The organism is Serratia sp. CoH_122_TC_1 (assembly GCF_058191755.1).
In genome coordinates this window covers 1-115,343 of the sequence record NZ_JBXWLA010000003.1, presented here as the reverse complement: position 1 = coordinate 115,343, position 115,343 = coordinate 1, and the positions used below count along the sequence as shown (strand labels likewise).

The 115,343-nt window shown below is 52.6% G+C and carries 97 protein-coding genes and 4 pseudogenes; 48 read left to right on the top strand and 53 right to left on the bottom strand.

Going from position 1 to position 115,343, the window contains the following annotated elements; translation table 11 throughout:
- Positions 1-304 precede the first annotated feature (304 nt).
- The gene (locus AC2FC2_RS04920) at positions 305-439 is read left to right on the top strand and encodes an AcrZ family multidrug efflux pump-associated protein (protein ID WP_209633291.1); all 135 of its coding nucleotides are present in this window, start codon (positions 305-307) and stop codon (positions 437-439) included.
- Positions 440-533: 94 nt separating this feature from the next.
- Here AC2FC2_RS04920 and AC2FC2_RS04915 read toward each other — a convergent pair whose 3' ends face one another.
- Positions 534-1,424 (bottom strand): alpha/beta hydrolase, encoded by an 891-nt coding sequence (locus tag AC2FC2_RS04915; RefSeq protein ID WP_490658866.1) that lies wholly within the window; start codon positions 1,422-1,424, stop codon positions 534-536.
- 182 nt (positions 1,425-1,606) lie between these two features.
- Between AC2FC2_RS04915 and AC2FC2_RS04910 the strand changes: the two genes are divergently transcribed.
- Positions 1,607-3,043 carry an MFS transporter gene (locus AC2FC2_RS04910; protein ID WP_490658865.1) on the top strand — a complete coding sequence of 479 codons (1,437 nt, stop codon included), beginning with the start codon at positions 1,607-1,609 and terminating at the stop codon, positions 3,041-3,043.
- Here the strand turns inward: AC2FC2_RS04910 and AC2FC2_RS04905 are convergent.
- Positions 3,022-3,423 carry a VOC family protein gene (locus AC2FC2_RS04905; RefSeq protein WP_265556885.1) on the bottom strand — a complete coding sequence of 134 codons (402 nt, stop codon included), beginning with the start codon at positions 3,421-3,423 and terminating at the stop codon, positions 3,022-3,024. The two genes, AC2FC2_RS04910 and AC2FC2_RS04905, sit on opposite strands and share 22 nt — an antisense overlap.
- A 108-nt stretch (positions 3,424-3,531) precedes the next feature.
- Positions 3,532-4,548: an SDR family oxidoreductase gene (locus AC2FC2_RS04900; RefSeq protein WP_490658864.1), complete on the bottom strand. Its 1,017-nt coding sequence runs from the start codon at positions 4,546-4,548 to the stop codon at positions 3,532-3,534.
- A 122-nt stretch (positions 4,549-4,670) separates the two neighbouring features.
- On the opposite strand from AC2FC2_RS04900, the gene AC2FC2_RS04895 reads away from it, so the two are divergent.
- On the top strand, positions 4,671-5,282 hold the full coding sequence (locus tag AC2FC2_RS04895; RefSeq protein WP_209633302.1) for a TetR/AcrR family transcriptional regulator: 612 nt from the start codon (positions 4,671-4,673) through the stop codon (positions 5,280-5,282).
- A gap of 7 nt (positions 5,283-5,289) precedes the next feature.
- Here AC2FC2_RS04895 and AC2FC2_RS04890 read toward each other — a convergent pair whose 3' ends face one another.
- The 13 genes from AC2FC2_RS04890 to AC2FC2_RS04830 form a co-directional block, all read right to left on the bottom strand.
- Positions 5,290-6,711: a hypothetical protein gene (locus tag AC2FC2_RS04890; RefSeq protein WP_209633304.1), complete on the bottom strand. Its 1,422-nt coding sequence runs from the start codon at positions 6,709-6,711 to the stop codon at positions 5,290-5,292.
- Positions 6,692-8,602, bottom strand: coding sequence for a hypothetical protein (locus AC2FC2_RS04885; RefSeq protein WP_490658863.1), 1,911 nt, complete (start codon positions 8,600-8,602; stop codon positions 6,692-6,694). Before AC2FC2_RS04885 ends, AC2FC2_RS04890 begins: the two co-directional genes overlap by 20 nt.
- 10 nt (positions 8,603-8,612) lie before the next feature.
- The gene (locus tag AC2FC2_RS04880) at positions 8,613-10,268 is read right to left on the bottom strand and encodes a hypothetical protein (protein WP_404759643.1); all 1,656 of its coding nucleotides are present in this window, start codon (positions 10,266-10,268) and stop codon (positions 8,613-8,615) included.
- 13 nt (positions 10,269-10,281) lie between these two features.
- The gene (locus AC2FC2_RS04875) at positions 10,282-12,114 is read right to left on the bottom strand and encodes a hypothetical protein (protein WP_404759642.1); all 1,833 of its coding nucleotides are present in this window, start codon (positions 12,112-12,114) and stop codon (positions 10,282-10,284) included.
- A gap of 68 nt (positions 12,115-12,182) precedes the next feature.
- The gene (locus AC2FC2_RS04870) at positions 12,183-14,333 is read right to left on the bottom strand and encodes a hypothetical protein (protein WP_490307549.1); all 2,151 of its coding nucleotides are present in this window, start codon (positions 14,331-14,333) and stop codon (positions 12,183-12,185) included.
- A 24-nt stretch (positions 14,334-14,357) separates the two neighbouring features.
- Complete coding sequence (locus tag AC2FC2_RS04865; protein ID WP_490658862.1) at positions 14,358-15,788, bottom strand: hypothetical protein; 1,431 nt, start codon at positions 15,786-15,788, stop codon at positions 14,358-14,360.
- A complete protein-coding gene (locus tag AC2FC2_RS04860; protein ID WP_209633315.1) occupies positions 15,785-17,536 on the bottom strand; it encodes a hypothetical protein in 1,752 nt (583 codons plus the stop codon). Before AC2FC2_RS04860 ends, AC2FC2_RS04865 begins: the two co-directional genes overlap by 4 nt.
- Before the next feature lie 4 nt (positions 17,537-17,540).
- Positions 17,541-19,130: a Hint domain-containing protein gene (locus AC2FC2_RS04855; protein WP_490658861.1), complete on the bottom strand. Its 1,590-nt coding sequence runs from the start codon at positions 19,128-19,130 to the stop codon at positions 17,541-17,543.
- A 76-nt stretch (positions 19,131-19,206) separates the two neighbouring features.
- Positions 19,207-19,731 carry an NUDIX hydrolase gene (locus tag AC2FC2_RS04850; RefSeq protein WP_404759638.1) on the bottom strand — a complete coding sequence of 175 codons (525 nt, stop codon included), beginning with the start codon at positions 19,729-19,731 and terminating at the stop codon, positions 19,207-19,209.
- 518 nt (positions 19,732-20,249) lie between these two features.
- Positions 20,250-20,444 (bottom strand): ribbon-helix-helix protein, CopG family, encoded by a 195-nt coding sequence (locus tag AC2FC2_RS04845; RefSeq protein ID WP_037415083.1) that lies wholly within the window; start codon positions 20,442-20,444, stop codon positions 20,250-20,252.
- A gap of 45 nt (positions 20,445-20,489) precedes the next feature.
- Positions 20,490-21,278 (bottom strand): spermidine synthase, encoded by a 789-nt coding sequence (locus AC2FC2_RS04840; RefSeq protein WP_490658860.1) that lies wholly within the window; start codon positions 21,276-21,278, stop codon positions 20,490-20,492.
- A 36-nt stretch (positions 21,279-21,314) separates the two neighbouring features.
- A complete protein-coding gene (gene fabZ / locus AC2FC2_RS04835) occupies positions 21,315-21,770 on the bottom strand; it encodes a 3-hydroxyacyl-ACP dehydratase FabZ (protein ID WP_265556874.1) in 456 nt (151 codons plus the stop codon).
- Between the two features lie 257 nt (positions 21,771-22,027).
- A complete protein-coding gene (locus AC2FC2_RS04830) occupies positions 22,028-22,522 on the bottom strand; it encodes a TIGR00645 family protein (protein ID WP_209634202.1) in 495 nt (164 codons plus the stop codon).
- A gap of 287 nt (positions 22,523-22,809) precedes the next feature.
- Here AC2FC2_RS04830 and AC2FC2_RS04825 point away from each other — a divergent pair, with 287 nt between their 5' ends.
- The 3 genes from AC2FC2_RS04825 to AC2FC2_RS04815 all read left to right on the top strand — a co-directional run bounded on the left by AC2FC2_RS04825 (position 22,810) and on the right by AC2FC2_RS04815 (position 27,860).
- Positions 22,810-24,270 carry a serralysin family metalloprotease gene (locus AC2FC2_RS04825; RefSeq protein ID WP_209633326.1) on the top strand — a complete coding sequence of 487 codons (1,461 nt, stop codon included), beginning with the start codon at positions 22,810-22,812 and terminating at the stop codon, positions 24,268-24,270.
- 319 nt (positions 24,271-24,589) lie between these two features.
- Positions 24,590-26,947 (top strand): TonB-dependent receptor domain-containing protein, encoded by a 2,358-nt coding sequence (locus AC2FC2_RS04820; RefSeq protein ID WP_490658859.1) that lies wholly within the window; start codon positions 24,590-24,592, stop codon positions 26,945-26,947.
- A gap of 94 nt (positions 26,948-27,041) precedes the next feature.
- Complete coding sequence (locus AC2FC2_RS04815) at positions 27,042-27,860, top strand: heme/hemin ABC transporter substrate-binding protein (RefSeq protein WP_490658858.1); 819 nt, start codon at positions 27,042-27,044, stop codon at positions 27,858-27,860.
- On the opposite strand, the gene AC2FC2_RS04810 is transcribed toward AC2FC2_RS04815, so the two are convergent.
- Positions 27,857-28,150 carry an Rdx family protein gene (locus AC2FC2_RS04810; protein WP_209633332.1) on the bottom strand — a complete coding sequence of 98 codons (294 nt, stop codon included), beginning with the start codon at positions 28,148-28,150 and terminating at the stop codon, positions 27,857-27,859. The genes AC2FC2_RS04815 and AC2FC2_RS04810 overlap by 4 nt on opposite strands.
- A 223-nt stretch (positions 28,151-28,373) precedes the next feature.
- Between AC2FC2_RS04810 and AC2FC2_RS04805 the strand changes: the two genes are divergently transcribed.
- The 3 genes from AC2FC2_RS04805 (at position 28,374) to AC2FC2_RS04795 (ending at position 32,771) form a co-directional block, all read left to right on the top strand.
- Positions 28,374-29,267 carry a helix-turn-helix domain-containing protein gene (locus tag AC2FC2_RS04805; protein WP_490658857.1) on the top strand — a complete coding sequence of 298 codons (894 nt, stop codon included), beginning with the start codon at positions 28,374-28,376 and terminating at the stop codon, positions 29,265-29,267.
- Positions 29,268-29,368: 101 nt separating this feature from the next.
- Positions 29,369-31,066 (top strand): ABC transporter ATP-binding protein, encoded by a 1,698-nt coding sequence (locus tag AC2FC2_RS04800; protein ID WP_490658856.1) that lies wholly within the window; start codon positions 29,369-29,371, stop codon positions 31,064-31,066.
- Positions 31,056-32,771, top strand: a complete 1,716-nt coding sequence (locus AC2FC2_RS04795) for an amino acid ABC transporter ATP-binding/permease protein (RefSeq protein ID WP_490658855.1) — start codon at positions 31,056-31,058, stop codon at positions 32,769-32,771. Before AC2FC2_RS04800 ends, AC2FC2_RS04795 begins: the two co-directional genes overlap by 11 nt.
- Before the next feature lie 48 nt (positions 32,772-32,819).
- On the opposite strand, the gene AC2FC2_RS04790 is transcribed toward AC2FC2_RS04795, so the two are convergent.
- A complete protein-coding gene (locus AC2FC2_RS04790) occupies positions 32,820-33,929 on the bottom strand; it encodes an MFS transporter (protein WP_490658854.1) in 1,110 nt (369 codons plus the stop codon).
- 96 nt (positions 33,930-34,025) lie between these two features.
- Between AC2FC2_RS04790 and AC2FC2_RS04785 the strand changes: the two genes are divergently transcribed.
- The 5 genes from AC2FC2_RS04785 (at position 34,026) to AC2FC2_RS04765 (ending at position 38,144) form a co-directional block, all read left to right on the top strand.
- A complete protein-coding gene (locus AC2FC2_RS04785) occupies positions 34,026-34,964 on the top strand; it encodes a LysR family transcriptional regulator (RefSeq protein ID WP_490658853.1) in 939 nt (312 codons plus the stop codon).
- Positions 34,965-35,111: 147 nt separating this feature from the next.
- Positions 35,112-35,873: a dimethylarginine dimethylaminohydrolase family protein gene (locus tag AC2FC2_RS04780; RefSeq protein WP_490658852.1), complete on the top strand. Its 762-nt coding sequence runs from the start codon at positions 35,112-35,114 to the stop codon at positions 35,871-35,873.
- A 27-nt stretch (positions 35,874-35,900) separates the two neighbouring features.
- The gene (locus AC2FC2_RS04775; protein WP_209633347.1) at positions 35,901-36,674 is read left to right on the top strand and encodes an ABC transporter substrate-binding protein; all 774 of its coding nucleotides are present in this window, start codon (positions 35,901-35,903) and stop codon (positions 36,672-36,674) included.
- Between the two features lie 55 nt (positions 36,675-36,729).
- Positions 36,730-37,422, top strand: a complete 693-nt coding sequence (locus tag AC2FC2_RS04770; protein ID WP_209633349.1) for an ABC transporter permease — start codon at positions 36,730-36,732, stop codon at positions 37,420-37,422.
- Positions 37,422-38,144: an ABC transporter permease gene (locus AC2FC2_RS04765; RefSeq protein WP_209633351.1), complete on the top strand. Its 723-nt coding sequence runs from the start codon at positions 37,422-37,424 to the stop codon at positions 38,142-38,144. Before AC2FC2_RS04770 ends, AC2FC2_RS04765 begins: the two co-directional genes overlap by 1 nt.
- A 6-nt stretch (positions 38,145-38,150) precedes the next feature.
- Here the strand turns inward: AC2FC2_RS04765 and AC2FC2_RS04760 are convergent, their stop codons facing one another.
- Positions 38,151-38,606: an Lrp/AsnC family transcriptional regulator gene (locus AC2FC2_RS04760; protein ID WP_265556865.1), complete on the bottom strand. Its 456-nt coding sequence runs from the start codon at positions 38,604-38,606 to the stop codon at positions 38,151-38,153.
- Positions 38,607-38,620: 14 nt separating this feature from the next.
- On the opposite strand from AC2FC2_RS04760, the gene AC2FC2_RS04755 reads away from it, so the two are divergent.
- The 3 genes from AC2FC2_RS04755 (at position 38,621) to AC2FC2_RS04745 (ending at position 42,665) form a co-directional block, all read left to right on the top strand.
- The gene (locus AC2FC2_RS04755) at positions 38,621-39,727 is read left to right on the top strand and encodes a succinylglutamate desuccinylase/aspartoacylase family protein (protein ID WP_490658851.1); all 1,107 of its coding nucleotides are present in this window, start codon (positions 38,621-38,623) and stop codon (positions 39,725-39,727) included.
- A gap of 149 nt (positions 39,728-39,876) precedes the next feature.
- The gene (locus tag AC2FC2_RS04750; protein ID WP_490658850.1) at positions 39,877-40,656 is read left to right on the top strand and encodes a Fic family protein; all 780 of its coding nucleotides are present in this window, start codon (positions 39,877-39,879) and stop codon (positions 40,654-40,656) included.
- A 236-nt stretch (positions 40,657-40,892) separates the two neighbouring features.
- Positions 40,893-42,665, top strand: a complete 1,773-nt coding sequence (locus tag AC2FC2_RS04745) for an ATP-binding cassette domain-containing protein (protein WP_265556862.1) — start codon at positions 40,893-40,895, stop codon at positions 42,663-42,665.
- A 44-nt stretch (positions 42,666-42,709) separates the two neighbouring features.
- On the opposite strand, the gene AC2FC2_RS04740 is transcribed toward AC2FC2_RS04745, so the two are convergent.
- The 5 genes from AC2FC2_RS04740 to AC2FC2_RS04720 are packed head-to-tail and all read right to left on the bottom strand — an operon-like array spanning position 42,710 to position 47,835.
- Positions 42,710-43,630 carry a metallophosphoesterase gene (locus tag AC2FC2_RS04740; protein ID WP_265556861.1) on the bottom strand — a complete coding sequence of 307 codons (921 nt, stop codon included), beginning with the start codon at positions 43,628-43,630 and terminating at the stop codon, positions 42,710-42,712.
- 17 nt (positions 43,631-43,647) lie between these two features.
- Positions 43,648-44,490, bottom strand: a complete 843-nt coding sequence (locus AC2FC2_RS04735) for a carbohydrate ABC transporter permease (RefSeq protein WP_209633363.1) — start codon at positions 44,488-44,490, stop codon at positions 43,648-43,650.
- On the bottom strand, positions 44,487-45,398 hold the full coding sequence (locus AC2FC2_RS04730) for a carbohydrate ABC transporter permease (protein ID WP_490307533.1): 912 nt from the start codon (positions 45,396-45,398) through the stop codon (positions 44,487-44,489). The genes AC2FC2_RS04735 and AC2FC2_RS04730 overlap by 4 nt, the downstream gene beginning before the upstream one ends.
- An 11-nt stretch (positions 45,399-45,409) precedes the next feature.
- Positions 45,410-46,696, bottom strand: a complete 1,287-nt coding sequence (locus AC2FC2_RS04725) for an ABC transporter substrate-binding protein (protein ID WP_209633367.1) — start codon at positions 46,694-46,696, stop codon at positions 45,410-45,412.
- 32 nt (positions 46,697-46,728) lie between these two features.
- Positions 46,729-47,835 carry an ABC transporter ATP-binding protein gene (locus AC2FC2_RS04720; protein ID WP_490658849.1) on the bottom strand — a complete coding sequence of 369 codons (1,107 nt, stop codon included), beginning with the start codon at positions 47,833-47,835 and terminating at the stop codon, positions 46,729-46,731.
- 319 nt (positions 47,836-48,154) lie between these two features.
- Here AC2FC2_RS04720 and AC2FC2_RS04715 point away from each other — a divergent pair, with 319 nt between their 5' ends.
- Complete coding sequence (locus tag AC2FC2_RS04715) at positions 48,155-48,361, top strand: hypothetical protein (protein WP_209633371.1); 207 nt, start codon at positions 48,155-48,157, stop codon at positions 48,359-48,361.
- A gap of 154 nt (positions 48,362-48,515) precedes the next feature.
- On the top strand, positions 48,516-49,529 hold the full coding sequence (gene adhP, locus AC2FC2_RS04710) for an alcohol dehydrogenase AdhP (RefSeq protein ID WP_209633373.1): 1,014 nt from the start codon (positions 48,516-48,518) through the stop codon (positions 49,527-49,529).
- A gap of 99 nt (positions 49,530-49,628) precedes the next feature.
- Here the strand turns inward: adhP and AC2FC2_RS04705 are convergent, their stop codons facing one another.
- The 3 genes from AC2FC2_RS04705 to exaC form a co-directional block, all read right to left on the bottom strand.
- A complete protein-coding gene (locus AC2FC2_RS04705; protein ID WP_490658848.1) occupies positions 49,629-50,522 on the bottom strand; it encodes an alpha/beta fold hydrolase in 894 nt (297 codons plus the stop codon).
- A gap of 84 nt (positions 50,523-50,606) precedes the next feature.
- A complete protein-coding gene (locus AC2FC2_RS04700; protein WP_265556858.1) occupies positions 50,607-51,206 on the bottom strand; it encodes a DUF2239 family protein in 600 nt (199 codons plus the stop codon).
- Positions 51,207-51,443: 237 nt separating this feature from the next.
- A complete protein-coding gene (gene exaC / locus AC2FC2_RS04695; protein ID WP_265556857.1) occupies positions 51,444-52,964 on the bottom strand; it encodes an acetaldehyde dehydrogenase ExaC in 1,521 nt (506 codons plus the stop codon).
- Positions 52,965-53,244: 280 nt separating this feature from the next.
- On the opposite strand from exaC, the gene AC2FC2_RS04690 reads away from it, so the two are divergent.
- Positions 53,245-55,044, top strand: coding sequence for a sigma-54-dependent Fis family transcriptional regulator (locus AC2FC2_RS04690; protein WP_490658847.1), 1,800 nt, complete (start codon positions 53,245-53,247; stop codon positions 55,042-55,044).
- Positions 55,045-55,083: 39 nt separating this feature from the next.
- Here the strand turns inward: AC2FC2_RS04690 and AC2FC2_RS04685 are convergent, their stop codons facing one another.
- The 7 genes and pseudogenes from AC2FC2_RS04685 to AC2FC2_RS04655 all read right to left on the bottom strand — a co-directional run bounded on the left by AC2FC2_RS04685 (position 55,084) and on the right by AC2FC2_RS04655 (position 65,728).
- Positions 55,084-56,010 (bottom strand): ABC transporter substrate-binding protein, encoded by a 927-nt coding sequence (locus tag AC2FC2_RS04685; RefSeq protein ID WP_209633384.1) that lies wholly within the window; start codon positions 56,008-56,010, stop codon positions 55,084-55,086.
- 186 nt (positions 56,011-56,196) lie between these two features.
- Positions 56,197-56,829, bottom strand: coding sequence for an AidA/PixA family protein (locus AC2FC2_RS04680; RefSeq protein ID WP_209633386.1), 633 nt, complete (start codon positions 56,827-56,829; stop codon positions 56,197-56,199).
- A 914-nt stretch (positions 56,830-57,743) separates the two neighbouring features.
- Entirely contained in the window at positions 57,744-59,831 is a 2,088-nt protein-coding gene (locus AC2FC2_RS04675) for a putative bifunctional diguanylate cyclase/phosphodiesterase (RefSeq protein ID WP_490658846.1), read from the bottom strand.
- 290 nt (positions 59,832-60,121) lie between these two features.
- On the bottom strand, positions 60,122-62,557 hold the full coding sequence (locus tag AC2FC2_RS04670) for a membrane-bound PQQ-dependent dehydrogenase, glucose/quinate/shikimate family (protein ID WP_314589473.1): 2,436 nt from the start codon (positions 62,555-62,557) through the stop codon (positions 60,122-60,124).
- A gap of 549 nt (positions 62,558-63,106) precedes the next feature.
- Positions 63,107-63,301: pseudogene (locus AC2FC2_RS04665) on the bottom strand (Tn3 family transposase); the annotation flags it as partial.
- A gap of 138 nt (positions 63,302-63,439) precedes the next feature.
- On the bottom strand, positions 63,440-64,297 hold the full coding sequence (gene bla, locus AC2FC2_RS04660; protein WP_404759622.1) for a class A beta-lactamase: 858 nt from the start codon (positions 64,295-64,297) through the stop codon (positions 63,440-63,442).
- A 510-nt stretch (positions 64,298-64,807) separates the two neighbouring features.
- Complete coding sequence (locus tag AC2FC2_RS04655) at positions 64,808-65,728, bottom strand: LysR family transcriptional regulator (RefSeq protein WP_490658845.1); 921 nt, start codon at positions 65,726-65,728, stop codon at positions 64,808-64,810.
- Between the two features lie 137 nt (positions 65,729-65,865).
- On the opposite strand from AC2FC2_RS04655, the gene AC2FC2_RS04650 reads away from it, so the two are divergent.
- On the top strand, positions 65,866-66,573 hold the full coding sequence (locus tag AC2FC2_RS04650; protein WP_490307527.1) for an SDR family NAD(P)-dependent oxidoreductase: 708 nt from the start codon (positions 65,866-65,868) through the stop codon (positions 66,571-66,573).
- Between the two features lie 108 nt (positions 66,574-66,681).
- Here AC2FC2_RS04650 and AC2FC2_RS04645 read toward each other — a convergent pair whose 3' ends face one another.
- Both AC2FC2_RS04645 and AC2FC2_RS04640 read right to left on the bottom strand, forming a co-directional pair.
- A complete protein-coding gene (locus AC2FC2_RS04645) occupies positions 66,682-68,154 on the bottom strand; it encodes a pyridoxal phosphate-dependent decarboxylase family protein (protein ID WP_265557103.1) in 1,473 nt (490 codons plus the stop codon).
- Between the two features lie 5 nt (positions 68,155-68,159).
- Positions 68,160-69,551: a diaminobutyrate--2-oxoglutarate transaminase gene (locus AC2FC2_RS04640; protein WP_404760275.1), complete on the bottom strand. Its 1,392-nt coding sequence runs from the start codon at positions 69,549-69,551 to the stop codon at positions 68,160-68,162.
- 52 nt (positions 69,552-69,603) lie between these two features.
- On the opposite strand from AC2FC2_RS04640, the gene AC2FC2_RS04635 reads away from it, so the two are divergent.
- Both AC2FC2_RS04635 and AC2FC2_RS04630 read left to right on the top strand, forming a co-directional pair.
- Positions 69,604-69,771 (top strand): hypothetical protein, encoded by a 168-nt coding sequence (locus AC2FC2_RS04635; RefSeq protein ID WP_209633403.1) that lies wholly within the window; start codon positions 69,604-69,606, stop codon positions 69,769-69,771.
- Positions 69,772-70,211: 440 nt separating this feature from the next.
- Positions 70,212-72,089 carry a diguanylate cyclase domain-containing protein gene (locus AC2FC2_RS04630; protein WP_490307526.1) on the top strand — a complete coding sequence of 626 codons (1,878 nt, stop codon included), beginning with the start codon at positions 70,212-70,214 and terminating at the stop codon, positions 72,087-72,089.
- Between the two features lie 114 nt (positions 72,090-72,203).
- Here AC2FC2_RS04630 and AC2FC2_RS04625 read toward each other — a convergent pair whose 3' ends face one another.
- The 13 genes from AC2FC2_RS04625 to hycA form a co-directional block, all read right to left on the bottom strand.
- Positions 72,204-73,235, bottom strand: coding sequence for a HoxN/HupN/NixA family nickel/cobalt transporter (locus AC2FC2_RS04625; protein ID WP_490658844.1), 1,032 nt, complete (start codon positions 73,233-73,235; stop codon positions 72,204-72,206).
- Between the two features lies 1 nt (position 73,236).
- Entirely contained in the window at positions 73,237-75,534 is a 2,298-nt protein-coding gene (gene hypF, locus AC2FC2_RS04620; protein ID WP_490658843.1) for a carbamoyltransferase HypF, read from the bottom strand.
- Positions 75,535-75,631: 97 nt separating this feature from the next.
- Entirely contained in the window at positions 75,632-77,788 is a 2,157-nt protein-coding gene (fdhF, locus tag AC2FC2_RS04615; protein WP_209633411.1) for a formate dehydrogenase subunit alpha, read from the bottom strand.
- Positions 77,789-77,799: 11 nt separating this feature from the next.
- Positions 77,800-78,342 (bottom strand): electron transport protein HydN, encoded by a 543-nt coding sequence (gene hydN, locus AC2FC2_RS04610; protein ID WP_209633413.1) that lies wholly within the window; start codon positions 78,340-78,342, stop codon positions 77,800-77,802.
- Between the two features lie 161 nt (positions 78,343-78,503).
- Positions 78,504-78,974 carry a hydrogenase maturation peptidase HycI gene (gene hycI / locus AC2FC2_RS04605; protein ID WP_490658942.1) on the bottom strand — a complete coding sequence of 157 codons (471 nt, stop codon included), beginning with the start codon at positions 78,972-78,974 and terminating at the stop codon, positions 78,504-78,506.
- Complete coding sequence (locus tag AC2FC2_RS04600; RefSeq protein WP_209633415.1) at positions 78,967-79,383, bottom strand: formate hydrogenlyase maturation HycH family protein; 417 nt, start codon at positions 79,381-79,383, stop codon at positions 78,967-78,969. The genes hycI and AC2FC2_RS04600 overlap by 8 nt, the downstream gene beginning before the upstream one ends.
- A complete protein-coding gene (locus AC2FC2_RS04595) occupies positions 79,380-80,177 on the bottom strand; it encodes an NADH-quinone oxidoreductase subunit B family protein (RefSeq protein ID WP_209633417.1) in 798 nt (265 codons plus the stop codon). Before AC2FC2_RS04595 ends, AC2FC2_RS04600 begins: the two co-directional genes overlap by 4 nt.
- Positions 80,174-80,719 (bottom strand): formate hydrogenlyase complex iron-sulfur subunit, encoded by a 546-nt coding sequence (locus AC2FC2_RS04590; RefSeq protein WP_209633418.1) that lies wholly within the window; start codon positions 80,717-80,719, stop codon positions 80,174-80,176. Before AC2FC2_RS04590 ends, AC2FC2_RS04595 begins: the two co-directional genes overlap by 4 nt.
- 12 nt (positions 80,720-80,731) lie before the next feature.
- The gene (locus tag AC2FC2_RS04585; protein ID WP_490658842.1) at positions 80,732-82,435 is read right to left on the bottom strand and encodes a hydrogenase large subunit; all 1,704 of its coding nucleotides are present in this window, start codon (positions 82,433-82,435) and stop codon (positions 80,732-80,734) included.
- A gap of 22 nt (positions 82,436-82,457) precedes the next feature.
- Positions 82,458-83,393 (bottom strand): respiratory chain complex I subunit 1 family protein, encoded by a 936-nt coding sequence (locus AC2FC2_RS04580; protein ID WP_490658841.1) that lies wholly within the window; start codon positions 83,391-83,393, stop codon positions 82,458-82,460.
- Between the two features lie 9 nt (positions 83,394-83,402).
- Positions 83,403-85,271, bottom strand: coding sequence for a proton-conducting transporter transmembrane domain-containing protein (locus AC2FC2_RS04575; RefSeq protein ID WP_490658840.1), 1,869 nt, complete (start codon positions 85,269-85,271; stop codon positions 83,403-83,405).
- A complete protein-coding gene (locus AC2FC2_RS04570) occupies positions 85,271-85,885 on the bottom strand; it encodes a 4Fe-4S dicluster domain-containing protein (protein ID WP_265557095.1) in 615 nt (204 codons plus the stop codon). The genes AC2FC2_RS04575 and AC2FC2_RS04570 overlap by 1 nt, the downstream gene beginning before the upstream one ends.
- Before the next feature lie 87 nt (positions 85,886-85,972).
- Positions 85,973-86,440 carry a formate hydrogenlyase regulator HycA gene (gene hycA / locus AC2FC2_RS04565; RefSeq protein ID WP_209633428.1) on the bottom strand — a complete coding sequence of 156 codons (468 nt, stop codon included), beginning with the start codon at positions 86,438-86,440 and terminating at the stop codon, positions 85,973-85,975.
- 263 nt (positions 86,441-86,703) lie between these two features.
- Between hycA and hypA the strand changes: the two genes are divergently transcribed.
- The 6 genes from hypA (at position 86,704) to flhA (ending at position 92,449) form a co-directional block, all read left to right on the top strand.
- Entirely contained in the window at positions 86,704-87,048 is a 345-nt protein-coding gene (gene hypA, locus AC2FC2_RS04560) for a hydrogenase maturation nickel metallochaperone HypA (protein WP_490658839.1), read from the top strand.
- Between the two features lie 41 nt (positions 87,049-87,089).
- The gene (gene hypB, locus AC2FC2_RS04555; protein WP_209633432.1) at positions 87,090-87,884 is read left to right on the top strand and encodes a hydrogenase nickel incorporation protein HypB; all 795 of its coding nucleotides are present in this window, start codon (positions 87,090-87,092) and stop codon (positions 87,882-87,884) included.
- Entirely contained in the window at positions 87,875-88,168 is a 294-nt protein-coding gene (locus AC2FC2_RS04550; protein WP_490658838.1) for a HypC/HybG/HupF family hydrogenase formation chaperone, read from the top strand. Before hypB ends, AC2FC2_RS04550 begins: the two co-directional genes overlap by 10 nt.
- Entirely contained in the window at positions 88,155-89,282 is a 1,128-nt protein-coding gene (gene hypD, locus AC2FC2_RS04545) for a hydrogenase formation protein HypD (protein ID WP_265557091.1), read from the top strand. The genes AC2FC2_RS04550 and hypD overlap by 14 nt, the downstream gene beginning before the upstream one ends.
- The gene (gene hypE / locus AC2FC2_RS04540; RefSeq protein WP_490658837.1) at positions 89,279-90,292 is read left to right on the top strand and encodes a hydrogenase expression/formation protein HypE; all 1,014 of its coding nucleotides are present in this window, start codon (positions 89,279-89,281) and stop codon (positions 90,290-90,292) included. Before hypD ends, hypE begins: the two co-directional genes overlap by 4 nt.
- Before the next feature lie 90 nt (positions 90,293-90,382).
- Positions 90,383-92,449, top strand: coding sequence for a formate hydrogenlyase transcriptional activator FlhA (flhA, locus tag AC2FC2_RS04535; protein ID WP_490658836.1), 2,067 nt, complete (start codon positions 90,383-90,385; stop codon positions 92,447-92,449).
- Between the two features lie 304 nt (positions 92,450-92,753).
- On the opposite strand, the gene AC2FC2_RS04530 is transcribed toward flhA, so the two are convergent.
- Complete coding sequence (locus AC2FC2_RS04530) at positions 92,754-93,725, bottom strand: hypothetical protein (protein ID WP_265557088.1); 972 nt, start codon at positions 93,723-93,725, stop codon at positions 92,754-92,756.
- A 237-nt stretch (positions 93,726-93,962) separates the two neighbouring features.
- On the opposite strand from AC2FC2_RS04530, the gene AC2FC2_RS04525 reads away from it, so the two are divergent.
- The 9 genes from AC2FC2_RS04525 (at position 93,963) to AC2FC2_RS04485 (ending at position 103,646) form a co-directional block, all read left to right on the top strand.
- Positions 93,963-95,459 carry a PAS domain S-box protein gene (locus AC2FC2_RS04525; protein WP_490307512.1) on the top strand — a complete coding sequence of 499 codons (1,497 nt, stop codon included), beginning with the start codon at positions 93,963-93,965 and terminating at the stop codon, positions 95,457-95,459.
- A gap of 130 nt (positions 95,460-95,589) precedes the next feature.
- Complete coding sequence (locus AC2FC2_RS04520) at positions 95,590-95,841, top strand: CsbD family protein (protein ID WP_209633446.1); 252 nt, start codon at positions 95,590-95,592, stop codon at positions 95,839-95,841.
- Between the two features lie 261 nt (positions 95,842-96,102).
- A complete protein-coding gene (locus AC2FC2_RS04515; protein WP_490658835.1) occupies positions 96,103-96,420 on the top strand; it encodes a cupin domain-containing protein in 318 nt (105 codons plus the stop codon).
- Positions 96,421-96,748: 328 nt separating this feature from the next.
- Positions 96,749-97,363, top strand: a complete 615-nt coding sequence (locus tag AC2FC2_RS04510) for a TetR/AcrR family transcriptional regulator (RefSeq protein ID WP_265557085.1) — start codon at positions 96,749-96,751, stop codon at positions 97,361-97,363.
- A gap of 80 nt (positions 97,364-97,443) precedes the next feature.
- Positions 97,444-98,544 carry an efflux RND transporter periplasmic adaptor subunit gene (locus AC2FC2_RS04505; RefSeq protein ID WP_490658834.1) on the top strand — a complete coding sequence of 367 codons (1,101 nt, stop codon included), beginning with the start codon at positions 97,444-97,446 and terminating at the stop codon, positions 98,542-98,544.
- Complete coding sequence (locus AC2FC2_RS04500; protein ID WP_265557083.1) at positions 98,537-101,599, top strand: efflux RND transporter permease subunit; 3,063 nt, start codon at positions 98,537-98,539, stop codon at positions 101,597-101,599. The genes AC2FC2_RS04505 and AC2FC2_RS04500 overlap by 8 nt, the downstream gene beginning before the upstream one ends.
- 64 nt (positions 101,600-101,663) lie before the next feature.
- The gene (locus tag AC2FC2_RS04495) at positions 101,664-101,993 is read left to right on the top strand and encodes a cupin domain-containing protein (RefSeq protein WP_265557082.1); all 330 of its coding nucleotides are present in this window, start codon (positions 101,664-101,666) and stop codon (positions 101,991-101,993) included.
- Positions 101,994-102,269: 276 nt separating this feature from the next.
- Entirely contained in the window at positions 102,270-102,590 is a 321-nt protein-coding gene (locus AC2FC2_RS04490; protein WP_265557081.1) for a hypothetical protein, read from the top strand.
- 657 nt (positions 102,591-103,247) lie between these two features.
- Positions 103,248-103,646 carry a nuclear transport factor 2 family protein gene (locus tag AC2FC2_RS04485; RefSeq protein WP_265557080.1) on the top strand — a complete coding sequence of 133 codons (399 nt, stop codon included), beginning with the start codon at positions 103,248-103,250 and terminating at the stop codon, positions 103,644-103,646.
- Between the two features lie 614 nt (positions 103,647-104,260).
- Here AC2FC2_RS04485 and AC2FC2_RS04480 read toward each other — a convergent pair.
- Positions 104,261-104,692, bottom strand: a pseudogene (locus AC2FC2_RS04480) (helix-turn-helix domain-containing protein); the annotation flags it as partial.
- Positions 104,693-105,295: 603 nt separating this feature from the next.
- Between AC2FC2_RS04480 and AC2FC2_RS04475 the strand changes: the two are divergent.
- From AC2FC2_RS04475 to AC2FC2_RS04460, 4 genes are all read left to right on the top strand, one after another.
- Positions 105,296-105,550, top strand: coding sequence for a YdgH/BhsA/McbA family protein (locus tag AC2FC2_RS04475; RefSeq protein ID WP_265553220.1), 255 nt, complete (start codon positions 105,296-105,298; stop codon positions 105,548-105,550).
- A 24-nt stretch (positions 105,551-105,574) separates the two neighbouring features.
- Positions 105,575-106,252, top strand: a complete 678-nt coding sequence (locus AC2FC2_RS04470) for an SDR family NAD(P)-dependent oxidoreductase (protein ID WP_265553222.1) — start codon at positions 105,575-105,577, stop codon at positions 106,250-106,252.
- Positions 106,246-106,827 carry a TetR/AcrR family transcriptional regulator gene (locus tag AC2FC2_RS04465; RefSeq protein WP_265553224.1) on the top strand — a complete coding sequence of 194 codons (582 nt, stop codon included), beginning with the start codon at positions 106,246-106,248 and terminating at the stop codon, positions 106,825-106,827. The genes AC2FC2_RS04470 and AC2FC2_RS04465 overlap by 7 nt, the downstream gene beginning before the upstream one ends.
- 128 nt (positions 106,828-106,955) lie before the next feature.
- Complete coding sequence (locus tag AC2FC2_RS04460; RefSeq protein ID WP_265553226.1) at positions 106,956-108,059, top strand: ABC transporter substrate-binding protein; 1,104 nt, start codon at positions 106,956-106,958, stop codon at positions 108,057-108,059.
- A 133-nt stretch (positions 108,060-108,192) separates the two neighbouring features.
- Here AC2FC2_RS04460 and AC2FC2_RS04455 read toward each other — a convergent pair.
- Together AC2FC2_RS04455 and AC2FC2_RS04450 are read right to left on the bottom strand one after the other, a co-directional pair.
- Positions 108,193-108,378 (bottom strand): annotated as a pseudogene (locus tag AC2FC2_RS04455) (polyphosphate kinase 2); the annotation flags it as partial.
- Positions 108,379-108,381: 3 nt separating this feature from the next.
- A pseudogene (locus tag AC2FC2_RS04450) lies at positions 108,382-109,433 on the bottom strand (inorganic phosphate transporter); the annotation flags it as partial.
- 197 nt (positions 109,434-109,630) lie between these two features.
- Here AC2FC2_RS04450 and AC2FC2_RS04445 point away from each other — a divergent pair.
- From AC2FC2_RS04445 to AC2FC2_RS04420, 6 genes are read left to right on the top strand one after another with little or no spacing between them, the layout of a single operon-like run.
- Positions 109,631-110,629 (top strand): LacI family DNA-binding transcriptional regulator, encoded by a 999-nt coding sequence (locus tag AC2FC2_RS04445; protein WP_265553228.1) that lies wholly within the window; start codon positions 109,631-109,633, stop codon positions 110,627-110,629.
- A 29-nt stretch (positions 110,630-110,658) separates the two neighbouring features.
- Positions 110,659-111,660 (top strand): ABC transporter substrate-binding protein, encoded by a 1,002-nt coding sequence (locus AC2FC2_RS04440; protein ID WP_265553230.1) that lies wholly within the window; start codon positions 110,659-110,661, stop codon positions 111,658-111,660.
- A complete protein-coding gene (locus AC2FC2_RS04435) occupies positions 111,660-112,532 on the top strand; it encodes an ABC transporter permease (RefSeq protein ID WP_265553232.1) in 873 nt (290 codons plus the stop codon). Before AC2FC2_RS04440 ends, AC2FC2_RS04435 begins: the two co-directional genes overlap by 1 nt.
- Positions 112,529-113,317: an ABC transporter permease gene (locus tag AC2FC2_RS04430; protein WP_265553234.1), complete on the top strand. Its 789-nt coding sequence runs from the start codon at positions 112,529-112,531 to the stop codon at positions 113,315-113,317. Before AC2FC2_RS04435 ends, AC2FC2_RS04430 begins: the two co-directional genes overlap by 4 nt.
- A gap of 8 nt (positions 113,318-113,325) precedes the next feature.
- Positions 113,326-114,306 (top strand): ABC transporter ATP-binding protein, encoded by a 981-nt coding sequence (locus AC2FC2_RS04425; RefSeq protein ID WP_490658833.1) that lies wholly within the window; start codon positions 113,326-113,328, stop codon positions 114,304-114,306.
- A gap of 11 nt (positions 114,307-114,317) precedes the next feature.
- The gene (locus tag AC2FC2_RS04420; protein ID WP_265553238.1) at positions 114,318-115,148 is read left to right on the top strand and encodes a phosphodiesterase; all 831 of its coding nucleotides are present in this window, start codon (positions 114,318-114,320) and stop codon (positions 115,146-115,148) included.
- Positions 115,149-115,343 lie beyond the last annotated feature (195 nt).

Below are 115,343 nucleotides of genomic sequence, written 5' to 3'. Positions count from 1 at the left end.
GTACTTGGCGATTAAAACATCAGCGTGCCGTTGAGTGGGATGGGCAGGGTGGTCATTAAAATCCGTTAAAAATCCTAAGGCTCATCATTATTATGCCTTTTCAGGCCATCGGGCGAATGCCCCCCAAACCCCTGGAGAGAGCATTTTTTTGCATTGCGGTAATGCAACTGTGTAAGTTACATTAGCGACGTAAGGTTGTGATCTCCGTCACAGATTGAAATCAAGCAAAAATAACCTTAAGAAATTCCAGGGAAATACCCCTTTCTGGAAAGGTATTCCTCTGCTTAAAAACCAGGAGAAAGCGATGTTAGAAATGATTGAAAGTTTGGCAACCGTGGTGATCCTGGTGCCGGTAATGATAGCCGTGTTGCTCGGCTCGATTTATGGCTTGGGTGAGCTGTGTAATATTTTCTCTGCCATTGGCAAAAAAAGAGACTGATTTTCATGCTCAGGGGGCGCAATGCCCCCCGATGCAGGTTTAAAGCAACGTCGTCACAAAACCGCAGGTTTTAGATACCCCATCGCCCCCCATGTTATGCCGTCTGCCTTGTTCGCGCAGATGACATAATCATCGCCATCACGTGTTTGAACATGTCACTGTCAGGATTAGCCAGTGCGTTTACCAGCGTGAAATGATTGCTATGCCGATCTTCCAGCCGCCTGACGTCGAGCCCCTTTTCCCGGCAGGCGGTGTAATAGGCCAAGGTTTGGTTTTTAAACCCCTGCGTTTCTTTGGCACCGACGTCGAGCAGGATCTGCGGCGCATTGGCCTTTTCCGGCAGCATAAACAGTGGGCTGAGCGTTGCTGCCTGCTCTGGCGTGAGACGCATCCAGTCATTCACGTAGATATCACATAACGGACGAATGTCGTACAAGCCACTCAGCGCCAGTGCACCTTTGATGACATTGACCGGTACCTGATAAAGGTGCTGCCAGTCATCGGCGATCAACATGCCAGCCAGATGACCGCCCGCCGAGCTGCCACTGACAAAAATGCGCTCAGGATCGACGCCATATTGATGGGCATGGTGATAGAGCCAGGCGATGGCACTGCGCACCTCACGGACGATTTCAGCCAGCGTGGCTTCCGGTTGCAAGGTGTACTCTACGGTGGCAACGGCAACACCGTGGCGCGTGAAACTGGCTGCCATTGAACAGGCTTCCTCTTTGCGCTGGGAATGCCAATAACCGCCGTGAATAAACACCAATAGCGGTGCAGGCTGATTGGCTGCCGGGAACAGATCCAGGCGTTCTGCGGTACCCATGCCGTAATGGAGGTCATAGATCCCTGGCGTTTCCGCTTTGGCCTGGGTAGCCAGCGCTGCGTATTGCGTCATACAGGCGTCAAAATCATCGACCGAAGCGCGCGCATTGTATTGCACGGCGCGTGCCGACAGGTCATCAAACATCAGGTCTATTTTCATCACGACTCCTTAAGCCGTTTCCCCATCATCTGCCTGAAGTGGTTTTGGTGCTTGCGCCTTAATGCGGGTTTCTGGCAACCATGACATGGCGTTGGATGCATTAATAAACTGCATGTGCTGCGTCTTCCGCCATGTCCTGCGTTGGCATAGGCTTCTGAAAGATTCTTTCAGGAGAAAACGCGATGAAGCTTAATGTTCAACACGTCACCGGCAGTACACACCTACGGGGGCTTCTCACCAGCCTGTCCCTGTCAATGTTGGTCTCATCGTTGGGGGCCAGCATTGCCAACGTGGGTTTGCCTACGCTGGCACAGGCATTCAATACCTCTTTCCAGGCGGTTCAGTGGGTCGTTATTGTCTATCTGCTGGCTATCACTACATCCATTATCGCCATAGGGCGTTTGGGGGATCGAATAGGGCGACGACGTCTATTGTTGCTGGGAATTGCACTCTTTACCTTCGCGTCTGGCCTGTGCGCCGTTGCACCGGGTGTGTGGCCGCTGTTGGCGGCGCGGATTGTGCAAGGGTTGGGAGCCGCAGTCATGATGGCGATGACCATGGCGTTGGTGGGTGAGACAGTCGATAAAGACAACACCGGGCGTGCCATGGGGCTGCTTGGCAGCATGTCGGCGATCGGCACGGCGTTGGGCCCGTCGCTCGGCGGTGCATTGCTTTATGCTTTTGGTTGGCGGGCAATGTTCCTGGTTAACATTCCTGTGGGTCTGCTGGCGTTTATTCTGGCTTATCGCTTTTTGCCCAAGAGGCGCCAGCCTTCACAAAAAGAGTGCGGCCGGTTTGATCTGCCCGGCACCTTGCTGCTGGGGATAACGCTGGCCTGCTATGCCCTGTCTATGACGCTGGGGCGTGGTGATTTTGGCGTCATTAATGTGGCATTGCTGCTGTGTGCCGCATTGGGGGCGGGGTTATTCGTGCGGCTGGAAAACGTCACCGCATCTCCCCTCATACAACTGGCGCTGTTCAGGCAGCCGGGGTTGGGTATTGGGCTGACGATGAGTGCGCTGGTGATGACGGTGATGATGACAACGCTGGTCGTGGGGCCATTCTATCTGACGCGTGGATTGGGACTGCCGGTGGGACAGGCCGGGTTGGCAATGTCTGCCGGTCCGACCGTGGCGGCTTTGCTCGGTGTGCCTGCAGGCCGGTGGGTCGATCGTATGGGCGTATACAGCGTCACTGCTGCGGGTCTGGCGATCATGGCCGCCGGGGCAGGCGTCATGGCGATGATGTCGATAAAACAGGGCGTCTTGGGTTATCTGGTGCCACTGTGTTTGATCACCCTGGGATACGCGTTATTTCAGGTCGCCAACAATACGTCACTGATGACGCATGCCGCCCCTGAACAGCGCGGCGTGATCTCTGGCATGATCAATCTCTCACGCAATCTTGGGTTGATCACCGGTGCTTCCGCCATGGGGGCACTGTTCATGCTGGCGGCGAACACCGGTGACATTAAGCTGGCAACAGCGGATGCCGTGTCAAATGGCATGCGTGTGACGTTCCTGGCGGCTGGAGCCTTAGCGGCCATCGCGCTGGTGATGACCCTCAGGACGAATACGATCGGTAAGCAGGGGCCCGATTACAGCAGGTCCCCCCGGTAAGCGATATGAATTTTATTGCCATCCGGATCGCGCAGGTAAGCGCCAAAATAGCCCAGGCCATAGTGAGGGCGCTCGCCGGCCTCGCCTTCCGATATGCCGCCCGCGGCGATCCCGGCGGCATAGGCGTCACGAACCTGCTGCTCACTGTGGGCAGCGAACGCCACCATGCTGCCGTTGCCCGCGCTGGCCGGCTGCCGATTATAGGGCTGATAAGCGTAAAATCGTGGCAAGGCGTGTTCCGGCACAACCCAGCAACGTGCCGCGGGGCCGCCATCCGGCGTGACCGGGCGTTGTGTTAACCCTAAAGGCAGCAAAATGGCATCGTAAAACGCAGCGGCTTTGTCCAGATCGCTGACGCCGACGGTGATATGACTAAACATGTATTCTCCTTCCACGCCAGTGAACGGCATCGATACGTTGAGATGTTCTAGATCAAGCCAAATGGGCGATACAGGTGACTGCCCAAAAAGCATGATGACATCCGGTGTTTACTGCCCATTATTGCGCAGCCACGCCAGGGTATCCTGAAGTGTCTGCTCCAGCGGACGGAATGTGAGGCCCAGCTCTCGCTCACTTTTCGCGTGATTGAAATGGGAGCGATTAGCTTCTTTTACCATCAGACGTACCGTAGCCATGCTGAGTAAGACGGGTTTGCCGCTGAGGCGAGCATAGGCCTCCTGGAGTGTCGCCAGCACGTAGAGTAGCGGCATTGGCAGCGTGCGTTTGGGTGTTTTGACTCCGGCAATCTTCCCCAGCAGTGGCACCAACTGGTGCATGGTGATATGTCGTCCAGCGGCCAAATAGCGCTCACCGCGTCTACCTCGCTCTGCTGCCAGGATCATCGCCAGTGCGACATCCCGCGCGTCGACCACGGAAAAGCTCCCCGCGACCAAGCCTGGCAGTTTACCGTGCATGACGTCATTCGCTAACTGACCGGAAGACGTAGGGCCAAGATCGCCTGGGCCCCACATCCATCCCGGCAAGATCAGGCTGCCGTTCATTTGCGGGTGCTGCCGCAGGAATTCTAAGACTATGTCATCCGCCAGTATTTTACTGCGGTAATAATCATCGGCATCCTGGGGCCGTCGCAAACAGGTTTCGTCGATCGGCGCTCCTGGTTCACCGTTGAGCACGGCTATCGAGGAGGCATGGACAAAACGGCGCACGCCGCACCGGTAAGCCTGATTCAGTAGGTGCTCAGTGCCGGTGATGTTGACCGCTTTCAATTGAGCCCAGTGACTGCCTCCCTTGTAATTATCACGAAAATAGGCGGCGGTATGAAACAGGACGTCACAGCCGTGCAGGTGTTCGGCAAAGGCATTCACGTCAGTCATGTCGCCGGCAACTAATTCAATACCTTCGGTCGTTCCAAACTGTTTGCGGCCTTTTTCCAGGGAGCGTACCAGTGCCTTGACCGCTATCCCCTGGGAGACCAGTTCACGGACCAGGTTATTGCCGAGCAGGCCTGTTGCTCCGGTCACAAACGCCGTTTTTGTTTTCATCATGGATATCTTGAGTGGGCTTTCAAAGTTCAAGTGATATTTAAATCTAGAGGTGGCGGTTTGAAATATCAAGTGATATTTTAAATGCATTAAGATCATGGATAATCCGCGTAAAGTTGACCCAGATGAAAACGACAAAAAAACGGCTAACCCGCGAGGAGAGCCAACAGCAGACCCGCGAACGCTTGATCGAGACCGCCCGACAATTATTCGTTTCTGGGGGCTACGGTGGTACCTCAATCCGCGATATCGTCAACCAGGCCGGTTACTCACAGGGGGCTTTTTATTCCAATTTCGCTTCCAAGGAAGATCTGCTGCTGCAGCTTTTGCAGCGGCATATGGAAGCGGAGGCCGCGCAACTCTCTCGCCTGACCCAAAATCGCACCGCTGATGCGAGCCAGGTGTTAGCCGCGCTTGAAGGATGGTCGGCAACCCTGAATCAGGAGGTCGACTGGTGTACATTATCGATTGAACTGCAATTGCATGCGAAGCGCAGCCCGGCCTTTGCCGTTGAGTATCAACGTGTTTGGGATGCGCACCAGGCAAAAATTGGCACGGTGATTGGCTCGCTGTTTCAGCAAAGGGGAAAGACGCCGCCGGCAGACCCTAATGAATTGGCGTCGGCCTTGATGGCAATGGCGCACGGGCTGGCTTTGCAGCGCAGTCGCCCGGGCGCCGATCCAACAGGCCGGTTGATCATGCTGTTTTTACGTAGCCTGCTTTCAGCGGCAGACTGACAAGTCATCACGGCACGTAAATAATCTCAAAGCTGGAGGTTTTATCGTAGTAGGGCGTCATGCCACCGTCGACGTAGTAAACCTGCAAATCATAATGATAAACCAGCTTTTTATCCGGATTGAGGATCAGATCCAGTGCTGAAACTTTGACCGTGACGTCATGGTTGGGGTGCTCTTTATTCAGCTCGATCGTTTGATTGTCGATGTTGACCAAAATGCGTTTGATCGGGCGTGGCCCTGACGGGTCGTAAGCCCCGCTGTCACTTCTGAACTCCAGGGTTTTGTAGATGTCCACCGGCGCGGTCTGTTTGATAAAGTCGCGCACCTTGTTCTGGTATTTGGCGTCCAGCGCCAACATCACCGGCAAATGATCCGGATTGAAACCGATGAATTGCACCGCCAGATAACCTTTGAGCAGCAGGTTTTGCGGTGAGCGATCGAATAACGCGTCCCATATCAGCGCAAATTGCTGAGCGGGCAGCGTGAAGGAATCGACAATGCCACTTTGCAGATTGATCAGCGCATTCTTCTCCTCCGTTTTGCCATCGGGCAACGCCAACTGCAACATCAGCGTATCGGCATTAGCGAACGGGACCAGCCTGGCGTCCGCCTGCATTTGCGAAAACTGTTCTGTGGCGTTAGCAATTCTGCCCTGACTTACCTTGGGTAACAGGAAGTAGTCAAAGGTCACCTGGACGTCTCCCAATGAGGTGGCGTGTTCAGGGGCTGAGAAGGCGATCGACAGCATGGGTTTACCGTCGGTATCGGTGGCCAACAGGAAGGTATCGGGCAGGTAGTAAAGATAATTTTTGCGTACATAATCCTGGTAGTAGTTGTACCACAGTTGCTGATACTCCAGCGGAGTCAGGATCAGTTGCAGGCGTGGCGGTGGCGGCAGGATGCCCTGATAAATATACGGGTAGTAGTTTTCGGCGAAGTAGAAAATCTTGGGATCGGTGACGGTATTGGTGATGCCGTGCTCGGTTTTAATCGCGACCACCAGCGTGGTCTGCGCATCGTAGTCGGATAAGGCCCGCAGCAAGGCGTCACGTTGCTCCAGTCGCTGCAGGTCAAGCTGCGCATGGTAGCGGTTTTCCTGTGACGTCAGCAGCACCTGATTGAAGATCATCTCTTCGGCGCTGCCGAAGGAAGTGAAACTCAGCACCACATAGGGAACTTGCGGCACCTGACGGCTGAGGGTGAAGTCCAGTTTCATGCTCCAATGGGTGCCGTCGGTGCTGGTGGCAATCTGGTAGCGCGTTTCGCCTGAAACGATCTCGGTGCAGACCTCGGCGGTGAGGTCATTTGCCGCCATCGGCGCTGCTCGCCGATAGCGCAACTGTTTGGCGGCGACGTCAGGAAACTGTTCGCGCGCATTCTGCAGAATAATTTGGTTCAGTGTCACCAGGTCATTGAGAAAGGTATTCATGGTTATCCTCAGTACATTCGGTTTGGGCCAGCGTTCTGAATTGGTTCAGGCAGGAAGAGGTCCAGAGAAAGCGCCCGTCGTGCCGACGGTACAGCGGGCTCTCCAAGGATTCAGCGGGCCATTGCCAGCGGGCCAATGCGTCAATCACGGGTGAAAGTTGCGGGATCCCCGTTTGCCTGGCGTACTCCAGGGTGGTGCGCCATTCGCCGGGATGAGCGTAATAGGGGGTTAGCCTACTGAGCCGATCGTAACGGCCGTCACTCCATTGCACTGCCTGATTCAACATCTGAATAATGCGTCGGTAGGCCGGCAATACGGCACCGTTTCCGCTTGTCAGCGTGTTGAGCAGGATCAGCGCGTTGGTATTTACACAGCAATCCAACTGGCGGATGTCGTTGTCGTCCTTCATCCAGGTATGAAAACTTTGACATTCCGCCCATTGGTGCTGTTCGGCGGGCTGCCGCGGATCGACCCGGCGTACCTGATAGCCGTTCATCTGTGAAATCGTCTGGCTAACCCGCGACAACGAAATGCGGCCAAACTTGTACAACAGCTCGGTAATAATGGCGGTGTCGTCAATATCTGCGCAGATACTCTGGTTCGCCATCCAGCGCGGATGGGCAGCGTTCGGCCAAAACCTGAAGTGGAACGGGCGGGCCTCGCAAGCCAGCAAAAAATCGAGCGCCTTCTCAATAAAGGGGGCGGTCTGCGAGGTGTAATCCAGGGTGCGCAACACCTGTGCAGTCACAAAGGCGTTTTCATCCTGATGCCAGCGTCCGTCAGGCGTTCTGACATGGGCGGCAAAGGCGCCGCTGGCACACTGTTGCGCCAGTAATGTCGCCAGCGCCGGTTTGCCAGGCATGATCACCACCGGGGTAGACTCCAGCGGCAACGCCTCAAAGCAGGTATTTTGTGGGCTGAAGGTACAGCTGGTGGCGTGATGCCCTTGCAGACCAACCGAAAAACCGACCACGTTAAACTGCAGGTCAAGCTGCTTATCCACCGCCTGTTGCAATAAGGGCAAGGCCTGGCCGCTTTGCGCCAATAAGGCTTGCAGTGCCGGGAATACGCGCTGGTTATCACCAAAGAAACTGGCCGCCATGGTGAACAAGGTAAAACTTTCCAGCTCACCGCCTGGGGCGTAGACCAGGCTAAAACCGTAGGTCGTGGGGGGGAAACCCTCGCGACACAAGGTTTGCAGTAGGGCAGATTCCAGCAAGGGGGCCAGCGTAGAGAACAGCGTCCCGCAGCCAAAAAAGGCCATTACCGCAGCAATATCTGCGTGGGTGATGAGCGCGCTGTGCCATTGAAAATAGTATTCACGGGGTGAGGCCGGCAGCTGCGGATAATAGCCGATCATCAATAAAGACAAACCCACGTCTCGACAGGCCGCAGGATAATCCGCCACGCCACCTGGCCAGGCACAATCTGCAGGCACCTCCGAGTACACCTTGGTTTTAACCCCCTCCGGGGTATATTTTCGCCCCAACCAAGAGCCGAATCTCAAGGGCTGAGCGCTTTCGCGTTGCATATGGCCTATCTCGGCAAAACAGCGTTCAACATCCGGCTCAACGGGTGAGGCGGTGATCTTTTGGCTGTGTCGATAAAAAGCGTCGATGCCGCGGTTTTCCGCGTAGCGAGGCAAAAAAGGATCCAAGGTACAGGCAAGCGCCAGCGGCTTTGATGACGAAACGGTGAACTCGAGTGGGCAACCGTTATACCCCAGCAGGCTGGTGTTAAAGGCGGCGGACAGGCAGCCGGAAGCCAGGCGAGCCTGGCTGAAACGAGCGATCTCGGGCACCAGCGTGGTCCGTAAATAGGGTGCTTTTTGGCACAGGGCACTTACCAGGGCGTTCCATGCCGCTGGTAATACTGCATTGCGTTCGACCATCGTCAGTCACCTATGCCACGGCCGGAATAACGATGGCCGGTGGGTTTTCGGTGCCATCCCGCGTGACGCTGTCACCGCCGACCAGCAGGTAGGTGATTTTGTAGCCGACCTTCCAGGGTTTCTCGGTCAGGCAGCGATACTTGAAAGTCTGCTCTTCGGTCTTATCTGGGTTAAACAGGTATTTTTTGGTTTTGCGGCTCTGTTTGTCGTCCAGATAGGTCAGTTCGACAATCACCTGATTGTAATTTTCCCAGGAAAATTTTCGGTCGAGGAAAATCGAGATCTCGTTGAAGGTCAACACCGAACCGGGATCCAGGTTCAGCAGGGTGGAAGCTGAGACCGACCGCGGCTGATAGCTGCTGCTGCCTTCCCAACCTGTGGTCGCAGCAGACTTGAAGGCATATTCGCTGTCGATCACAAAGAGTTCATTAATGTCTCTGCTGCGGGAAATGACCTTGCTCCATTTACCGTCGTCGGCGATGAAGGGCTCTGCCGTATAAACCTGCTGGTTGTAGCTGATTTTGAAGGTGGCCGCTTTAATACCGTACTCGTCAAAACCGTCTGGCCCCAGCACGGTGAAATCGATTTTTTGGTAGAAAGGGTCGTTGACGTTAACTTCAATAAAGTAAGGAGGCTCCTTTTTGGCGCGCAGGATATCGCTGCCGATGAAGTTTTGCGGCACGGCAGATTGGCTGAGGGCCTTCGAGGAAACGTAATTGAAGTTGAGGCTCTTGGTTTCTTCGATCCGCACCAGTTTTATCTCCAGAGAGGCGCTGGGGAACAGCCCACCTTTGCCGCCTTCTTCCCCCTCTTTATTGCTCGAAATCAGCGAGTCCAAAATGGAGTCGCTGGCCGATTTGGCCTGGGTATTGCTGTCGTCATTAGGTTTGAGCGAGGCGGTGAAGAAGCTTTTCAAGATCTCTTCTTTGACGAATTGCAGCGCCCATTCTTTTTCTTTGGCTGCCTCTTCGCTCGGCATGCTTTCGGTCACTTTGATGATCAACTTCTGGTCCTGCTGCAACTTCTTGATCACGCTGTCAAAACCCAGCCAGAAACTGGCGGGGGTTTCAACCGGGATTGGGATGTTGGCGCCAAATTTAAGATCAAATTCCTTGTAGAGGCTTTCAAACTTGGCCTCGACTTCAACTTTTAACGCCGGAGTGATGCCGGTAAAGCCGAGGTTATAGGCCACGGCGGCCGGTGCCTGCGCCTTATTAAACGCGGATTCGAGGATGACCGCCTGCTGCGGCGTCAGTTTAGCGCTGAAAATGGCGCTGTTATTGCCAAACAGGCTGGGGCACTGTGCGCTGATCAACTCGCCGTTGGTGCTACCCACATCAAGCACAAAAAAGTTTACCGTGCCTTTGTCATAGGGGACCTGCGCCTTACGGGCGGTTTTCGGGTCAACTTTCAGTTTCCGTAGGTATTCGTTGAAGGCGCTGTCCAGTTCGGCGGGATCGATGGCGGTGTTGACCTCGAAATTGAGGTAACCCCCTTGTTGACCGGTGTTGTCGCCGGTGTACTTAATCAGTGAAAAAATCGGTTTTCCATCTTTTTCTGCGATATGGATATCACCGGGTAAATACCAGAACTGATTGTCATCGGAGTCATCGGCAAAGAAGGTGATGTTTTTGATGGTAGCGGTTCTTGCTCTGAGTAATAACATGGCGTTTCCTTAATTAATTGAGGTTGGCGATATCGATACCGTCTTGAACGGTTGAGGTTTGGACGTACTCGGGTTTATCCCCTTGCTGGCCCGGTTGGTAGGTGAACCAGATCTCCAGGTCGACGCTAAGGCGTAGCGGGTCGATTTGGTCGGCGCTGAACCGCTGGGGAGCGGCATCGGATTCGGTAAACTGAAACACCTGCTGCAAAATGTCGTCATCACCAGGCAGGTAGGCATAGCTGGCTGAGACCAGCACCATTTCGACCTGCTGCCAGTCCATGTTGGCGGACAGCGTCAATACCCGTTGGTGGTAAAGGCGGGAGAACAGGTACACATCCTGGCTGGTGGGTTCGCTCAGCACCGCAGGGATATGGGGCGAATTGGCGGCGCAGCTGTACTCTTTGATGACCTCAAACAGGTAGAGGTCGGGGTTGGGTAGCATGACCGGATAGTCATGCTGCTGCGATGTCTCGCTAATCTGGAAACTTTTCGACAGGCTGGATGCCGGCAGTTTCATATGGCGGCAGCGCAGGGTGACCAACACTGACTGGTACCAGCGCCAGTCAAATTGGCTGGCTGCCTTGATGACAAAATCATAACGGCCATACAGCGACTCAATGTCTAGATAGACGTCATTCAATTCGGTGTGCAGTGGGCCGGAATTGACCGATCTCACGCCGCCCACCGCCTGATTGAGATAGACGGTGAAGTCATAGTCGACGGGCCACAGCATTTTTCCTGTTTTCGGATCGGTAATACTGGGCGACCTGAAGGTTTTAGGCTCGATATCGTCTTTACGGAAGGTGAACTGCTTGTTGTCCTTGCCATAACGCAAACGGACCGTCACCAGTTGGACATTCGCATCCAACTCATCCGACAGCAGATGGATCCGAACTTCACGGTGGGCGAAGAAGTCATCCTGCAGATCGCGTTGACTGATCACCCGATCGGCCTGATAGTCGGTACCGGCGACCAACTCGGCGAATAACGCCTGCGGATAGAGCGAGCGTTTCACTACCGTGGTTTCGCTCAGCTTGCCGCTTAAACGTCGCTGATCGATATCCTCAACCGACAGCCGTTGCAAATAAAACCCGGCCTTTGGCTTGGCTTGTTGCGGCACCTCGGCAAACACCGGAGTAAAAAACTCACTGGTCAGGATCTGCGTCAGCTCAGCCGCCGCCTGCGCAAAGTGGCCGTCGGGATCGGTGTCTCTGACTTTAATGGTCACGACTTTTTCGCTGATGAGTCGCGACGAGGTTTCCTCGATATCGACGGAGAATATCAACAGGTTGAAGCCGACAGACTCCTGCAGAAACTGATAAACCTGGTCCCAGCGGGCCTCCAGTTCGAAAGTGGCCGGCGGCAGCTGTTGCAGGTAGTCAATTTTATAGCTGATGGCGATGGGCGCGGTGGCGGGCGTTGCCATCAGGCTCGCCAGCAGGGCGATATCGGCCTCAGCGGGGAGTTTGGCCAGCAGATAGCAGTTTTGTTGGTCGCTCAATGACGTTTTGCTGGTTTGACCGGCGACAAAGCCGGGGATGTCCAGAGTGGCGCTGCAGGCTATGGCCTGTAATGGCAATAATATCGCATCGCGAGGCATCTCCGAGCTGGCTGCTGCTGCCGCCTGGGCGGCCTCAAGGCTGCTGGTCAACTGGGTTTGCAGCGACAGCATGGCATAGTAAACCGTGGCCGGTTGACTGCTGTTGCGGAAAATCTGCAGTTGGACGGCGGGCTGGTTTCCATCGATAACGCTAATGCCCGGCGCAGCCGCGCAATAGTAATAAATGGGTCTGTCCGGGTCGGCTCGGATAAAACAGATGTTTTGCACTACGATTTGGCTGTTCATAGCGACAATCCCATTTGATAAAGGTGAAGGCAGGGCAACATCACGTTGCCCTGCGTTGTGTGTACCGATTAGAACGTCACCACGACGATGGTGCTGGTGCCCGTCACAGGTTTTTCGACGGTTTTTTCCTGGTTGTTGTCGCCGTAGTACACCGTGGCGATGTATTTGATCTGCGGCACGTTGTCAGCTTCGACCTGCATCAGATCAAAGGTCAGATATTGGGTGAGGGATTTAGTATCGAACTCGGTCAGGGCCAGGGATTGGGACTGCGTGAAATTCCATTTGGGGTAGTAAATCACCATCTCATAGGTGATCAGCGAGATATCTTTCTGACTTGGCTTAAAGATAATGGTGTACTTCTGCGCCTTCGGCAGGGCATTGGCGACCAGAATCTGATGACCGCGGATCAACCCATAACCCGGCAGTTGCGGGCTGGTTTCTACCCCGCTGGGAATATAGGTCAGGCTATCGCCATCCAGGGCATAGTAGTCGGTGGAGAAATAAATCGGTTTATCCACGTCGACGCCAATCGGATAAATAAAGGGTCTGGGCGGTGTAGATTCATTCACCACCTGATTGTCAGTCTTGAGTTTGATCCCCTTGTCCGGATCGGAATATTGCGTTTTGATCACCACCTGGCTGAAGACTTTCCAGCCCGTAGGGTTGAGTAACGTAGAGATATCGGCATACACGATGCCGCATTCGGCCACGTTAATGGAGATAATCAAATCCTGATCGCTCTGAATTTCGCCAGAATGGTAGGGTTTAGCCTGCAGACCGGTAAAGTTGACGGTGTAGGAATATTTAAATGCACGGCCCAGCTCGGGTTTGATAAACCATTTGCCGGTTTTTTTCGGCGTGCTGTCGTTGGGGGAAAACTGCAGGGTGCTCTGGTTGTCCTTATCGTAGATGGCGGTCACCACGATATTGGCGACGTTATATTGCGCCAAATCGTCGGTAACGAAAAATTCGGGCTGTATGTACTGGTAGAAAGGATCGTTGAGGTCGTACTCTTTAAAGTACTCTTTAAGATTGGCTTCGCCGACGATGGACCGGATAGAGGGTAACTGGGTCTGTGGCGCGATAGCGAAGGAAACCACGGAGTTTTCATCATAGACGCGGGTAAAGCTTTTGGTTTCTTTGAGGCTGGATTGGAATTTATCAAAACCGTCGGCGTCATTGAGCAATTCGAGGCTCATGTCCAGCCCGGTTTGGCTGCTTAGAATCTGTTCGACCTGTTTCTGGCCCCAGGCGGTCAGACCCTCTTTCCACTTGATGTACTGGGCATCGTCCATTCCCATTTCCTTCGCGGTCAGCCCGACCTGAACGTCGATTTTGATGGCGCCTTTTTCGATATATTCACGCTCGATCTTTTTCTCATCGGCCGACCAAGTGTGATAACTGATGCTTTGCGTCACCGACTTGGTGATTTCGCTGTCGTAGCTGACGGTGACCTTGGCCGCCGGCAAAGAGGCATCCAGGTTGAAGTCGAAGCGAATCCCCACGCTGGAGTTTTTGTCTGTGCCTTGCAGCACCTGTTCGAACAAGGTCGCGCCTTCACCGGTCAGCGACAGGCTGAAAACGGTATTGTTATCACCCAGGCCGGATGGCGACAGCGTGGTCGGGATCTGGCGGTAGAATTTGTCGTTGCTGTCCAGAATCAAAGACGCCTGCGCCGAAGTATATCTAGGTTGCATCAGTTTGATTTTTTCGGCATTTTCCGGCAATAACTGAGCAAGGAACTGGTCAGGACCCTTGTTGGGATCGTACAGGGCGACAAACTTGCTGGCCTGTTCATCGTTCAGGCCACTGTTACGCAGCGCAGTGTCCATTGTCGCTTTTTTGGTCGCATTTTCGGGATCTGCAGCGTAGTCCTGTTCTGCTTTGACATACTTGACGATCAGGGCCGATTTCGCCTCCAGTTGGCTTTGGATATTGCCAAATAGCTGGGCGCGGATTTTGGCCTGCAGGTCTACCGGTGGGAACGGCAACATCACGGTAAACTGCGCATAACCGCCCTGTGTATCTTCGCTGCGATACTTGTAAAACATAAAGCTCGGACTGTTCGTATCCCTGGCGACAAACACTGGTGTTTCAGGCACCACGTAAAAAATGTCCTTGTCGAGGCTGTCTCCGTAACAGGTATAGGCGCACTCTTTAATACCCAGGTATTTATCCGTGGGAATTTTGACCGATTGCTGCAAAGCGGTGGTTAACATAGGGTGTTCCTCTTGTTTATGTGACTACTTGTATTGCAGTTTGATGGGGCTTGCGCTGGCCTGTTGCGGGCCAGAGTCGTAGGTTTTCGGGAAGATCGACGCGGTTTTTCCTTGCCAGCGGTACTCGATTCGGCCGTTCAGTCCGGCTGAATGCGCATTGATCCACCAGTTGGCCAGCCAGGGCTGGGCGGGAAACGCAAAGCTAAAGTTCTGCTTTTTGCCCTGGCCGGCGGGGGTGTAGCTGGCACTGCCGGAAAGGGTTTTGAAATCAGCCTTCAGGTGTTCTGCCTCAAACAGCACGCTGTAAAAACCCAGGTCTTGCGGGGTAAGTGCGATAGCGTCTTGCCAGACGAGCGATTTTTCATAGCTTGAATAGTCGGAAAAGGTCACTTTGAGGGTGATTTCGCTGACCGGGGATGGCGTTTTTAACGTCACCGGCGGGAAACTGGGCCACGGCATCGGCGTTTGTTCACCCGCATAGCGCAGTTCGATCGACATAATATTGAAGCCATTAGGGTTGAACCCCAGGCTGACCACGCACTGCCGATTTTTGATCGGTTTGTCCGGTCGGCTGGGCTCCGGCAACGGCGTTGGCGTAAAGGTGATAATGCTGTCGGCAGGCAGTTGACCAAGCAGGGCGGCGATATCCTGCTGCTGCGTGAGCAAATAGCTTTGCGGTACGCTATTGCTGTATTTCACGTCATAGCTGAGCTGGTTGGGGATTTCATCTATGGAGTAGATATTTCGCAGCGTGTTGCTGACCAATTGCGATGCGGTTTTCACCAGTGCGTTTCTGACCAGTTCGCGGGTCTGCTCCGACGGGGCATTGTCGAACTGCTCCAGCAGAGTGACCACGCCGGCGTCAATCTGTTGGTTAAGCAGAATGGCAATGGCCTCTGGCTGGCGAGCCTGTTGGTTGAATGCCAGGGTCAAAAAGGCCACCCAGTCCGTTTCCAGGCTGGCGGTGACGCGGCTGCTGACGTTGAACTTGCTGTGCGTCACCAGGTAAACCTGGTTTTTGGCTCCGCGAATGGCATTGTCCAACAACGCTGACTCGGTATGCGTCAGGGGCATTTTGGACTGTTCAAACTCGACGTTATAACTGTCAGATTCAGGCTGGCGAGCAAAACGCAGGAACAAGGTCTGGCGAATATCCCCTTGTTCCAGGCGGATCGGTTTCGGCGCAGGAATAAAATGCTGGCGGATATAAGCTTCTATCGCCGCCGTATCGACCGGCATATTGGGAGCGATGAAGGTCGCGAGGCCGCCACCGGGGCTGGTCAGCAAATGCAGTGCGCTGACCTTGCCACCCGGGGTGTCCAGCACCACCTGGGGTATGAAACTGCCGTAGGTGTAGCACTCAGCAGGCAGGCTTTGGTCGTGGAACGCAAAGGCCCGGCCAAGCAGGAAAAAATTCTGCAATGTTTGTTGCGGGTTCAACTCGTCAGTATTCATTTTTCACCTTTGACATCAATCGTTTGATCGCCGGTCACAATCTCGGACCATGGGCTACCCTCGGGTTTGTAACGAAATCCGGCTGCAAAAATAGAGGTAACGTTCCATTGATATTTGAAGCTGTCCTGCTGGTGGGTGAAGATGTGATCCGTCGTGCGGCTTTCGTTTTGCTGCTGGAACGTCACCTTGAATGTGGGCAGGTTGTCCGGAAAATGGACGGTGATACGCGCCTGCTGTGCACCAAATTGTGGGAAGCTATAGGCACCAATGGTGGTGGCTTGGGTTATCGGCATGGGCAATACGACAACGCCGGTGTCGCCTAGCTGGTAGGCCGTTGCTTCGGCATAGGTTTCGTCGCCGAGAATGGGACAGCTGAAATAGGGGGCTGCCGCGGTTAACGCCAAATCCTGCAGCCAGCCGGCGGAATGATAAAGCCCGCTAATTCGGCTTTGCCGGGCAAAGCCCGGATCAATACTGATCGTCATAAATTGGCAGGGCAGCGCGGTGTAATCGAGTACCAGCGCAGGCTGGGCGCAGGAGCGCAGTTCGCTGCTCAGCGTGAGCCAACGGCCATCCTGTGAATAGTTGACCCGAATTTGGTAGAAGAAAGGCGCCGCTTCCAACGCGCTGGTTCTGAAGCGGAAAATCAATCGACTTTGCTCCGGCGTCAGCACCTTGGTTTGCGTCTGCTCCACGGGGTAAATATCACCACCCGGTACGGTTAGCTGAATATCGATAGACACGCTGCTTTTCAGCCCAGGCGGGTAGGCGTAAAAGACGTTGATCTCCCTCTCGCCTGAGGGCAATGGTGGGGCCGTTGAACGGTGAATAATGGCATCGGGGGTGGCTTTGACGATTTGCTGCGCAGCGGCAAAGGGATCCAGTATGAAGCACAGAGGACGTCGACTCAGCACCAGCGAATCGAGGTTGAAAATCACCCGGCCGCCTTGAGCAGGAACCGTCAGGGCGATCATCGCCGTGTTACTGGAGGCCGGACCGGCGTAGGGGGAGCCCAGCAGATTGTATAGCCGATCAAGTAATGCCTGGCTGAAAAGCAGGTTGTGTTCGGGATCCTTTATCGGTAAAGGGGGGCTGATTTGCAGCGGCAACAAAGCAATATTTTGATAGAGATACTGTGTTAGCTGGCCGTAATCAAAGGCTACCCGATTGTCGCCGAGCGCCTGTGAACCCTTGACCCCGGCGGCTAAATCAAGCATCAACGCCCTGGGATCACATTCGACGGAGTAGGCCAGACGGGGCGAGACGCCCTCAACAAAGCCGTCCAGACGGGCATTAAAACCGAGGGTTTCATCCCGCAGCGTTTTCTCAATCAGCTCGGTGCTGGCCGAATTGAGCAAAATAATAAATTGAGCGCACTGCGCCGAATACCAGGTGGCGTCATAGCTTTGCCCGCTGAGGGGGCTGTGATAGTCAATAGGGACGTCAAACCCCAGGCTGCCGGGTAATATGGGCAGTACCTTAATGGCTTTATCCGGGTGCTGCCGTTTGAAGTCAGCCAAACTTTGCTCGCCGGCATACTGCAATTCGGTCGTGAAATTCAACCAGCCGTAGACGCTGTCGGTACTGGGGCTGCGGACAATATCCAAAGAAAACGCCAGTGGGTCTGCCACCAGAATGCTGACGGATTCGGGGTATAAAAAGTAGGCGTCGTTTTGCCGATAAGCGGCAATAAATCTTTGCTTGTCAGTGACGATAATCTGCTGAAAGTCCGGGTATCCCTCATACATGAGATTATTTCCCCGCTTTATTGAGATGGTTCTGATAATCCTGATGCCATTCTTTTGGCAGTTTGTTCAGCACGTTCGCGGGCCGCTGATGATATTCATCCTCATAGACTCTTTGCATCTGGATATCACCCACCAATATACCGTTGGCGTACAGGGTGTTATCGGTGTAGTGCCCGTCGGCGGAGGAGAGTTGCAGGTTGTAGACGTTCAGATCACCCTGCTGTTGAACAATGCTAATGATTTCGCTTTCGCCATCCAGGGTAATTAATTTACTGGATGGGGTTAATTCTCGGGCGATGACTACGCCTGACGGTGTAATGAAAGGGTGCCCCAGACTGGCAGTGATATTTCTTGTCTGACCTGCGCTATTACGTACGTTGATCTCGAGATAATGCTGTTCCTGGCCGCGGGTGACCGCCTCAACGGTGAGCGGTTTATTATTTTTCGATAATACAATTTCACCAATATCAATCGCGGAAATCGATTTTTCACGACCATCCTGCATTAGAATTTTGCTGTCACCAGCCAGGCATCCGTACACAATACGCATCGGTTTTAACTGTACGGTATTTAAAAAACGTTGATCTGGCTCGATCTCTTTCGGCGCATTGGTAATAAAAGCAACGATGCTTTTCCCGTCAATGTTAAGAATGACCTTGAAAACATAATAGATCCATTCACCTGATTCGAAATTGACCTGATTAAATTTAAGCCAGTCCAAATCCCAGGAAATGTTGTTACCATTAATTCGGGTGTTGGGGGAAGTGAAAATATTGTAGTTGCCGAAAGGGGTGACGGGATCGCCACCCGCCCGCGTGCGTATCAGATAAATGGTGTTACTGGCTTTCACCGGCTGGCCGCCGTTGAGTTCAATTTGGCCAAAATAGGTGATGTTTCCCTTAATGGGAACTCTGACTGAACCGTCATAGGTATTCCGATAATCGCAGTCGGGTTCATCACGGGTTAAACAAATCTTTATTTCATTCGGATTGATAATACTTCGAGGTGATTCATTGAAAATATCTTTGGGGTAACTTTGCGTAGTGATAATTTCTGCGCCGTATACTGTGTTTCTGTCAATCGTCTGTGCAAAGGTATAAATCACCGTGACCGGATAGTCGGTAGCGATCTGGCTGCCTGGGTAGACGCCATTGGCGCTGAGGGTACAGTCTGCGGCATAGACATAAGCCTGGTTGTAGTTCACCGTACCGACATTAACCGCTTCGCCGTCAAACAACCCCAGGGTTTGCGTCACGTTGGCGGCGGATACCGGCAAGGAACCAATGGCGTCGGCACGGTAATTGCGGCCGTCTGTTGAATCCAGCCGCACAATACTGTAGACCGGTTGAGCGGAGCCATTATTGGCCTCGTTCAACAGGCCGCCGCTGCGTTTAAGTTGCTTTGTCTGTTGCCAGCATTGGGTGAACTGCGGAGAGTACCCTGAGGTGAGACCGGCAAGTTTGAGTTGAATATCATAAAAACTGGCCAGCAAGGGATCACCGGGATCAATAACAAACAACCCGGTGTTGGTATATTTGCCGATGACATTTTTGACAATATTCTTTTCATCTGATGTATAACCTTGTGTGATCATAATATCAGCACCCAATAATATTTAGATGTAAACGCAGGGGATAATGTGTGAGATAAAAAGAATTTTGGCCTTGCGCTTATTTACAGGTCTCTTTGCAGTAAGAGTAAATGGCGCTCAGACTGTCAGAACCCAAATATTGCTCAAATTCACCGTCGGTAGGGTCAATATCAGGATCCAGCGTCATGGCATATAACTCTTGTGCAAACATCGCTTTGGTCGCTGAAGGTTTACTCTTAAAATAGGCTTTCAACTTTCCTTTGCTGACTTTTCGTATCCAGGCAAATTCACCACCCAGGGCAACTTTCCCGGTGAAGATAAAGTCTTTACTGGTATAAAAACTAATGTCGTTAGGGTAAACCTGATAACGAACAACCTGTTGGACTTCAATATTTTGCAGAGTCTCTTCCCAGGTTTCTCTTTTGATTACATTTAATGCGAAGTTCTTACCGTCAACCGGGCCGTCTTTTGCATCTGCGGTACCCCCGAATAACATTGGGCAACCTCTGGCAAAACCGGTGTTTTTTAAACCTAACAGGATGAAATCATTATTTCCAACAGCAGCCGGATTACTGTCGAGAATGACGTATTTTTTTATAGGCATAGTCAGGTCCTTATACATTTTTAAGTATAAAAATAAGGTTTTTGAGTCGCTTTGGGAGCGATGAATTACTCATCTTCAACAATAGCAATGGCGACTAAAAAATCAACTGACACATAAAAAGAAATGAAGTATTTTTTGTTTTCAAGAGAGATACTCATGTAAATCACCACGTTAAAAAACAGGAAAAAAAACTTTAAATAATCAAATAAACAGAAGGGGTTTGTTTTTAATTTGTTAAACTTGTCTTTTAAGTAAATTAAATCAATGAATTGGGGAGGGTGATCTTTAAGAAATGATTGTGGTGGTTTAAATAATTTGAATTTATTAGCGTGGGAATTAATTGCATGGTAGGAATTTCGTTAATCATAATTCTTATGAATAATTAATGAAGCAGCGAAAATAGTCATAAAAATACATCGATAGTTATATTTATACGTTGATAATTATATAAAATCAGAAAGGACACTGAAACGTTCGCCAGGTGTTGACCGGTGAACGTTTCTGGCCTGGCGCTGTTTTCAGACGTTATCTACCCGCGGATTAGAGTGGGTTGGTTGGCTAGGATACTCAACCTGGTGTTTGTGCAGATAGTCGCGTATGAGCTGGCGGATCACCTGGGAAGGGGTGACATCTTGCTGCAAACACAGCTCTTCCAACGCTTTTTTCTTATCCGGATCAATGAGTACGGTTAAACGCGCCGTTTTCTTTTCCATGAGGGTGACTCCAGAGGTTGATAATAATAAGAGCGCCGTGTTGTTTCAGCTAAAATGCAACCGCTCAATCTTGCGTGACAGATAGCCAAGATCGCAATTGAAGCTCGGCCCAATCTCGGCAGAAAGGCGGCGCAGCAAGTTTAGCGGCGTTTCAACATCGGCAGGTGACGCATAGATAATCACATTGCCGCTGGGCGCTACACAGTACAAAACGGTGTTAAATACGCGGTGCAAACTGTGGTACAGCAGTGAGTCCTCGTCCGGGACCTCATGGTAATTCAGCACGAGCCAACCCTGTGGCGAAAGCCGCGCGACACACTGTTCAAGAAAGTGCTGGGTGCCCTGCTGAGGATCCATCGTAAAGGCGCTGTAGAGGTCAGAGAAAATCAAATCATAATAACGCGTTACGTTAGCCCGCAGATAATCGGCGGCATCCGTGACGTGCAAAATCACCCGTTGGTCGGCAGGTAGCGTGAAATACTGACGCGCAACGGACACCACTGCCTGACGCAGCTCTACCACTTCCAGCAGTATGTTGTCGTCATAGGCGTGCAGTGCGCGCACCAAGCCGCCACCCCCCAACCCCAGAATCAGTGCAGCAGAAGGGGGTTGCCAGGCCACGGCCATCAGCATGGTTTTAATGTAATTGTGAACCGGCACCTGCGGTGCGCTAATACACATTTTGCTCTGCTCGCAGATACCGTCGAAACGCAGGGTTCGGTAGCCTTTGTGGTCGGACACAATAATTTCACCGCAGTGATCTTGTTCCCGGGCGATGACCTGGCCACGAGGAGAGAAATCCAGCGTATTAAGCAATTTATCAACCAAAGACATAACGTTTTCGTTGAGCCTCCATTAGAAAAAACAACCTTACTTGCGGGCACACATAAATTCGGCAGTACAAATACGGCGGCCATTGACCGTGGCGCGGCCTGTAAAGCGGGCAAGGCCCGAACGTTGCCGAACAAAGGCGACGTCCATACGAAGCTGGTCGCCGGGGCGGGCAGAACGATAGAAGCGGGCATGATGAATGGCCGCAAAATAGTAGTGTTCACCCGGCAACAGCGGGCTGAGATAGTAATGGGCTAATAGCCCGGTGCTTTGTGCCAGCGCTTCCACCATCAATATTCCGGGAAATACATTTACCTGATGATGACCGGCCCAAAATGTGGGCTCATTGGCGGTAATGTTTTTGATGGCGCTGAGACGCCCCTGCGCAATGGAAGTGCCGTCAGCCAGAATGCGATCGACCAGCAGACAGGGAAATCGGTGTGGCAGGATGGATTGAACGTCCTGGTACTGCAGTGGATTACCATTCAGCGGCATGATTTATCTAGGTCCTGTCAGCGGAAGCGTTCGGCTTACGCTCGCCTCTGCGCTTATCGAAGTGTAATAGCATTATAATGTTATTATCATCAGATGGCACTAATAGAAATGGGTAACGTGGCAAGTGAAGCCAATTTTAGTGACGATGTCACTTTAATTGCGCCTAAAGCGCCTGCTCAACAAATTGATTTTTAATGTTTTAATGTAATGGCGGGCAGAAGGGTTAGCCGCCATTGGGGCATGGCGGCTAAAGGGGATCAGTGCTTGTAGCGGGTCAGTTTATCGAGGTAGCCCATGACAAATGCGGAAAGCACAAAGGTGAGGTGGATAACCACATACCACATCAGCTTATTGTCCGGCACATTCTTGGCATCCATAAACACGCGCAGCAAGTGAATGGAGGAAATGGCGACAATCGACGCGGCCACCTTGTTCTTCAACGAGGTGGCGTCCATCTTACCCAGCCAGCTCAGCTTTTCTTTGTCGTCGCTGATATCCAATTGCGAAACAAAATTCTCGTACCCCGAGAACATCACCATCACCAGCAGGCCGCCGACCAATGCCATGTCGATCAATGAGAGCAGCGTCAGAACCAGATCTGCTTCGGCAATGGAGAAAATGTTCGGCAAAACATGAAGAATCTCCTGGAAGAATTTTACCGACAGTGCCAGCAAGGCCAGGGACAGGCCGAAGTAAACCGGGGCAAGCAGCCAGCGAGAGGCGTACATCGCATTTTCTAGAAAGCGTTCCATAGTCATCTGAGTTCATTACAAAAAGTGGGGCGTAGTATAACGCAAGAGGCCTGGCAAAAGGCAAGTGACGGTGAAATGAATGCAGAGTGTTCCACGGGCATTCGGGGAAAGGCACATGCCGTGAATCGCATTAGGTATTAACATCATTATCATTTATTTTCGCGATATAGATTGAGCAATCTGAAAATCATACTACGATTTAAATGCTGCAATATAAGTCGGCAGCAGTTGTTTATATCGCAATTGAATTATATATAACGGAATGAATTAACCTACTGGAGATGGACATGGAAAATTCCCTGAATGGAAATACAAGCGGTTGGGACAGTGTTAATGATTTGCTCAATTACCATAATAGAGGTAATGGATTAACGATTAATAATAAGCCTTCTTTCGATGTGGAGGCGGCAGGTAAGCAAATAGCGCGCAGTGAACAGACCTGGAATGGCGTTCATATTACGGGACAAGGCGCGACGGTGACTTATTCCTTCCCGGTTTGGGATTATAACGAGGGTAACCTGAATGCCCGTTTCGGCAGCCAAGACACCGGCCTAAGTGCCTTTACCGCGCAGCAAAAAGCCCAGGCAAAACTGTCCTTACAGTCTTGGGCAGATGTGGCTAACCTGAATTTTGTCGAAGTTGCCCCCGGACAAAAATCCAATATTACCTTTGGTAATTACGAAGGCGACGGCCAGGCTTATGCAATTAAGCCCTTTACCGGAGCGGGTAATGACTATCGCGGGCATAATACCGATGGCCAAAGCTGGTTCAACATCAATTACGATTACGCGGATCCCCGCGACGGGGTTTACGCCAACCTGTACCCTGAGTTGGGCAACTACGGCCGCCTGAGCATCACGCATGAATTAGGGCACACGCTGGGGTTAGATCACCCAGGTGCTTATAATGCCGGCCAAAACCCTAGCTATGCGAAGGGGACCTATGCCGAAGACACTCGCCAGTTCAGCGTGATGAGCTATTGGGATGAAGGCGTTACCGGTGGTGATAACGGCGGCTATTTTGCCGCAGCGCCTCTGGTTGACGATATTGCCGCTATTCAACATCTCTATGGCGCGAATACCAGTACCCGTACCGGGGATACGGTATACGGGTTCAACTCCAATACCGGCAGGGATTTCTACACGGCGACGGACAGCAGCCAGAAATTAGTTTTCTCCGTTTGGGATGCGGGTGGTAATGATACCCTTGATTTCTCCGGCTATACGCAGAACCAGCGCATCAACCTGACAGAAGGCTCCTTCTCTGATGTCGGTGGGTTGAAGGGGAACGTGTCCATTGCACTGGGTGCAATTATTGAAAATGCCATCGGTGGTTCGGGTAATGATGTTATCGTCGGTAATAACGCCGCCAATATTCTCCACGGCGGTGCCGGTAATGATGTGATCTACGGCGGTGGGGGGCAGGATCAGCTATACGGTGGCAGCGGCAACGATATTTTTGTTTTCGCAGCGGTGAGCGATTCACCTTTCGCATCCCCTGATAAGATCGTGGACTTTGAAACCGGCATCGACAAAATTGATCTGTCCTTCTTTAATCACGGCGCTAAAGGTGCGGACTTTATTCATTTTGTTGACAATTTCAGTGGCCAGGCAGGGGAAGCACTGCTGACCTATAATTCACAAAGCAATTTAAGTGAATTAGCGCTGAATATAAATGGTCACGCCTCTCCAGACTTCCTGGTTCAAATTGTAGGGCAGGCGAATACGGCGACAGACTTTATTGTTTAACTCAGTCACGGTGGGTTATGCCCACCGTTCTCTTAGGGTTTTTCATCCCTGCATGCTTGAACATCCGTCTCCGGCCTACTGTAGTACCGCTATGTAAGGATTGCGTAAGCAATTGGGAAATAGTGCGTCAATACATCAATCAATATTATGACGATATTGCTTATGATAAGCATTATCATTATCATGTGTTTCATCAAGTCTACGTAGAAAGACCTTTATTTTTACATTATTACTTTTCATTAATATTGTTGAACCCGGTTAACTCCCGGGTGACGAAGCAACTGCGAGCTTATACTAATAATTAATGCAGGGTTAATACATGCGCAAAACTTTTAATTACCGGGGAATTATCGGGCAGTCCGTCCTATGCGGGGCTCTGGCCAGCACCACTTTTTACGTTAATGGTGAAGTAAATAAACCCTTAATACAAAAGACCACGCAAAATGAAGAGGAAATAACGGTTGTTGCACCGGTAATTGAAAAAAAAGCCGGAACAATAACCACGATTTCTGCACAAGATATGCAGAAAAAAGGGGGGAATGATTTTGGCTCAATAATGCGTTATGAAACGCTGATTGGTGCAACGGGTGTCAGTGGTGGCTCTTCTTCCGGGAAAAGCGGGTTCGATCGCAGTGGTTACACCGGATATAACATCCGTGGCCTGGAGAGTAACCGTGTCGGGCTGGATGTCGATGGGATCCCACAACCAGATGCGACTGGGCGTAGCTATGTTAGCCGTGCGGGGCTCAACACTTTCGGTATCGGCAGGGACTATCTTGACCCTTACATGTACGGCCAAGTGGACATTGAATCGGGGGCGACGTCAACAGAACGCAGTAATACCTCTATCGGTGGCGCGGTATCGTTTTCACCCAAGACGGCGGACCAGTATCTGTCACCCACCAAGCAGACCTACTTTGGTTACCAAAGCGATTACGACTCATCCAATCGCAGTTGGCATAACGGCATCACCGCTGCCGCAGGCGATGAGCAGTTGCGAGGGGTGTTTGTGTATAGCCGCCGGGATGGGCAGGAAACGCAAAATAACAGTGGTACCAATGAGGCTTATCCGGCCAACTGGCATTCCAATGCGCTGATGGCTTCCGGCATCTGGCAACCCAGCGACGAGCACAAACTCACCGGCACGGTAGATTACTACGACAAAACCAACCATACCCATTACGACAGTTGGAATTCGGCCGGAAGCGCCATTCTGGGCACCGCACAGCAGCAGAGCAATACGCGCCGTTGGGGCGTCAGCCTGAAAGATGAATGGACGCCATACAATGATTTTGTCGATACTCTGACATCAAAAATCTATTACCAGCAGACTCAAGCACATGATAACACCTACATGCCGACCAGTACCGGCAGCATGGAGCGGGTTTACTCCGACTACAACGTTAACACCTACGGTTTTGAAACACAGATCGCCAAAACGTTGGGTCGCCATACGCTGAGTGGTGGGGTTAATGCACGCGTGGCGGATACCGAGCGACCATTCCGGGAAGAACCGGCGCCAAGCGCGTTCACCGCCATCATGCAGCCAGAGTCTGACAGCCGTAGTTACGTGCTGGGTGGGTATGTACAGGACCGAATCCAGTTTGATCTGGACGGACATGGCTTTGCCGTTGTACCCGGTGTGCGCGTGGCTCACCAAAGCACGAAACCGCAAAACCTGAGCAGTCTGACCACGGGGAGCGCGGTGCTCACGGAGTCTGAACTGGAAACGCTGTACGGCAAAAGCAATACTGACACGCAAGTCTTACCGTCACTCAGTTTCCAATACGACATTACGCCAACGCTGATGACTTATGTACAGTACAAGCGTGGGGCGCAGTTCCCTAACGCCAGTCAGCTGTATGGTTCATGGAACCTTGGCTCCAGCTATGCAGGTACGGCACAGTATGCGTTGATTGGTAACGCCGATCTGAAAACCGAGACCAGCAATAACCTGGAATGGGGCATGAAGGGAGACGTCGTTGAGGGTGTTACGGTGCGTACGTCGCTGTTCTACAACACCTATAAAAACTTTATTGCGTATACCCGCTATCAACGTGCCAGCAGCCCGGGCAAGTTCGCTAACGTGCCTTCCAATATCTACACCATTTACCAGGCAGAAAACCGCGACAAGGCTTACATCTACGGCGGCGAAATCAGTACTCGACTGAATTTCGGTACCTGGTTTGAGCAGGTTAACGGTCTGAGCGCGAATTTTGCGCTGGGTTACAACCAAGGGAAATCCAAGTCTAGTTATTCAGGCGACAAATATGTCGATATTGACAGCGTCGCGCCAATGAAAGCCATTGTAGGGATGGCGTGGGATGATCCGGCGAAACGCTACGGTGCCGCCATTACTGCGACCTTTGTGAAAGGCAAACAGGCGGCAGCCACCAACCGTGAAAGCTATAGCAACGCCAGCGGCAGTACGCTCACTGACGCAACGGCCGAGTATTTGCGGGTGCCGGGTTACGGTCTGGTGGATATGTCGGCTTACTGGCAGGTTGCCCGTAATGTGAAGCTGAGCGGCGGCGTATATAACATCACCGACAGAAAATACCGTGATTATCTGAGCAGCCGTGAACTCACGGACTCTACCAAACAGGATGCTTACGATAATGCGCTGGCCGTTATGCCGGGAAGAACCTTCCAACTTGGCGTAAACGTCGATTTCTAAGCCCCGTCCTTGGATACACCTTTAGCCCAACAAGCACCTTTCTTATCGGAAGGCGCTTGTTACCTGATTATCCTGCCCATGAAGGAAAAAACCAATGAGAGCCTGGATTCTAGGATTATTGGCGCTGCCGTTTTCTGTTTTTGCCAACGAACGTGTGATATCTATTGGTGGAGACGTCACGGAAATTATTTATGCGTTAGGTGCACAGCAAGCATTGGTCGCGTGTGACAGCACCAGTCAACAACCGCTGCAAGCCACAGAGTTGCCGAATATCGGCTATATGCGTCAGCTCAATGCCGAAGGCATTTTGGCGTTGAAACCTACGCTGGTGATCGCCAGTGAACTGGCACAACCGTCGTTGGTATTACAACAGCTTGAGCAGGTTGGCATTACCGTTGTAACGGTGACGGGCAAACCCGCGTTGAGCGTAATTAATGAAAAAATTGCCGTGATCGCCACCGCGCTCGGGCGTGAAAAAGAGGGGCAGGTTCTGCAGTCGAAACTGGCTCGTCAACTGGATGCCGTGCCAACCCATCTGCTGCCCATCAGGGTATTGTTCATTATGGCACATACCGGTATCTCGGCGATGGGTGCCGGTAAAGGCACCGCGGCTGATGGCGCGATTCGCAGCACCGGTTTACAGAACGCGATGGCCAACGTGACTCGCTATCAGTTGCTGACCCAGGAAGGGTTAATTGCCGCAGCACCACAGTTACTGGTAATAGGTAAGGGCAGTCTGCGCAGGCTGGGCGGCGAAGTGAATCTCTGGAAATTACCTGGGTTGGCGTTTACGCCTGCGGGTAAGCAGCGGCACCTGCTGGTGATTGATGACAGTGCCTTGCTGAACTTTGGTTTGGCTATGCCGGCAGCCATGAGCCAATTACGGCAGGCTGCGCAAACGACAGTGCCTTAACCTTTAGCCCCTTTATTATCCACATGGCCCAAGGAACGCTCGGGGAAGCAGCGATCGCGCAGACGTTGCTTTAACGCAGATGCCTCTGGGAACCCACCGTCGATTTTTCGATCCCAAATGACTACGCCATCGACGGAAATTTCATAAATGCCGCCGGTACCCGGAACCAGCGTAACGGCAGCCAGATCGGTGTTGAAGGTGTGCAGCAGCTCTTGTGCCATCCACGCTGCGCGCAGTAGCCAGTTGCATTGCGAACAATAGTGAATGGTGACGGCGGGGGATGTTTTCATTATCTGAACCTAAACGGATGAGGTAGCTAAGCATCATCAGTGGCCGCCGTAACCCTGTCAAGGCGATCAAAACGGCGGCATATGAGAGTAACGGGCTGAAATCAACCTCAGAAGTTGGCGCATCTCCCTGGCGGTTGGTGGATTGAATAAGAATTACTTTCATTTGCCGGCCGTTATGCCATAGTGAAAGCCTTGTTGCCCGTTATCTGACCCCGTGCACACTATGACAACCCTGCCGTTTTCCACAGCACAGCATCAGCCAATTATTACGCCCGTTCCGCACCCCGAGCGCCTAAAATATGCACCGCACATCCTGTTACATAGCGGTACCTGGCTGGAACCGCAGTCTGTCTGGGAAGATGATCCGTTGATCAACGGTATCAAACTGGCGCTGGTGCACAGTGGCGAGATGCAATGCCGGGTTACAGGGCAGGCCGAACGGCATATCGCTGAGCCTTCACTTTGTGCATTCAGTAACCTTGGCGACTTCGCCGTCACACACCGTTTTAAACGCAACACCCCTCTGCGCTACACCATTTTGCAATTGGAGAGCGACGGCCAGGATCAACATGCTGAACTGCTTCCGGCGGCATTAACGTCTCGGGCAGGGCAACCGCCGAAAATGCTTATCGGCCCGGCACCTAAACTGTTGTTGGCGTTATCCACACAGATTGCCACTTGCCCGTTGCAAGGTGCCACGCGAGATCTGTACTTGGCGGGTAAGGCGATGGAGCTCATCGCCATGAGCCTGCAACACCTGTCCGATGCCCCGTCAAAGGCGGCCGATCTACGCCTCTCACGATCGGACATTGAGCGTCTCCATGCCGCGCGCGATCTGTTGATTGCCAACCTGCCACATCCTCCAGGACTGGATCGTCTGGCGGCACAGGTGGGGATTAACACCCGCAAGCTCACCAACGGCTTCCGTCAGATCTTCGGCAACAGCGTTTTTGCATGGCTGCAAGAGTATCGCCTGCAACAGGCACACCGCATGCTCAGCGCTGAAGAGGCCAATGTTGCCACCATTGCCTATCGTGTGGGTTACAGCCCCGCACATTTATCCATCGCATTCCGCAAGCGCTTTGGCATTTCTCCCCGAGCGGTGAGGGCACGCTAACCGGCGGGCGATATAAAAAGTCCCGCTGTCAAAAGTATCCCCGCCGGAGCTCACCTGATTTTCCGCTATCGTAAGGTATGGAATTTTAAGGAGAGTGCGCGATGAAAGGGGCATTACACTGCCTGTTACGGCCGTATTACCGGCCACTGGCAGCGGCCATTTTTTTGCAGACGTTGGCAGGCCTATGTTCATTGGTCCCTTGGATCCTGCTGGGATATATCGCAGCAGAAACTCAATCTGTTGCTGAAAGGGGTTGGCTGTGGCTTATCGCCGTCAGCGGCTTGGTGTGGCTGATCGGCCAGACGTTGGCACTGTATCTGACGCACAGCGTGGATGCCGGGCTTTGCCATCAGCTGCGCTTAACATTAGCGGAAAAATTGCAGCGTTTGCCGTTGAACTGGTTTGTACATCAAGGCCAGGATGGCGTAGCCCGTTACGTTGAGCAGGACGTAAGAGCGCTGCATCAGTTGATCGCCCATGCGCCGACGGATTTGGTGAATTTGCTGATTGTGCCATTGGTGGCCTTTGGTTATTTGTTCTCACTGAATATGTCGCTGGCGCTGTTTGCGCTGCTGCCCCTTAGCGCTGCGATTGGGTTGTTTGTGGCGATGCGAGCTCCCCGGTTCCGGGCCGATGTCGAACAGCGCGATCGTACGATGGAGGATATGCTGGAAAGCTACGGCACGCTGGCCAGTCATCCGGTTGCCGTGCGGCAGTATCCGCAGGCCGGGGTACAAGCGCAGGCACAGGCGGCAGCCGATCTTTTTGTGACGGCATTCAGCCATTGGGTTCAGCGTATCGGCCGTTTGAGCGCGGGTATGCAACTGCTGCTGGGGGCACCCTTGCTGGGGATTTGGGTCATTGCTGGCGCGTTGAGCTTGGGCGAGACGCCTCTGCCAGCCGCGCAACTGTGCGTATTTTTGTTGTTGGTTAAGGCAATTGCCGCACCGCTTCAGGCGATGGGGCACGGCGGTGATGCCCTGCGTAGTGCCCAATTGGCGGCAGAGCGGTTGAATACGTTGCTCGCTACGCCAGACATGGTGAGCGGAACACAACAGCCCGATATGACTGCGCCGGTCGATATTGAGGTGCGCGAACTCTGTTTTCATTACGATGACGAACCGGTTCTACAGAACATCAATTTTTCGCTGCCAGCCGGCAGTGTCACCGCGATTGTTGGGCCGTCGGGGGCCGGGAAAAGCAGCTTACTGTTGCTGTTGGCGCGGTTTATGGATCCGGACAGCGGGCAAATCCGGATCAAGAATCACCCTTTGGCGAGTCTGTCCGATGCCTGTCGTTTTCAACTGATCACCCCGGTATTGCAACAGGGATGTGCACTGGCACGCCCGTTGGATCAAAACATCGCGCTCTATCGTCCGGATGCCGATCAGGCCACTGTCCATGCCGCAGCAAAGGCTGCCTGTCTGCACGAGGACATCATGGCACGGCCGTTGGGTTACCAAAGCATACCGGGACAAGACTTACAGCTTTCAGGTGGAGAACTGCAACGCTTGTCTATTGCACGGGCCTTGCTGTCTCCGGCACCGATTTTACTGCTGGATGAACCCACGTCGGCGCTTGATCCACAAACTGCCGCGGCCTTATTAGGTCGCCTGCGTCAGCGGCCGGGCACCACGGTGATCGTCAGTCACCGATTGGCCGATGTCATGGATGCCGACAGTATTCTCGTGCTGGAGCGCGGGCAGTTAGTCGCCAGTGGCAACCACCGGCAATTATTAGCCGCCGGGGGCCTTTATCGCCGGCTTTGGGACAGCCAGGGAGACAGTTATGGCTATTAATATGACACGCCTGAAATCTTTGCCATCTCGGGATCGGACGCCGCTGGTGAAGACACTGTCGTGGATGACGCTGTGCGCCGTTTTGGATGGTGTCGCCGGTCTGATGTTAGTGCCGCTGATCGTCGCCTGGTTCAGCGGCACCAGCGCGCAAATTTGGTCGGCATTAGGGGCGTTGCTGGCGGCCACCGCGGTGTATGGCGGCGTGATGTTTTGGGCGACGCTGAAAGGGTATTTGGCTGGCTGTACGGTAGTACGGATACTGATCGGTGCTTTGATCCAGCATATTCCGCGTATACCCGCCAACCTGCTTGGCAGGGTGAATTTGCCGGGGTTGGTGCGGGGGCCGGTACTGACGGCCATGGCAATCCCCGCGCATTTGCTGGCTCCATTGATTACGGCGGTTGTGACCCCTGCAACGGTTATTGTTGGGTTGGCGTTTATCGATTTGCCGCTGGCCTGTTGCCTGTTGATCGCCACGGTACTGTTAGGCATGGGGCTACGTTGGGGAGGGCAACGGACGCTTGCCCTGGAAGATCAACGGCATTTGGCAGAACAGAACAGCGCCGCGCAGCTGGCCGAGTTTGGGCAACAACAGGCGTTACTGCGCACCGCGGGGTTGAATCAACAGGCCGGACAGCGGTTGGTACAGGCACTGACCGCGCAGTACCGGAACGTGGTGCAACTTCAACGACGCTCATTACCTATCACGTTGATCTTTGCCGGTGCGGTACAGGCGGTATTCTTACTGGTGTTACTGCTGGGGGCCTGGCGGGTCAGCAGAGGTGAACTGACCATCCCGCTGTGGATTGCCGAAATGGTGCTGTTAGTCCGGTTTATCGAACCCTTGGCGGCAATGACGCAGCTTGGCCAGTCGCTACGCAATGCCTGGCAGGCGTTGATGCAGGTGCTCAGGGTTTTGGAAACACCCGCAATCCAATTCGTACAACCCGGTGAGACGCCGGCGGACAGCCATGTGATCGCGCGGCAGGTCAGCTACCGCTTGCCGGACGGCCCGGTGCTGCTTAGCAATATTGATCTTGATATTCCACCGGGTAGATTGCTGGCCATCGTCGGCCCATCCGGCGCGGGTAAGAGCACTTTATTGAGTGTTCTGGCGCGAAACACCGACGCTACCGAAGGGCTGATCACGGTTGGTGGGGTGGATATTCGTCAGCTTGACGCACCAACCTTGGCAGGGTGTCGCAATGTGTTATTGCAAGATACGCCGCTGTTCCGGGGAAGTGTTCGCTGGAACCTCCAATTAGCGAACCCGGCGTTAAAAGAACATGAAATGCAGGAGGCGCTGTCGGCGGTAGGCCTGCAACAGGAGATCGCCCGTTTACCGCAGGGGTTGGACAGCGATGTTGGCGTGGGCGGTGCGGCATTGTCCGGGGGGCAACGGCTGCGCCTTTGTCTGGCGCGAAGCCTGTGTGCCAAAACGCCCATCCTTTTGCTGGATGAACCCACCGCGAGCCTGGACTCACTCAGCGTTAACCGCGTGATGGCATTGCTGGCACGTCAGCGTGGGCGCGCCAGCTGCATTTATGTCACTCATAACCCTCGATTGGCGGCGCTGGCCGACAGTATTGTCATTGTGGCCGCGGGGCGGTTACGCCGCAGGGGGAGCCATACTCAGTTGTTAGCCGAAGATCGCTGGTATCGAGAGTTTTGTGCTGAAAATGGCCAAGAGGGCGGACACGCTTAAAACACATAGCCGCAGAGGCTGCGGCTATGTGTTTGACGTTCTATACCATCAGGCAGCGGCACGCGAGGGGACCTTGGCTAACAGCCGCAGTACCAGCCCTCCGGTCGCCGCCAACGTTGCCAATGCGATCACCCCAGGCCAACCGGCACTTTCCAGGATCTTGCTGCCTAAAGCGGCGCCGCTCGCCATGCCGATAAACACCAGAGTAAACATGATGGCATTAAGGCGGCTGCGGGCGGCCGGGTTAATGGCGTAGATAATCGTCTGATGCGCCACCAACGTGGCCTGTATTCCGAGATCAAAACCTACCGCACTTATGGCGATCAGGGTCAACTGCGCGGGTACTGACAGTAACGGCAACAGAAACATCAGGGCAAATGAACACACCACCATGGCGGCGCCGATTTTAGTGACATAGTCGGGGCCATGACGATCTGCCAGTGTGCCGGCCAAGGGGGCCGCCAGTGCTCCCGCCGCGCCGGCCAGCCCAAAAGCACCGGCCACTGCGCTACCTAACTGATACTGTTCCGCCAGCATTATCGCCAGTGTTGACCAGAAAGCGCTAAACGCAACCGACAATAAACCTTGCGCCAGGGCTGCACGCCGTAAAGCTGGGTACTCTGTCCATAACGTGCCTAATGAGCGCAGCAGCGCCGGGTAGCTCAACGTGGTATTGGGTTTAAAACGCGGTAATACAGCCCCCATCGCGAGGGTAATGGCCAGAACCCCTAATGTCCCCACGGTTTTTCCCCGATTGGCGTCAGAAGCCAGCGTAGCGGCTGCCGGTATGATGTCTTGCGCAACCGTTGCAGCTAACCCGATCGCCAGACTGCTGAGCAACAGCAGCGGGAATGAAGAGGAAAAACCACAAAGCAGCAAGGTCAGCGCCAGCAGTACGCCTTTAATCCGGATGATTTGCCGACGATCGTGACGATCACCCAGCGGGGCCAATAATAAGATCCCCAGCGCGTAGCCTATTTGTGTCAGTGTCGGCACCAGGCCGGTATCACTCACCCCGGTGTGGAATGCATCACCCATAATGCTCAGCATGGGTTGGCTGTAGTAGATGGACGCCACACTCAGACCGGCCCCCGTTGCCAGCAGAAAAACAACGTTGGAGGAAAGGGTGGTGGTGTCGACTGATGAAAGTAGGCGCATGTTGGTTATCCAGAACAGGTTAAGTGCGGCTATTTTTGCCGTTCTTCGCCGCCAACTGTAGCCCCAGGACAGGTAAAACTGTTATACGTATTACGTATGAATAAAAACTCATTTCCGAATGGCGACCGCATAGCCATGTTGCAAACGCTGGTACGTATCGTTGACAGCGGCAGCCTTTCCGCGGCGGCAGCGCAAATGCAGACGTCACAGCCCACCGTTAGCCGGCGCCTACAGGTGCTGGAACAACTGCTGGGCGTTAAGTTAATCCAACGCACGACGCACACCATGAAGCTGACGGATGACGGCGAACGTTGTTATCAGCATGCGCGTAAGCTGATTGAACAGTGGCAGATCATGGAGGATGAGCTGCGGGGTGCCCGCGATGAGCCGGTGGGCATATTGCGGGTGCGGGCGCCGCACGCCTTTGGTCAGGACCAGTTGATTGGGCCGTTGGGCGATTATTTGCAACGTTATCGCCAGACCAGTGTGGAATGGACGCTCAACGATCACTCGCCCGATTTCATTCCTGAGGGCGTGGATTGTGCGATCCACGTCGGCGCCGTGACCGATCCTTCGGTGGTTGCCGTATTGTTGGCGGAAGTGCCGCGCATCGTGGTAGCGGCGCCAGGGTTATTGACAGGAGGCACTCCGCTGAATCAAATCGGCGATTTAGCGCAACTGCCTTGGCTGGCGCTAAACAGCTTTTATCGCAATGAAGTCACGTTGACCCATCACGACACCGGGGAGACCTGCCGTTTTGACATTGCGCCCAGATTAAGCACCGACAGCCTTTACGCGGTGCGTAAAGCCGCGTTAAACGGTGTTGGGGTCGCAATGTTGTCGTCCTGGGTAGTTAAACAGGATCTGGAGCAGGGGCGACTTATCCCATTGATGCCGGACTGGCGTGCGGCGCCATTACCGATCTATTTGCTTTACCCGTACGCCAGTTACTACCCGGCGCGTCTGCGTAAATTTCTGGCGTTGATGAAAGAGGTGATGCCACGCATCACGGGGGCTCAGCCGCCCATTCCGTGAAAGGGGCACACAGCGGAATTGGTCGTTGCCGAAGGCATAAACAGCGTAAATGTAGAGTCGTGGTGGCGGGATTCAACCTGATTGGCGGCGGTATCTGTTTGATAATCGAATCAACAGTGACCGTCCCTTTCAAACGAGAGAATCGCCATGCACTTTACTCAAGCCATTGCCAGACTCCCTGCCGATAGCTGCGGCAGCGGACAAACTACCGCGCAACTGGGCGCGCCGGATGTCGCCGCCACCGCTCAGCAGTTTTTGGCCTACGTGGACACCTTGCTCCGCCTGGGGCTAAAAGTGACGGTGTTGCCCGCTGCGCCGGCCTTTCCTGATGCACACTTTGTCGAAGACACGGCGGTGGTAATGCCGGAGTTGGCGGTAATCACTCATCCCGGGGCACCCAGCCGTCAGGGCGAGGTTGACACTATTGCCCCCCTGTTTGCCGGTGAGCGGCCAGTGGTGCGGATGAGCACAAGTGGCCATCTCGATGGCGGTGATGTGCTGTTGGTTGATCGCCAGTTCTTTGTCGGTCTGACGTCACGTACGGATGACATCGGAATTGGCGAGTTTGCCGCAGCGGTAGAACCCTATGGTTACCGAGTGACTGCGATTGAGGTAAGCGCCGGGCTGCACCTGAAATCGATAGTTAACTATGTTGGCCGCAATACCCTGTTACTGACGGAAGATTACCAGCACCATCCTGACTTTCGCGCTTACAGCAGCATTGTCATTCCAGAAGCCGAGTCCTACGCCGGTAACACACTGTGGATCAACGATACGTTGATTACCCCGCAGGGCTATCCGCAGACCTTGGCGCAAATTGAAACGTTAGGGATGCCGATCGTTCAGCTCGACACCAGTGAATTCAAAAAAATGGACGGCGGCCTGACCTGCCTGTCACTTCGTTTCTAGTATTTTCTTTCACCGGGGATCTCAGCCATGAAAAAAACATTAGCCGTTTTATTGACCAGCCTGGCACTGGGTGGCCCAGCGGCGGCCCAGGCCTTTGACACCATCAGTTTTGGCGTTGATGGCGGTTATCCGCCCTTTGATGTGCTTGCACCCAATGGGGAGATCACCGGTTTCGATATTGATATTGCCAATGCATTGTGTACCCAACTGCATGCCAAATGCGTGTTCGTCAAACAACCTTTTGAGAGCATGATCGCTGCGCTCAATGCGCATAAGTTCGATGCGATTATTGCTTCGCTGACCATTACCGATGAGCGTAAAAAGGAAGTGGACTTCACCGATCGCTATTACCGCAGTTCCGCCCAGTTAGTGGCACGCAAGGGCAGTAATTTACTGCCAGAGGTCGCCAGCCTGAAAGGGAAAACTGTCGGCGTCCAGACAGGTTCAATCCATGAGGCCTATGCGAAACAGCACTGGGGCGGGAAGGGCGTGAAGATTGTTTCCTATGCCAATCAGGATAATGTCTATCTGGATCTGATGTCCGGCCGTATTAATGCGTCGTTACAGGATAACACTCAGGCTGCCAGCAGCTTTATCGATACGCCTCGCGGACAGAAGTTTGCCTTCGCCGGTCCGGTGATCAACGACAGCAGTATTTCCTCCGACGTGGGTATCGCAGTGGGTAAAGACAACCCCGCTTTGCGAGATGCGCTTAACGGTGCAATAAAAGCCATTCGCGCCGACGGCACTTATGAGGCCATCCAGAAAAAATATTTCAGCTTCGATATTTACGGTGACTAAACCGGCTCGCTAACGCCGGCTGACCCGGCATTCAGTTAAATTGGGGAGGCCGGGAATGGTCGTAGAGTATTTGCCATTGCTGATACAGGGCGCGGCGCTGTCGCTGTGCGTGATGCTGGTTTCGTTGGCCGTTGCCTTGGCGCTTGGGCTGATTAATGCGGTGATCAAACTGTTCGGTCCGCGCTGGCTGCGTTGGGTTTCAACGGGTTATACCACCCTGGTGCGTGGCATTCCTGAACTGGTGATCATGCTGCTGCTGTTCTTTGGCGGTGAGATGCTGGTTAACGGCGCGCTTGGTTTGCTGGGGCTGGGCCCCCTGCATTTCAACACCTTTATCTCCGGGGTACTGGCGATAGGCTTCGTGTTTGGCGCTTACTATACCGAAACCTTCCGCGGCGCATTTCTCACCGTGGAGCGCGGCCAGCTTGAGGCGGCGATGGCCTACGGCATGAGCCCCGGCCAGGTGTTCCGGCGCGTGCTGTTACCGCAGATGCTGAGCTTCGCCATTCCCGGCATTAATAATAACTGGCTTGGGTTGATGAAGGCTTCAGCGCTGGTGTCGATCCTCGGGCTGGAGGACATGGTGTGGTTGGCGGAGCAAGCGGGGCGCGCAACGCAAAAACCTTTCCTGTTCTATTTCCTGGTGGCACTGATTTATATGGTGATCACCGCGATCACCAGTTGGGGCTTTAGCCTGCTGTCGCGGCGTTATGCGCTGGCGTCGTCGAATTCGGCAGGAGCACGCTGATGAACCTGCAAAACATGCTGGAAGCGGTGCCGAGCTTTTTATGGAGTGATGGCTCTGATGTGACCGGGCTGGCAATGACCGCCAAGTTATTCTTGCTGTCGGTTGTACCCGGTTTATTGTTGGCGATGCTAATGGCGATCGGCCAGGTTTATGGCCCACGGCCGGTGGCTTGGCTCATCCGCAGCATCACTTACTTTTTTCGCAGTACGCCGCTTTATCTACAGTTGATGCTGATTTACTACGGCCTGTCGCAGTTTGATGTGGTGCAGTTGGGCTGGCAGAACGATCAGCCATTCTGGCTGCTGTTTCGTGACGCGACGTTCTGCGCCACGCTGGCGCTGGTGCTCAATACCAGTGCCTACGTCGCACAGTTGTTGGCCGGTATGATGGAAACTTTCCCGCGCCAGGAGTGGATTGCCGGCGAAGCCTATGGCATGAGCCAGTGGCAGATCATTCGCAGGCTTGTCCTGCCTGCGACGCTGCGGCGTGGCATTCCTGCACTGAACAACGAGATGGTCTTCTTACTGCATGCCACGTCGCTGGCCAGTACCGTTACGCTGTTGGATATCACCGGTGTGGCGCGCGCCCTTTATGCCGCAACCTATTCACCTTTTGTTCCGTTCCTGATGGCAGCGGCGCTGTACCTGCTGTGTACCTTCCTGCTGATCTTCCTGTTTTCACGGGCAGAACGGCGCTGGCTGGCGTTTATTCGCCGCGATTAATCCGGCTCAGGAACGTTTGATGGACTGCAATTCGGTTAACGTCACAATTTTATCCACCCGGAATTTTTTGCTGGTCAGCCAAGCATCGGCCAACAGCCGGTAGTTTTCCATACTGCGGCAACCGATTCGCACCAGAAAATCAAAATTGCCGCTGACCAGCCAGCAGTCCAGCACTTCCGGCGTATTGCGCATCTCCTGCTCAAACGCCGGTTGGGAATGCCCATGGTCGGCCAGTGCGATCTGCGCCTGAATGACAAACGCATGTTCCGGCTCAGGCAATTCGATAATGGCGCTATAGCCACGAATAATGCCGTCGCGCTCCAACCCACGTACCCGTTCCAGACAAGGGCGAGCGGTCAGATTGACCTGCTCGGACAGCTTTTGATAGGAAATGCGGCCATCCCGGCACAGTATTTCAAGGATCTTTTTGTCGATGCGATCAAGCCGGGCTTTTTTTTCCACAGAGAGGGCGTCCAATGAAAAGTAAACATCATAAGTTACCTGAACATGCGCTGGGTGGGCAGCGCCAAATTACCAGTTTTCATTTCGGCCAGCCGGGTAAAGGGGAAAAGATCTACCTGCAGGCCGGTTTACATGCCGATGAACTGCCCGGCATGCTGGTGTTGCATTATCTTAAAAGATTACTCAGCCAGGCGGAACGGCGTGGGGAACTGCAAAGTGAAATAATCATTGTTCCGGTTGCCAACCCGCCCGGATTGGCTCAGGTGCTGCTCAATGGCGGCGTGGGGCGCTTCGATCTGGTTAGCGGCCGCAACTTCAACCGAGATTTTCCCGACTTGGCACTGCTGTTAAAAAACCAGGACTTCAGTTTCGGAAAACCCTTACCTCTGCAGGTGCGTGCCGCAATGTGTGACGCGTTACAGGCGCTGCAGGACACCAGCGAAGTCACGGCATTACGTCGCCAATTGCTTCTGCTCGCCTGCGATGCGGATGTGGTTCTGGATCTGCACTGTGATGATCGTGCAATCTTGCATATGTATGCCGATCCAGCCTGGCGTGAACAGGCAGAAGTATTGGCGTGCTTTATGGATATCGGCGCAGTGCTGCTTTCACAAGACAGCGGTGGCGGATCCTTTGACGAGGCTTGCGGCCTGCCTTGGCACCGACTGGCGGCGCAGCATGCTGCGCTGAAAGACCTGGCACCCGGCTGTATGGCGGTCACGCTGGAGCTGCGTGGGCAACGGGATATTAGCCACGAGCTGGCCAGCACCGACGCTGAACGTCTCTATCGTTATTTGCAACACCGGGGTGCCGTTACCGGTGAATCCCCCGTAATACCGCAGCGAGACGTGACAATGTTACCCTTCGCCGCCGGGGAGATTGTCACAGCGCCCGCCAGCGGTATTCTGTTGCTGCTGCGCCAGCCGGGGGAGTGGGTAGAGGCAGATGAAGCCGTGGCTGAAATTGTTGACCCGATCACCGATACGGTAAAAGCGGTACGCGCCAAAGCAGGCGGACTTATCTATGCCTGCCGGCAAGCACCTTTTGTCACCCTGGGGGCAGAAGTGATGAAGATTGCCGGAAAGACGCCATACCAGGGTGGCGGTGGGCTGGCGTCTTGACGAGGATTTCACTTTGGCAAACTGCAGCGGCCAGGGCAAATTTGGGCATGATTGTTAAAAAAAATTAATAAATATGAAACTTGAGAGTCATGTGAATAGATTAAAAAATTTAAACAGATTTTAGGGGGCTACGCTAAGGAAAGACGTTTATGGAAAACTATATGTTGCAAGGGAACGTGATCAAGCTACTGCCATTGGGGCTTCCTAAGGATGAGGACATAACAGGGGATACACTTACCATTCTAAATCGCAGCATATCTACTTTACAAAATGGAATTTCTTCAGATTGCAATTATCATCAATTTATCAGGAATGTTGAAGTTTCCATTGAAAATGGAAGTGTATCTATTTTGAAACACCGTCTCAGTCCGTATGTGGATGATATAATGTTCGCCAACGAAAATAAAAGTAGCGACAATGACTTTAAAGCGTTTAATTTTTTAAGTGTTAACTTTTCTAGTATTTTAAATGATGATAAAAGTTTTTGTGATTTTATTTGTTTGGCTGGGACTGAGTTCAATCGAAGTAATAGAATTCGTGAGATCAATGTAAGGACCGTTCCTGAAAAAGATGGCAGTTATACAGAGTTCCTGGACTTTCAATGCCTACCTCCTGAGCTGAGCAAGTTGAGAACATTTATCTCAGATAATTACAAAGAAAACACTTTGTTTTGTGCAATTATTGCAGCGGCTTTCTTGATGAACATACATCCACTCCATGATGGAAATGGTCGTGTATCTAGAATGTTATTCAATCTGATTTTAGATAGAGGAGAAATTAATTATATTCCGCTGACAGAATTATGTCATGTCGCAAGGAGTGGGTATGTCATAAGTTTGCGCGAGGCATTTTTATTTTCGGAGTGGGATTCGATTATTGTGTTTTATTGTAAGTGCATCGAGGTTGTTCACTTAAATCATTTAAAGTGATGTTTCTAGTATGTGATTATATGATTACATACTATACAGATCATTTTAATTTTTTAAAGGGGATTGTATGTTAACTGAAAAAGATCTTTTACTGATTAAAACGACGACCATGACTGATACTCAGGTCGATAAAATAGACCCGACTCTAGGTTTTAAACGGTTTGTCAAGATCTAACATTTAAGACATAACGGGGGCCCCCGTTATGTCTTAGTATTGAATAATATAAGGAATCTAGATGAACAAGTTTTGGCTTATACTCAGGTACTTTAAAAATACTTCAGGAATGTCAGCTAAGACCAAGTTCTTTGTGATTATCGTCATTTCATTTTTATCTACCATTCTGATTTCCATACAACCCGTTATCATGGCGCGATTGATCGGTGTAATTGATACCAGGCTTACGAATTTTCAGGCTGTTGTCTACCTGCTTGCATTTAGCTACATTGTCATAATGAGTCTCAGAAAACTTGCTTCTGCGTTGAATTTCATATTAATAACTTCTTTGAGAAACAACCTTGTAATCAGCATGACCAATCATTATTTCAAAAGCCTTTTCTATAGAGAGGATGCCATAAAAAAAAGTGAAAATACTGGGGATATCACTCAAAAACTGAATCAGGCAATAGATGAGCTGACGGTTTTGTTAAGGAATATATCTCATAATTTCATCCCTCCATTATTACAATTAACTTTTAGTGTGGTATTCATTATCATCTCTGGTGATTATGTTGTCGCCTTGCTTTTTACCTTGTACTTCATTTTGTATTTTTTTATTAAAAATGCCTTCAACCCTGAAATCGTAGGGTTATATAATGACTTTTACAATACATCAGTAAAAAAATACAGTTTAATTACAGATAGTGTTAAGAATATGGGGGCTGCAAAAGTATCTAACTCCTATGAATATCTTTTTGGCCGTTATGAAAAACTCCTTAATAAAATAGAAAAAAAACATGAGGGTTTACTTAAAGCTGATATGAGGTTTCTTATTGTTGAATCAGTTTGCAATATTGTTTTCTTTGGAATGTCATTTTTCTATTCACTATACCAGGTAAGTCACGGCAACATAAGCATTGGGCATTTTGTGATGATTTCATCTTATATATTCTTATTGTCATCTCCTTTGGAAAGTATTGGATCAATGTTTACGGCACTACAAAAATCGACAACATCACTTTATGTATTCATTAGTTCATTATCTGATGTGACTGCAGCACAGGGCAGCCGTTCAGGCCTGATTGGTCCTATTGAGTGCGTTAAAATGAAAGGCCTTGGCTTTAATTATGAAGGAATGTCAAATCCTATTATTAACGACTTCAATATGGAAATTAAAAAAGGATATTTCATCACGTTGACAGGTAGCAGTGGGTCAGGAAAAAGCACGATTGCTAAACTTTTGGCTGGCGATCTGAAATCCGAGACTGGTGAGGTTTTATTAGACGAAATAAATATTAATAATCTATCACAAAGTCAACGAGCCAATACGATTTTTCACCTGTCGCAGAATGATTATATTTTTATGGACACACTAAGGTTTAACTTAAGAATCGCTTGCCCGGAAGCAACTGATGAGCAATTGAAAACGGCGCTTAAATTAGCCAGGCTTGATGATCTTGCCGTTGACAATTCGCAGGAACTACTGGATATGAATATTGGAGATGACGGCATGACGCTTTCTGGCGGCCAGCGCCAAAGGCTGTCGCTGGCCCGGTTATTTCTTCGGAATCCCTGTGTCATTATCCTTGATGAAATAACATCGGCTCTTGATGTTATCAATGAAAGGGTAGTGATAAAAAACATTAAGCTTTGTTATCCAGAGGCAATGATACTTAACATAAGTCACCGCAGCTCTACCTTTAACTTCTCGGATGAAATCATCGTAATGGAAAACGGTCGTATTATTGATCGAGGTGACTTTACTTCGTTAAAAAATAGAAATGCTTATATACAATCGATCCTACGGCAGGAGGCGTTAAAGGAAGCGCAAGAAGTTACTGGGGTAGAGTGACCCCAGTTCCCTAACCCCCTAATTGCTAATTAGCAGTAGGAATTCTATCGAGTCAGCACCCGGCTAATTTCCGGGCCATAACCCGTGACCGAAAGTGTCTCTTCTGCCAGTTCCACTACGGCGAAGGGGAGCAAATTGTCGCCATCGACCATGCCTTTTAGGGTGATAAAGTCGGTATTTTCCACCCGTACATAATCACCCAAATGATAATGACCGGCAAAGTATGCACGTACCTGATAGCGGCACAGCAAATCCACCAACGCATCGCAGTTCCACAGATTATGTTCATTGGCCGGTGCTAAGGGGTAGTGCCCAAACACCACAACGGTTTCCCCTTTGCTTTGTGCATCCGCCAGACTGCATGCCAGCCAACGCAGTTGTTCATCACCCACTGCGCCGTTCCAGCTTTGCGCTTGCGGCTGATGCTCGGCACGGATGCGGGCCAGCAGGCACTGTGCCTGCGCGTGTTCATCGCCGTTGGCTTGGTTGCAATACAGGCTGAGGTCGTTACCGTCAATCACGATAAAGCGATAGCCTTTCAGGCTGAACTGGTAATAGTGCTTGGGCAGTGCCAGTACGGGGGATTGCGCTGCCAGATGGCGGGAAATCACATCAGCATCATGGTTACCCATAACCACCGCATGCGGATGACGTAACTGCTGGTATACCGGCAGCAGTTCAGCATAACTGCCCCAGTTATCATCGACTAAATCTCCCAACGTCGCGACAAAGGCCAAGGGCAAGTCATTAAGCTGAGCAATAGCCTGGGTCAGTTTACGCAGGCTGTTACGGTAGTAGCGGTTATATTCCAGGTTGGGATCGGCGTTGGCATATTGCGGATCGGCGATGAGCCCAAAGCGCAGGGTGCCAGGTGCTACGGGGTCGCAGGAAAACTGGGGGTGTTGGTAAAGCGAACTGACCTGACCCAGGGCCAGTGACTGTGCTGCGGTGAGGTGTGTAGTCATGGGTTACCTGCTCAGCGCTAGCGAATGCCGGCGCGCATAAAGGATTGAACAAACTGACGTTGAAACACTAAAAACAGCACTAATAACGGCACAGAGGTCATCAACGTCGCGGCACCGATCAACGCCCATTGCACGCCTTGCTCCGGTGCCGAAAACAGCTGTAGCCCCACGGTCAGCGGCCGTACATTGACCGAGTCGGTAATGACCAGCGGCCAGAGGAAATCATTCCAGTGAAAGCTGATTGAGACCAAGGCAAACGCGACATATACCGGTTTTGCCAGCGGAATATAAATACGGCGCAAGATGTAAAACCGGCTGGCACCCTCGACAATGGCCGCTTCTTCCAGCACCAGCGGGATGCTTTTAAACGTTTGTCGTAACAGGAAAATGGCGAATGCTGAGGCAAAATAAGGCAGGGCAATCCCCAAAAGGGTATCGCGCAGCCCCAAGGCGCCAATGGTCTGGTAGTTATTCAGGATCAGTACATCGGGGCTGATCATCAACTGCAAGAGCACCAGGGCGAACAGGATGCCCGCACCTTTGAGCCGGAACCGTACCAGCGCATAGGCTGCCATGGTGGCCAGTATCAGTTGGAAGAAAACAATCAGCAGTACCAGCGAAACGGTGTTGAGGAAATAGCGTCCAAACGGGGCGGCATGCCAGGCATTGATAAAGTTTTGGGTGGTCAATGGGGCAAAAAGTGAAAACCCGCCTTGATCGGCTGCGGGATGAATCGCCACCCAGGTCGCGACCAGGATCGGGAAGACCCACAGCAGGGCAGCCCCCCAGGTCAGTAAATTCCAGCCAATACGGCGTAATGAGCCGGTTTGTGCCGGCGCGGCAGTGAGGGAAAGGCTCATTGATAGTGGGCTCGCTTATCCAGCAAATTGAATTTAACCAACGCAATAGAGGCCAGAATGACCAGCAGCACGACGGTCATTGCCGAGGCATACGGCAGATCCCAATAGCTGAACGCCGTACGGTAGATGTAGAACAGCAGCAGGCTGGTGCTGTTGTCCGGCCCTCCGTTGGTCATGGCGATCACTTGATCGACAATGCGGAAAGCATTCATTGAGGCGTTGATCAGGATAAACAGCGTGGTGGGCATCAGCAGCGGCCACTGGATCCGTCTAAAGAAGTAGCCGCGGGAAGCACCTTCAATCTCGGCGGCCTCAGCCAGTTTGGGATCAATCTGCTGTAGCGCGGCCAGATAAAAAATCATGAAGAAACCGGCTTCACGCCACACCGACACGGCCATCAGGCAATACAGCGCAGAGTCCGGATCGCCCAGCCAGTTCACCGCCGGCAATGAAAACAGCGCCAACAATTGATTCAATAATCCCACCTGCGGTGTATAGAAAAACAACCACAGATTGGCGATGGCGACCATCGGCAGCAGCGATGGAATAAAGAAGGCGGCGCGGGCAAGTGCGGTGCCGCGCATGCGCCGATTTACCGCCAAGGCCATCAGTAGTGCTAACCCAACGGCCAGCGGGATGGTGATTGCCGCATACAACAGGTTATTGCGTAAGGCCAGGATGAAGGTCTCGTCGTCCAGCAATGCACGGTAGTTTTCCAGCCCAACGAATTGGGCCGGTTGGTTATTGTGCGCTGCGCTGAATACACTTTCCCACACCGTAGCCAGCGCCGGGTAGTGGGTAAAAGTAATCAGGAAAACCAATGCCGGCAGTACCAACAAATAGCCATAAAGCTGTAAAGAGAAGCGCTTATGGCGTGCGGCGGGCAAAGCAGAGTGCGATATGGTCATGCCGGCCCCGGTTATTGGTAACGTTTCAACAGGCGGTCAGCCTGTTTTTGCGCGCTGTCTAACGCCTGCGCCGGGGTTTTGCCTTGCGTCACAGCGGCCTCTACGGCGCGGTTCAGTAATTCCTGAATTTGCACGCTGTTATAGGTTGATAGCTCCGGTTGTGAATACTTCAACTGCTCACGCGCGACGGTCGCTTGCGGGACCTTGACGGCATAGTCTTTCATGGTCGCAGTTTCCCAGGCGGCCGGTGAGGTGGCGACATAGCCCGTGGCGATGCTCCAGCGGGCAGCTTGTTCTGGCGCAGAAAGCCAGCGCATAAAGGTCACTGCGGCTTTTTGTTGTGCCGGGCTGGTCCCTTTGAACAGGTACAGGTTGCCGCCGCCGGTTGGACTACCGCGCTGCGTTTTCTCTGGCAGCATGGCGACCCCAAATGGGAACTTGGCATTTTCACGTACGGTGGTCAGGTTGCCGGTCGTGGTAACCATCATCGCGGTTTTGCCGTCGATAAAGTCCTGCGGGGTGGTGCTCCAGGTAATGGCCCCCTTTGGCGATACTTGATATTTCTGTGCCAAATCGGTCAGCCAGGTCAGCGCTTCAACATTAGCCGGGGTATTGAAGGTCACGGCCGTCCCCTTGCCGTTATCCAAATGGCTGCCATTGGTGGCGGCAATCCCCTGGAAGGTCCAGTAACCAATCGGGGTCGACGGGATTTCAATCCCCCATTGCTTAACGTCGTTGCCGTTACGGACGACCAGTTTCTGACCGAAATCAACCACCTGTTGCCAGTTGGCTGGCGGGGTATCACCATTGAGCCCCGCTTGCTGAAAGGCCTGTTTATTCCAATACAACACCACGGTGGAACGTTGGAAGGGAATGCTCCAAACCTTACCCTGAATTTTGCGAATAAACGCCGGGTAGAAACCGTCGATCCAGGCTTTGCCCGCTTCATCATTTGCCAAATCACTGACCGGTAAAATGGCACCTGCGTCGATCAATGAATAGGCTTCAATATCGCCAATCACGGCGATTTGCGGGGCATTGCCGCCGCGGAAGGCGGTCAGTGCCTTGGTGACCGTGGTGGCGTAGTCACCGGTATACACGGGTTGAATACTGATATCGGGGTGCAGCTTCTCGAAATCAGCCACTAGCCCTTCAACGGTATGGCTAATTTTTCCGCCGACGGCGATCGGGTAGTACATTTGCAGCTTCACGGCATCTGCCGCCAGAGCAGAAACAGAAACGCCAGCCAACAACAGCACGGCAGCGCTTAATGTGGATAAACGGATAGAGACGGACATGGTTTTCCCCTGAAATAAAATGGTGCTTTTGATTATTGAATTGCGTATTGGTGTGTCACGGGCTGAAAGGCGTGTTCCATCTGGTGGCAACGCTCACCACTGTGGGTTGAAAATAGATACTGCGCCGCCTCTGCCCATTGCAGGCCAACCAGGCTGCCCTCAGTAAAATGCTGCATACCGGGTATTTTCACCGTGATTTGCCCCTGAACCGCAGGCAGATGGCAAACGGCGAGCGTATCGGCGCCCATATATTCAGCACTGAGGATCTGGCAGGTGAGGTTGCCGTTGCCAGGTGCGCAGAGACGAACATCTTCGGCGCGGATGCCTAAACTCAACGCGTCCTCCTGGTTGCTGAACACCACGGGCAGTGGGGCGTTACCAATATGGTATCCGCTGCCTTTGCGTGTTAATGGGACGATGTTCATCGGTGGCGCGCCAATAAACTGTGCGGCGAAAATGCTGGCTGGGTTGTTATATAAATTGTCCGGTGTGTCGTGCTGCTCAATGCGACCATCGTTCAGTAGAATGATTTTGTCCGCCATGCTCATGGCTTCAGTTTGATCATGGGTGACATACAGCATGGTCAAACCCAGCTTGCGCTGCAGCGCACGAATTTCACGCCGCATGCTCTGACGCAGCTTGGCATCCAGGTTGGATAAGGGTTCGTCCATCAGACACAGCTTGTTTTGAGCTATCACCGCACGGCCTAATGCCACACGCTGTTGCTGCCCACCGGAAAGCTGAGCCGGCAGGCGATCCAGCAGCGGCTCCAACTCCATCAGCTTACTGATCTCTGCCAATCGAGCGGCAAAGTGCTGCTTGTCTTCGCCCCGAGCCCGCAGGCCAAACAGCAGATTCTCACGCACGCTGAGGTGCGGGAATAACGCATAAGACTGGAAAACCATTGACAGTTTACGTTGTGACGGCGGCAGGGCCGTCACGTCACGCTGCTGGATCTGAATGATGCCGCTGTCCGCGTTCTCTAACCCGGCCAGTGTACGCAGCAGGGTTGATTTTCCGCAGCCGGAAGGTCCCAGCAGGGCAACAAAATCACCTTCCTGTACGTCAAAACTGATGTTATCCAGCGCGGTTTTGTCGCCCCAGGTTTTCTTGATGTTATTAAGTGATAAATAGCTCATGGCGCTTCTTAACGTGGCGTGTTCAACCCACCCTAGCTGCCGCGTATTTATCTGGTATGAATAATTAATGACAGTTGTATGTCGCCCGGTGCAACCCCCCAGGCAGGAAAGATGGCTTGCCCGCCGCCGTCCATGTTAAATTTAACAGGGAGACTCCGTAGCCCCTGATGACAAAGAGAATTTAACATGATGAACGGCTATTTTTGTTCCATTGCGATGGGCGTTTCAGTCGGGTGTATGCTGACCAGGGGGGGTAACATGGCCATGTCACTACGGGAGGGTGAATATCATCGATAATCACGCTGAGCCTGAGCCGTCAGTGACTAAGCGCACAGCCAAACCACGCCGCCCGCACGGACGGTGGGTTTACTATATTCTGCATGAAGATATTCTGTGGCCTTGCCCGGTTAAGTGGGAGTGGGAAAGCAGTTTTCATGCCTGGCTGCCTTTCTACTATTCACCGACGCTGGAGTTTGTGGCCGGTAACCCAGCCAAGGCGACAAAGATCACGAAAACCAAGCGTTAATCTTTATTTTCGCTTAAGAACCCCGTTTATCGCGTTTGCTACCCGCATTATTTAACCCTCTGTTTTTAAACAAACAGCCCGTACCTTGCCCTCAGCAATGACAGTAACTACATTAACAACTGTACTTTCAACGTAACCTGAGAGGATATGTCCTATGAAAGCTGCCGTAGTCACCAAAAACCACAGTGTAGATATTCAGGAAAAACAGCTTCGCCCACTGAAACACGGCGAAGCGGCACTCAAGATGGAGTGTTGTGGGGTGTGTCATACCGATCTTCATGTCAAAGATGGGGATTTCGGTGAGGTACCCGGCATCACCTTAGGCCATGAAGGGGTTGGTGTTGTCACCTCGGTGGGCGAAGGCGTGACCTCGTTAAAAGTGGGGGACCGAGCCAGCGTTGCCTGGTTCTACCAGGGCTGTGGCCACTGTGAATATTGTGTCAATGGCAACGAAACCCTGTGTCGTTCGGTCAAAAATGCCGGTTACAGCGTCGATGGCGGCATGGCAGAGGAATGCATCGTAGTGGCAGATTACGCCGTCAAGGTACCTGATGGCCTGGACTCCTTTGCCGCCAGCAGCATTACCTGTGCTGGGGTCACCACCTATAAAGCGGTGAAGATTTCCGACATCAAACCTGGGCAGTGGATCGCAATTTACGGTTTGGGCGGTTTGGGTAACCTGGCATTGCAGTACGCCAAAAATGTGTTTAACGCCAAAGTGATCGCCATTGACGTTAACCAAGGGCAGTTGGATTTCGCAAAAGAGATTGGTGCGGATCTTGTGATCAACTCTAAAACCGAAAACGCCGAAGAGATTATTCAGCAAAAAGTCGGCGGTGCTCATGCCGCCGTGGTCACCGCCGTGGCGCGTTCAGCCTTCAACTCAGCCGTGAATGCCGTCCGCGCCGGGGGCAAAGTGGTCGCCGTGGGGCTGCCGCCGGAGAGTATGGATCTGAGCATTCCGCGCCTGGTGCTGGATGGTATTCAGGTCGTGGGATCGCTGGTGGGAACGCGGGAAGATCTTAAAGAGGCTTTCCAGTTTGCCGCCGAAGGCAAGGTGACGCCGAAAGTCACGAAAAGACCGCTGGGGGATATCAACGCGATCTTCGAAGAGATGAAGTCAGGCACCATTCGTGGCCGTATGGTTATCGATCTTTCCGCGTCTTAATGCAATAAGTCAACGGAAGGGGTAATGCTTGCCGGTCGCGGCGGGCAAGCATTATTTTAAACAGGATCTCACTTTAAAAGCAGCCGGCTCCCGCCGTTCTCAATCACTCGGACGCGCAACCCGATCAATTCCGTCCGCCACTGTCTCAAAAAGCGAAGGCGGCAGATCATGCCCCATTCCATCGATAAGCATAAACGTCGAGTCCTGAATTGAAGAGGCGGTGTCTCTCCCACAGGCTGCAGGTATTAGCGCATCGTCGGCACCATGTACAATCAATGATGGGACGGTGATCTTGGCTAACAGCGGCCGTAGATCGCCAGCAGCGACGATCGCCCCCATCTGTCGACCTACACTGGATGGGTCATAGGCACGCTTGGTTTCCTCCAGAATCAGGGTTCGATGGTACTCTTCGTCAAATGGATATCCAGGGCTTGCTATCCGTCGTGCAAAAGCGAGTTTGTGTGCCAGAAAACCGGCTTCATCTCGCCGTGGATCGGCGGCTGGCTTAGTCAACATCGCCATCACTTCTGGTGAGGCTGATGGAAGATTCGGATTCCCCGTGCTGGACATGATCGAAGTTAACGACAAAACCCGCTGCGGATATTCACTAGCGGCAATCTGAGCAATCATGCCCCCCATTGATCTGCCGACGAGGTGCGCGCGAGGGATCCCGAGTGCATCAAGCAATCCCATTGCGTCGCTGGCCATGTCGAACAGTGTGTAAGGCACATTTGGCCGTTGCCCGGCCGAGTGAGAAGCCGCCAACGCAGCGAAATCAGGTGCAGGGTGGTCTGTAAAATGTGATGAGCAACCCGCATCACGATTGTCGAAGCGAATCACTCGATAACCTTTTGCTACCAGACGTTCACAAAATAACACCGGCCAGCGGATCATTTGTGTTCCAAGACCGGCAAGTAAAAGCACGGTGTCGGCATGGTTATCGCCGAAGCTATCGCAACTCAGATTGATGCCATTTACGTTGAAAGTGATCATTTGCCCGTCCAGATTTGAAACATCCTGGATGTCTGCACCCAGGATTTACGATGCAGACGTCATTTAGGGTTCAGTGGAATTGCTTCATACCACGTCGAAGGCCGCCAAACTCAATGCGTAATTGCGAATGTCGGAAGGCCACTCGACAGTTAGCTGGATGAATTTCTCTGAGTCACCAGCGAATAATGCGCGCGAACTTTCTTCGAAGCCGGCCATGTTGCCTGCCATTGTCGACATGAACTGGTAAGCACGTTCCTGCGTCCTGCGCTTATCATCACGATCCACCGTGTTGCGCCTGGCTTCTTCAACCAGTTTGCGTAAAGCGACAGAGGCTCCCCCCGGTTGCGTTGACAACCAATCCCAATGGCGAGGAAGTAGCGTGACCTCACGTGGGATCACGCCGAGCTTTGGCCTGCCACGCCCACGTGGCTGAGGCGAGGATTGCGCATTTTCGACTGAGTCAGATTGATGATCTTTGGTTAACCGTGCGATCGCTTCCGCGTCCGTTCCACGGATATCAACCTCTTGGACACGGCCTGTCCGGTCATCAAAGATCAATACCGGCTCAGTGGAACCCGACGCTATAGCCCGCTTTACAGCCAGCACGTTGGTTTCGAGGTTGCCACAGGCAATGCGTTTTAAGCCGTCAAAGCTGGTAAAGGAGGGGGAGTCTACCGTTGTCATGGCGATATCGTCAGAATGTCAATGTCGCATAATTATATCCGGGTAAAATTAAATATCAATTAATACCCGGATAAAATTTAGACGCGGCTTGGTTACCGACGAGGTTGGTCGCCCTTGAAGGCACCAAACGCGGGAAGATACACAAGTACAGATTGCAAGGGACCCCGCCTTGGGCCCCTTGCACGGTCAAAGTCTACTAGCTATATAGCAACTAACGTATGGGCATTCGACAACAAATTAAAACAGCCCGAGTGGTTTGGAATCGTAGCTGACCAACAGATTTTTCACCTGCTGATAATGCGACAGTGCCACTTTGTGGGTTTCGCGGCCGACGCCCGAGTTTTTATACCCCCCGAAGGCAGCGTGCGCAGGGTAGAGATGGTAACAGTTAGTCCATACGCGCCCGGCCTTAATAGCACGCCCCATGCGATAGGCACGGTTGACGTCACGGGTCCACAGGCCGGCACCCAGCCCGAACTCACTGTCGTTTGCCAGCGCCAGCGCTTCGGCTTCATCTTTAAAGGTCGTCACGCCAATCACAGGCCCGAAGATCTCCTCGCGGAAGAAACGCATGCTGTTATTACCGGTAATCAGCGTGGGTTGAAGATAGAAACCGCTCTGCAACGTCTGTTCATGGCTGGCGCGCTCACCACCGGCAATGATTTTCCCCCCTTCATTTTTGGCGATCTCAATATAAGAGAGGATCTTGTCAAACTGCTGTTGAGACGCCTGTGCACCAATCATGGTGTCGGTATCAAAGGGGTCACCCTGACGAATCGTGGTGATTCGGGCCAACACTTTTTCCATAAATTGCGGGTAGATCGATTCCTGGATCAGTGCGCGTGAAGGGCAGGTGCAGACTTCACCCTGGTTAAAGAAGCCGAGGATCAGCCCTTCAACGGCCTTGTCGATAAACTCCGGTTCGGCCTGCATGATGTCTTCAAAGAAGATGTTAGGCGACTTGCCGCCCAGCTCCACGGTACTGGGGATGATGTTTTCAGCCGCGCAGGCGAGAATATGCCTGCCCACCGGCGTTGAACCGGTAAAGGCGATTTTATCGATGCGTTTGCTGGTCGCCAGTGCCTCGCCGGCTTCTTTCCCAAAGCCCTGAACCACGTTGAGCACCCCAGGTGGCAGCAGATCGCCAATCATTTCCAGCAGAACACAGATGCTGAGTGGGGTCTGTTCTGCGGGCTTGAGTACGACGCAGTTGCCGGCAGCCAGCGCAGGGGCCAGTTTCCAGGCAGCCATCAGTAACGGGAAGTTCCAGGGGATAATCTGTCCAACCACGCCCAGTGGTTCATAAATATGGTAGGCCACGGTATTTTGGTCGATCTCAGCGGCAGTCCCTTCTTGCGCACGCAGGCAACCGGCAAAATAGCGGAAATGGTCAATCGCCAGGGGGATATCGGCATTAAGCGTTTCGCGAATTGGCTTACCGTTATCCCAGCTTTCAGTCAGCGCCAGCAATTCTAGCTGCGACGCCATGCGATCGGCGATTGCCAGTAACACGTTGGAACGTTCCTGTACGCTGGCTTTGCCCCAGGTTTCAGCCGCGGCATGTGCGGCATCCAGCGCCAGTTCGATATCTTTTGCATCTGAGCGCGGAAATTCGGCGACGGTTTGGCCTGTCATTGGGGAGGTGTCGGTGAAGTAGTTGCCTGAAACGGGTTCGACAAATTTGCCGCCGATATAATTGCCATAGCGTTTTTTGAAAGAAACCAACGAGCCAGGTAAACCAGGATGAACGTATTTCATGTAAACACCTCTCATGAGAACTGACACTGTAGGGTTGACGCCTGGATGCACGACGCCATCGCTAAAACCATAAGCATTACCTATGCCACTTTGTGCTTGTTCGGTAGCCATAAAATATAAAAATGTTTAATATCATCTAATTAAAAACATAAAATACCTGTTTCTGGCAATAAAACTCCTGTCTTATTATTCATTTCTATTATTTTTTGTGTTCCACGTCGCAACGCATGGGACACATTTATGATACATAAATGCAACACTTTATTGGCGGGAGTTGGGTATGTTGCATAAAGACCAGACCACCCAGACCGGGTTTGACTCTGACAGTGATAGTCTGTCTCTCCCCAGCCGACTTTCAGAATCCTGGCTACGTAGCCAACACTATGGCTTGAGCCGGGCTGACGATCTGGTACCTTTTGTCCGGCCTGCGTTGCTCAATGAAGTGCGTGGGCAAAACGGGTGGGTTGCACAACTGGCACAGCCGCTGATCGCGCGTTTAGGCAACGAAATTAACCGGCAACCCTCAATTGTGGTGGTCTCTGATGCCAGCGGGTTGGTGTTGGAAACCTGTGGGAATACTGACTTTCTGCATAAGGCGTCGCGCATTTCTCTGGCCCCGGGCAATTTATGGGGGGAACAGGAGCGTGGCACCAATGCCATTGGTACGGCACTGGCGCTGGGGAGCCAGTGTGAAGTCAACGGTGATGAACACTTCCTTAATCAGAATGCAGGGCTTTATTGTTCCGCCGCGCCGATCTACCGCCCTAACGGCGTGATAGCCGGGGTGCTGGATATCTCGACACCGGCGCAGCGCCCGTATAATGATGCGCACTCACTGATTTTACAGGCGGTCAGGCACATTGAGCACCAGTGGGTGACAAGTAGCGTGACGTCTCAACATTGGACGCTGCGCCTGCACAGTGACGCACGTGTTCTCGGCAGTGCACACGAACTGATACTGGTGTTCCACGACGACGTCCTAACCGCCGCCAACCGGCTGGCGATGCAAGAATTTAATCTCTCGGTGGCTTCTTTCGGCACGCTAGACTTTGCCTCACTGTTCCCGGATATGTCACGCCAGGCGATGAATGCGCCACATCAGACGCTGGCAATCAATAATCGCCACTATTACTCCTTGTTGCAGATGCCGGAAAGGCATTCACAGGGGGTTAAGCCGCTGGCACCGCCTTTTGATCGCGATGGGGCTGACAGGCAGAAAGCGTTACGCATTCTCAATGCCGGCCTGGCGCTGTGCATTCGGGGGGAAACCGGCTGCGGCAAGGAGTATTTCAGCCAACGGTTGTTTGAGGAAAGTCGGCGTCGGCAGGGGCATTTTGTGGCGATTAACTGTGCGGCACTGCCTGAAAGCTTGATTGAATCCGAACTCTTTGGCTATGCGCCGGGGGCGTTTACCGGTGCCAATTCAAAAGGATACCTGGGCAAGATCAGAGAAGCCGACGGTGGCGTATTGTTCCTGGATGAAATTGGCGATATGCCATTAGGCTTACAAACCCGGCTGCTACGTGTTCTACAGGAAAAAACGGTTACGCCGCTCGGCAGCCACATGTCCTATGCGGTGGATTTTTCACTGATCTGCGCCACCCATCAGGATCTGGACCAGCAGGTTGCGGCGGGGGCCTTCCGCGAAGACTTGCTGTACCGCATCCAGGAATTCAGCTTACGCATATTGCCGCTACGTGAACGGGCACACGTGGATCGTTTTATTCTTAACCTTTGGCGCGAACTGGGGGGCGAGCAGCGTGGTATCACGTTGGCGCCTGATGCCGTCGCGGCGCTGGCGCGTTATCCGTGGCCGGGGAATGTGCGGCAGTTGTTGAGCACGCTCAAGGTGCTGTTGGCACTGACCGATGATGGCAGCATGATTACACTCGACGATCTGCCTGAACCGTTCAGCGTCGTCCCCTCATTCAGTACGGAGACTCAGTCGGCACCGCAGGACATGCTCGACGCCATCAGAAATGCCAACGGTAACATCAGCCAGGCGGCGAAGCGGTTGGGGGTATCACGCAGTACGCTTTATCGCAAAATGGAGAAAAGCAGGGGACGTGTGGCTGACTGAGGGTAACCAAGGCCCACAGATTGGGCCTTGGTCTTGAAACTATTTGTCCCCCAACCCCAGTGGGTTAATTTCAGAATGTTCGATTTTCTCGTCGCTTTCCGCCCAACGATCCAGCACTTTCAGGTAGCTGCCATTGGCAATCGCACTATTGAGTGACGCTTGCACGGCATCAACCAACCCATTGCCTTTCTTTACCGTGACCGCAATGTTCGCGCTGCGTGGCCACCCGCCAGGCACGATGCCAACCAGTGTGGTTTTGCCGTTCAACTTCGCCTGATAAGCGCCGGATACGTTGGGCCCAAAGGTCGCATCCGCCCGGCCAGATTGAATGGCCAGCGTCGCGGCGGCCTTGTCAGTAACATAAATTGGCTGCAGGGCTGGCAGCCCTTTGGCCTGGTTCTCCTTATCCCAGGCCAGCAGCACGGCTTCCTGATTGGTTCCTGAATCCACGATGATCTTTTTGCCGGCAATATCCGGTGCCGATTTTATCGAGGTGATTTTACTGCCGGACTTCACATAAAAGCCCAGCGTATCCTGGCGATAGGTGGCAAAGTCGAACTTGGTTTTACGCTCCTGAGTCACGGTAATGTTATAAATCGCCGCATCGTATTTTCCTGAGGTGACACCCAGTGGCCAATCCTCCCAAGACGTCGGTACCAGTTTGAGTTTCAGCCCCAGCCCATCAGCAACCAGCCGTGCGATATCCGACTCACTGCCAATCACCGTTTTATTGTCACGTGCGTATAACCCAAAGGGCGGGCCGCTGCCCAAAATTGATACCGCAACGGTCAACGTACCGGGTTCGACGAATGTAAACCCGGACGGGATTTTGGCTATAGCCTCAGGGCTTTTCGCCGTATTAATGGGCGTTTCGTTGGCGACCAAATCAATGCCCGGCGCGGCATTAGCCAGCGCGGAAAGGCTCAGGAGTGCCGCCGCTGCGGTGAGTTTTGCGCTATACATCATCATGATTACCTGCATTATTATGTTGTTGGGGCGGTCAATGCACTATCCTTTAAGCCGTTAAATCTGTGAACGAACAAAATTGGCTAACTAATTTTAGAAATGCGACGTTGGTGCCGTCCTTAAATACAAAAAGGAGGCCAAGGCCTCCTTTTTCAGCAACACCGTCGTTGCGGTTTTTTGGGTTATTCAAGAGACAACGTTGATGTACGGATCAAACCAGAAGTAACCCATGGATTTACCACTGTTATACACCACGAATTCCAGCCCGTAGTTCAGGAGGCCAATAGAATCTGCTATATCGAACGTAACATAGGGGTTGTAGATGCGTGGTGTCGAAGGGGTTCCGTCCTGACCCGCCAGCACGCCACCATCCTTCCAGTATGAGGTGAAGGGAGCATTATCGTCGGCCCACTGAGGCTGTGTGGCAGCATAATCAAACCCATATGCGTCCGCATGCCTTTCCATAAACGCAGGTAAATCGAGAGGTTTATTTTCTCCAAGTATATTAATCTGCGTATCAGGATCGGTCGGTTCACCTGTCACAAAAGTCTTCACTTGTGCTCCGTCTTTCCAGCTGTGTGCGATAAACCTAACCGGGGCAATAATGATATTTTGTCGACGACCCAAATCTTCCAGCCAGATCTGTATCTGTTCTTCCTGCGAGACCGGCACAGGATAATCCCCATCGTGGGACGTCGATGGACCGTTATTTTGGCTAACAAGCATAACGGGATGTGCGACCGCCACAGGGTTATCGAAGCTCCCCCCCGTAGAAGGCAGGGTACTAATATCAACAGTAAAAATTATCTGTGTTCTCATTGATCTCTGTATGAACACATCCCGTTTGAAAGGTTGCCAATGTGCTGACATTGACGACGGCAGTTACCGTTCATCTGTTATTGCCATTACTCAGACGGCCTCGCAAACTTTCAGCATTCACCCTTTTACAAAATAGTTAATATTTATCAGCACATATCGTTTATCACGATCTGAAGCTGACGTGCTTTGTCGCATACTTGAACACGAACTACTGTGAAAGGTATTTTTCGGCGTGATTATCCACATGATTAAAATGAGAGTAATCAACAAGTCATTCCGAAAGGCATTCTCTATCAGTGGTTTATTAATGATAATAAATTGTCTCTCGCAATAAAATGCGAGGAAATAACCATCGATAATAAAATGATGGTTATTGAAAGATAGAGTAGGCGTGTTGGAACAGCAATAACGAAAGTTAAATATAATTCATTTGCTCGACATAAAAATAATTAGAGTGAAAAGAATAAAAACAACACTTATTTTACGTGAAATTATTTCGACCTTCGTTAAGTAACGCCCTGAAAATTTATATCAATAGACAAGTGCAACCGTAGTGCGAGCATACTCCATTGTTATTAATGGTTTTTTTATTAATTCTGAATGATTGGAGAGGAAAGGGTTGGATGTTCTTATTTATGCGTGGATTCTCCAGTCTGTTGTTTTTCTGGCGTATTATGGTTGGAGGTGATTTGTTGTCTTTTTTGTTGCCGTGGCTAATTATTAAGAAATGGAACGAGAGTGAGTGATTAAATACCACTATCAACGATATTAAGTATTATGCTGCCCACATTTTTATATGCGATCTTTATTTTCATTAAAATATACATTGGGATAGGTGATAGCCCAATGATAATAATATCTTTGCGCGGCGAGAGCGGCCGCCCGGTATCATTGACCGGGCTATATTTATTCGTTTACAGGTTTAAAGTGGCATGTTGTTGCAGCATATTGAGTACCTTTGGTGCCTCAACGGCCTGGCTAAAAAGAAATCCCTGACCCAGGTGATAGCCTGAGTCACATAACGTCTGGCGTTGCTGCTCGGTTTCAATGCCTTCTGCAATGATGTCGATCGACAATTTTTGTCCCAGGATCCCCATGCTTTCCACGATGCCCAGAATGGCCGGTTCGTGATTCATACGTCGGATGAAATCGCGGCCCAGTTTAATGCAGTCCAGAGGGTAGTCCATGAGATGTGTAAAGGAGGAGTGCCCGGTACCGAAGTCATCGAGCGATATTCTGACCCCCATTTCCTTGAGCATCTGCAATGCGCGCAGCACATACTTCGAACCGTGTTTGTTGAAGGCATGTTCGGTGACTTCCAGCTCGATCAGGTGATGCGGAATGTGGAACATCTGCAAACGTCTCAGGAAGGTTTCAGCGTAGTTATCACGTAAAAACTCGATGGGGGACGCGTTTAACGACACCGGCAAAACATCGACACCCGAGGCCAGCCAACCCGACATATCGGCAAACACCTTCATCTGCATGGTTTCACTGAGTTTGGTGGCCAATTCGTAATCGTTAAACGCCTCACTGACCGTGTCAGGCATCTGCATGCCCTTTAACGGACAATACCAGCGCAGCAAGGCTTCAAATCCAATGATCGCGCCATTGCTCAAGCTGACCTTGGGTTGATAACTGGGGCGGATCTGATTATTACGGACAATTTGGCGCGCGTGATTGAGCTGTGCTGCACGCTCCTTTGCCTTATCCATCATTTTTTGATTAAACATATAAACGCCACCGCGGCCACCGTCTTTGAGTTCGTACAGGGCGGTATCGGCGCATTTCATCAGTTCCGACGCATCACGCGCGTCTTGAGGGTAGATCGCACAGCCGATGCTCATGCCGCAATGCAGTGCCTTACCCCCATGCGTGATCGGTGATTCAAGCTGCATTAAAAAGGTATTGGCGATCTTGAAAATATCTTGTTCGTTTTCGACGTCGCTAATCACTATCGCAAATTCATCGCCCCCTAAGCGGGAGACGAAAGAGTTATTGTTTAGGTATGCCGTTAATCGGCGCGATAAGACGCGCAAAAGATGATCACCTGCAGCGTGCCCGAGGGTATCGTTAACCAGCTTAAAGTGGTCGAGGTCCAATAAAATCAATCCCAGAGACGTGTTTTTGCTCAGGGCCTGTTTCATTTCATGTTTTAATTTCCGCTTGAATAAGCGTCTATTGGGTAAACCGGTCAATTCGTCATATTCACTGGCGATCAGCAAACGTTTCTCAGCTATTCGCTGTGAGGTTACATCGCGCGAAACGCATAATATATTTTGTATCTGCTCATCTTCGCCGAAAACGGGGCTAAGGATATTATCCCAATGCTGAAGCGCGCCAGTTGGTGAGGCACTGAGTCCGGCGAATCGGGCGCTTTTTCCGTTTAAAACTTTACGCAGTGCCTTTCTGCCACGGTTGCGTACTTCGGGTTGCAACAGATCCAACCAAGGCATGCCAAATTGTTGTGGGTTCTCATCCAGGCCCAAAGCGATGCTGCCTGCTTTGTTCATATGCAGTACCGAACCGTCATTATTAATGACCTTGATACAGTCAACGCTGGCGTCGAGCATATTCTTTTGTGCTGCCAGTGTTTCTGTCGTTAATTGCTTTTTCAGCATTTTTTCATGGATATCGGTGCAGCTAAGATACCAATGCATCTGCGCAGAATCCCGATCTTGCTTTGCACCAAACGACAGTAAAAACCAACGATACTCACCGTTGTCATTGCGCAGCCTGGCTTCCTGTACGAATGAATCGGCGTTGAGCATGGCGTGTTGCTGCAGCAGAGCAATGTGGGCGTATTCGTCGACGTGCAGCGCTTCTAACCAGCCGACGTCATTGTGATCAAAGGAAGAAAGACCGGTATATTCACACCACAATGCATTGAAATGTCCGCCGAGCCCCTTACCAACGCCAATGAGATTGGGTAAACCATTGAAGATATCATAAGCGATATCAACAGGATGAATTTCATCGCTGTGCTCGGGTAAAACATTCATCTGTCATTTCCTCTAAAAGCTGCCCGACATTTACGCTAAAAGAAACCATTTTTATAATATTGTAGTCAGCGGCAAATCGTTATGTAGCCTAGTCTGCGCGATAAAAAGCCGCCAGAGAGAATGAGATATAATTCAGAGCAACACAGTAGGAATACTCTCGTATTTACGCGTTAAATGACGTCCGCTTATTGAGTCTCATTCGTCATTAAATATCGCGAATCGGCAGAGACTGGATATAAAAAAGCCCCCGCGGTCAGGCGGGGGCTGGACATTATCCTGCGCGCTGAAATTTATTTATCTAACGCATAGGCAATGACGTAGTCGCCACGATCGGGTGACTGACGTGCGCCACCGGCGGAAATCACAATGTACTGCTTGCCGGTGGTCGGTGAAATATAGCTCATTGGTGTACCGCCGCTGCCAACGGGCAGACGCGCTTTCCATACTTCTTCACCTGTCGAAGAGTCAAACGCCCGCAGGTAGTAATCCTGAGTGCCGGCAATGAAGACCAGGCCGCCTTGGGTCGCCAGGGTGCCCCCCAGCGTTGGCATACCCACCGGCATTTGCGCCCGCATCTTGATACCGAACGGCCCCGTGTCCTGAACGGTCCCGGCGGGAACTTGCCAAACCACTTTTTGCGTTTTCAGATCGATCGCAGACAGGGTACCGAATGGCGGTTTTTGGCACGGGATGCCCAGTGGGGACATAAAGCGGTTTTTGTTTACGCCGTACGGCGTGCCTTTCAGCGGAACAGCCCCCATTCCTGTGTTGACTGATTCACCGCCATTACTGGCCGGCGTATTGGCATCGGTTTTCTGCGGGATCATCTGCACCCACAGGCCTAATCGCATGTCGTTGGCGAAGATATAATGGTTGTTAGGATCAGTCGACAACCCTCCCCAGTTCATGCCACCCAACGAGCCAGGGAAGCTGAGTGAGATATCGGTATCCGGTGCAGTGAAGAGACCGTCATAGCGCATGGATTTGAAACTGATGCGGCACATCAGTTGATCGAACGGCGTTGCGCCCCACATATCCGACTCGGTTAACTTTTCATTGCCAATCTGCGGCATGCCGACTGAGAAGGGTTGGGTGGCTGAGTATTGTTCACCGGGAATGGTGCGCGTTTTTACTGGCAGCTCTTTGACTTCTGTCAGGGGTTTGCCGGTAAGGCGATCCAGAACGAAAATTTGGCCGGTTTTCGCGCCAATCACGACGGCAGGTTTGGTGGTGCCATCCTTCATTGGGAAGTCGATCAAGCTTGGCTGCATCGGCAGGTCGAAATCCCACAGGTCATTATGGACGGTCTGATAAACCCATTTCTCTTTGCCGGTAGTGGCATCAAGCGCCAGGATAGAGGCACCGTATTTGTGATCCAATGCGTTACGGTTCGCACCCCACAGGTCAACGGAAGAGCTCCCCATTGGCAGGAACACGGTGTTCATCGCAGGATCATAAGACATCGGTGCCCAAGAGTTCGGCGTACTGCGCACAAAGGTCTGACCCGGTTTCAATACCGAATTTGGATCTTTGTTGCCTGGGTCGAACGCCCAGCGCATTTCACCCGTGATCACGTCGAAACCGCGCAACACGCCGCCAGGCATATCAGTTTGCACGTTATCGGCCACGCGACCACCGACCACAATGGTCGTGCCTGCCAACGTTGGCGCAGAGGTGAGCTGGTATTTTGGATCAGCGGCATCGCCCAGGCCCGCTTTCAGGTCGACCACGCCTTGGTTGCCGAAATGTTGGCAGTATTCGCCGTTATCAGCATTGATTGCCACTAAACGAGCATCGATGGTGTTCATCAGAATACGACGCTGACAGCTATCACCGGCTGCCAGGATGGCCGGGGTCGCAGGCGTTGAACCTGGAACGGTTGGCTGTGGCAGCGGTTTTGTAACATCAAAATACGCCAGCCCGCGGCAACGGTTCCAGACCTGGGATTTTGCATTGACTTCGCGCGTCCAGATCGCTTTACCGCTGTCAGCATCGACGGCAATCACGTTGTTATGCGGCGTACACAGGAAAATGCGGTTGCCGATTTGCAGCGGGGTTTGCTGATCTTCTGCGCCATTGCCGTCCGGGCTTAACGGAATGTCACCCGTATGGAAGGTCCAGGCAACGTGTAATGCTTTTACGTTGTCGCGGGTGATTTGGTCCAGCGCCACGAAACGGCTACCGCCCGGCGTGTTGCCGTAGTTGTCCCAGTCTTTCTGCTGTTTGGCTTTATCCACGGGGATTAACGGCAGCTGTTTACCGCTGAAAGCGACGGTAGGGTGTGGCTGGAACATCTGTACGAAGGTGCCAACCATGCCAACCGCCAGTACGGCACTGAACAGGTAGGACGGTGTGGCCAGCGGGGCTTTACCTTCCGATTTACGCAGCGCAGGCCAGCTCAAGAAGGCCAGAAGCATTAAACCGGTAGGCACCATAAGCCGTGATACTAACGGCCAGAAATCAAAACCGGCATCGACCACTGACCAAATCAGCGTGCCAATGAAAACCAGCAAGAACAGCATCACCGCCGAAGATTTGCGACGGAAGAATTGCACGGCCGAAAGCAGAGTGACAATGCCAGCGATCAGGAAGTAGCTACTGCCGCCCAGTGAGACTAGCTTGCCACCGGCAATGGCAAAGAACAGACCGACGACAGTAAGAATTATCCCTAATAAACAGCATGATAGTTTAAGTTTTATACCCGGCCGGGTATTTGATTCAGGCATAGCGAGCAAACTCCAAGATAATGTTTTTTTCATGTTTACCCCGAGTGATCTCGACCTTGCTGTTCCCTGGTGGAATGAGAGCAGAGTGTAAATCAAACGATGGAATGTCCATATTGTACCATTTGATTCATTATGAGGTTAAGAATATGTTGCCCGATAACTCAGACCTTAGCCCGAATTGCAACAATTGATGCGGCTGAGCGCGACCGGGCTCCAGTGATCGACTCACTGTCAATGGGGGTGTTCTAGACGGGAAATATAATAATAAACCATGTAAATAAAATGGATAATGGAAATTGTGGGTATTTAACAGGCTCGTAATTATATTTTTCTATTATTGAACCTTTGTAATACCATTGGATAGCTTTTTGGTTTCTTTAGTTACATAAGGTTAGAAATCTTAATAAGATACGTTAACATTACTATTCCACTATGCAGTGCTTCGATTGATTGGGCGTCATCGTTATACTGTACTGCATAGTGGTCACTCTATATTCTATAAATATCCTAAAGCCCTAAATCAACAATCCTCCCCTTGAGAGCCTCAATGCCTTCCGCTTCCAGTCGTTCCAGCAATCGCGACAGGATCGCCGAGTTGTAATAAACGATCGCGTTGGAAATCAGCCGCCCACACGGGTTACTGACCTCTGTTTCAATGTCATTTTTCCCGGTTAACTCCTTCTTTCCGCCGACTTTTGCCACTGCGGCACGCAGTTGGTGATGAGATTCAATCTCAGTAAACGACAACACTGACAGAGGTGTCGGACAGATTACTATTTAATTTTATCAGTAAGTTGCGTTGTTCCCACAGACAAATAACATACTAAAAATATAAACGGTATTTGTCTGCAGGCGAAGGAGGGGAGTTCTTTGTGATTTATATTACTTTGGTAGATATTCCATTACGACATACTTGCTTAAAGAATTTATTACACTTGAACGTTCTTCAAGTGAAGTGCCATTTTTTTTAACATAAATACTTATGAATATGGGTGAGGATTTTTCTGACCATACCATTGAAATCAAACCACGGACACCATAATCACTCGCTCCAGAACGATCGGCAATTTCCCATCCTTGAGGTAATGTCGCTCGTAACATATCATCAGCAACCTTATTGCCCATCATCCAATTTTTCAATTGAACTTTAGAACTATCCGATAAAACCTTGCCAGTAAGTAGCCTTTTTAGACTGGAGTTAATAGCGTTAGGTGTCGTAGTGTCTCTTAAATCATGATCAGGATTTACCGTCAATTCAGGTTCATACCTATCAGAGCGTGTTATATCATCACCGATAGAGCGCATGAATGATGTGAGTCCTTCAGGTCCGCCACCGGCGGAAATAACTATATTTGCTGCTGTATTATCACTATAAGATGTTGTGGCTTCACAGGATTGCTGCAAAGTTATTTTTTTATTAATATAATTTTTGACAATTGGAGAGTATTCTACGATATTTTCCGGTTTAACTAATATCGAATCATCTAAATTAATTTTATTTTCATCTACTTTAGCAAGAATATTTGCACAAGCTAAGGCTTTGACGGTACTGTCTAAAGGAAAACGTTCATCCCCATTTATCGAGACCATCTTGCCATCCATATTGAGTATTGATAATCCAATACTCCAACCTTCTTTGCTAAGTTTATTTACCTCATCATCAAGCGTCGCAGAGAACGATAAAGGTATAAATGAAGAAAAAACAACCACACTAGCAACGGATTGAAGAAATACTCTCATGAAATCCCCTTCGGAATTATATTTATTAATTGTCAAGTGCAAAACATGATGGATTTTTTTGCAAGCTACTAATTGGAGTTATTACCGATTACTTCCGGTTTTGTTTCTGTAACGGTGATCCCATCCATGTAGTTATGACATAATCACTGCTATAACCTCATTTTACAAGCAAGTAAAAGTTTTATTAGACTTAAGAAAATCTAACACCCTAGCACAAGCAGTATCAGGAAGAGGGATCTATCGCATTAAGGCTAATACCCTTGATGTTAGTAATATATTTATATGCTGTGATGACATTGGTTTCAGCTATGTTGTGGCTTTGTTGAATAAATCGAACTTCTGACTGCAATCAGGAGCAGATCACTACATTCCTGTGACCTGCTCCCCCTTGATTAGTACATCCCGATGGTAGTTTTCAAGGGATACAAAAGCGCCTCCGATCTGTTCAGCAATAGCGCGCACAATACCTGAAGGGAATTCGTTTATTGATTCAGGGCATTGCGGTGCCCATCAGACATTGACTGTCGCGAAACGCTGTTTAACCACACTTAACACCAGTTGCCGCAACCAGCGATGGGCCGGGTCGGCCTCCAGACGAGGGTGCCACATCTGAGAAACGGTAATACCTTGGGTTTTTACCGGCAGGTCGAAGGTGTAAAGTGCGGTGCCTATCGGTTGATTGATCAAAAAAGAGGCGGGGACCAGCGCTATCAGATCGGATGCCTCGGCCACGGCCAGCGCGGCGGGAAAGCCAGGAACCACGGCGGCGATCTTCCGTTCCAGACCCAATGCAGTCAGCGCGTCATCTACGGGTCCGGTTAATAAACCACGTCGCGAGGCAACGACATGACCGCAGGCGGCATATTGCTGGGCGGTAATCTCGGATAGCGACTCAAATGGATGCCCCTTTCTGACGACGGCCACAAAGCGGTCACGAAATAACGTCTGTAACCGAATCTCTGGCCCCATGTCTCCCAATACGCCAATCTCAAGATCGACCAAGCCTTCCCGCAAATGCCGTGAGCTCTTTTCTGGCTTGGGGGCAAAACACAGGCGAACCAAAGGAGCGACCTGTGCCGCCGCAGCGATCAGCGCTGCACCAAAGGCTTCGACAAATCCGTCGTTGGCGCGCAGGGTGAAGGTCCGTTCAAGCGCGGCTAAACTCAGTTCCGTTGTCGCAGGGCGAAGGACTGCGCGTGCCTCGAATACCGCGTTTTGCGTGCGTTCGCGTATTTCCTCAGCATAGGGGGTTAACACCATATGGCGACCCGCCCGGACCAGTAAAGGATCGCCAGTCACCGCCCGCAGGCGACTCAGTGTGCGGCTCATCGCGGACGCGCTGAGTTTAAGGCGGCGAGCCGCACCCGCCACGCTGCCCAAGGTAAGCAACGCATCAAGAGCAATCAGTAAGTTGAGGTCGGGTTCTGTCATGTCTGTCATCCTGAGCGGTCAATGAAGGTAGGCGTTTGGCGCATGTTATAACTGCAGATGCTGCGTCTTCCGCTATCTACTCCGCATAGTTATATTTTCTACACGACAAAACAACTGAAATGCAGAGGAAGTGAACAATGCCAACAGTATCTTCACAACAAAACACTGTCCTGATTATCGGTGCTTCCCGCGGTCTGGGGTTTGCAATGGTGGAAGAGTGTCTAAAACGGGGTCACAACGTGATTGCCACTGGGCGCGCATCGTCTAAAGATGCGCTTGACCGTTTGGCTGAAAAGCACCCTGACACCCTTGAGGTAGAGACTGCCGATATCACGGTGCCTGAGCAGGTCAGTGCCTTACATGAACGACTCCGCGATCGGCACGTTGATTTGTTGTTTGTTAACGCAGGCGTTAAAAATGACGATCGTGAAACAATCGCGGACGTCTCGACCGAAGAGTTCACTCGGGTAATGGTGACCAATGCGCTAAGCCCGATGCGCGTCATTGAAACCTTTAAGGACCTGGTTGCGCCCACCGGCACGATCGGCGTGATGTCTTCAGGTCAAGGGAGCCTCACCAATAACACCAACGGCAAGTTTGAAGTCTATCGGGCGAGTAAATCCGCGCTAAATATGCTGATGCGTAGCTATGCGGCACGAAACAGTGACGATCCTCGTACGTTGCTGCTGATGGCCCCCGGCTGGGTGCGTACCGAGTTAGGGGGGGCAGAAGGGCGTTTGAGCATCGAAGAAAGCATTCCGAATTTGCTCAATACGATTGAAGCCTATGCCGGACGTTCAGGGCTGCATTATCTCGACTATCTGGGCAAAATTGTGCCCTGGTGATGGGGGCAGGTCAGTCTGCCATCTCGGCGCGTGCGGCTCATTGACAAAAAAGCCGATCGCCTCAACGGCGATCGGCTTTTCACTGCGTGTTAAGGCAATGCCGGCAGATTAGGCGGCAGGTAACTGCTGCGCGGTTTTATCCACCAGCGCCAGCAGGACTTTGATATCGTCCAGGCTGACCGTTGGGTTTAGCAACGTCATTTTCAGGCAGGTAACGCCATTAAATTCGGTCACACCAACGTTGGCGCGGCCCGATTCCAGCAACGCATCGCCAATCCGCTGGTTCATCAACGCGACTGCCGCGTCGCCGCGTGCCGCCAAGGCGTCTGGACGGTAGCGGAACAGTACGCTGGCCAACTGCGGCTGCATCACCAATTCCAGCGACGGTTGGTCGCCGATATAGTGTGCAACTTGCTGCGCCAGCGTAACGCCATGATCGATGATCGCTGCGTATTGCTGTTGCCCCAACGCCTCTAATCCCATCCACAGTTTTAATGCATCAAAACGGCGGGTGGTCTGCAAGGATTTAGAGACCAGGTTAGGCACGCCCTGAGCTTCGTCAAACTCGGAGTTCAGGTAAGCCGCCTGATAGCGCATCAATTCATAGTGACGAGCTTCTTTCAGCAAGAAAGCGCCGCAACTGATGGTTTGGAAGAATTGCTTATGGAAGTCCAGAGTAATGGAGTCCACCAATTCAATGCCATCCAGATAATCACGGTACTTCTCGGAAAGCAGCAACGCACCGCCCCAGGCTGCATCCACATGCACCCAAATTTGGTGCTCCGCAGCCAATTGTGCAATACCGCGCAGCGGGTCGATCGCGCCGGCATCCGTCGTCCCCGCAGTGGCGACAATCGCCAGGATCTGCTCGTCGTTGGCTTTGGCTTGCGCCACTTTCTCAGCCAGATCGTTCAGATCCATTCGGGCGAATTGATCGGTTTTCACCAGCGTGACGGATTGGTAACCCAGGCCAAGCAGCGCCATGTTCTTTTGCACAGAGAAATGGGCATTTTCAGAACATAATACTTTGATCTTGCGCAGGTTACCGACCAATCCATCCTGTTGCACAGAGTGGCCTTGCTTGGCGAAGAAGGCATCGCGTGCCAGCATCAGACCCATCAGGTTGCTTTGGGTCCCGCCGCTGGTAAACACGCCGGCATCGCCAGGCTGATAACCGACCTGGGTGCGTAGCCATTCAATCAGTTTCATCTCGATGATGGTGGCTGACGGGCTTTGATCCCAGGAATCCATGCTTTGGTTGGTGGCGTTAATCAACACCTCAGCAGCTTGGCTAATCACCAGGCTTGGGCAATGCAAATGTGCGACGCACTGTGGGTGATGCACCGACAGGCTGTCTTTTAAAAAGTACTCGATCGCACGTTCGATTGCCGCCTGGTTACCCAGGCCCTGAGGATTAAAATCAAGCGTAATGCGTTCACGCAGTTCAGCAACGGTTTTCCCCTGGTACATTTCGGGTTGTTGCAGCCACTGCACTACGGCTTGGCTTGTCTGTTCGATCGCTTGCTGGTACGCGTCAGTGCTTTGCGCTGACGCGGCCAGAATCGGGTTTAACCGGGACATCGACTTCACTCCACATCCACAGGCTTGATGCCGGCGGCTAACAGGGCCTGTTCAAATTTATCCAGGAAAATACCCAGTTCATCGTTGGTGATCAGCAGGGAAGGTAACAGGCGCAGTACGTTGCCGTTACGACCGCCACGCTCGAGGATCAGGCCTGCATCGAAGCATTTCTTCTGCAGCAAAGCAGACAGCTGGCCGTCAGCCGGGTAGCAGCCCATATGATCCTGCGCTTCGTTTGGTTTAACGATTTCCATACCAATCATTAAGCCCAGACCACGCACATGACCAATCACCGGATAGCGTTTTTGCAGCTCGGTCAGTTTGGCTTTCAGCCATTCACCTTGAGCGGCAACTTTATCCGCTACCTGGTTGTCTTTGAGATGCTGCAGGGTGGTCAGGCCGGTCGCCATCGCCAATTGGTTACCACGGAAGGTGCCGGTATGGTGGCCAGGCTCCCAGGCGTCAAATTCTCTCTTGATGCCCAATACTGCCAGTGGCAAACCGCCGCCAACGGCTTTGGACATCACAATGATGTCTGGCTCAATACCGGCGTGTTCAAAGGCGAAGAATTTACCTGTGCGGGCAAAACCAGCCTGAACCTCGTCGATGATCAGCAAAATACCGTGTTCCTGAGTGACTTTGCGAATACGCTGCAACCACTCGACAGGGGCCGGGTTAACGCCGCCTTCACCCTGAACGGCTTCAAGAATAACGGCCGCAGGTTTGCGCACGCCGCTTTCGACGTCGTTAATCAGGTTTTCGAAATAGTAAGTCAGTGCTTTAACGCCAGCTTCGCCGCCGATGCCCAATGGGCAACGGTACTCATGCGGGTAAGGCATAAACTGGACTTCCGGCATCATGCCGTTGATCGCTTCTTTCGGTGACAGGTTGCCCGTTACCGCCAGCGCACCGTGCGTCATGCCGTGATAGCCACCGGAGAAGCTGATCACACCAGAACGGCCGGTGTATTTTTTGGCGAGTTTCAGCGCGGCTTCTACCGCATCTGCGCCCGATGGGCCGCAGAACTGCAGGCAATATTCCTGGCCCTGTCCTGGCAATAAAGAGAGTAAATAAGCTGAGAACTCATCTTTCAACGGTGTTGTCAGATCGAGTGTATGTAACGGCAAGCCGCTGGTAATGACATTTTGGATGCTTTGGAGGACGTCAGGATGGTTATGACCCAGAGCCAGCGTACCCGCACCAGCCAGGCAATCAAGATATTGATTATTCTCAACATCCGTGATCCACACGCCTTGGGCTTTCGCAATTGCTAACGGCAATTTGCGGGGGTAACTCCTGACATTCGATTCAAATTCAGCTTGCCTCGCCAAATATGTTTCGTTGTTTACATTTTTTGAACTCACACCTAAATTATCAATACGGACTTTATCCGTCATCATATCTCTCCTACAACTGGGGGTATCGATACCGCCCGAATTGAATTATTGAATGCAACAATTAACTACCGTGAGAAAAACGCGCCCAATATATGGCTTTTTACCCCCCGGCTCAATAGTTATTTGGCCGGTAAAAATTTATTGTTTTTTCGATAAAAATCAACAAATTGCTGCTTTATTGGCCAATAATGACGTATTTTGGGTTCGCTATGATGCTTGACAAGGCACAAAAATCTCCCTCAGAAAAAGTAGGGGTACAGGTCCAATGCATTTATTTTGAAGGTAATTTTCGGGGACGGGTCCCTATTTTACGAAGGGATTTTTGAAGCAACGACTTATTATAAATAATCCGTTGCTTAGACATTAACCCACTTTAGCGAACAGGCCGGGCTTTTTTCCATGATAACCGGACAATTTCCAGGGGCCCGCTGTGGCGAACAGCGAATTTTAGTGTCGTTTAGGCACACTCCCAGTGGGTTACTGTTGCGTGAAGAACGGCGCATGCCTTCGTCAGGATGACCGATTCAAAACAAGAATCCGGAAAAACCTCGAAAAACGTCTAAGCTCAATGCAAATAAGTCATTTAGGGTGCGGTGTTAAGGCAATAAGGCAGCGGCTTGAACCAACATCGCCCAGGAACAGTCATCCGGAGCACAACACATGTTCGAGCCATGTTTTCCAGAGAATGAAGCCGAACGTTTGTCGGTTTTGAACTCGTTGAATGTACTGGACACGAATGCGGTAGAAAAGTTAGACCGCGTTACGCGGTTAGCCGCCAAGTACTTCGGCGTCAGCATTGCCTTAATTTCGTTGATCGATCGTGAGCGTCAATGGTTCCTGTCACGCTTTGGTTTGGATGCCCGCGAAACCCCTCGCAACATCTCATTTTGCGGTCACGCCATTTTGCAACGAGACATGTTGGTCGTGCCCGATACTGCAGCCGATCCCCGGTTCTTTGACAACCCGTTGGTCACCGGTGGGCCAAAGATAGGCTTCTATGCTGGGCAACCCTTGCGTTCACTGGACGGTCTGCCGCTGGGTACACTCTGTATTATTGACGGACACCCTCAGACATTCTCTTCGGAGATGATGCGCGACTTACGCGATTTTGCCGCCGTTATCGAAGAATATCTGCACAGTATTGAGCGTGACATCTATACCGAAAGCCTGAGGTCAAACCTACAGCGTACAGAAGCGTTATTTGAACAAACCTTTTCTCAGGCAGCCGTGGGGATGGCGCTTATCTCACTGGAAGGATACTGGTTGCGCGTCAATCCGCGAATTTGTGAGATGTTGCAGTATTCGGAACGGGAACTGTTGGAGCGTACCTTCCAGGACATCACGCATCGCGATGATCTAAACACCGACCTTGGGTTGTTGAAACAGCTATTAGCCAATGAAATCGACACGTATTCGATGGAGAAGCGCTATATCCGCGCGGACAGCTCAACGATTTGGGTTCAGCTGACCGTTGCGCTCAATCGTTTACCGAACGGAAATCCGCATCACTTTATTTCTGTCATTGTCGATATCAGCGAGCGCAAGGCGGCAGAAGCCGATCTTTATTCACTGCAACATGAACTCGAAGACCGGGTAGAGGCCCGTACTCGGGAACTTAAGGTTGTTGTGACTAAACTCAACCAGGAAATTGCAAATCGAGCGCTCACCGAGCTGCAGCTCAGTACTGAAAAAGAGCGCCTGCGGGCGATTACCGACAATATGCCGGCGTTGGTCAGCCAAATTGATGCCGATGAACGCTATCTTTTTGCTAACAGCGCTTACAAAACCTGGTTTGGTCTGGAAGAAGAACGTCTTAAAGGCATGACCGTGCAAGCCTTTATGGGCGAGAGCGCATATGAAATGGCGAAACCCATGATTGAGCTGGCGCTGCGGGGGCAAACGGTGAGCTTCGAGAATGAACTGCAAACACGCCAGGGCTCGCTGATGATTCACACCACGCTGGTACCCAGTGAAACCCGAGGCTTCTATATTCTATCAATGGATATTACCGAGCTTAAGCGGTTACAACGGCGGTTGGAGTACGATGTCTCTCATGACATGCTGACAGGCTTAACCAATCGGCGCGCTTTTTTACTTCGGTTAGGTGCAACCTTACAAGCGTGCTGCCCACAGCAACAGATGGCGTTGCTGTTTATCGATCTTGATGGTTTTAAAAACCTGAATGACAGTTTTGGTCATGATTTTGGCGATCTTATTCTTAAGACCTTTGCTGATCTGCTCAGTGCCTGTGCAGGTCCCCATCACAGCGTTTCGCGGCTTGCCGGCGACGAGTTTACGGTTATCCTCTGGCCGCTGACGCAACCTCATCAGCAGGTACGCGCCTTTTGCGAGTGTGTATTGGCAGCGTTAGCGGCAACAGAACGGGTCGGCAATCAAAAAGTGTGTCTCTCAGCCAGTATCGGCGCAGCCATATCCCCGGGGGGCAATATTACGGCCGAGGCTCTGCTGACGAGAGCAGACGATGCTATGTATCGTGCGAAATCTGCGGGCAAAGGAACCTATGCAATCCGTGAGTGATGGGGATCAAGCATCACGATCAGAATACCCAATAAAATGGAGCCCTGAGTTTTTGTGTCATTAGGTAGGGAAGTGACAGCCTCTGTCGGTGATGACGAAGCTGTCGATTGAGTGCTAAACGGCGAGCGAATCATAATTTTTGCGGCGGTAATTAATCGCGGACCATGCCCACAGCACCACAAACAGTGCGATGGCGGCGTAACCGACGCGCCCCATATTGTCATTGAGGATCTCAATACCGTGCCACAGGCCGCCTTGTAATCCCAGCTTGTCGGCCAATAAACCCAAACCTTCCAATCCACCAATCACCAGGGCGATGACCACGCTGGTTGCCGTGATGGTCATGTTGTAATACAGCTTGCGGATCGGTTTGTTGAATGCCCAACCATAAGCGCCGACCATCACAAAATTATCCAACGAGTCAATCAGCGCCATGCCACTGGCGAACAGCAATGGGAACACCATGATTGACCAGACTGACATCCCAGAGGTTGCACCGGCTGCGGAGATACCCAGTAAACCGACCTCAGTGGCAGTATCAAATCCTAGGCCAAACAAAAAACCGACCAGATACATATGCCAGCTTTTATTCACCAGATTAAAGGCAAAGCGATACAAACGCGTCATTATGCCGCCAGTGCCGCTCACCAGAAGATCAACATCCTTTTCCCGTAGTGTCTCACCGCGCTTTACCTGGCGGAATATGCGGTAAACATCACGAAAAATCATCCAGTTTAACAACGCCATCGCCAGCAGGAACAAGGAGGAGATCAATGTCCCCAACGTGGCGCCGTATTGATGCAACCAACCTATGCGATCGCCAAAGGCCAATGAAGTGGCGGCAATTGCAATACACGCCAGGATCACGATGCTGGAGTGCCCCAGGGAGAAAAACGCCCCGATGGAAATCGGACGTTGGCCTTGTTGCATCAGTTTACGTGTAACGTTATCTATGGCCGCAATATGATCGGCATCTACGGCATGGCGCAGGCCATACCCATAAGCCAGTATTGCAGCGGCGATCAACGTAGGGTGATGGCTGAAGGCAAAAAAAGCGGCGGCCCAGGCCATCAGGTTCAGGATCACTAACGCCACTAATAACCAAAATGCGCGGGTATGGGTATGGAAAAAAGCAGAGTTTAACATTTTATATCCTGTCAATATGTGAAGAAGAAACCGGGGAGCGCTGGGCACAGGCAACCAGTGCCTGACCAAAGGCCAGCCCGCCGTCACCGGCAGGCAGTTTCTGTGGCAGTAACACCTGCAACGGTGCTAAATGAAACTGCAGCCGTTGGCGCAGTAAACGGTTATGCAGCACGCCGCCGCTTACCGCGACATGCCGAATGCCGTGTTGAGCAGCAAAATGTTTCGCCATATGGGCAAATCCTTGCGCAAGCGCATCATGAAACGCCCAAGCCTGTTGCGGGGCGGGGGCATGCCAGTTCAACCATTGCTGCCAGAACACGGACAAATCCAACTGATGGCCACGAAGCGGCAACGTAACCGGGTGGGCGCAAGGCTCGCTTTGGTGGGCAACTGCCTCAAAAATGCTGGCCGCTTCGCCCTCCCAACTTTGCTGTGCGGGTGCATAGCCCAGCGCCGCTGCCGCGGCATCAAACAAGCGGCCGCAGGAAGAGGCTAAAGGGGCATTAATGCTGGCGTTAATCGCATGCAGCAGCGGTTGCCAAGGGATTGCTAATAACGGCTTAGCCTGAGGATAGCGTTGCCAGTCCGGCACGAAACGCGCAAAGTGCGCGAGCTGATTACGCCAGGGGTGTTGCGCGGCGAGATCGCCACCCGGCAACGCGACGGCTGGCAGCCCCCCCAGATGACGGCACCGACGGTAATCCACTAACAGGCACTCTCCGCCCCATAAGGCACCATCCTGCCCATAACCGAGACCGTCTAGCGCCAGACCGATCACGGCATCGCCGTCTAATTTCCAGTGGTGTTCGGCCAGGCAAGCGGCCAAATGTGCATGATGATGCAACACCGGGATTACCGGCAGCGATTGCTGCGCGGCCCATTGATGGCTGACATAACCGGGGTGTGCGTCACTTGCCAGCCGCTGCGGTTGGCAATGATATAGGCCGATGAAATGTTGCATCGCATGTTGCCACTGTTGCTGGATATCCTCCCGCTCCAACTCGCCAAAATGGGCGCTGAGCATGGCGTTATGTCCGGTTACCAGGCAAAAAGTATTTTTGCGGTCGCCACCTACAGCCAGCAAGGGGGGTTGAGACGGAAAACCGGGCGGTAGCGGCAGGGCATCAGGAACAAATCCGCGCGCCCGGCGTAACATTTCATGGCCATCCGGCAGCAAACGGACGAGAGAGTCGTCCGCCCGTTGCAGGATTTCGCGATCGTGCATGAGCCACAAATCGGCTATTCCAGACAGGTCGGACAACGCCTGCTCATTGGTTAATACCGGCGCATGGCCTGCATTATTGCCAGAGGTCATCACCAGCGGTCTTTGTATTTCTTGCATCAAGAGATGCTGGATCGGATTGGACGGTAACATTAAGCCCACTTCACCCAGTTGTGGGGCAATGGCGGTGGACAGCGGTGCGTTGGCGTGCTGCTTCACCAGCACGATAGGGGCTGCCGGCGAGGTCAATAAGGCCTGTAGCTGTGCCAGGTCAACCCCCGTCGCACAGCGCGCCAGCCAATGGGGATCCGGTAACATCACTGCCAGCGGTTTGCTCGGTCGCCGTTTACGCAGGCGAAGACGTTCGACGGCCTGGGTGTTGGTGGCGTCGCAGGCCAGATGAAAACCGCCCAGGCCTTTGATGGCCACAATGTCCCCGGCAGCCAGGGCAACGGCGGCCTGTTGCAGTGCCGCGTCGCCCCGATGCTGAGGGGCCCCTTGTGCCTCGCAGCAGAACAACGCCGGCCCGCAATCGCCGCAGGCCACCGGCTGAGCATGAAAGCGACGGTTTTGCGGGGAGTGATACTCTCGCTTGCAGCTAGGGCAGAGAACAAATGGTGCCATGCTGGTCGCCGGGCGATCATAAGGCATAGCGCGAATAATGGTAAAACGTGGGCCGCAATGCGTGCAGTTGATAAAAGGATAACGGTAACGCCGATCTTGAGGATCGTTCATTTCCTGCAGGCATTGCGGGCAGGTTGCCGCGTCTGGAACGACATGCGTTGCCAAAGAACCGCATTCGCTGGAACGGATACTGAAGTCGCTGGGCGCGTGTAACCAGGTAAACGGCCATTGCTGGATGCGCTCGATCTGCGCTAAAGGCGGAGCCTGTTGGTGCAATACGTGTAGGAAAACCGCCAGATCAACGGGGTGGAGCAGACGAATTTCAACGCCTGCACTGTCGTTCCAAACCTCGCCGAACACGTTGAGCTGTTTGGCCAGCTGCCAAACAAAAGGTCGGAAGCCGACGCCCTGTACTTTTCCACTGACACGTAGCAGTAATCCGGGATGGGACATTGTTGATTACCTTCTGCGGGGGCTGTTGGTCGGCTCCCGAAAAACCTCTTCCTCAAGGGGGCAGTCATCCACTGCTCCCCCTGACAATCATGGGGCGTTACATCACGTCTTCAGCCGCACGGCGCAGACGGGCTTTCATGTCGCTGTAGCTCTGTTGCGCATAGTTTTCTGCCCAGTTTTGATCGGTGATCGCGTCAAGTTTTACCGCACAGTATTTGGTTTCCGGCGTTTTGGAGATCGGATCCAGATTCTCCTGGGTGAGCTCGTTACAGGCGCCAATCCACCACTGGTAGGTCATATACACCGCCCCCAGATTAATACGTGCGTTATAGTTGGCGCGGCTGATCACCTTGCCGCGGCGTGAACTGACCCACACCAATTGCTGATCGGCAATGCCCAACGCAGTAGCGTCTTGCGGATTGACCTGCACGAACCCGGGTTCATCGGCCAAGGTTTGCAGCGCAGCGCAGTTACCGGTCATTGAACGGCAAGAGTAGTGGCCGACTTCACGCACGGTACACAACACCAGTGGGTAGTCGGCATCTGGGATTTCCGCGGGTGCACGCCATGCAGTGGCAAATAATTGGCCTTTACCGGATGGCGTGGTGAACTGGTTGCCTTGATACAGATAAGGCGTTCCCTGACTTTCCAACGTGGTACAAGGCCATTGCACATGGCCAAGCTCGCCCATTTTTTCGTACGTGGCACCGTAAAACAGCGGGCAGAGTTCACGCATTTCGTCCCAAATCTGCTGGTTATCATCGTAATGCATCGGATAACCCATTTCGGTGGCCAGCAAACTGATGATTTCCCAATCCCGTTTGACGTTGTATTGCGGCTCGATGGCTTTCTCGAAACGTTGGAACCCGCGATCGGCGCAGGAGAATACGCCGCCATGCTCACCCCACGAGGTGGACGGTAAAATCACATCGGCCTGCTCGGCGGTTTTGGTCATGAAGATGTCTTGCACCACCACAAAGTCCAGCCGCTCGAACGCGCCACGTACCAGGCTGAGGTCGGCTTCTGTCTGCAGCGGGTCTTCACCCATGATGTAGTAGGCTTTCACTTTGCCTTCATGGACCAAATGCGGGATTTCGGTAATGCGATAACCGACGTTGGGATCCATCCTGGCGGCGTCAATGCCCCAGGCCGCGGCGAATTTGGCACGGACGTCCGCGTCAGTTACGGCTTGATAGCCAGGGAACTCATTGGGCAGTACGCCCATGTCACAGGCACCCTGAACGTTGTTCTGCCCGCGCACCGGCCCGACGCCCACGTTGGCTCGACCCAGATTGCCGGTAAGCAGCGCCAAGCTGGCGAGGCCTTTGACCACATCGACGGCCTGACCGAATTGCGTCACGCCCATCCCCCACATAATGGTAGCGGAAGGGGCACTGGCGTAGGTTCGCATTGCCTGACGGATCTGCTGGGCGGTGACGCCGGTGAGGTGTTCGACCGCCTCTGGGGCGTAGTCCGCCAACTGTTGACGGTAAGCTTCAAATCCCTCGGTGTATTTGGCCACGTAGTCGCGGTCATACAGATTTTCTTCAATCAATACATAGGCGAAGGCATTCACCAACGCCATGTTGCAGCCGTTCTTGATTTGCAAATGCTGATCTGCGATACGTGCGGTTTCAATACGGCGCGGGTCGCACACAACAATTTGCGCCCCTTTTTCTTTGGCCTTCAGCACCCGGCGCGCCACGATAGGGTGTGAATCGGCACAGTTATAACCAATGATCAGCAGACATTTGGAGTTTTCGATATCTCCTATGGAGTTGCTCATCGCGCCGTTACCCAGCGTAGCCTGCAAGCCTGCTACCGAAGGGCCGTGGCAGACACGGGCGCAACAGTCGACGTTGTTGGTGCCGATAACTGCACGGGCGAATTTCTGCATGACGTAGTTGGTTTCATTGCCCGTTCCGCGTGATGAACCGGTATGCATGATCGCACTGGCACCGTGCTTATCTTTGATCTGTTGTAGCCGTTGCGCGGTATAACGAATCGCCTCATCCCAGCTGACCGCCTCAAACTTGCCGCCTTTCTCTCGGCGAATCAGTGGCTGGCTCAGGCGAGGGGTCAAGAGTTTGGTATCGTTGAGAAAGTCCCAGCCGTAATACCCTTTCAAGCACAGCTCACCTTGATTGGTCACGCCGTCAGCTGCCTCGGCGCGGATGATTTTTCCGTTGTCGACCACCAGTTTCATTTTGCAACCTGCACCGCAGTAGGGGCAGACGGTTGTGATTTTTTTCATCGGTTCAATTCCTAAAACAGTGACGACATAGTGTCGAGAGCAGCGCGACGACGTTTCTCGGCGTTCATTTCCTGCAGCATATTGCGATCAACGCAGTGCAACGCATTGGTTGGACAGGTTTCCATGCAGGCAGGGCCGCTATCTCGCCCGATGCACAGGTCGCATTTGTGGGCTTCGGCTTTTTCCGTCGTCGCACTCATCATGGCGCCGTTTTGGCGGATAACCGGGCGGGTGAGCACCTCCATTGCGCCGTAAGGGCAAGCGACAACGCAGGTTTTGCAGCCGATGCAGCGTTCTTGCATGACCAGTACCATGCCGTTGGTGCGGCTGATGGCACCATTGGGGCAAACGTTGGAGCACGGTGCGTCTTCACACTGGCGACACAGTACGGCGGTACTGACGTTGACGCCTTTGATCACATGCAAGCGCGGGGCGAAGCTGGCGGCATTTAGCGCTGAGATATCCTGGCTTTCACTGTGCGCGATCACACAGGCGATCTCGCAGGTACGGCAGCCGATACATTTTTTAGGATCGGCGATGATAAACCGGTTCATCAATAACTCCTGGATTACCCTTCATTTTGGTCAGGCAGTAGAAACATCGTGCCTTCGTTTAGGCATAAAGCATGCCAATAATTAAAATTCTTTAAAAACATGCAATTAGTGAATTTTGACGACATGGACGGCGGCATATCGACATAAATGACGATATCGCGTCAGACATTCGTCACCACCAGTTGCGGATAGCCGCCCTGGTGTGGCCAGGCATGCAGCCGCTGGTGCAGCGTGGTCACCGCCTGTTGCACTGCCGCGCCGATGGGGTAGTAAAACGCCACCACTTCAGGTTGGATGCCGATAAATGTAATGTCAGGGATATCTTCACGCAGTTGGTCGATCAGGAAATTGAGCGGGAGGTTATGCGTGGTCATGATGAACATGGCGGCAATGTCTTGCTCGTCGATCACTCGGGTTTCTCCCGGATCCAGTCCCATATCGGTGGCATCGACAATCACCAATCGGTCAGGACGCAGCTCGCGGATATGACCGATGTCATTTTCCGGCGCTGCGCCGCCGTCAATCACCGTCCAACCTGCAGGCGGGTGGTTGCCACACAATTGCGCCAACAGCGGCCCGGCGCCGTCATCACCCATCATGCAGTTACCTACACACAACAGAACATCAGTCATCATGCCTCCGAACCATCAGATAAATGGCAGGCTCGTTTTCGATCGATTGCAGCAGGGCGATCAGCCGTTGGCTCCAGTCTTGCTGCTCTGCATTCATCTTCGGAGCAGCGGCATCCAAGGCAAGGGCTAACAGGTGGGTGTGACTGTTGTCGATACAGATTTCACCAAAGCGATCGACACCTTCCAGTTTGCGCCGTGCGGTACTGCCAGCCGGCAGTTGGGCCACCCACGCGTGGAAACCGGCTAACGGGCAACGGAGTTTGGCTTCCAGACAGTCAATCACCCCCAAATGGTGACCAATGGCCAGGCTGTAATAGATCACCTCTTGTGCTTTTGGCGGGGCTTTTTTCTCCTGCACAAATTTGCGGCTCAGGGAGTAAAAGACCACCTGGGCCTGAGAACCGGTCATAGTCGTAACTCCCCACGCAGCACCCGTTGATAAAGACTGAGCAGGTTGCCGACAATTTCGTTCAGGCGCAGGTCGTCTTGCTGTTGCAGGTATGCGGTAACCCGTTGTTCGACTGGGAGCGCGCTGTCTGTCACCAGCAATTGCATAAAGTGGTCGGCGATTTGGCGTCCATAGCGGTAACCGGCCATCCGCCGCGCCTCCCGATCCAGCAACACTCGCAGTGGTTGAGGCAGTTCAGGGTGCAGCAAGCGTGTCGCTTCCCCCTGAGTTTCATCATGCTGACGGCCTTTGATTTTCTGATCCAACAGACCGAGCGCCATGGCGAAACCGTAAATGGTTGCCGCGGGCGTTGGCGGGCAACCGGGGATATAAACGTCGACCGGTACGATGCGGTCGGTGCCGCCCCATACGCAGTAGAGATCGTGGAAAATACCGCCGCTGTTACCACAGGCACCGTAAGAAATGCTGATTTTCGGATCGGGCGAGGCCTGCCAGGCGCGAATCGCAGGAATGCGCATGGCCCGCGTCACCGCGCCGGTAAACAGCAGAATGTCGGCATGGCGTGGTGAAGGAACCACTTTAATACCAAAGCGCTCAGCGTCGAATAGGGGTGAAATGGCAGCGAAAATCTCAATTTCACACCCATTGCAGCCGCCGCAATCCACCCGGTAAACGTAAGCTGAACGGCGGATATCCTTTAGCAAGGTGGATTTCAATTTGGCGATACTGTCGTCGAGAGTGATTGGCACAGGCAGGCCATTCTCATCGCGTGGACCAATCAGCGGCTGATTCATGACATGACCTCCCGGGTCAAATGACGGCCAACGTCAATACGATCGGCCTGGGTCAGGTTTTGCTGTTGTTTGCAGGCCGGGCAGGTTTCAAACTGCTGGCGACGGGCGGCTATTTCTGTACTGCTCACCCCAAGCAGCGCAATGGCATAATCAATCTCCTTTTGCGATGCATACGGCTTGCCGCATTGCCGACAATGGCAGATAGCGAAGTCGGCGTGTTCGTACAAATCCTCTTTACGCCACACCGCCAATTCGAACTGCTGCGAAAGCCGGATAGCCGCGGTCGGACAGACCTCTTCGCAGCGCGCACAGAAGATGCAACGCCCAAGAAACAGCTGCCAACGCACCGTGCCGCTGGTCAGATCGGTTGACATGGACAACGCATTAGACGGACAGGCGTTAGCGCAAGCCCCGCAGGCAATGCATTGCTGCGGGGTGTATTCAGGTTTGCCGCGGAAGTTTGGGTCGATGGTCAACGGCTGGGCCGGGTAGGCAAGGGTAGCGGGACCGGTTTTCAGTACTTTTTTAATCAATTTCAGCATGATGGGCTCCGGTTAGAACGGTTTGTTTTTCCGTTCGATGCCATAACGCTCAATCTCTTTGTACGGCACGATGACGGACTGACGTTTACGCACGTCGACGATGGTCATGCGATCGGTACAGGAGTAGCAAGGATCCAGGCTGCCGATGATCAGTGGGGCGTCAGAAACGGTATTGCCGCGCAGCATGTAACGTAGGGTGGGCCAATTGGCATAGGTCGCGGCACGGCAGCGCCAGCGGAATAATTTTTGGTTATCGCCGGTCATGCTCCAGTGGATGTCATCGCCACGCGGCGCTTCGGCAAAGCCCAGGGCAAAGCGGTGGGGGACATAGGTGAACCCGTCCACCGCCAAGGGGCCGGTTGGTAGGTTTTGCAGACCAAATTCGATGATGCCAAGCGAGTTGAAGACCTCGTGAATGCGTACCTTGAGCCGTGAATAGACATCACAGCCGTCCTCCACGCACAATTCCACCGGCAGTTTGGCATAGCCGGCAAAGGGATGTTCGAGGCGAGTATCGCGACGGTGACCGCTGCCACGGATCATCGGGCCTACGTTGCTGTAGTCACGAGCGACCTGAGGATCAAGACGGCCAACGCCTCGGCTACGTTGTTCAGTATTTGGCGTACTGAGCAAGATATCGACCAAATCCACCAATTCACTGCGCATTTGCGCCGCCAGCCGTAAGGTTTGCAACATGTCGTCTTTTAAAATATCGCGACGGATGCCGCCAATCAGGTTCAAGCCGTAGGTTTTACGCGCACCGGTCAGTATCTCGGCCATTTTCATTGACTGTTCGCGTACCCGGAAGAACTGCATAAAACCAGAGTCAAAACCGACAAAGTGGCAGGCCAGCCCCAAATTCAGAAGATGGCTGTGCAAGCGCTCCACCTCCAGCAGGATCGACCGGATCATCTGGGCGCGTTCCGGTACCTGAATACCCATCGCGTTCTCTACCGAACTGGTGTAGGCCACGCTGTGGGTAAAACCGCAAATGCCGCACACCCGGTCTGACAGGAAAGTCACTTCGTTGTAACCCATGCGGGTTTCGGCCAATTTCTCCATCCCACGGTGTACGTAGAACAGACGGTAATCGGCATCGATGATGTCTTCACCGTCGACGAACAGCCGAAAATGGCCGGGTTCATCCGAGGTGATATGCAAAGGGCCGATCGGCACCACGTTGGCTTTGGCACCTGCCAGGCTCTCAAACGGGTAGGTTTCCACGTCGGTGGTGGGCGCGGGGCGCTGGCGATAGTCCATGGCGTCTTTGCGCAGCGGATAGAGATCGTCCGGCCAGTCGTCCGGCAGGACCAGTCTGCGCTCATCCGGCAGGCCTATTGGGCGCAGGCCGTACATGTCGCGCACTTCGCGCTCTCCCCAGACCGCCGCAGGAACCCGTGGTGTCACAGAAGGGAACTCCAGTGTCTGGGCGTCTACCTCGGCCCGTACCGTGATCCAGCATGGGGTGTCTTTTTCCATCGACAGCACGTAATACAACGCGTAATTACCGCACAGCGTACGTTCGTCGTTGCCAAACAGCACTGACAACCAGCCGCCTTGCTGGTAGTACAGCCATTCCACCACGTCCGGCAGTGCGTTGAGTTTCACGGTGACCGTCAACTGATCGGCCGTTTGCCACTCGGCAGCCAGCATGGCAGCAGGGAAATGTTGCTGCAATGCCGCCAGGTAGTGTTGGCCTTGATGTTCGTTAGTCATTATTGCCTCTGTCATGATTCATTCAGTTGACGACCAGCCAGGAAACCAGCGCCAGAAATGCCAGTCCAAAACCCGTCCAGGTGGTATAAGCGGTTTTCAAGAAACGCAAACGCGCCACGCTGTTTTCGATAACCGCAATCAGTGCCACAGCACACAGCAATTTGAGCAGCGCCAGTACCAGCCCAATCAACAGTTGCGAAGCGGTGAGTTCCGCTGCTTGTCCCCAGGGGAGGAAAACACCGAGGAACAGCTGTAGCACCACCAGTTGTTTAAGGCTGATGCCCCATTTCACAATGCCGAGTTCAACACCGGAATATTCCGTCAGCGGGCCTTCCTGCAGCTCTTGTTCCGCTTCAGCCATATCGAACGGCAATTTTCCCATTTCAATGTAGGTCGCGAATGCACAGGCCAAGCCGGCCAACAACAGGGGTAGCCCGGCGTGATGCGGCAAAGCCAACATGCTCTGCGCTATCGCGCTAAGTTGGGTGGAGCCCCCAACCAATGCCGCTACCCATAAACCGAGCAACAAAATGGGTTCAACCAAAATGCCTAACACGGCTTCCCGGCTGGCACCGATAGCAGTAAAGGTGCTGCCGGTATCCAGCCCGGCAATGGCAAACACAAAGCGCACCGCGGCAAACAGATAGATCAGCGTGATCACGTCGCCAATAGCGGGCAGTGGTGATGTCGTGGTCAGCATTGGCAGCGCACAGGAGATGGCCAGCAAGGTGCCGGTCAGCAAATACGGCATGGCATGAAAGGCCAGGCCGGACGCTGCCGGTGCTATGCTCTGGCGCTTGAGTAATTTGGCGATGTCCCGGTATTCCTGTAAGACACCGGGACCGCAACGGCTATGGATACGCGCACGCAGTACTCGACTGATTCCGGCAAACAGCGGGGAAATAGCCAGTAACAGCAGCGCTTGCACCAGACCAAGTAACAGGCTGGGATAAGTCATTTCATCTCCTCAGGCAAAAACCACGACCAACAGCGTCGCAAGCTCCACTGCAGCCAGGCCACGGCAGAAAGTAACGAATTTGTTACGGTGTAACTGATCGCTTATCGTTTTCGGCACCCAGCGGCGCAGTTGATAGAGCGGGGCAAACATCACCCGCAGCGGTTGAGCAAATCCGGTGGCCGTGATCACCATGGCATCCTCATGCCCATAACCACAGGCCCAGGCTTGACCCTGTGTGCGACGAGGCTGGCGACGAGTCTGGTAACGTGCCGCAATCAGCAACGGCAACAACGGCATTGCCAGCAATAAAATGGCGATCAGCGGAGTGGAAACCAGCGTCTCTGTTACGGAGGCGCTGTGTTCTGGCATAGTGCCAATCAAGCGGGTAAACAGCGGGACAATCCAGAGCGCCCCCAGGCCGCATAGCAAACACAGTAATGCAGGCACGACATGGCTTAGCGTCAGCCACACGTTGGCCTGAACAGCATTCGCGGCAGCGTCGCTGCGCGGATCTCCCAGGCAAGCCACACCAAACACCTTGCTGACGCACATCACCGCAAGTGCGCCGGTGAGGGCTAACGCCACCGCCAGCAGCGGACCCACCAGATGCCCGATAAAGCCCGGTGCGGCGCTGAAACGGAAAAGCCCTTGGTAGATCAACCATTCACTGGCGAAACCGTTCAGGGGTGGCAACGCCGCCATCGACACCAGACCAATCAAGAGAGAAACGGCGGTCCAGGGCATCAGCCGGGCTAAGCCCCCCATTTTTTCCATGTCTTTCAGGCCGGTTTGTTGCTCAATAGCGCCTGCAGCCAGTAACAATGCACTTTTGAACAGGCTGTGATTGAGCAAGTGGAACAAGCCCCCCACCAAAGCAAACGCCGTCAACAGAGGCTGTTGCAGTGCCATGCCGACCATAGCGCCACCAATCCCCAGCAGAATGATGCCGATGTTCTCGAGCGTGTGATAAGCCAATAAGCGACGCAAATCGTGTTCCATCAACGCATACAGCCCGCCAAAAAACGCGGTCCCGGCAGCAAGCAGCAACACCAGCAAGCCCCACCACAGTGGCGGGGTGCCCAACAGATCCAACCCGACTTTCAAAATACCCAGCAAACCGACTTTCATCAGCGCGCAGGAAAACAACGTGGCGGCAGAGGCAGGCGAGCTGCTATGGGATTGAGGTACCCAGGCATGTAACGGTATCACTCCGGCAAAGATGCCAAACCCGGCAAGTGCCAACAGGAACACGCCATTACGCAGTGCGTCTGGCAATGGCGTAGCGCGAATTACGCTAAATACCGAACTGTGGCTATGGGCATAAATCAGGGTGAACGCGATAACCAATAGCAGCGAGCCTAATCGCATCAGTAAGAACTGGTTATGCCCGGCACGCAGGCTTTTGGCTCCCGGGGAATGGGCAACCAGAAAGTAGCCGCACAACGCCGCCAGTTCCAACAGTAAAAGCAGAGCAATGGCATTATCAGCCATCACTGCGGCGCTTAATGCCGCCAACATCAGATTGGTCAGCCCGCCAATTCGTCCACGCGCGCGCGGGTTTAACCTGTGTATGTACCCCGCGTGATATAGCGCGGTAAAGACACCGCTAAGGGCAATCACCAGCAGTAGCAGTGCGTTAGGGCCACTGATTTCCACGGCATAATGCAGCCAGGGTAATCGGGCGCTGTGCAGTGGCGTAAACAACATGGATAAGGCCGCCAACAATGCAGCGAGAGCGCACAACAAAGTGCCGCCACTGAGCGGCCTGCTAACCGATGCCCAGGGCGAGGTTAGCCAGCTCAACAACGCACAAAGCACGTATCCCCCTAATGCCAATGTCAGTAGCAACAATGGATCGGGCGCAATGGTATACATCATCAATTCGGCTCCTTGCGGAAGTCAGGGGCAGCAACGAACGGCAACTCGGCGCTGAGTGCCTGCATGGCGTTACGTCTTTTTTGTTCGCTCGCGAGTCGCACGTCACGGTCAGTCACCAAGCGGATGGCCTGAGTGGGGCAAGTGCGGATACACGCGGGGCCATCTGCGCTGAAATCGCAGAGATCGCACTTCACCGCCACAGCCCGGACGCCGGGCAGGCAGTCAAGAAAAGCGCTAATGGGGCGCGGCGCTGTGGCAGCGGGTAGCGCAAGCGGCGTATTGCAATCTGCAGGTATCGCCAGCGGGGTACTACCACCAAAACCAATAGCCCCGAATGGGCAGGCAATGCCGCAAAGCTTGCAACTGATACACAGGCTTTCGTTCAGTGAGATGGCGTCATCCTGATGGCGAATCGCGTTGACTGGGCAGACTTGTGCACAGGGCGCATCTTCGCATTGATGACACATCACGGGGGCCGAATCGCGGGCACTGCGTATTACCTGCAAGCGGGGTAATGCCTGCAAGCCGTATTGCCGGTGTTCCGCAGAGCAACTTGCCATACAGGTATTGCAGCCAATACACAATTTAGGGTCCGCAATAATAAAGCGGTTCATGCACACTCCTTGCTTCGTCATTTATGACGACATCGTCAGTAAAAAATGACGTTTCGACAGTTTTCCGTCAGTGATTAACGCCGACAGTCAGACGGGTAAGGTTATTTTCTTCAGTGCGTCATGAATGGCACATCCATCATGAAGGGAGTCGAACAGGCATTGATAAATAATGGCGATCTTATCCAGATAATGTTCAAAGACTGCCTGTGTATCACGATTGTTTATTATTTCGTCGACATTGCCGTTTTCATCCAGGGTAGCATGTGCAAAAGCGGCAAAATTCTCCGGTTCATGCGCCGTCGCCAAATTAATGCGGTAGCAAATGTCTCGGCTGTAAAATCCCTCACTTAATTGAATACTAACGGTAAAGTGGTTGAACAAGACAAAGCGTAGGTCGTCCTCCTTTCCGTAGGTAAACTGATGATTAATCTTCTTTTTAGTGGTGGTGACCGCTTTAATTAATGTGCTGTGATAGGTTTGCCATTGCGCCATCAGGCGGTTGCTTTTGCTGGCGATATAATCGGCCTGGCTGGTTACTTCACTGATTGTACTCATTGTCCTCACTCAACATTAATGGTCATTGTCGAAATAGCTCTGGGTCAACGAGTTAAAGCATAAAGTGTGCCAAAGCTTCGATTCATTCATTTATCCCTTTAACTTCAACCTGTAGCGTTAAATTAAATACCCGGTCTTTCAGAGGAGGGTTTATGTAATTGCTGCCGATGACATGACGATCGACAAATATGTCAATTTCGGTTTGGCATCATATTTGCAATGTTATTACTACGACGCGTTTTATCACCCTTGGCGGAGGCCGGATGCACGAAATAACCTTGTGCCAACAGGCGATGGAAATAATGCAGCAACAGGCTCGCCAGCATCATGCGCAACGTATTACTGCGGTGTGGTTCGAAATTGGCGCATTTTCTTGCGTGGAAGCGGAGTCTTTGCGCTTCTGTTTCGACATGGTGTGTCGAGACACCTTGGCTGAAGGCTGCGAGTTGCATCTGATAGAGCAACGTGCGCAGTCCTGGTGTCATGACTGCCAGCGCGATGTCCAGTTGCTGATGCCACAGGTCTTGGTCTGCCCGCACTGTGCCGGGCGAAACCTGCGTGTGGCGGCCGATGATGGCTTACACATAAAGCGCCTGGAAATTGAATAGACAACATGCCCAAAGAAGAGAAAGGGTCTAGGAGGACGAACATGTGCAGTACCTGCGGTTGTGCCCACGGTGAACTGACGATTGAAGGGGAAGTAAAAGTCCCATTCCGTCCGCAACGGAATAGGCAAGGCGATTTGCATTATGGCTTGGGGCTGGCAGGCACCCATGCGCCGGGCATCAGCCAGCGCCGCATGCTGGAAATCGAAACCCGGGTGTTGGATAAAAATGATCGCCTGGCAGAGCGTAATCGTCAGTATTTCACCGAACAACATATCCTGGCGTTGAATCTGGTTTCCAGCCCCGGATCAGGCAAAACCACACTGCTGACAGAAACGTTGTTGCGGCTACGTGGCCATCATACTTGCGCGGTGGTGGAGGGAGACCAGCAAACGACCAACGATGCTGAACGCATTCGCGCGACCGGCGTCCCGGCAATTCAGGTCAATACCGGCAAAGGCTGTCATCTGGACGCACAAATGGTGCATGAAGCCACCCAGCGTTTAGGGTTGAAACCCGGCAGCCTGCTGTTTATCGAAAACGTCGGTAACCTGGTTTGTCCGGCCAGTTTTGATCTTGGCGAACGCCATAAGGTGGCAGTGCTCTCGGTTACCGAAGGGGAAGACAAACCCCTCAAGTACCCGCATATGTTTGCCGCCGCACGTTTGATGATCGTGAACAAAATCGATCTGCTGCCGTATTTGAAATTCGATTTGGCGGCCTGTATCGACAATGCCCGTCAGGTCAATCCCGCCATTGAGGTGATAACCCTGTCGGCAACCCACGGTGAAGGGATGGAACACTGGCTGGCTTGGCTGGAGAAAGAGTTATGTGTATAGGCATTCCCGGGCAAATCGTGGTGTTGGATGAAAACCAGCCCCAACATGCCTGGGCCGACGTCTGCGGTGTGCAGCGTGAAGTGAATATTGCGTTGGTACGTAAAGATGATGAACCCAGAGAAGCGATGATCGGCTGCTGGGTATTGATCCACGTAGGGTTCGCGATGAGCCGACTTGATCGGCACGAAGCCGAAGAGATGTTGGCGGCGCTGCACGCGATGGGCGAAGTAGAAGAGGATGTGGCGCTGTTTTTAGCGGGGGAAGGCCAGCATGCATTACGTTGACGAATTCCGCGATCCGCACCGGGTAAAATCGCTGCTTCAGCATATCAGGCACCGCGCTGCCCAGTTGTCTTTTACCACCGAACGACCGCTGCAAATCATGGAAGTGTGTGGGGGACATACTCACGCCATTTTCCGTTTTGGCCTGGATAAGTTGCTACCGCCCAACATTGAGTTTATCCACGGCCCGGGTTGCCCGGTGTGCGTGTTGCCGATGGGGCGCATAGACGCCTGCTGTGAAATCGCCGAGCACCCGGAGGTCATCTTTTGCACCTTCGGCGATGCGCTACGGGTACCGGGCAAACAGGGTTCATTGTTGCAGGCCCGTGAACGCGGGGCCGATGTACGGGTGGTTTACTCCCCATTGGATGCACTGGCACTGGCAAGACAAAACGCACACCGGCAGGTGGTGTTCTTTGCCCTTGGTTTTGAAACCACCATGCCGGTTACGGCGATAACCCTGCAGCAGGCCCGACAGGAAGGCCAACGCAACTTTAGCGTATTTTGCCAGCACATCAGCCTGATCCCGACGCTACGCAGCCTGTTGCAACAGCCAGATGTGCGTATCGACGGTTTTCTGGCACCCGGCCATGTCAGCATGGTGATCGGTACCGAACCTTACGGTTTTATCAGCCAGCAGTACCGCAAACCATTGGTCGTGGCCGGTTTTGAACCGCTGGATATCTTGCAGGGAGTAATGATGCTGGTTGAGCAATTCCTTCAACAGCAGAGCCGGACCGAAAATCAATACCGACGCGTGGTGCCGGAGCAAGGAAACCCGCTGGCTCAGCAAGCTATGAGTGAAGTGTTTGTGCTGGGTGGTGGGAGTGAATGGCGAGGCCTTGGCACCATTGCCAATTCCGGCATTGCCTTAACCCCCGTCTATAGCGCCTTTGATGCAGAGCGCCGTTTTCAACCGCAATATCGGCAGGTGGCAGATGATCCTCATGCCCGCTGCGGGGATGTGCTCACCGGGCGTTGCAAACCGCGGGATTGCCCCATGTTTGGCCGCGGCTGTACACCACAAAATGCTTTTGGTGCCCTGATGGTGTCTTCAGAAGGTGCCTGCGCCGCTTGGTATCAATACCGCCGTGAAACAGAGGAGACTCCGGCATGAATAACGTCATTACTCTGGCTCACGGTAGCGGCGGCACAGCGATGCAGCAGTTATTGGATACGCTTTTCCTGCCCGCCTTCGCCAACCCGCTATTGGATCAGCGTGAAGATCAGGCTCGGCTAAGTCTGGCGGGGTTAACGCAGCAGGGCGATCGACTGGCGTTTACCACCGACAGCTACGTCATTGATCCTATTTTCTTTCCGGGTGGGGATATCGGCAAACTGGCCGTCTGCGGCACGGCGAACGATCTGGCGGTGAGCGGCGCCCAGCCAGGCTATCTTTCCTGCGGTTTTATCCTCGAAGAGGGCTTACCCCTGGTCGATTTACAGCGGGTGGTTGCTTCTATGGCCGCGACCGCTCAGCAGGCCGGTATGCGTATCGTGACCGGGGATACTAAGGTGGTGCAACGTGGCGCTGCTGACAAAGTGTTTATCAATACTGCCGGTATCGGCGTGATCCCGAACGATCTGAATTGGGCTGCTCAAAATATCCAGGCAGGAGACGTCATCATTGTTAGCGGCACGTTAGGTGACCATGGGGCGACTATCCTCAATTTGCGGGAAAATCTGGGAATGTCGTTGGATGTTATCAGCGATTGTGCCGTGTTAACCCCTTTAATCTCACCGCTGCGCGCCATCAATGGCGTGCGGGCACTCCGTGATGCTACCCGCGGCGGCGTGAACGCCATTCTGCATGAGTTTGCTCGTGCAGCACATGTCGGTATTGAGGTTGAAGAGCGTCTCTTGCCGGTAGCCCCGGCGGTGCGAGGGATCTGTGAATTGCTGGGGCTGGACGCTATCAATTTTGCCAATGAGGGAAAACTGGTCGTGGTTGCCGCGCCAGAGGCTGAACACGCGGTTCTGACCGCATTGCAGGCGCATCCCTTGGGCACCGCCGCGGCGGTAATTGGCCGTGTGACAGGTGGGCGGCAAGTGAGGATGCAGGGTGCTTACGGCATCAGCCGTTTACTGGATTTGCCCCATGCCGAACCTTTGCCGCGCATTTGTTGATCCTGTCGGGGGAGAACGCCGTCGCTCAGCGTTACACTTTGCGACGTGACTCACACAAATCATCATCGCGACTCAGGCAAGTGATAAACAATGTCGAATGCACAATTAGAAAAACAAGCGCTACTTGAAATTACCCGCACGTTACTCAGTCAACACAGCTTCACTGATTTACTGATGCAATTGCGTCAGGTGTTACAGCGCCTGCAGTTGGCGGAACATGTGACGCTGGTGTTGTTTGATCCGCACAGTGAGCGGGTGAGTTTTTACGGTTTGGATGCCCGTCGGCAACCGCTGAACTACCAGGATGAGACTCTGTTGGCCAATGGGCCGGTCAGTCGGCTACGGCAGAGTCCCTTACCGCAGTGTTGGCAGAGCGATGATCTACACGCCCGTTACCCGCAAATCGGCGCACTGGCGCTGTATCCCCCCTTTAGCCAGTACTGTCTGATGCCGCTGCATGCAGGCGGTACCCTCATCGGCGGGTGTGAACTGCTGCACGCTAATCCACAGCCTTTCAGTGATAGCAGTCTGGTGCAACTGCAGACACTGATGGAGTTGGTTGCACTGGCAACTGAGCAGCTCACGTTACGCAGAGAAGCGGAAGCGCAGCAACGTCAGTTACGCCATGAGCGAGATGACTACCGTATTTTGGTCGACGTCACCAACGCAGTGCTGTCGAAGCTTGATCTGGACGATTTGATCGGCGAGATCTCCACGGAAATTCACCGCTTTTTCAAAATTGATGCCATCAGTATGGTGCTGTACGCAGATAAAACAGAACAGGTAACCATTTACTCCACCCATTATTTGCAAGACGACGTCGTTGAACGGCAGCAATACAGCGTCCCATTGGCAGGCACGTTATCGGAACAGGTAATGCAAAGTGGCGAAATGCTGCTGTTGAATCTGAGGCATTCCGATCGCCTGGCGGCGTATGAACGCCAGCTGTTCGATCTGTGGCATGACCAAATTCAAACGCTCTGCGTGCTGCCATTGGTGTTTGGCAAAAAGACCCTGGGCGTTCTGAAACTGGCGCAGTGTCAACCGGACAATTTTAACGCTGCCAATTTGCGGGTGTTGCAACAGATTGCCGAACGTATTGCTATTGCGGTTGATAACGCACTGGCGTACCAGGAGATCAACCGGCTTAAAGAGAGCCTGGTGCATGAAAACCTCTATCTGACCGAGCAGATTAACGGCAACAACCCGGATTTCGGTGAGATTGTCGGACGCAGCGTCGTAATGTCTGCGGTGCTAAAACAGGTCGAAATGGTGGCTAAAAGCGACTGTTCGGTGTTGATCCTGGGTGAAACCGGCACCGGTAAAGAACTTATCGCTCGCGCTATCCACAATTTGAGCGAGCGTCGCGACCAACGCATGGTGAAAATGAATTGTGCCGTGATGCCAACAGGGTTGCTGGAAAGTGATCTGTTCGGCCATGAAAAGGGCTCGTTCACGGGAGCGACGAACCAACGAATGGGGCGTTTTGAACTGGCGGACAAAGGCACCTTGTTTCTGGATGAAGTCGGTGAAATTCCCGTTGAGCTGCAACCTAAGTTACTGCGGGTATTGCAGGAAAGGGAGTTTGAGCGAGTAGGTGGCAACAAAGTGATTTCGGTCGATGTGCGTTTGATTGCGGCAACCAACCGTGATTTGCAGCAAATGGTGGCCGACCGCGAATTCCGTAGCGATCTTTTCTACCGACTGAACGTGTTCCCTATCGTTATTCCCCCGCTTCGGGAACGGCCCGAAGACATTCCCCAATTGGTGAAATTCCTGACCTATAAAATCGCGCGTCGGATGAAACGCACGATCGATAGCATTCCAGCGGAGACGCTGCGTTTGCTGAGCCAAATGCCGTGGCCAGGTAATGTGCGCGAGCTGGAGAATGTCATCGAGCGCGCGGTGTTACTGACGCACGGCACGGTGCTTAATCTGCAACTGCCGGAAATTCAGTATCCCGTGCCTTCGATGGCGTTACCCATCCCTACGCCGGAACCCAGTCAGCCTGGAGAAGACGAGCGTCAGCGGATTATCCGCGTGCTGAAGGAAACCAATGGCGTGGTCGCCGGCCCGCGGGGCGCTGCGCAGCGATTGGGTCTGAAGCGAACCACATTGCTTTCACGGATGAAAAAATGGGGCATTTTGGTCAAGTAAGGGGGAGGTAAATAAAAGGCCAGAGCCCGGTTGAATATCGGACTCTGGCCACGTCATGCACTTACCCTTGGCCGTTCAGTTTTGTTTCCTCGGGCCTTTGCTTGCGCAGTAAATGCAACAGTAAGGACACGCGTCGCTCTGTCCGTTCCGGGCTATCCGGTGGCAAGTTATAACGTAAGCTATAACGCTCGTTTTTCTCATTGACGAATTCGATGAGAAGCACGGGGACCGAAGCCCCGACGACGTGTTGATAGTTCAATGAGATAGATGACAGGTCTCTTTTCATGAAAATACCCATGATCCATCAGCTCACAACGAGGGGGCGACGAGTTGACACAGCAATCCGTCCGATACCAAAGCTCAGTGCGGCACCCAATAACAGTATCAGTAAGGAACTCCATGCGGCACGGGACACTTGCTTGGCCGCCACGTCCGCAGCTTCACGCGCTTTCTGCTCAGCCTGAGCCTTAAGTTTTTCGACTTTTTGCACCGCCTGCTGATATGCCTGGGCGTAATTATCAACGATTTGAGTCGCTTCGGCGCGGCTCTTACCGGTACGTGCAGCAACGATGTTCACCAACGCATCTTTATCCGCCGCGTTCAAAGCAGGTTCGCCGGATTGTTTAACGCGTTCGAACCATTGTTTAAGCTCTGTCGCCGCCTGCGCTGGATCGGTGGTGGCATCAGTGGCTGATTGCTTGCCGTCCGTTGCTGCCTGTTCGGTTTTTTGCGTCAGCGTCGATGGATCTAATTCAGGCTTACCTGTTTGCTTGAGTGTGGTGGTCAACTGATCCTCCAAATCCCCCCAGTCCAGGCTAATACCTTTCTTATCAAGTTGCTGCTTGACGCTATCACCAATACCCGGTGCGGCTGCCGCAAGGCCATTACCCGCCAGCGATAACCCTTTACCCACGGCGTTTCCGGCCAAACCGACAACGCCGCTCGCCAACGAAACCACCAACCAGGTCGTCAGCAATGTGGTCACCGCCCAGCTCAACAAGCCGTGCAAGCCGCCACGATCAGGTGCGGTTCGGCCAGCGATAAATGCCCCCGCGGCGAGTGAGATCAGCGTGGAGACAAAGAGCCAAATCCCGGTCCCTACACCGAAGCCGCTTAACGGATTGCCTTCATGCATCGGGTCCACGGCAGATGCGCCAACAGCGGTACCCAGGACGCTTAATATCAAATAGGTCACCAGCGCCATGGCACTCCCGGCCAATATTGAGCCCCATGAAACGTGAAACGCAAAGCGATTGGATTCATAGACAGTGGTCATTGTTCTTCCTTATATTTACTGGACAAGTGGTTGTACGCGCAGCATCCACCGCGCCGACAGAATCAGTCTGCCGCTGTGCACCACCGATCGTCCCGGTTCATTTGCACTGCTAAACCTAGTGCATTCACACCCCGCGAATGCATGACTTACGCACTATGCTGATCCTGAAGTCGCGTAATTTACAGGAGCTCCGATCGCCGCTCGGCGGCCCGGGACCTTTCGTATTTTGGAGAAAACATGAGCCAGGCCGTACTCGCCAGCGAAACTAACCGTAGCCAATTACAACAGATCATCTCAGGGCTGACCGAAGGGGTGATGTTGATTGAAATCGACCAGACTATTCTTTGGGCCAATGAAGCCGCGCTAAGCATGCATGGATTGAGTCATCTGAGTGAACTGGGGGCAAATGCCCGAGAGTACGCTGAACGTTTTGCCCTGCGGTATCGCAACAATCATCCGTTAACGGCGGATCAATACCCGATCAGCCGGGTTGCCAAGGGGGAGGCGTTTAGCGATGTGCTGGTGGAGGTGAAACCCACCACGGAGCCAGACTTCATTTGGGTTCACCGGTTACGCAGCCTGATTATCACCGACAGCCAAGGGCAACCCGAGTTGCTGGTGTTGATCTTGAGCGATGCCACTGAATGGGCGAGTGCGGAGGAGCGTTTTGAAAAAACGTTCAACGCCAATCCCGCACCCGCCGTGATCTGCAGCCTGAGCGATCTGCGTTACATTAAGGTCAACCAGGGGTTTCTCGACATGACCGGCTATAGCCGCGACCAGGTCATGGGCAACTCGGTCTACGCATTGGATGTACTGGAGCAGGCAGAGCATAAAGAGCAAGCCGTACAGCGCCTGATTGACGGGGAAACCATTCCGCAGATGCAAGCAGAGCTGAAATTACCGGAGGGGGGAACCAAGCTGGTCATCGTCGCCGGTCAGCCGTTAGACGTTAATGAAAAAGAGTGCATGCTGTTTACCTTTACCGATCTGGAGCCCCGGCGTAAGGCAGAGTCAGCCTTGCGTGAGAGCGAAGAGCGATTTGCCAAATCCTTTCGCTTGAGCCCGGTTCCCACGCTGGTATGCACGGCTGACAAACAGCAGGTGTTGGATATCAATGAAGCCTTTATGAAGACCACCGGATATGCCGCTGAGGAGCTCATCGGTAAGTCGGTCGACGACATCAATTTTTTTGACGGGCAAGGGGAGTGCCAGCGCTTGTTTGCCGCGTTGGGGAAAACCGGCAACGTCGAGAGTCAGGATTTCAAAATCCGGAAAAAGGGCAATGATGTGATCGATTGTGTGGTCTCAGCCGATGCGGTGAGTATTCAGGATGCCCCTTGTTACCTGCTTGTGTTGATGGACATTACTGAGCGTAAGCGTTCAGAGCTTGAATTGGTCGTGGCTATCGAGGAGGTGATGCAAGATGCGTCCTGGTTCAGCCAAACCCTGCTTGAGAAACTGGCCAATGTAAAAAGCATCAACAAGCCCAATCTGTCAGGGTTTTCCTTTACCGATCTTACCGCCCGCGAGCGCGATGTATTGGGGTTAATCTGTGAGGGTTTGCCGGACAAGAAAATCGCGACCCGGCTCAATCTTGCCCCCAATACCGTACGCAATCACGTGGCTACGGTGTATTCCAAACTTGACGTGCATAGCCGCAGCGAAGCTATCGTTTGGGCCAGAGAGCGGGGGCTGTTTGCGGGTGAACGGCAGCCTAAAAACGGCAAATAGGGTGCAAATGGACTAGTTCTTCCCATGCAAACTGACCTTATGAACCCGTGATTTGCGGCTTAACATTGAGGACAAGTCACGGCATCTGTCTCTACCGATGCCGAAGCTGACCTAACCTCAGGAGAGCATAATGAACAGCGATAAGATCAATGGTGTTATGGACAAAGTTGTGGGTAAAGCACAAGAAGTGGCGGGTGACGTGACGGGCGACGAGCAGTTACAAGCCGAAGGGACCACCCGTTACGTTGCTGGTGCAGTGCAAGAAAAATACGGTGATGCTCTGAACTGCATCAGTGATGCCGTCAGGAAGAAGCCGCTCGCTACCGTTGCTATCTTTGCCGGCGTGAGTTTACTGGCTGGCCTGCTGTTACGTCGCCGTTAAGACAGGTTTAACTTCTGATATCGCCCGCATTTCGCGGGCGAACTGCTTCAAAATGGGCCGGTCATTGACAGCCTGACTTATTCATCGCCTTTCGCCCCGCAGTCATCTTTGTCCGCTATCCTTCCCTGAACAGAATCAAAACCATCTTGGGCTCTGTTTTGCGTCTGGCGCATACGTCCTATATATTTATTCATAGGCCCTGAGGCCGTTAGGGAATAGTGATTCTTGATCCAACTAGTCACCGATTACTAGGAAGCTATCATGCATAAAAGAACACTGGCGACATTGCACTACGAGAATATGCCTTACGACGGGGTGTACTACCATATCTTAAAACGTGAGGCGCAAGGGCACACGGCGCTGTTGAAACTTGATGCTGGCAGTAAGCAGTCGGCCCGTATGCATCCGGGCTGGGTTAAATTGATGGTCCTGTCCGGTGAGCTCAACGTTGGGGGCCAGACTTTGCAGTCTCATGAAATGTTGATGATCCCGGCCAAAACCGCGTATACGGTAGAAGCCATAACGGAAGTGTTCTGTCTGGCGATATCTGAACTCGATGGGGTAGAACTGGCTCGTTAAAGAGTGTACTTATCAGATTGGCCTGGTGGGTGTCATGGGCTTATCTGGTGGAATTCCCCGTCAAGCCGCGGGGAGTTCTGATTTACGCTGGAAAACGGCCTGGGCTTAACAAAGGCATCCCTTTTTACCTGCTGAGATCCATCAGGCGCCGTTTTCTGAAACGATATCCCCTATCTTGCGTATCCCGTTGCTTTCAGAACATCACCCTGTCCTTGTCTCTCACTGCAACGCCTTGAATGATCAGGCAGGGGATATAAAACACGTAAGTGACCAAATAACCATTTGGTCACTTATTGTGGATCGCCGCTCACCGAGATAAGCTATACAGATGAATGAAAAAATGAATACACCACAGACGCGGGGCCCTTCGGACCACAGTGTTCGCGATCAGGTCGTGGCAGCCGCTACCGAATACTTCGGGCACTACGGTTATGAAAAAACCACGGTGTCCGATCTGGCCAAAGCGATCGGCTTTTCGAAGGCTTACATCTACAAATTCTTTGAATCCAAGCAGGCGATTGGTGAGGTGATCTGTTCTAATCGCCTGGCGATGATTATGGCGCTGGTGGACTCAGCCATCGCCGATTCGCCAACCGCGTCAGAGAAGCTAAGACGCTTGTTCAAGGCGCTGTCGGAGACCAGTAGCGACTTATTCTTCCATGACAGAAAACTCTATGATATCGCCGCCGTCGCCGCACGCGATCAATGGCCTTCGGTGAAGTCACATGAAGCTCATCTGCTGCAAATCATCCAACAGATCCTCCGCGAAGGGCGCGAGTCCGGAGAGTTTGAACGCAAGACTCCGATGGACGAGGCTGCCAGTGCGATTTATCTGGTGATGTGTCCCTATGTCAACCCGGTACAGCTGCAATACAACCTGGAAACCGCCGGGGAAGCCGCGGTACTGTTGTCGGGCCTGATATTGCGCAGTTTGTCGCCTTAACATGAATAGTGACCATTGACTTAATTGGTCACTAGTCGGAGGATGCGGTTCTTGTCCTGTCAATGACGTAAGGGAACCCCATGCTCCGGCTCAGACCTGCCACTATTGGCGCTTGCCTGTTACCCCTGGCCTTGGTGGCCTGTGATAACGTATCAACCGTCGACGATCCGCGTAATAAGCCGCCGCTAGTGAGGGCGGCTGTGGTAGAAAATGCGGTCGACATCTCCCGTGCATTCACCGGCGTCGTGGTCGCCAGAACTCAAAGTGACTTGGGATTCCGTGTCTCTGGCAAAATACTTGAGCGTCTGATCGATACCGGCCAGTCCGTCAAACGCGGTCAGCCGCTGATGCGGCTGGATCCGGTTGATCTTGGTTTGCAGGCGCGGGCGCAGCAACAAGCGGTGGCGGCCGCACGGGCGCAGGCTCGGCAGGCGACGGCCGATGAGGCTCGCTATCGCGGGCTGGTCACAACCGGCGCAGTTTCGGCGTCGGCCTATGATCAGATCAAGGCGGCGGCGGATACCGCAAAGGCACAACTCAGTGCCGCAGAAGCGCAGGCAGATGTAGCCCGGAATGCGTCCGAGTATGCCGTTTTGCTGGCTGACGCCGATGGCGTGGTGGTGGACACGCTGGCCGAGCCAGGACAAGTTGTCAGTGCTGGGCAAGCCGTGGTGCGACTGGCGCGTGCGGGGCAACGAGAAGCCATAGTACATCTACCGGAAACCTTGCGTCCGGCCATCGGCAGCGTGGCTATGGCCCGTCTGTATGGGCGCGACACGGGAGCGGTACCTTCAACATTACGCCTGCTTTCTGATGCAGCCGATGCTTCAACACGGACGTTCGAGGCCAGGTATGTACTTAACGGCCCGCTGGCAGGAGCCCCCTTAGGTTCAACCGTCACCCTTGATATCGCCAAAAATGAAAGCACCGCGCCACTGCTGCAGATCCCCATCGCCGCACTCTTTGATCCCGGTAAGGGTACCGGCGTATGGGTTATTGCCGGTCAGCAGGCGGCTGTCGCCTGGCACCCCATACAGGTACTGAGCATCAGCGACGATGTCGCCAAGGTTGCCGGCAACCTTAAGGCGGGTGATCAGGTTGTGGCATTGGGTGCCCATTTGCTGCGCGACGGTGAGCAGGTCAGGGTGGCACCCGTTTTGTCAGGAGCCGCTCATGAGTGAAGGGCGTTTTAATCTCTCGGCGCTTGCCGTTCGCGAACGTGCCATCACGCTGTTTCTGATTCTTCTTATCGCGGTAGCCGGTGCCCTTGCGTTCTTTGAGTTGGGACGGGCGGAGGATCCCCCCTTTACGGTTAAACAGATGACGGTCATCACTGCATGGCCGGGCGCGACCGCGCAGGAAATGCAGGATCAGGTCGCCGAACCGCTCGAAAAACGGATGCAAGAGCTGAAGTGGTATGACCGCACTGAGACTTATACCCGCCCCGGTCTGGCTTTCACTATGGTGTCATTGGCAGACAAAACACCGCCTGCCGAGGTGCAGGAAGCCTTCTATCAGGCGCGCAAGAAGCTGGGTGACGAAGCTAAAAACTTACCTGCCGGCGTCATTGGGCCGATGGTCAATGACGAGTTCTCTGACGTAACCTTTGCGTTGTTTGCTTTAAAAGCCAAAGGGGAACCGCAACGTCTGTTGGTACGCGATGCAGAATCCTTGCGCCAACGTTTACTCCATGTACCTGGCGTGAAGAAGGTCAACATTATCGGGGAGCAGGCCGAGCGCATCTTCGTTTCATTTTCCCACGATCGGCTCGCCACGCTAGGGATTACCCCACAGGAGATTTTCTCCGCGCTGAACAGTCAGAACGTCTTAACGCCCGCAGGTTCGATCGACACCCACGGGCCGCAGGTATTTCTTCGCCTTGACGGTGCTTTCGATACCCTGGCCAAGATCCGCGCCACACCTATTATGGCCCAAGGGCGCACCTTGACGCTTTCTGATGTCGCGACTGTTGAGCGCGGCTATGAAGACCCGGCGACCTTCATTATTCGCAACAACGGCGAACAGGCATTGTTACTGGGCATTGTGATGCGCGAAGGCTGGAACGGACTGGATTTGGGGAAAGCGCTTGATGCTGAGACCAGCAAAATAAACGCGGATATGCCGTTGGGCATGACGTTAACCAAAGTCACCGATCAATCCGTTAATATCGGCTCGGCGGTCAATGAGTTTATGGTGAAGTTTTTCGTCGCACTCCTGGTGGTCATGGTCGTTTGCTTCGTCAGCATGGGATGGCGAGTGGGCGTTGTTGTCGCTGCCGCTGTCCCTTTGACGCTGGCCGTGGTGTTTGTCGTAATGGCGTCCACAGGCAAGAACTTTGACCGCATCACGTTGGGATCGTTAATACTGGCGCTGGGACTGCTGGTTGACGACGCCATCATTGCCATTGAAATGATGGTGGTAAAGATGGAGGAAGGCTACGACCGTATCAAAGCCTCTGCCTATGCCTGGAGCCACACCGCAGCCCCCATGCTGGCCGGGACGCTGGTAACAGCCATTGGGTTTATGCCTAACGGTTTTGCACAGTCAACGGCTGGCGAGTACACCAGTAATATGTTTTGGATTGTCGGCATCGCGCTGATCGCCTCCTGGGTGGTTGCGGTGATCTTTACACCCTATTTGGGGGTAAAGATGCTGCCGAACATCAAGACGGTTGAAGGCGGCCACGCAGCTATCTATAACACTCGCCACTATAATCGTTTTCGCCGTTTATTGGCCCGCGTCATTACCCGCAAATGGTGGGTGGCAGGGGCCGTGGTGAGTGCTTTTGTTTTGGCCATCCTTTCCATGGGGCTAATCAAAAAGCAGTTTTTCCCTACCTCCGACCGTCCTGAAGTATTGGTTGAGGTGCAGATGCCCTATGGCACCTCTATCGAACAGACCAGCGCGGCCACCGCGAAAATTGAAACCTGGCTGAAAAAGCAGAGTGAGGCCAAGATCGTTACGTCGTATATCGGCCAGGGTTCGCCACGTTTCTATCTGGCGATGGCGCCGGAGCTGCCCGATCCCTCGTTTGCAAAAATTGTGGTGCTCACCGACAGCCCGGCAGCCCGTGAAGCCCTAAAATTCCGCCTGCGAGCGGCGGCGGCAGACGGACTGGCACCCGAAGCGCGAGTGAGAGTGACGCAACTGGTGTTTGGCCCGTATTCACCGTTCCCCGTGGCGTATCGCGTTTCGGGGCCGAACCCCGACAAACTGCGTGAGATTGCAGGACAGGTCGAGACCGTGATGCAAGCCAGCCCAATGATGCGTACCGTCAATACCGACTGGGGGCCACGCGTGCCAACGCTGCATTTCTCGTTGGATCAGGACCGGCTGCAAGCGGTGGGTCTGACGTCAAACAGCGTGGCGCAACAATTACAGTTCCTGCTCTCTGGCGTCCCGATCACCGTGGTGCGAGAGGACATTCGCGCGGTACAGGTTGTAGGGCGCGCGGCGGGGGATATTCGTCTCGACCCGGCCCAAATAGAAGGATTTACCCTTGTGGGCTCTGCCGGGCAACGTATTCCACTGTCGCAGGTGGGCGAGGTCGATGTACGTATGGAAGATCCTGTCCTGCGGCGTCGCGATCGTACCCCAACGATGACCGTGCGAGGTGACATTGCTGAGGGGCTGCAACCACCCGATGTTTCCACTGCGATACTGAGTGAGCTCAAGCCGATCATCGACCAATTGCCTGCCGGCTATCGCATCGAGCAAGCGGGATCCATTGAGGAATCAGCCAAGGCGACCCAAGCAATGTTGCCGTTATTCCCAATCATGATTGCGCTGACGTTGTTGGTCATCATCCTGCAGGTGCGCTCGATATCGGCAATGGTCATGGTGTTTCTCACCGCACCCTTGGGACTGATTGGCGTCGTACCCACATTGCTGCTGTTCCAACAGCCATTTGGCATTAACGCCCTGGTCGGCCTGATCGCACTGTCGGGTATTTTAATGCGGAATACCCTGATCTTGATTGGCCAAATTACTGACAATCAAAAGCAGGGCATGGACCCGTTCCATGCGGTGGTGGAGGCCACAGTGCAACGTGCCAGACCGGTGTTGCTTACGGCATTGGCAGCCATATTGGCGTTTATTCCGCTGACCCATTCGGTATTCTGGGGCACCCTGGCATACACTTTGATCGGCGGTACGTTCGGTGGAACCATCATGACATTGGTATTCCTGCCTGCCATGTATGCCATCTGGTTTAAGATCCGCCCTGGCAAAGGGTGACGTTGTCACCTATTTACACAGCCCAAGACTTCACCTGGCGGGGCCCATAAGGGATAAGGTTAAGATGATGACGAATTTGTTCACACATTTTCCTGAGGCCGCACTTAAGGCGGAAGCAGAAACCTTTGAGACGCTGTTATCTCAGCCAAACGTGCAGATTGAACGTATCATCTCTAGCGGGCAATCAAGCCCGCCAGATTTTTGGTACTGCCAGCCGCAAAATGAGTGGGTCATCGTTTTACAGGGTTCTGCCGGTTTGCGGTTCGAGGATGAACCTGAGGTGCAGATAATGAATATCGGCGACTTTGTGAATATTACGGCACAACGTCGCCATAGGGTTGAATGGACAGATCCCAACACGCCGACCGTTTGGTTGGCTGTCCATTATGGATGAATCAGTCTAGGGGTTTCAGGACCAATGGAACGAAAACGTACGATAGCAGGGTAACGATATGATTATATTGGATTATAATTTTAGCGATATAAGGATTTATCCACCACACCGTACAACCTAAAACTGTTCCGCTTGTCTCTTTCTTGACCTCAACTTAAGCCGTCATTATGTATAGACAAGAAACTTGTGCTTTCACTTATTGACAATTTGTATGCACATGGCAAAATCCCCACAAAGATAACGATAATCATTATCAGTAATGGGTATTGTAAAGATATGAAGCTAAAACCGATTTCTTTTGCAACGTTAGCATTATGCTTTGTAGCAGAGTTTGCTTTGGCGGAAAGCGTACCTAATCTTGTCGTCGGGGCGGGGGGTATTTACAAAGTTGAAGACTTTCTACCTGAGAAAAATAATTGGGCAATTAGTTCTGGCATTTCAATTTATGAAAATACTAAAACTAACACATCATCACAATATTCACTGAACATTACCTCCTTAGGCTCTTTCTTTATAGACAACTCTGTCTCTATTGTGACCACCAATACAAAAAAACTTTCCGGATATACTTCTTTCCAATACAAGGGGCTACTGTAAATTTAAGCGCTTATCCAGCTAAAACAATAGGATCGGGGAATGAAGCTAAGTTCAAGCTAAATGCAGCGGCGGTAGGTGCCAGTATTGGTGCGCTTGGCGGATAGATTTTTACTCACTGAAGCGGGTGGATTGTTATTTGGTGGTTTAGCGGGCGAATATCTTGGGAAAAACAAAAACAAGATAGGTCCAGCTCTGGATTCGGTTCCATCGCAAGGTGATTAAAATAAAATTTAAAACGATCCTAACTGGGCTGACAATCATTTTAAAAACATGCTAGGCCTTACAGGTGGGTGTTATAAGGAAGCAATGCAGAAAGCTGTGGACGATCCAGCATCATGGCGAAAGCTAATGAAGCAAAGATGCACTGCTTGTCATTAAAGGAGTTCTATTTTGAACGTTATTTATATTGTTTTTATTTACGTTATCTGGTTTTTTATATTTAAATTTTTGAGTTGTAAATGCAAGTGGTTAAATACAATATATTCAATTATACCTGCATTTTTAACTGTTTGTTTGGTGAGCTGGCTATTTGGTTAGTTGTTTGCAATATTTATAGGTTCCAGAAAGGAAGGTAGATATACCATCAGTGACACTGTCACTGAATTATGTTAAATAACCCGGCATTAATGGGGAGATAAAGACAACCCAAAGGAGGAAATGTTGACCGAGTTGGCAGAATTGTTAGCCATGATTCAATCTCTTGAGGTTAAATTGCATCAGCCCGTGACACGCACTAATGCAAGCGCAGTCGGTGCATTATTGCATGATGACTTTGAAGAGATTGGGCGTTCAGGCCAGTGCTATGACAAACAGCAAACTGTGACCGCACTTTTACGAGAACATGGCCAGGCTGAGATTTTTTCCGAAGGGTTCATGTTGGCCACCATTGTCGAAGGCGCTGTGTTGCTGACATACCGAAGTTTTCATCGCAGTGCTGATGGCGTTGTTACTGGCTGCACATTGCGATCGTCGATCTGGGTGTTATCTTCAGAAAATGGTAGCGACCATTGGCAAATGCGTTTTCACCAGGGTACTCCGACGGTCGACGCCAGATAATGCTTTTTCCTTTACACAGAAGAACTCAGGATTGATGTGCGGATTTCTTGGTTGATTAAGCACAGTTTGGCGGTGCGTTTTGATGAAATCTGCAGGGTGGAATGTAGCCACCGTTCCTCAGATTTCACGTAGCGCGATCAAAAAAGAAGGGGGTTTTTGAACAATTCGCGCCTATTTACAAGCAGCCATGTCATTACCGGTGCCAGGTTTATCTTTCAGCGATACGCAAAGGTTACATAGTTGGCCTTCATATAAGGCATCGCGACCTGGCAGAGAGCCGTCATTCAGAATGTTCAAAACTGTCGCAATGTTAGAAATGCACAGTGGCCATGTCTAGATCTGCCGAAGGTTGAAAGACCAAGAGCAGAACCATTTATTGCAGAGCATAAGTCGGATTGGCTATGCGCATTGAAACACAAGCGAGTGTTGCGACCCTAGCGGAATGGAAGAAATCGGAGATGTTAGTCTCAATCATAGCCAACAATTAAACCTTCGTAGAAGAACGTCATATCTTAAGAAACACGGGCAAGAATTGAAGGTGAGGTGGGATGCAATCAAGACAGATAGCCCGGTGCGTAATCATCAATGCAATTTAACTTATGTTGAGTGTGATGAACGGCAACGAACGCATGAAGGGGTGATTTGCCATTACGCATGGTGCCCCAGTCAACCTGCATCTGTCGTCCTGGCTCTGTTTCGAAGCGCACGACAGGCTCCTGTTCCTGAGGGATAGCAAGTGAACGTATGAACTCTCTCAGGATGGTCATGCCACCACGATAACCCTGCTCCGTGATCTCGCGGGCGATGACCGTTGCAGGAATTTTATAAGGATGGGCACCGGCGATGCGTTGCCGAATATAGTCCCGGTATTCATCCAGGAGTGAAGTAGCTGCGGGACGCGGCGTATATTTTGGCGGCTCAGACTGCGCACGCAGATAACGCTTTACGGTGTTACGGGAGATACCCAGTTCTCTGGCGATCGCCCGGCTGCTCATACCCTGCTTATGCAGGATCTTAATTTCCATAACTGTCTCAAAAGTGACCATAAGCTCTCCCGAATCAGGAGAGCAGATTAACCCTGGATCTAATTTCAGGCGTCGGATATGGATCACTTTCGCACCGTTGGTAACATACATCATCAGGTATAACATTCAACCGTAATGAGTGGTAGAGGTTTTAGACACTTTACGAAGTTTCGTTTGCTGACGAGTCAAATGACAACCATGCGGGTGATATTAGCCGTGGGGTCGTTAAGAATGCGCTTATTATGAGTATTTTCTGACAGCTTGGTCTGTTAGCGATCCGCTGTTTCAGCGTGGAACAACTGAGGTGAACAGTAATCTTGACTCATTGGTAACCCGTGTTTCACATAAATGCAGTAACAGAAGCCCCCCCTAAACTCCATTAATTTTAAATCACTTGACAATAAAACCTCGTTCACACTAACGATTTTCAGATATTTTATCTAAAAAAAGCATAAAATATCAGGTAAATTAGATAAAAAAACCTAGAATCGTTCACTGAACGAGATTTTTCCATATCATTGTTATTCAGTAAATTTGAATAAAACTATCAATGATAGGGAATTTTGTTATTCCTGTAGCGGGCTATCATAAGCACCAATGTTTAAATCCATTAGAGGGTGTACCATGAAAAAATTACTTATAGTCAGTTTAGGAATGATGTTTACTGCAGCTTCTCTTTCTTCCCATGCAGCCACTGAAGTCAGTTCATTAAAGGATGAAAAAGCTTATGGGTATGTGTCTGTCACAGGCGAAAGCAGTCTTGACAGCCTGACCGCATCTCTTGCCAGAAAAGCTGATGAAGCGGGGGCTTCACGTTTTTACATCACATCTGCCGGCGGTAAAAACAAGTTACATGGCAGTGCCGTACTGCTTAAATAATACTCTCCAAGGAGGTGACCAGTCATGAATCAGCAAACTGCCCTAGTAGTCGGCGCTTCAAAAGGGATCGGACTTGCCGTTGTTAAGCGTCTGTCCGCAATGAACGTGAACCTCTTAGCAACATGGAACACGACACGCCCGGCTGAAGGTGACAAAAATACTAGATGGATTCAGGCTGACATCACCAATGAAATCAGTATGTCAGACCTTATATCGGCATGCCGGGGACAGCAATTCGATCTCATTTTAATTAATGCCGGCATATACGGCCCCGCGCATCAGGATATATGCCGTGCATCCGGGAAAGAAACCGAAACGGTGTTTACTGTAAATGCCGTTGCGCCAGTTCAGGCAGCAAATATGTTGATCCCCTTTCTCCGGCTGGATAATAACGCCGTTCTGGGAATCATGACTTCGCGGCTGGCCAGCCTCACTGAGAACCCTGAGGCCGAAATGCCTCTTTATGCAGCAAGCAAAGCTGCACTTAACATGCTTACCCGTTCTCTGCTAGACACAATAAGAAGGAAGGGGGCAACCTTGCTTTCAATCCATCCCGGATGGGTTCAGACGGATATGGGGGGCTATATGGCTCCCGTGAAACCCGAGCAAAGTGCTGAGGGCATTATCAGCCAAATGATGCATTACCGAGCAGCAGGAGGCCATCATTTTGTCGATTATTCTGGCGGAGAACTTGCATGGTAAAGGATAACAATAGCAAATCTTCAAGTACCTCAAGGGCAAAAAGCGAGCTTACCCGAGAGCGCATTCTGGAGGCCGCGGCTGAAATAATCCGAACTGAGGGGCTTCATGCATGCACTCAGAGAAACCTGGCTGCTGAGCTTAATATTTCACCTGGAACAGTTACCTGGCATTTCAGACTACTTGACGATCTGCATGATTCCGTTATCAGGAACGCAGTTGCGAATTTCAAGTCCCAGACGTTGAAATGGTTCAGTGAGCGTTTGCCAGAGAAGCCAGAAGTACAGTTAACCAGGTTTCTATTCTGGACTCTACAACAGCACGCACGTCTGCTTAGCGAATATGAGCTTTTCGTCGCCGCTGTTGCGCGACCACGACTCAGGGCAGGTGCAATGCAATGGGTATGGACTCACAGTTTGATTCTTCAGGAGCGCTTTGATCTGACAGCAAAACAGGCTGATGCCATAGTTGCCTATACAGATGCATGGCTGTTGCGAAACCTCCTTAGTAATGGTGCAGAAAAACCGGATGAGCATGCAACAGAGCAGATTTTTATTACCATGATACGGGTTGGCTGATCCTAATATATATGCAGATCTACAGCGTTTTTTTGAAATCCAGGGTATTTATGCTCTGGCAAGCAGATTCCCAAAGAGTAGCTCGGTAATGACTTTTAAAGATTGTTCACCTCAACAGAGACTCATTTATGAAAGTTAAACTAAGACATCTGAATATAAGTACACTGTTCCTTCTTCTTATTACTGGTGCTTCATATGCCGCAGTAGCGCCTGAGACGCTTTCTCTCGATGAGCTTTATCAGCGCGCACTTAAAGAAGGCAGTGAAGTGACGGTTTATGCCGGCGGTGATACTGCAGGGCAGCAAGATGGTATTAAACACGCATTTGAAAAGCGGTTTCCAGGCCTGACGCTTAACGTCATTGTAGATTACAGCAAATTTCACGATGCACGTATTGATAATCAGATGGCTACTGGCAGGCTGGTACCTGACGTTGTACAGCTGCAGACATTGCAGGACTATCCCCGCTGGAAGAAAGAAGGCGCACTTTTGAACTACAAACCAAAAGGATGGGAAAAGATATACCCGGATTTCCGCGACAAAGATGGGGCGTGGACGGGCGTTTTTGTGGATGCGTTCTCAAACGTTATTAACACAAAAGCCCTGCCGGAAACTCAGTGGCCGACAGAGGCGAAAGACTATCTGAATCCGGTGCTCAAGGGAAAAATTGTCGTAACCTATCCAAATGATGATGACGCTGTCCTTTTCTGGTTTAAACAGGTTGTAGATAGATATGGCTGGGGTTTCGTGCAGCAATTTGTCGCGCAAGAACCTCAACTGGTGAGAGGTACGCAGGCTCCTGCCGATGATACTGAGAGCGGAAAAGCGGTTGCGACGTTCTCAACAGATGGCAGCCTTGTCCCGGACGGAAAAGCGAATTCACGCTTTATTCTTCCGAAGCACGATCCATTTGTATCATGGGCTCAACGAGCGGCGATCATGAAAGGTGCCAAACATCCAGAAGCAGCCAAACTGTATCTCAACTGGCTGATAGATAAAAATACACAGCAAAACATCTGGTACATGTGGTCAGTCCGAACCGACGTGTCACCACCAAAAGGTTACAAGCACATCTGGGAATATAAAAATACCAATCCTAGAGCCTTTGTTACGTTTATGCAGGACCGGGATGCTGTTGAGCGCTTCCGCTCGCAGATGACACTTTACTTCGGTGAAGTTAAAGGAGCACCGTCACCAGGATGGTTGGGGCTGCTCCCGAGTAAAGCAATGTGACCACAAACCACATCAGATGAAAATACCGTGATGGTTTCGAAAATATATCAAATATTTGCTATTCTTTCTGAAACAATTACCTTGCGAAGCAATCAATGACTAAAGCCGCTTAAGCTGAAGTGGCTTTATCTTTGGTGCGCGTAGCGGCACACCAATGTGCTTCAGTGTAATCCTCCCAGCGGCGGCGACTCTCTAAATCCATTGGGCTGAGCTTCCACTGCTTGAGTGGATCGTGAATGCGACTAAGGAAACGCAATTCCTGCTCGTCATCGGTGATTGAAAACCAATATTTGACGATCTGAATTCCGCTGCGCGTCATTCTTTAGAAATTGGTGAAAATCCAGTAGAGCGTTGCCGACAGCAATATCGAAACTGGCAATGTCAGTGCCCAGGCCATCAACAGATTGCGAAGGGTAGACCCTTGTAAGCCGGAGCGGTTGGCCGCCATCGTGCCGGCAATACCGGAGGACAGCACGTGTGTGGTGGAAACCGGTAGACCAAACGCGTCCGCAGCCCCGATGATACCACCTGAGCCGGGATCTTATCGACGGAACCGTACTGGCGGATTTGGTCGCCGATAGCGCCGGTCAACTGCGCTAATGCTGGTACCACATCTGGAGTCAATTCTTTGGTACGTACATAGCCGGTCAACACTTCGCGCGGGGGTACCTGATGCATTGCCGGGAATTGTTGCAGCAAATCGTTTTTGGTCACTTCTGCTAACGCGGCCACCCGTGGGATTTGTTCCGGCGGCATCGAACGGTTCAGGGCGTAAGCAATCGGCATCGTGCCTACTAGGATCAGCATGATCAGCCCCATGCCTTTCTGGCCGTCATTGGACCCGTGAGCAAAAGAAAAACCGGTGCAAGTAAGTATCAACAGACCACGGATCCACAAAGGAGGAGGCGTATTACCCTTGGGAGCGGCATATAACTGGCGGTTCTTAACGAATATTTTCAGCGCCAGCAATAACAGGCCGGCGAACACAAAGCCGATCACCGGTGACAGCAGCAGCGCGTACCCCACCTTTATCGCTTGTGCCCAATCAACACCGCTGGTGCCAGTGCGTCCGTGGATCAATGCATTGGCCACCCCGACGCCAATAATCGATCCGATCAGCGTATCGGATGACGAGGCGGGTAACCCGAGCCACCAAGTCCCGAGGTTCCATATGATGGCAGAGAACAGCAGGGCGTACACCATGGCGAAACCGTTGCCGGTGCCGGCCTGCAAGATCAGCTCTACCGGCAGTAGCGAGATAATGCCGAATGCCACCACACCGCTGGAGAGCAGCACACCGAGAAAGTTAAAGAAGCCGGACCAGACCACCGCCACCATAGGTGACAGCGAGTGGGTATAAATTACGGTCGCTATTGGTACCATTACAGCAAAGACAACACCTGAAGCAGGCTAGGGAGGTAACCCTCAGACAATCTGATGGTCATGCGCGGCTCGACCTTCTGCCTGTGAAATATACTAACTTCATTTTTTTGTAATCCCCTTGTCATTTTTTCTCGCCATGCTTTTGCAGTAAATGAGATCGATCTCATTCACTGATAACGAGGAACGGCATGACCGATTTACTGAGCGTTGCACGCCTGGCTGGCGTTTCTCGCGCCACTGCAGCCCGAGCTTTTTCTGAGCCAGAAAAAGTGCGCAAGGCCACGCGGGATAAAGTTTTTTCCGCTTCGCAGCAACTGGGGTTTCGGCCCAACTATGTGGCACGTCAGTTGCGAACTCAGTCCACGTGCATTATCGGCGTGATGGTACCAACGCTGAGCAACCCGCTATTTAGCGAACAACTCCAGGCGATGGAGAACGTGGCGCGTGCAGCGGGTTACTCGTTGATGGTCGCTACCTCCAACTACGATCCTGAGCGTGAATTGGCGGTATTGGAACATATGCTGCGCCTGCGGGTAGACGGTTTGGCACTTACCGTCGCTGATGCTCGACAGAGCGCGAGCCTAGCCTTGCTGGAGCAGGAGGCATTACCCGTAGTGTTGGTACATAACCCCGTTGCATCGGCCCATTTCGTTACCGTCAGCGTCGATAACCAGCGTGCAATGTACCAGGCCACGCAGCATCTGCTGATGTTGGGGCATACCCGCATCGGCATGCTTGCCGGGCCGGTACAGCAGTCGGACCGTGCCCAACTGCGTTATCAGGGCTACCGCCAGGCGATGATCGATGCACGGTGCCCTCCGCTGCCCTTGATAGAGATGCCACATCACACCCGTGTTGAAGAGGCGCCGCTGCGCCGCCACTTCGGTACCGATGGAGAATTGACCGCGCTGCTCTGCTCCAACGACCTACTGGCGCTCAGTGCGATAGGCGCGCTGACACGACTCGGCTATCGCGTGCCGGAGGATATATCGGTGGTCGGTTTTGACGGGATTGAGCTGGGCGAAATGGTGTCTCCGTCACTTTACTCGGTTGTCCAGCCCACGTACCAGTTGGGCCAGGTGGCGACAGAAAGCCTGCTCAGGCTGATCGGTGGCGAGAAGGTCACTTCTCGCACCCTCGATTTTATTCTGCGTCCGGGCGAGAGCACTGCCCGGGCGCAACATTGATGTTCTATTACTTCAACCAGGAAAATTGTATGAAAACCTTCACGCTCTCCTCACTGCTGACCGGTGCCTTGCTGATTTCGGCACAGGTTCAGGCCGATACCGCCATCTGCTATAACTGCCCGCCGGAATGGGCCGACTGGGCGACTCAGTTGAAAGCCATCGCCAAAGATACCGGCATACAGGTTCCGCTGGATAACAAAAACTCCGGCCAGGCGCTTGCACAAATCGTGGCAGAAAAAGCCAGCCCGGTCGCCGATGTCGCCTATCTTGGCGTAACTTTCGGCATTCAGGCTGCCAAATCAGACGTCCTGACCAGTTATAAGCCCGCTGGCTGGGACAGTATTCCGGCGGATATGAAAGATCCCGAGGGAAAATGGATCGCGCTTCACTCCGGCACAATTGGCTTTATGGTCAACGTTGATGCCCTGAATGGTGCCCCGGTACCGCGCTCATGGGACGATCTGCTGAAACCGGAATACAAAGGGATGGTCGGTTATCTCGATCCGGCCAGTGCCTTTGTCGGCTATGCGGCGGCCGTGGCGGTCAACCTGGCCAAAGGCGGAACCTTGCAAGATTTCACACCCGGCATTGACTATTTCAAGAAATTGACGAAAAACAGCCCGATTGTCCCGAAGCAGACCGCGTATGCCCGTGTTTTGTCTGGGGAGATCCCCATTCTGCTTGACTACGATTTCAACGCCTACCGCGCAAAGTATAAAGATCATGCAAATGTTGCCTTTGTCATTCCACAAGAAGGTAGCCTCAGAGTTCCCTACGTGATCGGTCTGGTCAAGAACGCCCCGCATATGCAGGCGGGTAAAAAAGTGATCGACTATGTGCTGTCGGACCGCGGGCAGGCTATCTGGGCCAACGCCTGGTTGCGCCCGGTACGTGAAAGCGCCATGTCCGCCAGTGCGAAAGCGCAGTTCTTGCCGGACAGCGACTATGCCCGTGCCCATACGGTCAACTATCAGCAAATGGCCGATGCGCAGAAAGGTTTTTCTGCCCAATACTTGAAAGAGGTGAAGTAATGGAACAGCCATTACTTGCTGTCGCCTCGCCCGCACCCAAAGGGGAGCGACGTCAGATCCCCGTAGCGGCGTTATATGCACTGGTGCCTGTACTGACGGTCTTCTGCGCTTTCTGGCTGCTGCCGTTTGCCTCGCTGGCCGTGGTGGGGATGCAGCCGGACGGCACTACTCAGCGGAACGCTTATCTGGTGGTTCTGACACAGCCGCAGTATCTGCAGAGCCTGATCAATACGCTGTTGTTGTCGGCGGTCGTGGCGATCGCTGCGGTGGCAATTTCAGCGGTCGTGGCCTGTTTCATTGCCCGTCATACTTTTCCGGGAAAAGGGCTGCTGCTGTCATTGCTGACCTTTCCCCTTGCCTTGCCCGGTGTCGTGGTGGGTTTCCTCATCATCATGTTGGCCGGGCGTCAGGGGCTGTTTTCGCAGCTGGGCCTGGCGCTGGTCGGCGAACGCTGGAGCCTTGCTTATGGTATGACGGGACTGTTTCTTGGCTATCTCTACTTCTCTATCCCACGCGTGATCATGACGCTGGTCGCTGCCTGTGAAAAGCTTGACCTCTCGTTGGAAGAGGCGGCCCGTTCGCTCGGTGCCAGTCAGTGGCGCATTATTCGTGATGTTCTGCTCCCGGCGCTGTCTCCGGCCTTGATATCCAGTGCGGCGATCTGTTTCGCCACGAGCATGGGCGCGTTCGGCACCGCCTTTACACTGGGTACCGATCTGCAGGTGTTGCCGCTGACTATTTACGGTGAATTCACCAACTATGCCAATTTCTCCACTGCCGCTGCGCTGTCAGTGGTGATGGGGATGGTGACCTGGGCGGCGCTGTTATTGGCTCGTCGCGTCTCCGGCTATCAATCGGGGAGTACATTATGAAACGCCCGCTGACGTTTGGCTTGCAGCTCACCTTGACGCTGATGGTCTGCCTGTTTCTGATTGTGCCGATCGGCATGTCAGTGATGGCCGGCTTCACCGAGAACTATTTCGTCGGTCTGAAAAGCGGTCTGACGCTACGCTGGATCCATGAAGTCTGGGCCTTATATGCCCCTACGTTCTGGCTTTCATTACTGATCGCGCTGGCTTGCCTGCTCTGTACTCTTCTGCTCGGCGTACCTGCCGCCTGGGGTTTACTGAAAAGTCCATCCCGTCTGGCGGGCTGGATTGAAGAGTGTCTGATGCTGCCGGTTGCCATTCCCGGCCTGGCCACCGCGTTGGGTTTGTTGTTTGTCTATGGCGGACTGCATGGACTGCGCGAAAGCTGGGTGTTTATTCTGATCGGTCATGTGCTCTTTACTCTGCCTTTCATGGTGCGCCCGGTACTGGCGGTGATGAAGGCTACCGACATCCGCTCAATGGAAGAGGCATCTGCCAGCCTGGGTGCCAGGCCGTTGAAACGCTTTCTGAGCGTGGTGGTGCCTAACTGTCTTTCCGGCATCCTCGCCGGGGCTTTTATGGTGATTACCTTATCGATTGGCGAGTTCAACATCACCTGGATGCTGCACACTCCGTTGACCAAAACCTTGCCGGTAGGGCTAGCAGACAGCTATGCCTCCATGCGGCTTGAGATCGGTTCAGCCTATACCAGTTTGTTCCTACTGATGATTATTCCACTCCTGTTGGCCATGCACCTGCTTGGTCGCCGGCAGAACAATACAAAGTGAGACCTGACATGACACATCCCGTTGGAATTCGACTGCGCCGCTGCGCCCGTACCTTTAATCGCGGACATACCGCACTGCATCCGCTCGATCTGGACATCCACCCAGGCGAAACACTGGTGCTGCTTGGCCCGTCCGGTTGCGGTAAAACTACCACGTTACGCATTATCAGCGGACTGGAAAGCTGTGACCATGGCGGAGAGGTTTGGTTTGATGATCGCAACGTGACCGCGCTGCCGATTGAGAAACGCAAAGTCGGTATGGTTTTCCAAAACTATGCGCTGTTCCCCAATCTGAACGTGGCTGAGAACGTTGCTTACGGCCTGCGTATTCAACGCATGGGCGAATCGGAAATACGCCAGCGTGTCAGTGAGATGATGCAAATGGTAGATCTGAGTGATTTCGCCGACCGACCGGTACAGGCGCTTTCTGGTGGGCAAAAACAGCGCGTTTCACTGGCTCGCGCACTGACGGCACGCCCCAAAGTGTTACTGTTTGATGAACCGCTGGCCGCGCTCGATGCAAAGCTGCGTGACAAACTGCGTGAAGATATCGGCACACTGTTGGAACAACTTGGCATTACTGCTGTGTACGTCACCCATGATCAACAGGAAGCAATGGCACTGGGCGACCGTATCGCGGTCATGCACCATGGCCGTATTGAACAGATTGGCACCCCACGTGAGGTGTATCACCATCCGGCCACGCCGTTTGTCGCCGACTTTGTGGGATCCGTTAACCGCCTAAGTTTACCCGACGGTGAATTCTGGTGCCGGCCGGAAGATATTCAACCCGGTCCGCTCGCAGGGGCGTTACTGACCGGTGAAGTGCAACACAGCACATTTCTGGGCCAGCAGCAGCGTATGCTGATAAAAATCCCATCGGGGAACGTTATTCAGGTTGATTGTCCGTCACGTACACAGTGGCAACCTGGTCAACATATTGGTCTGCACGCCGTAGACGGCAGCTTGTTTACGCTTTCCCATTCCTGAGGCATTTATTAGTGAAAACTGCATTTATACTTGCGCAAATCAGCGACCTTCACATTAAGGCCGCAGGCCGTCTCTCTTACCAAAAAGTGGATACGATGAGCGCGCTGAAAGCCACCGTCGCCCACCTGAACAGCCTCAGTCCCGCACCGGATGCTGTCGTCATCACTGGCGATCTCACTGACTTTGGCCGTGCGGAAGAGTACGGGCAGGTTCGCAGTGTGCTGGATACGTTGACGCTGCCGTGGTTTGCCATCCCCGGTAATCATGACGTCCATTCAGCCTTTCGTGACGCCTTTGCCGATTGTCACTGGTTGCCCGCTCAGGGTGATTTCCTTCATTGGGTGAATGACGATTTTCCGGTGCGTTTGATCGGGCTCGATAGTACCGTTCCGGGTGCTTCGTGGGGGGAGTTCTGCGAAACGCGTGCGGAGTGGCTGCGCGCCACACTGCGGGATCAACCCCATAAACCGACAGTGCTGATGCTCCATCATCATCCTTTTATCAGTGGCATTGGTCATATGGACAGTCAAAACTTGCGAAACCGGGCACGTCTGGCAGACGTAGTGGCCAATGCCCCCCAGGTGAAACGTATTCTTTGCGGACATGTGCACAGGTTTATCGTCTCGGAACTGGCGGGCGTTGTGGTGTGCAGCGCTCCAGGAACCTCTCATCAGGTCGCCCCGAACTTCGCGCCCGATGCCCCAGCGCATTTCGTACTGGAGCCGCCGGGTATGCTTTTGCACCGCTGGCACAAAAGCCAGGGCATGGCCACGCACTATTTGCCGATTGGCCAGTACGACGGTCCATGGCCTTTTTACGACAAGGCGGGATTAATCGACTAATCCACTTGCGTAAACGCTAGAATGAACCCTCTTACCCGTTAAGTACCAACACACTGGAATAGCTGGCCCTGAAGGGCCAGTTGAAACGTCTTGGCGGTAAGTTTCGAAGTAGTGGCTCTGTAAGCATACCCGTTTTAGTTCCACGCACTTTTTGAGACTTCCGTGTTTTCAGCCATCAGTCGGTACTCTTCCGGC

Bases quoted from the DNA above. Each gene is read 5' to 3' on its own strand.
- AC2FC2_RS04920 (WP_209633291.1), top strand. From the start codon at position 305: ATGTTAGAAATGATTGAAAGTTTGGCAACCGTGGTGATCCTGGTGCCG.
- AC2FC2_RS04915 (WP_490658866.1), bottom strand. From the start codon at position 1,424: ATGAAAATAGACCTGATGTTTGATGACCTGTCGGCACGCGCCGTGCAA.
- AC2FC2_RS04910 (WP_490658865.1), top strand. From the start codon at position 1,607: ATGAAGCTTAATGTTCAACACGTCACCGGCAGTACACACCTACGGGGG.
- AC2FC2_RS04905 (WP_265556885.1), bottom strand. From the start codon at position 3,423: ATGTTTAGTCATATCACCGTCGGCGTCAGCGATCTGGACAAAGCCGCT.
- AC2FC2_RS04900 (WP_490658864.1), bottom strand. From the start codon at position 4,548: ATGATGAAAACAAAAACGGCGTTTGTGACCGGAGCAACAGGCCTGCTC.
- AC2FC2_RS04895 (WP_209633302.1), top strand. From the start codon at position 4,671: ATGAAAACGACAAAAAAACGGCTAACCCGCGAGGAGAGCCAACAGCAG.
- AC2FC2_RS04890 (WP_209633304.1), bottom strand. From the start codon at position 6,711: ATGAATACCTTTCTCAATGACCTGGTGACACTGAACCAAATTATTCTG.
- AC2FC2_RS04885 (WP_490658863.1), bottom strand. From the start codon at position 8,602: ATGGTCGAACGCAATGCAGTATTACCAGCGGCATGGAACGCCCTGGTA.
- AC2FC2_RS04880 (WP_404759643.1), bottom strand. From the start codon at position 10,268: ATGTTATTACTCAGAGCAAGAACCGCTACCATCAAAAACATCACCTTC.
- AC2FC2_RS04875 (WP_404759642.1), bottom strand. From the start codon at position 12,114: ATGAACAGCCAAATCGTAGTGCAAAACATCTGTTTTATCCGAGCCGAC.
- AC2FC2_RS04870 (WP_490307549.1), bottom strand. From the start codon at position 14,333: ATGTTAACCACCGCTTTGCAGCAATCGGTCAAAATTCCCACGGATAAA.
- AC2FC2_RS04865 (WP_490658862.1), bottom strand. From the start codon at position 15,788: ATGAATACTGACGAGTTGAACCCGCAACAAACATTGCAGAATTTTTTC.
- AC2FC2_RS04860 (WP_209633315.1), bottom strand. From the start codon at position 17,536: ATGTATGAGGGATACCCGGACTTTCAGCAGATTATCGTCACTGACAAG.
- AC2FC2_RS04855 (WP_490658861.1), bottom strand. From the start codon at position 19,130: ATGATCACACAAGGTTATACATCAGATGAAAAGAATATTGTCAAAAAT.
- AC2FC2_RS04850 (WP_404759638.1), bottom strand. From the start codon at position 19,731: ATGCCTATAAAAAAATACGTCATTCTCGACAGTAATCCGGCTGCTGTT.
- AC2FC2_RS04845 (WP_037415083.1), bottom strand. From the start codon at position 20,444: ATGGAAAAGAAAACGGCGCGTTTAACCGTACTCATTGATCCGGATAAG.
- AC2FC2_RS04840 (WP_490658860.1), bottom strand. From the start codon at position 21,278: ATGTCTTTGGTTGATAAATTGCTTAATACGCTGGATTTCTCTCCTCGT.
- fabZ (WP_265556874.1), bottom strand. From the start codon at position 21,770: ATGCCGCTGAATGGTAATCCACTGCAGTACCAGGACGTTCAATCCATC.
- AC2FC2_RS04830 (WP_209634202.1), bottom strand. From the start codon at position 22,522: ATGGAACGCTTTCTAGAAAATGCGATGTACGCCTCTCGCTGGCTGCTT.
- AC2FC2_RS04825 (WP_209633326.1), top strand. From the start codon at position 22,810: ATGGAAAATTCCCTGAATGGAAATACAAGCGGTTGGGACAGTGTTAAT.
- AC2FC2_RS04820 (WP_490658859.1), top strand. From the start codon at position 24,590: ATGCGCAAAACTTTTAATTACCGGGGAATTATCGGGCAGTCCGTCCTA.
- AC2FC2_RS04815 (WP_490658858.1), top strand. From the start codon at position 27,042: ATGAGAGCCTGGATTCTAGGATTATTGGCGCTGCCGTTTTCTGTTTTT.
- AC2FC2_RS04810 (WP_209633332.1), bottom strand. From the start codon at position 28,150: ATGAAAACATCCCCCGCCGTCACCATTCACTATTGTTCGCAATGCAAC.
- AC2FC2_RS04805 (WP_490658857.1), top strand. From the start codon at position 28,374: ATGACAACCCTGCCGTTTTCCACAGCACAGCATCAGCCAATTATTACG.
- AC2FC2_RS04800 (WP_490658856.1), top strand. From the start codon at position 29,369: ATGAAAGGGGCATTACACTGCCTGTTACGGCCGTATTACCGGCCACTG.
- AC2FC2_RS04795 (WP_490658855.1), top strand. From the start codon at position 31,056: ATGGCTATTAATATGACACGCCTGAAATCTTTGCCATCTCGGGATCGG.
- AC2FC2_RS04790 (WP_490658854.1), bottom strand. From the start codon at position 33,929: ATGCGCCTACTTTCATCAGTCGACACCACCACCCTTTCCTCCAACGTT.
- AC2FC2_RS04785 (WP_490658853.1), top strand. From the start codon at position 34,026: ATGAATAAAAACTCATTTCCGAATGGCGACCGCATAGCCATGTTGCAA.
- AC2FC2_RS04780 (WP_490658852.1), top strand. From the start codon at position 35,112: ATGCACTTTACTCAAGCCATTGCCAGACTCCCTGCCGATAGCTGCGGC.
- AC2FC2_RS04775 (WP_209633347.1), top strand. From the start codon at position 35,901: ATGAAAAAAACATTAGCCGTTTTATTGACCAGCCTGGCACTGGGTGGC.
- AC2FC2_RS04770 (WP_209633349.1), top strand. From the start codon at position 36,730: ATGGTCGTAGAGTATTTGCCATTGCTGATACAGGGCGCGGCGCTGTCG.
- AC2FC2_RS04765 (WP_209633351.1), top strand. From the start codon at position 37,422: ATGAACCTGCAAAACATGCTGGAAGCGGTGCCGAGCTTTTTATGGAGT.
- AC2FC2_RS04755 (WP_490658851.1), top strand. From the start codon at position 38,621: ATGAAAAGTAAACATCATAAGTTACCTGAACATGCGCTGGGTGGGCAG.
- AC2FC2_RS04750 (WP_490658850.1), top strand. From the start codon at position 39,877: ATGGAAAACTATATGTTGCAAGGGAACGTGATCAAGCTACTGCCATTG.
- AC2FC2_RS04745 (WP_265556862.1), top strand. From the start codon at position 40,893: ATGAACAAGTTTTGGCTTATACTCAGGTACTTTAAAAATACTTCAGGA.
- AC2FC2_RS04740 (WP_265556861.1), bottom strand. From the start codon at position 43,630: ATGACTACACACCTCACCGCAGCACAGTCACTGGCCCTGGGTCAGGTC.
- AC2FC2_RS04735 (WP_209633363.1), bottom strand. From the start codon at position 44,490: ATGAGCCTTTCCCTCACTGCCGCGCCGGCACAAACCGGCTCATTACGC.
- AC2FC2_RS04730 (WP_490307533.1), bottom strand. From the start codon at position 45,398: ATGACCATATCGCACTCTGCTTTGCCCGCCGCACGCCATAAGCGCTTC.
- AC2FC2_RS04725 (WP_209633367.1), bottom strand. From the start codon at position 46,696: ATGTCCGTCTCTATCCGTTTATCCACATTAAGCGCTGCCGTGCTGTTG.
- AC2FC2_RS04720 (WP_490658849.1), bottom strand. From the start codon at position 47,835: ATGAGCTATTTATCACTTAATAACATCAAGAAAACCTGGGGCGACAAA.
- adhP (WP_209633373.1), top strand. From the start codon at position 48,516: ATGAAAGCTGCCGTAGTCACCAAAAACCACAGTGTAGATATTCAGGAA.
- AC2FC2_RS04705 (WP_490658848.1), bottom strand. From the start codon at position 50,522: ATGATCACTTTCAACGTAAATGGCATCAATCTGAGTTGCGATAGCTTC.
- AC2FC2_RS04700 (WP_265556858.1), bottom strand. From the start codon at position 51,206: ATGACAACGGTAGACTCCCCCTCCTTTACCAGCTTTGACGGCTTAAAA.
- exaC (WP_265556857.1), bottom strand. From the start codon at position 52,964: ATGAAATACGTTCATCCTGGTTTACCTGGCTCGTTGGTTTCTTTCAAA.
- AC2FC2_RS04690 (WP_490658847.1), top strand. From the start codon at position 53,245: ATGTTGCATAAAGACCAGACCACCCAGACCGGGTTTGACTCTGACAGT.
- AC2FC2_RS04685 (WP_209633384.1), bottom strand. From the start codon at position 56,010: ATGATGTATAGCGCAAAACTCACCGCAGCGGCGGCACTCCTGAGCCTT.
- AC2FC2_RS04680 (WP_209633386.1), bottom strand. From the start codon at position 56,829: ATGAGAACACAGATAATTTTTACTGTTGATATTAGTACCCTGCCTTCT.
- AC2FC2_RS04675 (WP_490658846.1), bottom strand. From the start codon at position 59,831: ATGAATGTTTTACCCGAGCACAGCGATGAAATTCATCCTGTTGATATC.
- AC2FC2_RS04670 (WP_314589473.1), bottom strand. From the start codon at position 62,557: ATGCCTGAATCAAATACCCGGCCGGGTATAAAACTTAAACTATCATGC.
- bla (WP_404759622.1), bottom strand. From the start codon at position 64,297: ATGAGAGTATTTCTTCAATCCGTTGCTAGTGTGGTTGTTTTTTCTTCA.
- AC2FC2_RS04655 (WP_490658845.1), bottom strand. From the start codon at position 65,728: ATGACAGAACCCGACCTCAACTTACTGATTGCTCTTGATGCGTTGCTT.
- AC2FC2_RS04650 (WP_490307527.1), top strand. From the start codon at position 65,866: ATGCCAACAGTATCTTCACAACAAAACACTGTCCTGATTATCGGTGCT.
- AC2FC2_RS04645 (WP_265557103.1), bottom strand. From the start codon at position 68,154: ATGTCCCGGTTAAACCCGATTCTGGCCGCGTCAGCGCAAAGCACTGAC.
- AC2FC2_RS04640 (WP_404760275.1), bottom strand. From the start codon at position 69,551: ATGACGGATAAAGTCCGTATTGATAATTTAGGTGTGAGTTCAAAAAAT.
- AC2FC2_RS04635 (WP_209633403.1), top strand. From the start codon at position 69,604: ATGCAACAATTAACTACCGTGAGAAAAACGCGCCCAATATATGGCTTT.
- AC2FC2_RS04630 (WP_490307526.1), top strand. From the start codon at position 70,212: ATGTTCGAGCCATGTTTTCCAGAGAATGAAGCCGAACGTTTGTCGGTT.
- AC2FC2_RS04625 (WP_490658844.1), bottom strand. From the start codon at position 73,235: ATGTTAAACTCTGCTTTTTTCCATACCCATACCCGCGCATTTTGGTTA.
- hypF (WP_490658843.1), bottom strand. From the start codon at position 75,534: ATGTCCCATCCCGGATTACTGCTACGTGTCAGTGGAAAAGTACAGGGC.
- fdhF (WP_209633411.1), bottom strand. From the start codon at position 77,788: ATGAAAAAAATCACAACCGTCTGCCCCTACTGCGGTGCAGGTTGCAAA.
- hydN (WP_209633413.1), bottom strand. From the start codon at position 78,342: ATGAACCGGTTTATCATCGCCGATCCTAAAAAATGTATCGGCTGCCGT.
- hycI (WP_490658942.1), bottom strand. From the start codon at position 78,974: ATGACTGATGTTCTGTTGTGTGTAGGTAACTGCATGATGGGTGATGAC.
- AC2FC2_RS04600 (WP_209633415.1), bottom strand. From the start codon at position 79,383: ATGACCGGTTCTCAGGCCCAGGTGGTCTTTTACTCCCTGAGCCGCAAA.
- AC2FC2_RS04595 (WP_209633417.1), bottom strand. From the start codon at position 80,177: ATGAATCAGCCGCTGATTGGTCCACGCGATGAGAATGGCCTGCCTGTG.
- AC2FC2_RS04590 (WP_209633418.1), bottom strand. From the start codon at position 80,719: ATGCTGAAATTGATTAAAAAAGTACTGAAAACCGGTCCCGCTACCCTT.
- AC2FC2_RS04585 (WP_490658842.1), bottom strand. From the start codon at position 82,435: ATGACTAACGAACATCAAGGCCAACACTACCTGGCGGCATTGCAGCAA.
- AC2FC2_RS04580 (WP_490658841.1), bottom strand. From the start codon at position 83,393: ATGACTTATCCCAGCCTGTTACTTGGTCTGGTGCAAGCGCTGCTGTTA.
- AC2FC2_RS04575 (WP_490658840.1), bottom strand. From the start codon at position 85,271: ATGATGTATACCATTGCGCCCGATCCATTGTTGCTACTGACATTGGCA.
- AC2FC2_RS04570 (WP_265557095.1), bottom strand. From the start codon at position 85,885: ATGAACCGCTTTATTATTGCGGACCCTAAATTGTGTATTGGCTGCAAT.
- hycA (WP_209633428.1), bottom strand. From the start codon at position 86,440: ATGAGTACAATCAGTGAAGTAACCAGCCAGGCCGATTATATCGCCAGC.
- hypA (WP_490658839.1), top strand. From the start codon at position 86,704: ATGCACGAAATAACCTTGTGCCAACAGGCGATGGAAATAATGCAGCAA.
- hypB (WP_209633432.1), top strand. From the start codon at position 87,090: ATGTGCAGTACCTGCGGTTGTGCCCACGGTGAACTGACGATTGAAGGG.
- AC2FC2_RS04550 (WP_490658838.1), top strand. From the start codon at position 87,875: ATGTGTATAGGCATTCCCGGGCAAATCGTGGTGTTGGATGAAAACCAG.
- hypD (WP_265557091.1), top strand. From the start codon at position 88,155: ATGCATTACGTTGACGAATTCCGCGATCCGCACCGGGTAAAATCGCTG.
- hypE (WP_490658837.1), top strand. From the start codon at position 89,279: ATGAATAACGTCATTACTCTGGCTCACGGTAGCGGCGGCACAGCGATG.
- flhA (WP_490658836.1), top strand. From the start codon at position 90,383: ATGTCGAATGCACAATTAGAAAAACAAGCGCTACTTGAAATTACCCGC.
- AC2FC2_RS04530 (WP_265557088.1), bottom strand. From the start codon at position 93,725: ATGACCACTGTCTATGAATCCAATCGCTTTGCGTTTCACGTTTCATGG.
- AC2FC2_RS04525 (WP_490307512.1), top strand. From the start codon at position 93,963: ATGAGCCAGGCCGTACTCGCCAGCGAAACTAACCGTAGCCAATTACAA.
- AC2FC2_RS04520 (WP_209633446.1), top strand. From the start codon at position 95,590: ATGAACAGCGATAAGATCAATGGTGTTATGGACAAAGTTGTGGGTAAA.
- AC2FC2_RS04515 (WP_490658835.1), top strand. From the start codon at position 96,103: ATGCATAAAAGAACACTGGCGACATTGCACTACGAGAATATGCCTTAC.
- AC2FC2_RS04510 (WP_265557085.1), top strand. From the start codon at position 96,749: ATGAATGAAAAAATGAATACACCACAGACGCGGGGCCCTTCGGACCAC.
- AC2FC2_RS04505 (WP_490658834.1), top strand. From the start codon at position 97,444: ATGCTCCGGCTCAGACCTGCCACTATTGGCGCTTGCCTGTTACCCCTG.
- AC2FC2_RS04500 (WP_265557083.1), top strand. From the start codon at position 98,537: ATGAGTGAAGGGCGTTTTAATCTCTCGGCGCTTGCCGTTCGCGAACGT.
- AC2FC2_RS04495 (WP_265557082.1), top strand. From the start codon at position 101,664: ATGATGACGAATTTGTTCACACATTTTCCTGAGGCCGCACTTAAGGCG.
- AC2FC2_RS04490 (WP_265557081.1), top strand. From the start codon at position 102,270: ATGAAGCTAAAACCGATTTCTTTTGCAACGTTAGCATTATGCTTTGTA.
- AC2FC2_RS04485 (WP_265557080.1), top strand. From the start codon at position 103,248: ATGTTGACCGAGTTGGCAGAATTGTTAGCCATGATTCAATCTCTTGAG.
- AC2FC2_RS04475 (WP_265553220.1), top strand. From the start codon at position 105,296: ATGAAAAAATTACTTATAGTCAGTTTAGGAATGATGTTTACTGCAGCT.
- AC2FC2_RS04470 (WP_265553222.1), top strand. From the start codon at position 105,575: ATGAATCAGCAAACTGCCCTAGTAGTCGGCGCTTCAAAAGGGATCGGA.
- AC2FC2_RS04465 (WP_265553224.1), top strand. From the start codon at position 106,246: ATGGTAAAGGATAACAATAGCAAATCTTCAAGTACCTCAAGGGCAAAA.
- AC2FC2_RS04460 (WP_265553226.1), top strand. From the start codon at position 106,956: ATGAAAGTTAAACTAAGACATCTGAATATAAGTACACTGTTCCTTCTT.
- AC2FC2_RS04445 (WP_265553228.1), top strand. From the start codon at position 109,631: ATGACCGATTTACTGAGCGTTGCACGCCTGGCTGGCGTTTCTCGCGCC.
- AC2FC2_RS04440 (WP_265553230.1), top strand. From the start codon at position 110,659: ATGAAAACCTTCACGCTCTCCTCACTGCTGACCGGTGCCTTGCTGATT.
- AC2FC2_RS04435 (WP_265553232.1), top strand. From the start codon at position 111,660: ATGGAACAGCCATTACTTGCTGTCGCCTCGCCCGCACCCAAAGGGGAG.
- AC2FC2_RS04430 (WP_265553234.1), top strand. From the start codon at position 112,529: ATGAAACGCCCGCTGACGTTTGGCTTGCAGCTCACCTTGACGCTGATG.
- AC2FC2_RS04425 (WP_490658833.1), top strand. From the start codon at position 113,326: ATGACACATCCCGTTGGAATTCGACTGCGCCGCTGCGCCCGTACCTTT.